Below are 99,362 nucleotides of genomic sequence, written 5' to 3'. Positions count from 1 at the left end.
GGTCATGCGGGAGTTGCTCCTGTGGGGTGTGGGGGTGCCGTCCGGTGTCGGCGGCGGCGGTGCGGGGCGGGGCCCCTGTGTGGTGCGGGACGGGGTGAGCGGGTCCGGTGTTGTGCGTCCGGGCCGGTCGTGGTTCCCCGTGATGACAGCCATGGTTAGCGGCGGCCGCGGTGGGGGTCAATGATGTGACGTACTACCCCAATACGGAGCAATGTCCGAAATGAACCATTCTGCGCTGGTTATGTACTGTTCGGGCAAGGTTCGTGTCTACTACCCGCCCTAGGATGTGACGTGGCCCCTATGGGTGGCATCACATCCACGAGGCCATTTCGAGGCTCCCGGCGCACCTGTTCGCCGACGACTCCGATGGCGGCCCGGCACTCTTCCCATAGGGTTCTCGTTCATGCCGGACATCCGCCACTCACCCGAGGCGCCCACCCGCACCCAGGCGCTGGCTCCCGGGGAGCGCATCGACGCACACCGTCACGACGACCACCAGGTCGTCTACGCGGGCTCCGGCGTCCTCGCGGTCACCACCGGCGCGGGCACCTGGTTCGCCCCCGGCACCCGGGCCATCTGGATCCCCGCCGGCTGCGCCCACGCCCATCGCGCCCACGGGCATCTCGCCCTGCATCTGCTGGGCCTGCCCGCCGAGACCAATCCGCTCGGCGTCGACGCCCCGACCGTCCTCTCGGTCGATCCCCTGCTGCGCGAGCTGATCCTCGCCTGCACCCGAAGCCCCCACGACGACACCCCGGAGCGGCTGCGGCTGCGCGCGGTGCTCCTCGACCGGCTGCGCGCCTCACCCCAGCAGCCCGTACAGCTGCCCGCCCCCACCGACCCCCGGCTCAAAGCCGTCTGCGACCTCCTGCACCAGGACCCCGCGGACCCCCGCACGCTGGCCGCCCTGGCGGCCACGGCCGGAGCCGCGGAGCGCACCCTCAGCCGTCTGTTCCGTCGCGAGCTCGGAATGACGTTCCCGCAGTGGCGCACCCAACTGCGCCTGTACCACGCCCTTCGCATGCTGGGCGACGACGTACCGGTGACCACGGTCGCGCACCACTGCGGCTGGTCGTCCACCAGCGCGTTCATCGATGTCTTCCACCGCGCTCTCGGCTACACCCCGGGCACCCACAACCGCCGCCCCTGACCGATCACCCTCATCGAGGCGCACCGGGCCGCGCTCGATGCCGATCGCCCTGCGCGCGACTCATGGAGGCGCGGAGAGGCGGAATTCCGGCAAGGGTTGGCAGATTATCGGAAGCGCGACAGGCAGCCCGGCAATGACGATGAGGCCATGCCAAGGAACAGATCAGTCGTTCTGCTGTCGGTCGGGCACGCGTGTGTGGACGTCTATCAAGGTGCCGTGGCGTCGCTCGTCCCGTTCTTCGTCGCCGAGCGCGCCTACTCCTACGCGGCGGCCTCGGGCGTCGTACTCGCCGCGTCACTGCTGTCCTCGGTGGCACAACCGCTGTTCGGGGCGCTCACCGACCGACGGGCCATGCCCTGGCTGCTGCCCGTCAGCACTATCCTGGGCGGGCTCGGGGTCGCGCTCAGCGGCCTCAGCGGTTCGTACCCGCTGACGCTGCTCTTCGTCGCGGTGTCCGGGATCGGGGTCGCCGCCTATCACCCCGAATCCGCCCGCGTCGCACGGCTCGTCGGCCAGGGGAGCCACAGCTCGATGGGGTGGTTCTCCTTCGGCGGCAACGTCGGCTTCGCAGTCGCCCCCCTCATGGTCACCGGCGTCGTGGCCACCGGCGGACTGCGGTACTCACCGCTGCTCGTACTGCCGGCCGTCGTGGGCAGCGTGCTGTGCCTGCCCGTCCTGCGCGCGCTGGAGAAGCCGACGTCCGCCGGCCCCGGGGCGGCTGCCGCGACGGGCACCGACGACAAGGTCTCGTTCGTCAAGCTGTCGCTCGCGGTGGTCTGCCGGTCGATCGTCTTCGTCGGCCTGAGCACGTTCATCTCGCTCTACGCCCGTCAGCGCACGGGAGGGGGTACGGCGGCAGGCACCGCCGCGCTCTTCGTCCTCTATCTCGGCGGCGCGGCGGGCACCGTGCTGGGCAGCCGCCTGGCGAACCGGTGGGACCGGGTGGCGGTGGTGCGCGTGTCATATCTGACCACGGTCGGCGCCGTCGCCGGGATCGTCTTCGCTCCCGGCCCGGCGATCTATCCGTTCGTCATTCTGACCTCCGTCGGCCTGTACGTCCCGTTCTCGTTGCAGGTCACCCTCGCCCAGGACTACCTGCCCTCACGCATCGGCACCGCGAGTGGGATCACCCTCGGGCTGACCGTCAGCATCGGCGGCCTGGCCGGCCCGGTCATCGGCAGCATCGCCGACGCGACCTCCCTCCAAACGGCTCTCGCCCCGCTGATCCTGATGCCCGCCCTGAGCTGGCTGTTGTACCGCACCATGCCCGAGCCGGCCCTGCCGGAACGCCTCGGCACCCCGCCTCCGACCGAGGACGGGACCGGCGTGGAGCACCCGCCGGCCGACCGGACCCGCGGCCGAGTCCCGTGATCCGAGTCGCGCGGGCCGTGGCAGGAGATGTCGCCCCAGGCCTGCCGCCCCGGCCCGCGCGGCACGCGGGACGGCCCGGCGGCACCCGGCACGGGCGGCCCGCTTGAATGATCAAAGTAGCGAGGGGTTACCATATGAGCGCCGCCTAGCTCGAAAGATAAACCTGTGACTGTCAATGACGACTCGTTCACCAGCTGGAAGAACCGCGAGGAGATCGCGGAGTCGATGATCCCGGTCATCGGGAAACTGCACCGGGAGCGGGACGTAACGGTCCTGCTCCACAGCCGATCCTTGGTGAACAAGTCGGTGGTCAGCATCCTGAAGACCCACCGATTCGCCCGCCAGATCGCCGGTGAGGAGCTGTCGGTCACCGACACGCTGCCGTTCCTCCAGGCCCTCACCACGCTCGACCTCGGTCCTTCCCAGATCGACATCGGCATGCTCGCCGCGACCTACGCCGCCGACGAGCGAGGTCTCCCGGTGGAGGAGTTCACCGCCGAGGCCGTCGCCGGCGCCACGGGTGCCAACAAGATCGAGCGCGGTGACGGACGTGACGTCGTCCTCTACGGCTTCGGCCGCATCGGCCGCCTCGTCGCACGTCTGCTCATCGAGAAGGCCGGTTCCGGCAACGGCCTGCGGCTGCGCGCCATCGTCGTCCGTCAGGGCGGCGACCAGGACATCGTCAAGCGCGCCTCGCTGCTGCGCCGCGACTCGATCCACGGCCAGTTCCAGGGCACGATCACCGTCGACGAGGCGAAGAGCACAATCGTCGCCAACGGCAACGAGATCAAGGTGATCTACGCCAACGACCCGTCCGAGGTCGACTACACGGCGTACGGCATCAAGGACGCCATCCTCATCGACAACACCGGCAAGTGGCGCGACCGCGAGGGTCTGTCGAAGCACCTGCGCCCCGGCATCGACAAGGTCGTCCTGACCGCGCCGGGCAAGGGCGACGTCCCGAACATCGTGCACGGTGTCAACCACGACACGATCAAGCCGGACGAGCAGATCCTGTCCTGCGCGTCCTGCACCACCAACGCGATCGTGCCGCCGCTGAAGGCGATGGCGGACGAGTACGGCGTCCTGCGTGGCCACGTGGAGACCGTCCACTCGTTCACCAACGACCAGAACCTGCTGGACAATTACCACAAGGCCGACCGCCGTGGCCGTTCCGCGCCGCTGAACATGGTCATCACCGAGACCGGTGCCGCGTCCGCGGTCGCCAAGGCGCTGCCCGAGCTCAAGGCGCCGATCACCGGCAGCTCGATCCGGGTCCCGGTGCCGGACGTCTCGATCGCGATCCTCAGCCTGCGGCTCGGCCGCGAGACGAACCGCGACGAAGTCCTCGACTACCTCCGCAATGTGTCGCTGACCTCGCCGCTCAAGCGCCAGATCGACTTCACCACCGCCCCGGACGCCGTGTCGAGCGACTTCATGGGCTCGCGCCACGCCTCGATCGTCGACGCCGGCGCCACCAAGGTCGACGGCGACAACGCGATCCTCTACCTCTGGTACGACAACGAGTTCGGTTACTCGTGCCAGGTGATCCGCGTCGTCCAGCACGTCTCCGGTGTGGAGTACCCGACCTACCCGGCCCCGGCGGTCTGATCCCGGCGGACTCCCCTCCCCCGGGCCGGCACCCCGTCCTGGGAAGAGGATCATTCGACCCGGCACGAAGGGCCCCCGATGGGCAGCTGCTCATCGGGGGCCCTTCGTGCTGCGCTCCGCAAGGGCCCGATGGCACTCGATATCCGATGTCACGCACCCGAAGGCCTCTGGCACGATGCCGCGATGATCACCAGCCTCCCCGTACCCCCGTCGTTCCCGCAGGTCGGACGGCCCGGAACGGCCAACCGGTGCTCGGCCTCCCCAACGGCCTGGAGTTGCGTCCCTGGTGCCTGGAGGACGCCGATGAGCCGGCAGCCGTCGGTCAGGATCCGGCGATTCGCCGGTGGAACCTCTTCGCCGTGGAGTCGTCGCAGGACGCCCGCAACAGGATCGAGCGCATGCAGCGGCGCCGACAGGCGGAGACGGGCGCGGTCCGGGCCGTCGCCCGGCCCGGTGGCGAGGCCATGGGACTCGTCGGGCTGAACGACGTGGATCTCGGGGCGGCTGCGCCGAGATCATCTACTGGATCCTGCCCGCGGCGCGTGGCGGTGGAGTCACGGTCGAGGCGGTGAAGCGCGTCAGCCGATGGGCCCTGGAGGAGCTGGGTCTGCATCGACTGAGGCTGTGCCACTCGGTGGGCAACCCGGCCTCCTGCAAGGTGGCGTTCAAGGCCGGATACCCCTTCGAAGGCGTCATGCGTGGCGCGCTGCTGCATGCGGACGGATGGCACGACCAGCATCTGCACGCCCGCATCCGGGACGACGCCCCGGTAGCACGTGAGAGCCCACGACCGCCGGGACACGTACAGCAGGCAACTCGCCCTGTTCCACGGGCGCCGCGGCCTCTCGGCGCCCCCCCCCGTACACCCGGCCGGCGTGTGTCGAGCGGCCCCGGAACGGGGCCCACCGCCCCTGGGCCCACCTCCAACTCCCGCTCCGAGCAGGCCGGCCACGGAAACGCCGCGTACCCGCTCAGGAACGGATCGCCGCCACCCGGCGGTTCATATGCGCCTCGCGGTCGGCCCGCGTCGCGGGTGCGCCCAGGATGCCCGGCCGCGTCTGCCAGGGCAGCGGCCCCGTCCGCGCCCGGTACTCCACACCGATGGCGTCGAGCCGGGGCAGGTGCGCGTCGTGCAGCCGGGTGCGGAACTCCTCGAAGTCGCGGTGGCCCGGGCCGCGCCAGAGCGCCTCGGCCACCGCGCACAGGCGGGGGAAGGCGTAGTAGTCCACCATGCGCGGTGTGTCCATGTGCTCGGTCCACAGATTGGCCTGCCCGCCGAGCACATGTGCGGCCTGTTCGTCGGTCAGGCCGTCCGGGACCGGGTCGAAGGCGTAGGCGTCCGCCAGTGTCACGGGCACGGAGACCGGGATCGGCTCATCGGGCCGTTCCGACTGGCGGTAGTCGAGATAGACCTGGTCGTCCGGGCACGACACCACGTCGAAGCCCCGGCGCGCGGCGGTGACGGCACCGGTCATCCCGCGCCAGGAGGCAACGACGACACCCGGCGGCAGCTCTCCCTCCAGGATCTCGTCCCAGCCGAACACCCGCCTCCCGCGCTCGGCGACATGGGCGGCGATCCTGGCGATGAACCACGCCTGGAGGGCGTTCTCGTCGGCCAGGCCGCGCTCCGCCATGAGTTCCTGGGTGCGCGGATCGGCCTTCCACTGGTCCTTGGGGCACTCGTCGCCGCCCACCCCGATGAAGGTGCCGGGGAAGAGGGCCATGATCTCGTCGAGGACCTCACGGAAGAAGTCGATGGTCGACTCCTCCGTGTTCAGGGTGTGCGGGCTGACGCCCCACCGGGTCATGACGGGCAACTGCTCACCCGTCACGCCCAGTTCGGGGTAGGCGGCGATGGCTGCCTGGGAGTGCCCGGGGACGTCGATCTCCGGGACGACCGTGATGCCGCGCTCCGCCGCGTGGGCGACGATCTCGCGGATGTCGTCCTGGGTGTAGTAGCCGCCGTGCGGCCTGTCCTCGGTCCGGTCGTCGTCGGTGGAACCCGACTGGGACGAGTCGCGCCATCCGCCGGTCTCCGTGAGCCCCGGGAAGCGCCGGATCTCCACGCGCCAGCCCTGGTCGTCGGTGAGGTGCAGGTGGAGGGTGTTGAGGCGGTGCATCGCCATCAGGTCGATGAAGCGCAGCACCTCTCGCTTGGGCAGGAAGTGCCGGGCCACGTCCAGCATGGTCCCGCGCCACCGGTAGTGCGGCACGTCCTCGACGACCGCCCCCGGCACCGTCCACCGCTCGTCGGTGATCCGGGAGCTGCGGTAGATCCGCGGCGGCAGCAGTTGCAGCAGCACCTGGCAGCCGTAGAAGACTCCGCTCGCGTCGCCGCCCTCGATACGGACACCGGCCGGCCCGGACTCCAGGCGATACGCCTCGGCCCCCAGTTCCGGACGCAGTGTCAGTGCGATGCCCGGTCGGGACTCCTCCCCGGTGACCGGCAGGGGCAGCCCCGTGGCCGGGCGCAGTGCCGACTGCAGCCACGCGGCCGTGGTGGCCAAGGCATCGGGGGCCGAGATCGTGGTGGTCGCGTCGAGCGGGAACTCGCCCGGGGCGGGCCGCGCCGTGACGGGCCGGGGCAGCACCATGGGAGCCGTCATTCCTGCCGTTCCTTTCGACGGGCCGTGCCCCGAGGACACCCGCCCTACATATACAGAGACTTTTATTAAGAGCGGAGCCGGACGCACCGCCCCAGGGCGACATCAGGACGACGGCTTGGGCAGCGCCGTGTCGACGTCGTACAGCCGTGCGTTCACGTGATCGAGGGCGAGCCGCACGGCGCCCAGCACCACGGCCTGGTCGGAGAGCGAGGAGACCGCCAGGGCCGGGGGTTCCAGACACAGCGGATCGAGGTGGCGCCGCAACGGTTCCAGCAGTACGTCTCCGGAACGCGAGACCCCGCCGCCGATCACGACGAGCTCCGGGTCCAGGGCCAGGACCAGGGCGGCGATACCCTCGGCCAGGTCGTGGGCGTACTGCTCGACGGCCCAGCGGGCCGCCGGTTCACCGGCGCGGGCCTGGGCGAAGACGTACTCGGCGGCCTCCTGGGGCAGGATCTCTGCCGGCATCTTCGGATAGCCGGTCAGATGCGAGGTGGCCCGGTGCCAGCCCACCAGGGGCAGGGCGCCGATCTCGCCGGCCGCTCCCCCGCGCCCCCGGTGCACCCTGCCGCCGATCAACAGACCGGCCCCGGTACGCACTCCGGACAGCACGAAGGCCACGTCGTCGACGCCCTGCGCCTCACCGATCCAGCCCTCGGTGAGTGCAGCCAGATTGCAGTCGTTCTCCACCAGGACCGGGCAGCCGAAGTCGGCGCCCATCTCGCCGGCCAGGTCCAGCCCGTCCCATTCGGGCAGGCCGACACAGCGTTTGACCAGGCCGTCACGGCTGACCACACCCGTGGTCCCGACACAGACGGCGGCGAGCTGGGCGCGCCCGACCGCCGCCGACTCCAGCGCGCTCACCGCCGTCGCACGCACGGCGGCCAGCCTCACGGCACGCCCGGCGTCCGCGCTCACCCGCTCGGTGCGGGACGCCACCACGGTGCCGTCGAGGTCGGCGACGGCCGCCCTGATGCTGTACGAACCGATGTCGATCCCGAGCACGTAGTCGCCGGTGGAGTGGAAACTGAACAGCCTGGCGGGGCGGCCCATGTGGCCGGGCTGCGGGGGCAGTTCCTTCAGCCATCCCGAGCCGAGCAGCTCTTCCGTCAGACTCTCCACGGTCGGGCGGGACAGACCTGTGCGTTTGGTGACCTCGGTGAGGCTGAGGGGGCCCTGGCCGCGCAGCGCGCGAAGTGTCGTGACCAGATTGATGCGCCGCAGCCGCGAGGTGTCGCCTCCGGAAATTGTCACCGTCACTCCCTTGACAGGCTCTGTACCCGAGAAATAAAAACAGCTTGCATTAGTAAGTGGCAAGTCCGAGGGGGTATTTGTGGTCACTCTCGCCATCATCGGGGCGGGGCTGCGCGGCATGAGCTACGCGCGGCGTGCTCTGGAGACCGGCCTGGCGCGTGTTGTGGCCGTCGCCGAGCCCGATCCGGAGCGCAGGCGCAGCATGGCCGACGCGCACGGTGTACCGGCCGAGAACGTCTTCGCCGACTGGCGGGATCTGCTCGCCCGGGACCGGCTGGCCGACGCGGCGGTGATCTCGACGCAGGACAGCATGCACACGGAGCCCGCGGTGCGGGCGGCGGAGCTCGGCTACCACCTGCTCCTGGAGAAGCCAATGGCGCACACCGAGGAGGAGGCCGCCGCCATCTCGGCGGCCGCCGACCGGAATGACGTTCTGCTGGCCGTCTGTCACGTCATGCGCTACACCCCCTACACCTTGAGGCTGAGGGAGCTCATCGCCGAGGGCCGGATCGGCGAGGTGATGAACATCCAGCATCTGGAGCAGGTCGGCTGGTGGCATCAGGCCCACTCGTTCGTGCGGGGAAACTGGCGCAGCCAGGAGGAGTCGGGCCCGATGCTGATGACCAAGGCCTGCCACGACCTCGACTGGATCGCCCACATCAAGGGAGCGCTGCCCGAGCGGGTGTCCTCCTTCGGCAATCTGGTGCACTTCCGGGCCGAGAACCGGCCCGACGGCGCGGCGGACCGCTGTGTGGAGTGCCCGGTGGAGTCCACCTGCCCGTACTCCGCGAAGCGCATCTACCTCGATTGTCTGGGCGACCCGGAGAAGGAGTTCTGGCCGCTGTCGGCGGTCACGGCCGACCACACGGAGGAGGGGGTGCTCGCGGCGCTGCGCGAGGGCCCGTACGGCCGGTGCGCGTACAGCTGTGACAACGACGTGGTCGACACCCAGGTGGTGACCATGGAGTTCGCCGACGGCACCTCCGCCACCTGCACGGTCACCGCGTTCGCGGCACTGGAGCACCGCAAGACCCGGATCTTCGGCACCCGCGGCTCCATCGACGGCGACGGTGTCGTCCTGCGCGTCCACGACTTCGTGACCGACGAGGTCACCGTCATCGACACGGGCGCCCACGGCGATCCCACGGCGGCCACCGGGCACGGCGGCGGTGACGCGTCCCTGTTCGACGCCTTCGTCGACGCCATCAGCGGGAACGACCCCTCGCTGGTGCTCACCGACGGCGCCGAGAGCCTGGCCACACACCGGGTCGTCTGGGCGGCCGAGCGCGCCCGCCGCACCGGCACCGTCGTGTCCCTCCTGCCGGACTGACCCCCGGCCGTCGCGCCCCGCCCGCGGAATACCGCGCCCACCAGTCATCCTCACGAAAGGCACACTCCCGTGCGTAAGTTGACAGCCATGCTCACCGTCGGAGCCCTCGCCCTGAGCGTAGGCGCCTGCGGCAAGAAGAACGGCTCCGCGGCCTCGGGCAAGGAACTCGTCTACACCTCCTCCTGGGGTGCCGACGAACCGCAGGGCAAGCTCATCAAGTCGATAGCCGACGACTTCGCCAAGGCGACCGGCACCGAGGTCGACCTGAAGTTCGTGGGTCGCAAGGGCACCGACACCCTTCCCACCGAGATGACCGCGGGCCAGGGCCCGGACCTGTTCGACACCTCCACCGACAGTGTCGGCGCCTTCGTCGCGCAGAATCTCGCCGAGCCGCTCGACGACGTCCTGGACATGGAGGTACCGGGCGAGGGCAAGAAGGTGCGGGACGTACTGCCGGAGTCCGTGCGGAAGGCGTCGACCGACAAGGGGCATGTGCGCTTCATGGCCCACACCGTGATCTCCACGGCGGTCTGGTACGACGCGTCCAAGCACGCCGGGCTCGCCCCCAAGACGTGGAAGGAGTTCATCGCCCGTCTCGACGAGGCGAAGAAGGCCGGCCGCACTCCTCTGGGCCAGGACGGCACGGTCAACTTCTACAACGCGTACTGGTTCTACTCGGCCCTGGTCCGCTCCGAGGGCGCCGGGAGCCTCAGCGCCCTGGGCAAGGATCCGGCCGCCTGGGACAGGCCCGCTGTTCTGGCGGCGGCCAAGAAGGTGGAGCAGCTGGCCGACGGCGGCTACTTCCAGAAGGACTTCATGGCCACCAAGTACCCCGCCGCACAGGACGCCTGGGCGCAGGGCAGGTACGACCTGAACCTCAACGGCACCTGGCTGGCCGCCGAGACCGGCGCGAAGCTGGCCAAGGGCACCGAGGTCGCCTCGTTCCAGCTGCCGGCCGGCGGCAAGAACTCCGTGGAGGTCGGCACGCTCGGCTGGGGCGTCAACGCCAAGGGCCACAACGTCGAGACGGCCAAGGAGTTCCTCGCCTTCGCCCTGCAGAAGAAGTACGAGGAGAAGATCTCCGACACCGCGCACAACATTCCCGCGCGCCCGGACGTCCCCGCTCCCGGCTACCTGGCGGGCGTGCAGAAGGATGTCGCCGAGGCGAAGTTCACCCACCGCACCTACGACGACATGGCCGCGGACAAGAACTGGTGGAACAACGTCTTCCTCCCCCTGGACGACCAGCTGCTCTCCGGGAAGATCGATGCCGCGGCCTTCGTGAGGACCGGCAAGAAGAAGGCCGCCGACTACCTCGCCAGCAAGGGCTGAGCCCATGGGGACGGCAACACTCACCCCGCCCGCGACAGCGGCACCGCCCGCCGCGGAGAAGGCGGACAGGAAGCGCACAGGGGTACGGCCGGCTCGCGAGCGGGCCTTCTGGCCCTTCCTGCTCCCCGCGCTGATCGCCTATTCCGCGCTCTTCGTCCTGCCGTCGCTGTTCGGCTTCTGGGTCAGCTTCAACAAATGGGCCGGGCCCGGCTCCGCCATGACGTGGAACGGCCTCGGCAACTACCTCGAACTGACGCGCAGCGAGGCCTTCCGCACCGCCTTCGTCAATACCTTCGTGCTGGCCTTCGGGGGCGGGGCCCTCGTCTTCGCCTTCACCTTCCTGTCCATGATGGTGCTGCGGCAGCTCAAGGGCCGGGCCTTCATCCGGTCCGTGATCTTCCTGCCGATGATCATCTCGGTGATCGCGGTCGGCGTCGCCATCGGCTTCCTCCTGAACCCCGACGGCGCGGTCAACACGGTCCTGGGCTGGGTCGGCATCGAGGGGCGGCCGTGGCTGGGCCCCGACATGGTGTTCAAGTGCATCGTCGCCGGGCTCGTGTGGTCGAGCACGGGCTTCTACGTGGCGCTGATGATGTCGGCCGCAGACTCCATCCCGCCCTATCTCTACGAGGACGCCAAGCTGGTCGGCGCCACGAAGTGGGAGCAGTTCCGGCACATCACACTGCCGCTGACCTGGGACGTGTTCGCGGTGTCGGCGGTGCTGTGGGTGGTCAACAGCCTGAAGGTGTTCGAGATCGTGATCGCCTTCACCACGGCCGGCACCCCGGCCAGCCCGCCGATCCAGGCCCGCACGGTGGCGGTGCAGCAGTACGCCTCGGTGGCCGGCGGCGGTGTGCCCGAACTGGGTTCGGGCGCGGCCATGGGCGTGGTCATCCTGATCGTGACGACGATCCTCATCGTGCTGACCAGGCGTGTCACCCGCCGCGAACGTGTGGAGCTTTCATGAGGCGCCTGTTCGGCGACATCCTGGTGCCGCGCGCGACGGCCGTCGCGTTGTGGGTCTGGGTCGTCTTCAACCTCGCGCTGGTCGCCTGGGTCGGCCTCCAGTCGCTCAAGGACTCCGGGCAGGTCTGGCTCTCGCCGTTCGCGCTGCCCGACACCATCGAGTGGGGCAACTACTCCGCGGCGTGGAAGGCGGCCGGCTTCTCCGCGGCCGCGCTCAACAGCACCGTCCTGACCCTGGCCGGATCGCTGCTGATCGTCGCGCTCTCGGCGCCCGCCGCGTACGTCCTGGCCCGCTCCGACCGGCGCGCCGCCGGGCGGCTCACCGGGTACTTCGCGATGGGGCTGAGCATTCCGGTCCAGACGATCGTGATCCCGATCATCGTGATCAAGCTGTCCGTGTCCACCTTCATGATCGACTGGGTGACCGGCTGGTGGGACAACCGCATCACGCTCCTGGTGTTCCAGGTGGTGCTGTCGCTGCCGTTCGCCGTGTTCGTGCTCACCGGCTACATGCGTTCGCTGCCGCACGAGATCGAGGAGGCGGCCGAGCTGGACGGCGCGGGTCCGCTGCGCGCCTTCGTCCAGGTCGTGCTGCCGGTGGCCAAGCCCGGCGTGATGACCGTGCTGATCCTCAATGTCATCGGCCTGTGGAACGAGACCCTGCTCGCCCTGTTGATCACCCCCACGCCTGAGGAGCGGACGCTGCCCGCGGCCCTTCTCAGCCTCTATGGCTCCATGCAGTACAGCTCCGACTGGGGCGCCCTGTTCGCCGGAATCGTGATCCTGGTCTATCCCATGATCGTGCTCTACCTCTGGCTGGGCCGTCGCATCGTCGAGGGCATGACTGCGGGGATCGGTAAGTAACGCGCACCAGCGACCGGCAATCCGATCGGAAGGACCGAGACTTGCGTACCTCACGTATCCCGAGTACCCCACCCGCCCGGCGAACACGGCTCACGGGGGCGCTCCTGGCGGCTCTCGCTCTCCCGCTCTCCGCGGTGGCGGCGGGGCCCGCGCAGGCGGCGCCCCCGGCCCAGGCCCATCCGCACGCGGCGGGCACCACGTACTACGTGGACGCCGGGTCCGGCAACGACAGCGCATCGGGCCGGAACGAGGCGGCCGCCTGGAAGTCCCTCGCCAGGGCGAGCCAGTTGACGCTGGGACCCGGCGACCGGCTGCTGTTCAAGGCCGGTCAGCGGTGGAAGGGACGGCTCGACGTCCAGGGTGCGGGGGCGGTCGGCTCCCCCGCATTCGTCGGGTCGTACGGCAGCGGCGCCAAGCCGGTGATCGAGGGCGGCGGCACGAGCGATGTGGCGGTCAGGCTCAACAACGTCCACGACTTCACCCTCGACGGCCTGGAGGTGACCAACTGGAGCGACAGCACCACCCCCCGCTCCGGTGTGAACCTCTTCGCCAAGGACGCGGGCAAGCTGTCCAACGTCACCCTGCGCAATCTGAACATCCACGACGTCGACGGCCCCGGCGGCAGCACCGTCAGCTCGGCCGGGCTGCTGGTCTCCGTCCGCGGCAGCCGGACACCCACGTACTTCGACAACCTGGTGGTGGAGAAGAACGAGGTCGGCAGGGTCCGTTCGTACGGGATCATCACCTGGTCCACCTGGTCCCGCCGCAACGGCATGACCAGTCTGTACCCGGTGGAGACCGGGATCCCCGACAGCGAGGTCGTCACCTGGACGCCCAGCACGAACGTCAGGATCAGCGACAACTACGTCCATGACGTGACGGCCGGCGGCATCACCCCCATGCACACCAAGGGCGCCGTCGTCGAGGGCAACCGGGTCGACAAGGCCGCCAGCGGCAGGCTGAACACCAAGGGCGGCAACGTCGCCATCTGGTGGCAGGGCAACGACGACCTGCTCGTGCAGCGCAACGAGGTGTCGGGCACCGGCTTCAACGGACCGGGCACCGACGGTCACGGATTCGACGCGGACGCCGACAACAACCACAGCGTCGTCCAGTACAACTACAGCCACGACAACGACGGCGGGTTCTTCATCACCGTGTCCTTCAAGGGCGCACCGACCAAGGACACCGTGGTCCGCTACAACCTGAGCAAGGACGACGGCTACGAGGTCTTCAGCCTCTCCACCGAGACGTCGGGCACCCACATCCACAACAACACGGTCTACGCGGGCGGGCGGGTCGTCACCGTGCATCCGCCGTACACCGGGGCCGGCGACTATCCGCTCGGCAAGATCGTGCACATCTACAACAACGCGAGCGGCATCGAGATCCGCAACAACATCTTCTACAACCGGACCACCGCCGGCTACGACACCGCCAACGCCACCGTCTACGACTCCAACCTCTACTGGGGCACGGACACGCCCGTCGCCCCCTCCGGCGACATCAACGCGGTCAAGGAGGACCCGAAGCTGGTCTCCCTCGGCACCGATCCGGCGGGCTACAGGCTCCAGGCAGACTCCCCCGCGAGGGGGCGCGGTGCGACGGTGGCGCAGGGCGTCAAGGACTACTTCGGCAACCCGGTCCCGGCCACCGCTCCCGACCGGGGCTTCCACCAGTTCACCGGGGCACCGTTCCGGCCGGTCGTCACCACTTCGTACCCCACGCTGGGCAACAGCCACGCCTACCGGATGGCCGACGGTGACGCCTCGACCGCCTGAAGCAGCGTGGCCGAGGGCATCGCCTTCCCCGGCACCATCGACGTGGACTACCGGCAGCCCATCAGCATCGGCTCCGTCACCCTGCGCACCGCCTTCGCCACCGGACAGGGCGTCAAGCAGCTCGACGTGCAGACGTGGAACGGCTCGTCGTGGGTGACGCAGATCGCCGGGCAGCAGCCGGCCTGGTCCGGCAACACGGCGACCGTCGAGCAGCGCACGATCAATCTGCCGCAGCGGGTCACGACCGAGCGCCTGCGTCTGACGGTCCGCGACGCCCACCTCCAGTGGGGCAACTTCGCGGTCTACGAGATCCAGGCTTCCTGACCGGCCCCGATCCGCGGCCGGTCCCGAGCACCGCGGAACACAGAAGGACCTGACGGCCTCCCGGACACGCGGCGGCGTGGAGTTCCGGGAGGCCGCCGGGCCGCTTACGCGCGGTGCTCGACGACACCGCCGACCACGACGGTCTCCGCCACGGTGCCGGGAATGTCCTCGGGCGCGGCGCGCAGGATGTCCCGGGAGAGGACCACGAAGTCGGCGGCCTTGCCGACGGTGAGCGAACCGCGTTCGTTCTCGAGGAAGTTGGCGTACGCGGAACCCATCGTGTATCCGTGGACCGCGGTTTCCACGCTGATCGTCTCCTGCGGCATCCAGGGTTCGCCGCCGCCCAGCGGGCGCCGGGTGACGGCGGTGTGGATGCCGATCATCGGGTCCATCTCGGCCACGTTCCAGTCGCTGGAGAGCGCGAGCACGGCCCCGGCCCTGTGCAGGCTGCGCATGGGCCATGCCTTGTGCCAGCGTTCGGCCCCGACGTTCTCCGCCCAGTCCTTGCCGGGGCCCGCGACCTCCGGGGCGCTGTGCCGGGGCTGCATGCACGCGACCACGCCGAGGGCGGCGAAGCGCGGGGTGTCCTCGGGGTCGAGGCATTCGACGTGCACGACCTGGTGGCGGGCGTCCCTCGCCCCGTTGACCGCGCGGGCCCGTTCCACGGCGTCCAGAACGGTACGGATCCCCCGGTCGCCGGTCGCGTGGACGAAGCACTGGAAGCCGCGGGCGTCCAGCTTGGTCAGCAGCTCGGCGAACTCCTCGGGCGGGTAGAAGGTGTCGCCGCGGTGGTGGCGGCAGCCCGCGTAAGGCTCCAGGAGGGCGGCGGTACGCGGCTCCACGACATCGTCGATGTAGAGCTTGAGCGGACCGACCCGGATCCGGTCGTCGTCGTGGCGGTGGGCCGCAGCGGCGAAGTCGTCGAGGTCGGCGTCGGTGGTGCCGCGCGGGTGGAAGAGGGCGGCGACGATACGGGACTTGAGTCGGCCCTCGGCGCGAGCGCGTTCGAAGAGCGCGAGGTCGTCGAGCGAGTTCTGGGGTTCGACCACCGTGGTGATGCCGAAGCCGATGGCGTCGTCGAGGGACTTGGCGAGCCGCCCGTACTGCCGGTCCGGCGAGGCCCACGGCACGCCCAGCTCCTGAAGCGCCCGGTGGCCGTCGCGGGAGAGGCCCTTGACCGCGAAGTCCTTGATGAATCCGGTGGGTTCACCCGTGGCGGGGTCGGTGGCGGCTTGGCCGAAAGGCAGCCGGGTGCGGTCGCGGTCGATGCCGAGACGGCGCAGGCCGGCGGTGTTCACCCAGGCGGTGTGCACGTCGTAGCTCAGCACGAAGGCCGGTACGTCGCCGGTGGCCGGGTCGAGGTCGGCGGCGGTGGGCATCCGGCCGTCCGGGATGGCCGAGTAGTCGAAGGCCTCCGCCTCGATCCACTCGGCACCGGGGTTGGCCCCGTGCCAGGCGCGGATGCGGGCGTGTATCTCGTCGAGGGTCCGGGCGCCGGAGAGCTGGACGCAGGCGTCGTCCGAGCCGAGCCGGACGTGGTTGTGGGCGTCGATGAACCCGGGGAGCACGAGTTTGCCCCCGGCGTCGATCACCCGCGTGTCCGGCCCCGTCCATCCCTTCGCCTCGTCGTCGGTGCCGAGCCGGGCGATGCGGCCGTCGACCACCGCCATGGCCTGCGCCTCGGGAAGCGACGGGTCGACGGTGTGGATGCGGGCGTTGCGCAGGACGAGGTCGGCGGGGCTGGCCATGTGGGGTGACTCCTTGTGGTGCGGTGGTGCGGTCGGTCGGTGGTCCGGGCGGGGCGTGGCCGCCGGTCAGGAGGGTCCGGTGTGCGGTGCGACGGTCCGGCGGGCGAGCAGCCAGTAGACGAGGCCCGAGACGACGGCGCCGAGCAGGGTGAGGTCGGCGCCGCCCAGGGGGGCGACCAGCGGGCCGGTCCACAGCTCGGAGTCGCAGGTGAGCGCGGCGAAGACCATGCCGGCGAGCAGCGCGGTCATGCCGGCGGGATGGTACCCGGAGCGGTACCAGTAGGCGCCGTTCGGTCCGGTGTGCAGTGAGGGTGCGTCGTAGTGGCAGCGGCGCATCACCATGTCCGTGAGGAACACTCCGCCCCAGGGCGCGAACACGATGATGAGCAGGGAGAGGAAGGACAGCAGCGAGCTGGTGAAGTCGGTGAGGAAGAGCGCGCAGAGGGAGCCCGCCGCGGTGACGGCCGCGCTGATGACGATGGCCTTGGAGCGGCTCCAGGGGACGCCGAGCACCTGGAGGTTCAGGCTCGACGAGTAGAGCGTGACGATCGAGTTGGTGACCGAGCCACCGAGGACGAGGGCGAGGAAGAGCGGCTGGAACCATCCCGGCAGCAGCTTCTCGGTGCCTGCCACGGCGTCGGTCATGTCCGTCTGCGTGGCGGCGGCCACCCCGGCCATTCCCAGGGCCACCGAGGAGACGAAGCCGCCGAGCGCTCCGTACCAGGTGAGCGAGCGCATCGAGGTCGTCTTCGGGAGGTAGCGCGTGTAGTCGGCGGGCATGGGGACGTAACTGAACGGCCCGGCCAGCATCACGACGAAGGCGAGGCTCCACCCGGACGCCCCGGGGTGGACCGCCGCCCCGCCCGTGCCGGCGCCGGGCAGCAGGAACACGAGGAGCGCGGCGAACCCGACGGCGAGGACGTACGCGATCCAGCGCTCGGCCAGCTGGACCGTGGCATGGCCCCAGAGGGCGACGAGGAAGGTCAGCGCAAGCGTGATCAGCAGGGCGAGGGCCCGTCCCGTGTGGCCGGAGGCCCAGCCCAGATCGGCGAGGAACGCTTCGAGGGCGAGCGTGCCGACGACCGTGTTGAGGATCGTGTAGCCGATGCTGACCACCCAGTTGAGCATGCCGGCGGGCCAGTTGCCGCGGACGCCGAAGGGGGCGCGGGAGATCACCAGGGTGGCGGTGCCGGTGCGTATGCCGCTGAGTCCGGCCGCGCTGATGGCGAAGAACGCCAGTCCGCCGGTGACGACGACGCCGGTCGCCTGCCAGAAGGAGAGCCCGAAGGCGACGGCCAGGGCGCCGTTGATGACGTAGGTGAAGGTGAGGTTGGAGCCGAACCAGAGCCAGAACACATCCTTCGCGCTGCCGTGGCGCTCCTCGTCGGGAATCGGGTCGATGCCGTGTGTCTCGACCTGGAAGGCCTGGTCGGTGGCCGTGGTTGCGCCGGGCGCCCTCGCGGTCGTCTCCTGCTGCGTCATGCGGCCTGCCCCTCATCCGTGCGTGCTCCGGGAGTCCCGGAGCAGTACTTTGAATGCCGTTCTAAAAGTTAGAACGGCATTCAAGATGTCTCTGCGGGGGTCCGTCAAGACCTCTGCCGAAATCGGTGGGCGGAGGCGGGCTCGGCCCTGTTCGACGGCAGGGCCTAAGGTCGTCACCGGGGTTCACGGACGAGGAGGGGTTGCGTGGCGGCGACGGCGCGACGGCGGGACGGGCATCTGGCCCGGGAACGCATGCTGGAGGAGGCGATGACGGCCATCGCCGAGGACGGCCTGGCCGGACTCACCATGTCGGCGCTCGCCAAGCGCCTCGGCACCAGCGGCGGCCACATCCTCTACTACTTCGGCAGCAAGGACCGACTGCTCCTGGAGGTGCTGAGCTGGAGCGAGAACGCGCTCACCGAGGAGCGCCGGGCGTTGCTGGCGAGCGGAGCCGGCACCGAACGCGAGCTCGCCCAGTTCCTTGAGCTGTACCTCCCCCGTGGGCCCCGGGATCCGCGCTGGACTCTGTGGATCGAGCTGTGGGCGCGCACGGCGTCGAACGAGCCGCTGCGACAGGCCCAGGCCGAGATCGACCGCGGCTGGCAGGAGGACCTCGAAGCGCTCCTGGCCAAGGGCGTGCGACAGGGCCGCTTCGCCGCGGACCTCGATACGCAGGTGCGCGCCTCCGAACTCCTCGCCCTGCTCGACGGATTGAGCACAAGGGTCGTCCTGGGCCAGCGTGGAGCGGACCGGGCGAGTGCGCTGCGCATGGCGCTGTCGGCGACCGAGCGGCTGGTGGAGCGGGGCTGATCCCTGCGACGCCCCGCCCCGATGCCCGCCCCTGCGCCTCACCCCCGGGGGGCCCTGGGATACGGTGGGCCGGCAACACGGCGCGGAGGGAACAGCATTGACGCGGGTTGCGATTGTCGGCGGCGGGATAGGCGGCCTGGCCGCAGCCCTGTTCCTGGGCCGCCGGGGCCACCGGGTGACCCTTTTCGAGCGGGACGGTCACCGGCCGGGGCGTGACCTCGACGGGGACTTCTTCGACTGGCACCGCCCCGGTGTGCCGCAGGCGGTCCAGCCGCACGGCCTCCTGGCCCCCGTCCGGACCGTGCTGCGCGCGGAGGCTCCGGACGCGTACCGTGCGATGCTGCGCATGGGGGCCCGGGAACACAACGAGCTCGACTGGTTCGCCGAGCGTCCGCCCGCCCGCCCGGGGGACGAGGATCTGGTGACGGTCCAAACCCGGCGCATCGTCCTGGAGGCCGCTCTGCACGACGCGGTGCACCGCGAACCTGGCGTCGATGTGCGGCTCGGAGAGGCCGCCGAAGGACTCGTCGTCGACCGGCACGGCGACATCCCGCAGGTCACGGGGGTGCGTTCCGCTTCGCGGACGCACCGTGCGGATCTGGTGCTCGATGCCGGCGGGCGCCGGTCCCCGGTGGCCCGGTGGCTTTCCGAGGAGGGCTGCCGGGACGCGGTCGTGGAGAACCACCGCGTCCCGATCGCGTACTTCTGCCGCTGGTACCGGCTGCGCGCCGACGGGCCGCGCGATCCCGGGCGCATCAGACCGGGCTCGGTCTCGGCCTTCGCGGTCGGCGGGGTGTTCCCGTCGGACAACGGCATCTTCGCGGCATCCATGACGGTCTCCACCGCCGATCCCACCCGCGCGGCCCTGCGGGACCCCGCCGTGTTCGAAAGAGCCGCCCGGACCTTTCCCGCCATCGCGGCATGGCTGGGCCTGGAGCCCGAGCCGGTCTCCGGTGTACTGACGATGGGCGGCCTGCACAATCGCTGGACCTCGATGACCGACGCCGACGGCCCCGTGGTCACCGGTCTCGTCGCCGTCGGGGACTCACTCGCGTACACCAATCCCACGATGGGACAGGGAGTGGCCATGGCACTGAGGGCGGGACAGTGGGTGGCCCGCCATGCGGACGCGGCCCCGGACCCGGCGTCGTTCACCGCCGGATACCACCGTTGGGCGGCGCGCGATCTGCGCCCGTGGTTCGACGCCCAGGTCGCCGCCGACCGGGCCGATGCGGCTCGACTCGGCGATCCCGCACGGGCGTCGACACAACCCCCCACCGCGGCCGGGCGCGAGAGGGCCGCCCTCGCCGCCTGCGCCTTCGACGACCCACTGGTCATGCGCGCACGGGCGAAGGTCCGCCATCTCGTCCTGAGGGCCGATCAGGCATACGGCACCGAGGAGGTACGCGCCCGGCTGGCGCAGTGGCTCGACGAACACCCCGACTTCACGCCCGCGTTCGATGGCCCCGGGCGTAAGGAGTGGGAGTCGGCCACGGGGTCCGCCGGCCATGCCGCCTGACCACCCGCGACAGCCGGAGCGACCCGTAGAGAGCCTCATCCGGTAACGAACGGCATTCGGGCGACAGATCGAACACCTTTCGCACCATTTTTGCACTGTTATCACCCTTACGGGTGGTGTATCACTGGGTGTGGCCATATTGTCGATTCAGGAACGACGGCTGGAAGAAGGGCGTCACACCCGGCGACCGCCCCGGGCGGTGTGGGCCCGACATGAGGCAGCCGAGGAGCCGATATGCAACTACGCAACCTCAGGACAGCGGTCATGCTGTGCGCCGCCGCCGCGTTCGCAGCGGCGATCCCCGCTCCGGCATCCGCTTCCGCATCAGCACCCACGTCCACGGATTCCCGCCCATCGGCTCGCACCGTGGCCGTCGACTGTTTCTCGAACGCGCAGGTACGCCCCGGCGACTTCCTGCTCGCCTGCGGGGACGGCAACAATCGCCTCATCGACATCCACTGGTCCCGCTGGGGGCCGGACTCCGCCACGGGCACGGCGCTCGACGCGGTGAACGACTGTCAGCCCTACTGCGCGGCCGGCAAGTTCCACTCGTATCCCGTCATCATCCGGCTGGACCGCCCGGAGACCTGGCGGTCCCATCCCGAGCTGCGGCAGTTCACCCGGCTCCACCTCGTCTACACCGAAGGCAGGCCGGCGTACACCGAGCGGGTCATGACGCACGACCTCTGGGACTGACCCGCCCCGGACCCGGCCGCGACGGGGCACCGGCCGCGAGGTGAGGCGCGTGAGGGTTCGCGAATGCACACAAGCAGTCGGTGGGAAGTGGCGGCCGGGTTACGTGGCAGCGGCGCTGGTGTTCGCCGTCGGAATGGCGGGCACCACCCTGCCCACCCCGTTGTACGGTCTCTACCAGGAACAGCTCGGGTTCTCCGAACTGATGGTGACCGTTGTGTTCGCCGTCTACGCCATCGCGGTCATCACGGTGCTGCTGGTGGCGGGGAACTACTCCGACGAGGCCGGCCGAAGACCTGTGCTCCTGTGCGCGCTGGCGCTGTCGGCGGCGAGCGCGGGGTGTTTCCTGCTGGAAAGAGGTCTGCCCCTGCTCTTCGCGGGGAGGCTGCTGTCCGGCTGCGCGGCCGGGCTCCTGAGCGGCGCCGCGACGGCAGCCGTCATCGAACTGGCGGGGCCCGGGCACAAGGCGCGTGCGGGGTTCGCCGCCACCGCGGCGAACATGGGCGGTCTGGGCTGTGGGCCACTGCTCTCCGGGATCCTCGCGCAGTACACGCCCTGGCCGCTGACGCTTCCGTTCTGGGTCCATCTGGGACTGGTGACACTTGCCTGCGGGATCACCTGGCTCCTCCCGGAGACCGTTGCCGAGCCGAAGCGGCGGCCGCCCCTGAAGCCGCAGGGGCTGTCCGTTCCCCCCGAGGTGAAGGGGGTCTTCCTGCCCGCCTCACTGGCGGCCTTCGCCGGATTCGCGCTGCTCGGCCTGTTCACCGCGGTCGCACCGAGCTTCGCCGCGCGGACGCTGGGTGTGCACAATCTGGCCGTCTCGGGCGCCGTGGTCTTCTCCGTCTTCCTCGCCTCGACCGCCGGGCAGTCCCTGACCCAGCGGATCGGCGCACGCCTCGCGCTCCCGGTCGGTTGCGGCGTCCTCGTCGTCGGCCTGCTGCTGGTGGCTTCTTCGCTGCTCGCCGAGTCCCTGCCCCTGCTGGTCCTGGGCGCCCTGTGCGGCGGCGCCGGCCAGGGCCTGGCCTTCCGTGCCGCGCTCACCCTGATCAGCGGCGCGGCTCCGGCGCAGCATCGCGGCGGCACCATTTCGGCGTTCTTCGTCGTCGCCTACGGCGGGATCTCCCTTCCGGTGGTCGGGGTCGGCGCCATGGCCACCTGGCTCGGGCTGCGCCAGGCCGGGCTGATCTTCGCGGGCTGCGTGATGCTGCTGGCGGCGTGCGCGGGCACGTACGCGGCCCGCAGACTGCCGCCCGACCCGGATCTGCGACCGGGTTCACCACCGCCGGCGTCCTCGCGGTTCTGAGCACATGGCCACAACGGGCACCGACGGCCCGCCCCTGCGCAAGGCACCGAAACCATACGGCCCTGGCCGGCCACCGCGTACGTGGCCGGTCCCCCGCTCGCCCGACACGGTCGTCGCACACGGGGCGCTGCCCGTCGGGACGGTGGCGCCGCTGATCGCAGGCACGGCAGAATCCTGGCACTGCCCCGGATCGAGCAGCACCACCCCGGTACGTACATGGCTCCGGCCCTCACCGCCCGGCGCAACGCCGCCAATTCCGGCAGCTGATCCGTCCCGGTGGCAACCACGGCCGCTTCTGGCCAACATGTTCACATGTCAGTCGATAAGGGAGATCCCATGTCCGTCGCGGTGCTCGGCGCAACCGGTGGCCAGGGCGGTGCGGTGGCCGCCGCCCTGCTGGAGGCGGGACGCGCCGTGCGCGCCGTGGTCCGCGATCCCGGCAGCGGACGGGCCAGGGCCTTGGCTGCGGCCGGGGCGGAGGTCGTACCGGGGGATCTGTTCGACGCGGCCTCGCTCGCCGATGCGTTCCGGGGCACCACCGCCGCGTTCGCCGTCACCACCCCGTTCCAGGACGGCCTGGACGCCGAGGTCGCCCAGGGCGCGGCGATCGTACGGGCCGCGACGAATGCCGCTCTGCCGCATCTGGTGATGGCTTCCGTCGCCAGCGCGGACCGCGACACGGGTGTCCCGCACTTCGAGACCAAGGCCAGAACCGAGGAGCTGCTGGCCGCCTCGGGGCTGCCGGCGACGGTGGTGGCACCGTCCTACTTCTACGACAACGCCCTGGGTGCCGTGGACGAGGTGGCCGCCGGTCTGCTCACCATGCCGGTTCCCGGCGACACCCCCATCCAGCAGGTGGCGCGGCAGGACCTGGGCCGTGTCGTGGCCGCGGTCGTCGCCGATCCGGACCGCTGGATCGGACAGCGGATCGAGGTGGCGGGCGACGATCCCACGCCGGTCCGGATGGCTGCGGAGATCGGGCGGGCCGCGGGTGGCACGGTCGCGTTCCGGCAGTCCTCGCTGGAAGACCTCCGCACCGCGAACCCCGATATGTTTGCCATGTACAGGTTCTTCGTGGACAGCGGTTACCAGGTGGACATGGCGGCGCTGCGGACACAGTTCCCCGCCGTCCCCTGGACCTCCTACGCGGCGTGGGCGGACGCACAGGACTGGCCGAAGCCCGCCTGACGCCCGCCCACGCGAACGGCCACTCCTACCAGGTGACGGCGATCCGTCGCGGGCTGCGGGAAGTGGTGCCCAGGTGCCACTCGACCTCTTCCGCGGGCGCGGCCAGACGCAGGCCGGGGAACCGGGCGGCGATCCGGTGCAGGGCGAGCTGGAGCTCCAGCCGGGCCAGCCAGGCCCCCAGGCAGTAGTGCGAGCCCGCCCCCAAGGCCAGGGTGGGCGCCGCCAGGGGTGCGAAGAGGTCGTCGAGCGGCCGGGGCGGAAACACATCGGGATCGCGGTTGGCCGCCCCGCAGTCGGCGAGCACCACCGAACCCGCCGGGATCGTCACGCCGCCGACCTCCGTGTCGAGGGAGGCGTGGCGCGCGGTCCCCCGGTCGTCACCGAGCGGAATCAGATGCAGCAGGCGCTCCGCCAGAGCCCCGGCGGCCTGTTCGTCCGCCCCAAGACGGGGCCAGACCTCCGGCCGTTCACCGAGCAGATAGAGCAGCGAATTGCCCAGCATCGTCATGGTGCTGTCATGGCCGCCGACGACCAACCCGCATACCAGATCGACGAGTTGTCCCTCCGGGATGCCGCCCTCCTCGTCGGCAGCCCTGACCAGCATGCTGGTCAGGTCCTCGCCCGGTGTGGCGCGCCGCTCGGAGAGCAGCTTCGCTCCGAAGGCGGCGAACTCCGACAGTGCGGAGGCCATTTCCTCCTCGGGGTGGGAGCCGTCGGAGAAGGCGTACTGACTCCAGTGGCGCAATTGCTCCCGGGCTTCGGTGTCGAGCCCCATCAGTCTGCTGATCACCGCGACCGGAAGCGGCAGGGTGAAGCCGGCCACCAGGTCCACCGGCCTTCCGCCGCAAGCGAGTTCATCCAGGCACTGTTCGACGATCGACTCGATCCAGGGCCGCCAGCGGGCGACGGCCCGCGGGGTGAAGGCACGCCGCATGGTGCGACGCAGGCGCAGATGGTCCTCGCCGTCCTGATTGAAGATCAGGTCGAGGCTGCTCACCAGCCCGGATTCGCCCGACAGCGACGGGGCGTCCGGCGGGTGCAGCAGTGCGCGCCCGAATCGGCTGTCGGTCAGGACCTTGCGGACGTCGGCGTAGCGGCTCACCAGCCAGGCCCGTGTTCCATCGGGTAACTCGACGGGCCGGGGCGGGCCGGGTGGGTCGAACGCCAGACGGTGCAGCGGGGGCATCTGCGGGCCGGGGCGGACGTGGGCATCGGCGTCGGCGGGGCAGGACACGGGACCTCCATGCTTGCGCGGGTACGGGCGGGATGCGGAGTCTGCGGGGCCGGCGTCAGAGTTCGACCAGCACCTTGCCCCGGCTGGCCCCGGTGTCCTGGTAGAGGCTCCGATAGGCGTCAGGGATGTTCTCGAAGCCGTGGTGAAGGGTGTGCCCGCAGCGCACCTCGCCCCGCCGGATCAGGCCCCCGAGCTCGTCGTGGAGCGCGCGCCAGTTCTCGTCGGTGAACCACTCCAGCGAGAAGATGCCCCGTACATGGGCGCGCGGGAACATGATGTACGGGAGCAGCCGGGGCCCCGTGACGTCACGGCCGACCTGGGTGGCCCACTGCCAGCACACGGCCACCTGGCTGTCGATGTTGAGCATGGAGAACACGGCGTCGGTGACGGTGCCGCCCAGATTGTCGAAGTACTTGTCGACGCCGTCCGGCGCGGCCCACAGCAGGGCGTCCCGTACGGCCTCGCTGTCGTCGCCGTGGCGGTAGACGACGACCGCGTCGAATCCCAGCTCGTCGAGGTAGTCCGCCTTCTCCGCCGTCGACGTGGTGCCCACCACCCGGGCGCCCGCGAGCTTGGCCAGCTGGCCGACCAGTGAGCCGACCGAGCCGGAGGCGCCGCTGACCACGACGGTGTCCCCCGGGCTGATCGACATGAACTTGGTCAGGGTGCCCCAGGCGGTCATGCCGGGGCCGCCCATGACGCTGAGCGCGGTGGGGAGCGGCAGCGCCTCGTCGTACCAGCCGGGGTCCAGGCGGCGGTAGGCCGGGAAGACCATCGGGAAGGTCCCGGTCTGCCACGGGGTGGGCGCGCCGTTGCTCACGAGATGGGTGCGCCAGCCGCCGAACCCCTGCACCAGATCACCGGGGCGATGGGCCGCCTGCGGACCCGCTTCCAGCACTTCCATGATCGAGTCGGCCCCCATGTGCGCACCGAGCGGGGTGTCCAGCGCGATGCCCTGGAGGTAGGGGTCCACCGATACGTAGCGCGTCCTCAGGAGCATCTCGTCCGGGGCCAGTTCGGTGTCGATCTCCTCCTCGACCTGCCCGTAGACCCTTTCGACGTCGGGAACGCCCTCGATGTGCTCGCGCACCACCCATTTCCTGGCCCTCATCCCGTTCCCTCTCTCTCGACGAGGGCCGGGCGGCCCTCTGCGACGGGCCGTGGCACCGGTCGCGGCCCCACCTCGATCACCCGGTGTGTCGGTGGCGGACCGCTCCGGTCGACGGACGCGGTGAACTCGCGCCCGTCGTCGCGGCAGACGAACTGCATCACGTGCCGGCCGGCCGCCGCGGCGCGGATCAGACCGCCCGTGGTGGCCCAGACACCGGACTGGTAGAAGTTCCGCAGCCCGGGCAGACCGGGGCCATGCTTCTTGACGAGCTCCTCCAGCGTTTCCCCGCTCTCCACGAACGGCTGCCAGCCGAGCACCGTGCCGTCGTAGTTGCCCGTGTAGCGGACCTGGGTGAGCGGGCTGGACACGTCGCGTACGGCGATGGCGTCCGAGATGCCGGGATGCTGTCGCTCCAGGAATGCCACGAGTGTCTCGCGGGCCCGGCGCTTGGCCGCGTAGTAGCCGCGGCCGTGGCGTACCGGAAGCGTATGGAGCTCCTTCCCGCCCCGGGTCCGGGTCGCCTGTTCCGGGCCCTCGTCCAGGGCACGCCAGGGGGCGATGTCACAGAAGTAGGTGACGTACGCGACGCTCGTCCCGGGCGGGGAGAGCTCGGGATAGTGCCTGTTGCGGAACTGGACGTTGATGCTGGGGTGCCGGATGCCGGTCAGTGCGGCCGCCTCCGTCTCGTCGAGCAGATAGGTGGTGCAGGGGTCGGCGTCGGGGAATTCCCGGCGCAGGCCGAGGAAGAGGGTGAAGTATCCCGGGAACACCATGCCGGGCTGTTCGATGGTCCGGGTGTAGAGGCGCTGGTACGCCTCGTTGAGATAGCGGCCCTTCAGCAGGTCCATCATCGTGGTGCGTCCGTCGCAGGCCGAGACGATGATGTCGGCGCGCAGTTCACGCCCGTCGCTGAGCCGTACCCCCACCGCGCGGTCGTCCTCGACCAGTACTTCCTCGACCTTGGCGTTGTAGGTCACCTCGCCGCCGAGCCCTCGGTAGCGCCGCTCGATCGACTCGGCCAGTCCGAGCGATCCGCCTTCGGGGACGCCTGCGGAGAGGTTGGCGTGCGAGGCGAGCTGGAAGTGGAAGGGCAGCACGGGGAAGGCCGGGTGCTTCTCGTACAGGATGAAGTTGAACGCCTCGCGCAGCAGGGGGTCCTTGAACCTGGCCGAGAAATCCGTCATGAGGACGCCGATGGATTTGCGCACGACGTTGAAGTACGGGATGAAGGAAGCCAGCATCCGCCAGCGCTCCATCGGCGGCATCAGGCCGACCGGTCTGAGGAAGGGATAGACGGCGAGGCATTTGCGGAAGGCGCGCAATTGTCTGCAGAATTCCCTGATCAGGGCGGAGTCGGCGGGTGAGAGCTCCGTGAGGTGGGCCTGGAGCCGGTCGGGGTCGGAGTAGAAGTACACCGCCCGGCCGCATCTTCCGCGCACGACGTTGAACACGTCGAAGTGCCGGACCTCCTTGCCCTGCAGCGCGCCGAGCTCCAGCCAGATCTGGTGCATCTCATTGCCGGGGCCGCTGCCCAGCAGCCAGCTGACGCAGGGGTCCAGCCTGAAGTCTCCGCGGTCCCAGGCGGTGCAGCAGCCGCCGGGCAGTTCGTGCATCTCCAGGACATGGGTCCGGTAGCCGTTCATCCGGGCGTAGCAGCCGGTGGAGAGACCGCCCAGCCCTGCGCCGATGATGATCATCGACTCTCGTTCGGTACGCGGCATGTCCCTGTTCTCCTCGGTGTTCATGTGCGGGTTTCACCACGCATGGACCACTTGTCGAGCTGGGGCAGCCGGCCCAGCTTCCCGGTGTGCCAGGGCTCGGTGCCTCGGCTCTCGGACGCCGTGAACCCGCGCCCCAGCTCGTCGCAGAGGTACTGGACGACGAACCGCCCGGTGGACGCGGCTCGGATCAGTCCGCCCATGCCGACCCACTGCCCGGCCATGGAGAATCCGCGCAGGCCTGGCAGGCGCATACGGTCCTTGCCGACCAGCTTGGCAGCGATGTCGTCGGCCTCGGAGAACGCCTTCCAGGCCAGGATGGAGCCGTCGTGGTTGCCGGTGTAGCGCCGGGTGGTCGCCGGGGAGGCGACATCGACCAGCTCGATGCGCTCCCCCACCCCTGGCAGCCGGCGCTCCAGGAATCCCCTGACGAAGTCGGCCACTTGGCGCTTCTTCTCGCGGTACTCCTTGCGGTCGGCGGCCCGCAGCTCCTTCCAGTACCCGAAGTCGCTGAAGTAGGTGCAGTGGACGACCGATCTGCCGGGCGGGGCGAATCCGTCCGAGTAGTCGGAGCGCAGCTGCACGACCACACTGTTCTGGAGCGCGCCGGGCAGTCGCTCGGCATCCTCCGGGGCGAGCAGATATGTGGTGCTGTGGGGACGGCCGGGGCCCAGCTCGCCCCGGATGCCGACGAAGGCGGAGACCACCGCGGGAAACAGGGCGCCGGGGCGGTGCAGCAGTTCGTCGTACAGCTTGTCGATCCGCGGTCCGGTGAACCGGCCCTCCAGAAGGCCGTGGATCGTGGTGTGGCCGTCGCAGGCCGAGACGACGTGGTCGGCGTAGTACCGCCTGCCGTTGCGCAGTTCGATGCCTACGGCACGCCCGTCCTCGACCAGGATCCGTTCGACGCGTGCCCGGTAGCTGATCCGGCCGCCCAGCGAGGTGTAGCGCTCCTCGATGGAACGGGACAGGCCCAGCGAACCACCTTGCGGGAAACCGGCGTTGTTGTGGTGGGCGCCGGCCATGTTGAACAGGTACGGCAGGAGCGGGAAGCCCTCCGGGTCCTGGAAGAAGATGTTGCGGAACGCCCGGCGGAGCAGCGGGTCCTGGAACCGGTCGGCGAACGCGTGCATCGGCGTCGAGGCCGTGCGCCAGAACAGCCGGAACGCGGGCAGGACGGTGCGCAGCAATGCCGCTCTCTCGCGTACGGTCCGCAGGGCGGGGGCGGTCAGGAACGGGTACAGCTCGATGTCGATGAACCTGCGCAGGTCCCGGCAGAACGAGCGGATCAGCCGGGCGTCGGCGGGCGAGAGTTCGAGCAGATGGCGTTCCAGCCGGTCGGGGTCGTTGTAGAAGGTCACGGAGCGGCCGGTCTCGTCGACGACCCGGTTGAACATCTCGAAGTTGGTGATGCTCTTGCCGTCGAGCGCCCCCAGTTCGCGCCAGACCTGGTTGGCCTCGTTGCCGGCGGCCGTGCCGATCAGCCACTCGATGCAGTAGTCGAAGATGTAGCCGTCGCGCGACCAGGCCGTGCAGCAGCCACCGGGCAGTACGTGCTTCTCGAAGATGCGGGTGTGCATCCCGTTCATCTGCGCGTAGCACCCGGTGGACATTCCCGCGACGCCGGCGCCGATGACGATGACCCGGGGGCCGTCGCCCTCCGCCCGGTCACGGGTGCTCCACTCGTCCTCCGCCTCATCGGGCATCGGGGCCCCCCTCCTGGAGGATGCCGCGCACCAGCTCGGCGTTGCGGGCCGCGTGCTTGGGGTCGAGCATGTCGGCGTGGATCCCGGAGCCACGCAGCACGGACGTGGCCGTGATCGAGCTGCCGTGCCAGGTGCCGCGTGCGTCGGCGGCGTAGAGGGCCGTCTTCTCCTGGTCGGTGACCACACTGACGGTCGCGGCGACCGTTCCGAGGTTCGGTGTGCGGCCGCTGAAGGCCAGGTACTCCGCCGCATGGTCCAGCGTCTCGCGGGCGACGGCGTCCGATCCGGTGTGCTTGCGCAGGTGTTCGGCCAGTTCCGCCTCGAAGAACTCGATGTGTTCGGGGCCGGGTACGTACGGTTCGAGGATGCGGTGCGAGTCCAGCACGATCACATGGGCGACCTCGCGTCCCCTGCCCTCCAGTTCCTTGGCCACCTCGAAGGCGAGGTTGCCGCCGAGCGAGTAGCCGAGCAGCAGGCAGCGGCCCTCGGGCCGGTCGGCCTCGACGAGGTCGGCGTACTGGGCCACCTTGTCCGCGCCGGGGACGTAGTTGAAGGCGATCAGCCGGTACTCGGGCAGCCTGGCGGCGAACTCCCGGTAGACGAGTCCGTGGCCGCCCGCCGGCGGGAAGCAGAACACGGTCCGTTCCTGATCACTGTTGAAGCTGAGGCAGGGCAGGTCGTCGAAGTCCGAGCCGGTGGCGATGCGCTCCAGCGACGCGGCCATCCCGTGCAGGGTCGTCACCCGGTACAGCAGGCTGACGGGGATGCCGACGCCGTACTCCTTGCGCAGCCGGTGGATCAGCTCGATCAGTTTGATGGAGCTGCCGCCGGCCTCGAAGAAGTCGTGTGTCAGCCCGGCCCGCTCCAGTCCGAGCAGTTCCTTCCAGTGCCGGGCCATGCTTACTTCGAAGGGTGTGCGCGGCTTCTCCTCGGGCTCGTCGTCCGCGTCGAACCGGGGCGCCGGCAGGGCGGCGTGGTCGACCTTGCCGTTGGCGGTCAGCGGCAGCTCCGGCAGGGTGACGAAGTGTGCCGGAACCATGTATGCGGGCAGCCGGTCGGCGAGGTGCCGGCGCAGCGCGCGCCGGTCCGGTACCGCTCCTTCGGCCGGTACGCAGTAGGCGCAGAGGACGTCCTCGCCCCGGGCGTCGGGACGCACCGTGACGACCGCGCGGACCAGGCCCGGCCACTGGGCCAGGTGGGCCTCGATCTCACCGAGTTCGATCCGGTGGCCCCGGAGCTTGATCTGGCCGTCGACCCGGCCGAGCAGATGGACCCGCCCGTCCGCGTCCCAGCGCGCCGCGTCCCCGCTGCGGTAGAGACGTACGGGGCTCGCGCCCGGCTCCCGGCTCAGGGTCCGGGTGACGAAACGCTGCTCCGTCAGCTCGGGGTCGCCCGCGTAGCCGAGGGCGACGCCGTCCCCACCGATCCATAGTTCGCCGGGCACCCCCGGCGGCACAGGTTCACCGTGCCGGTCGAGCACATGGAGTGTGCTGTTGCTCAGAGGCCGTCCGATCGGCACCGTCCGCCCGGGTTCCAGGTCGTCGACGGGCCCTTCGAAACAGGCGCTGTCGATGGTCGCCTCGGTGACCCCGTAGGAGTTGACCAGACGGGTCCCCGGCCCGCACAGCTCGTGCAGCCTGCGGTACTCCCCGGCCTTCCACACATCGGATCCGACGACCAGAAGACGCATGAAGTCCAGCCGCAGGCCCCGGCGTTCGCAGTGGTCCATGAGGCCGCGCACGACGGCGGGCACGAACTCCGCGCAGTCCACGCGCTCCTTGCGCATCGTGGTGTAGAGGCGCTCGGTGTCGAAGAGCAGATCCCGGTCGACCAGCACCAGGCTCCCGCCCGAGCACAGCGCACGCACCACGTCTCCGGTGAAGACGTCGAACGACGGGGCGGCCATCTGGAGGTGCACCCGCACATCGCGGTCCAGCCGGTACTCCTGGAGCCAGGCTCCGTACGCCGAGGCGAGGTTGCGGTGGCTGACCCGGACAGCCTTGGGGATGCCGGTCGAGCCGGAGGTGTGGATCACGTACGCGGGCGTGTCGGGGCCCACCGGGTGCTCGGCGCCTGAACCGGTCCCGCTCCGGTCGTCCGTTGCGGGCTCGGCCCCGTGCAGCTCGCGCAGCGTCAGTGTCGGAACCGGTAGTCCCGCCATCCGGTCGCGGCCCGCATCGTCCTCGGTGACGACCAGGGTGGCGCCCGCGGCCTCTACGGTCCGGGCGACGCGGTCGGCCGGATGGTCGGCCGGGACCGGGAGGTAGGCGCCGCCGGCTTTGAGGACCGCGAGCAGCGCGACGACGAGCTCGGGCGACTTGTCCAGGCAGAGCGCCACCACCGAGCCGGTGCCGGCCCCGGCGCCTCGCAGCCGCCGGGCCAGCTCTCCGGACCTGCGGTCCAGTTCCCCGTACGTCATCCGATGGGCCGTCCCGTGGGGCGTCGGAGCCGTGACGGCCACCGCGTCCGGGCGGCGGGCGGCGGCCTCACTGATCAGCCGGTGCACCGGCCGGAAGGCCTCCGTCTCGCCCGCTGCCGTGCCCGGGGGCGGCCCGGTGCGCCCGGCGCTGCTCCACTCGCCGACCAGCAGCTCGCGCTCCCGGGCGTCCAGCATCTCCAGCCGGGAGGTGGGCCGGTCCGCCGGGGCCCGGGTCATGCTGTCGAGCAGTGCGGTGTAGTGCGATGCCATCCGCCGCATGGTCTCCGGCAGGAAGAGGTCGGTGTTGTACTTCAGGACGCAGTGGAAGCGACGCTCCGCCTCGTCCTCGTAGACGGACAACGTCACATCGAACTGCCCCTCCTCCTCGGGGAGTTCGATGTACTGGAGCCGGTAGCCGTACTTCTCGGTGGCGACCTTGTGGGTGAGCAGGATGAACATGGCCTGGAACACCGCGGAGCGGCTGGGGTCGTGCTGCAGTCCCAGCTTGTCGACCAGCAGGACGAACGGGTACTCCTGGTTGTCCAGGCCGCCCAGCACGGTCGTACGGACCTCTTGCAGCAGCCGGGCGACCGAGGGGTCGCCGGACAGATCCGCGTGGAGTGGGAGCGGGTTGACGAAGTAGCCGTAGACGGAGGCGAACTCCTGCTCGGTCCGGCCGGTCACGGGGCTGCCCACGATGACCTGGTCCTGGCCGGAGTAGCGCTGCAGCAGAAGGTAGTAGGCGCCGAGCAGCACCATGAAGGGGGTCACGTCGTGCTGACGGGCCAGGGCGTGCACCCGGGCCGTCAGCGCGGTGTCCAGTACGAAGAACTCCGACGCCCCGTTGTGCGTCTGCACGGCGGGACGGGGTTTGTCGACGGGGAGCTCCAGGGTCGGGACCTCGGCCGGCAGGTGCGAGCGCCAGTAGTCGAGCATGCGCGGCGCGGCGGGCCCGGCCAGGAAGCGGTTCTGGGCGTTGAGGAAGTCCAGGTAGCGGGCGGTGACGGGCGGCAGCGAGGGGGCGTGCCCCTGGCGCAGCCCCTCGTACACCGCGAGGAGCTCCTCGATGAAGGTGAACGTGGAGATCGCGTCGGAGACAATGTGGTGCACCGCCTTCATGATCACCCAGCGGTCGTCGGCGCGCTTGAAGAGACGGAAGCGGAACAGCGGATCCCGCTCCAGGTCGTACGGCCTGCGGTACTCCGCGACGATCGTGCTGTGGATGTCCTCCCACTCCTGGTCCTGCACGTCGAACAGCGCGACGTCCGCGCTCGCCTCCGGCGACACCTGCTGCATGGGGGTGCCGTCCACGGTGAGGAAGTTGGTCCGCAGCGCGGGGTGGCGCGCCACCATGCAGCGGACGGCCTCGAACATGAGGTCGGGGTCGAGCTCGACCCGGATCTCGACCGCGCCGCCGATGTTGTACGCGTAGCCCTCGGGGTTGAGCTGCCTGAGGAACCACAGGGCCTTCTGGTTCTGCGTCAGCGGGTGGCGGAGTTCGTCCTCGAACACCTCCACCGCGGCAGTGTCGGCACCGCCGGCCTGATGAGCCACCAACTCGGCAAGGCTGTCATGAAGTTGGGTGATCAGCTCGACAACCGGAGTTCCGCTGAGCAGGGCCACCACGGGCGGGGCGACGCCGAGCTCGGAGCTGAGCCGGGCACGCAGCTCCATCGCCAGGAGCGAGTCGAGTCCCAGCGCGTTGAGCCCCGCCTGCGCGTCGATCCGCTCGGGCCCGGTCCGCAGCACCGAGGCGGTCAGCGCGATGAAACGTCCGGTGACCAGGGTCAGTCGTTCCACCGGGTCCGCTTCGCGGAAGGTGTCGAGGACGCCCTCACCCGGCCCGGTGGCCGTACCGGCGGGGGCCGCCTCCGCCAGATCGGCGACCAGTGAGGGCGGTGAGGCGTACCAGGCGAGGAACACCGGCCAGTCGACGACCGTCGCGACGAGCAGCTGGGCGCGGTCCTGACCGATGACGCGTTCCAGCACGGCCATGCCGACGTCAGGGGCGAGCGAGCTCATCCCGCGGTTGTGGAGGTAGTGGTCGACGAGCCCCAGCTCCTCGATCATGCCGGTGGCCCACGGGCCCCAGTCCACACTCAGCCCCGGCAGCCCGAGTGCCCGGCGGTGGTGGGCCAGTGCGTCCAGGAAGGCGTTGCCCGCGGCGTAGTTGGTCTGGCCCGCCGTGGTCAGCAGGGAGGCGATCGAGGCGAACAGCACGAAGTGGTCCAGCGGTTCGTCCCGAAGGTGGCGGTGCAGCAGGTAGGCACCGACGGTCTTGGGGTCGTGGGCCTCGGCGAACGTCCGGCGGTCCATGTCCCCGACGAGCGTGTCGCGGACCTGGCCGGCGAGATGGAACACGCCGCGGACCGGGAGCGGGTCGGTACGCCGGTGGGCATCCAGCCAGGACGTGAACGCGGCTTCGTCGGTGATGTCGAGCGGCGCCAGGACGACCCGCGCCCCGAGCGCCTCCAGCTCCTTGACGAAGGCGGTGGCACGGCCTTCGGCGGTGCCGGGGTCCAGGGCCCGCCAGGTGGAGCGCTCCGGCAGGACGGTGCGTCCGACCAGGATCAGACTGCGCGCCCCACGCCGGACGAGGGTCCGGCAGAGCAGCCGTCCGAGCGCTCCGAAAGCACCGGTGACCAGGTAGTTCCCGTCGGTGCGCAGTCGCAGCGGAAGGGGGTGCGTCAGCTGCTCGGCCTGCCGGATCCGGCAGGTGAGGCGGCCCGCGCCTCGCAGCGCGATCTCCTCCTCGTCGTCGGTCAGGAACTCACGCAGCAGCGCCCGGGCCTCGGCCCGGCGTCCGTCGTCGACGCACCGCGCGCCGGGGTCCAGGTCGATCAGCTTGCCGGGGTGGGAGAGCAGCTCCTGGTGCCGGAGCACCCGTCCGGCTCCCCACGCGGGTGCGCCCAGCGGCTCGACGGTTTCGCCGGGCGCGACGTTCTGCGCACCTCGGGTCACGATGTGCAGCCGGCCGGCCGCCTCGCGGCGCAGCAGCGTGCGGGCGAGCGCGATCAGCGAGTACGCCCCAGTGCCACTGTGCCGTACGAGGTCCTGCGGTGTGGCCTCGGCGAGGTGGGGCAGGTCGAGGTTCCACAGATGCACGATGTGGCCGACGGCTCCCCCGCCGCCGCTGCCTTCGCTGCCTTCGCCCAGGTCGGCGAAGAGCCGCTCCAGGTCCGTGGCGGATCCCGGGACGACCGTGAACCCGCCGCCTTCGCCGTCTCTTCGGTACGTGTCACCCGGGCGTACGAGGTGGCAGCGCTCGCCGCGCGTGGTGAGCAGGTCGCTCAGGGCGTCACCGAGGCCCTCGCGGTCGGCGAACACCAGCCAGTCGCCGCCGGTAGAGACGGAGCCGTCGCCGGAGCCGTCGCCGTCCTCGGCCGCTTCCTCGGCGGACCGGGAGGGGCTCTCGACCCAGACGGTCTCGGCGAGCCATGAGTCGATCGTGCCGAGGCCGACCGCCGTGGACGCCTTCTCCACGTCGGCTGCGTGGAAGCCGTGAATGCCGCCGAGGGGCTCGCCGCTCTCCGCGTAGAGGGTCATGTCCCCGACCAGCTCGTCCGCGTCGCCGCGGGTCACCGTCGCGTGCACCCAGATCGGCCGGTCCCCCACCGGGGCGAGGCGCAGCTCGTCGATCGACAGGGGAAGGCGGATCCCCGTCGTCCGCCGGTCCGGTTCGCCCACGCCTTCGGCTCCGGTGTCGGGCAGCTGCGTCGCCAGCAGCGACTGGAAGCAGGCGTCGAGCAGCACGGGGTGGATGTGGTGTCCGGCGGCGTCGTCACCGATCACCGTGGGCGGACGGAGCCGGGCGAGGACCTCTCCGGAGCCGATCCACACCTCTTCGATGGCCCGGAACGCCGGACCGTAGTGGTAGCCCAGGCCGGCGAGGGCCGCGTAGCAGTCCTCGCCGCCCAGCCGGCGCCGGGTGCGCGCCCGGAGTGCTTCGGTGTCGGCGGGGGGTCCGGCCGGGCGCGGCTGCCCCGAGCGCACGACGCCGCTCGCGTGCACCGGCCGGGCGCTCTCGTCCTGACTCGCCGACGCGATCGTGAACGCGGCGTTCTGCGAGGAGAGGGTCAGGCGTACGGCCCGGTCCTCGCCCTCGGGCAGGAACAGGGCCTTGCGGAACTCGATGTCCGTCAGGACGACATGGGTGCCGCCGGTCAGGGCGCGAACCGCCTGCGTGGCCATCTCCAGGTAGCCCGCCGCCGGGAAGACCACCGTGGACTGGATGCGGTGGTCGTCGAGGTAGGGCAGCCGCTCGGTGTCCAGTGTGGCGTGCCAGGTGGGCTCGGTGTCGTCGGTGCGGCGGCCCAGCAGAGGATGGTCGGCGCGGCCGAGACGGACCTGGGCGACGGGCGCGGGCTCCGTCCAGTAGCGGTCGCGTCGCCAGGGGTAGCGGGGCAGGACCACCGGTCTGCCCGTCGGGTGCAGGGTGTCCCAGTCGACGGGTACGCCGAGGTTGTGCAGCTCCGCCAGCGAAGCGGCGAAGCGCTCCGGTTCGTTCTCCTGACGGCGGATCGACGGCAGGGTCCGTGCGGCCGCTCCCCGGCTTTCGAGGCACTCGCGGATGGAGTGGCCGAGCACCGGATGGGGGCCGATCTCCAGGAAGAGTCCGTACCCGTCGTCGGCGAGCCGGTCGACGGCGGAGCGGAAGCGGACCCGGTGGCGGACGTTCTTCCACCAGTAGGACGCGTCCAGTTCGCTGCCGTGGGCCGTGCCTTCCTGCCCGGTCAGGTACACCGGAACCGTGGCCGCGCGGGGGTCGAGTCCCTCCAGCGAGGTGAGCAGTTCGTCCTTGATCGACTCCATGCCGGCGCTGTGGTACGGAACCTGGACCGTGAGGAACTTGTTGAAGACCTGCTCGGCCCGCAGCCCGTCCGCCAGCGCGGCCAGCGCGTCGCGGTCGCCGGCCAGGGTGACCGCCGAGGGGCTGTTGACCGCGGCCACGGACACCCGGTCCCCGAGCGCCGCCACCCGGTACTGCGCCTCCTCCTCGGGCAGGCTCACCGCGAGCATGGTGCCGGTGCCGGTCAGTTTCTGCTGGAGCCGGCTGCGGTGCACCACCACCTTCACCGCGTCCTCCAGGGTGTAGACCCCTGCCTCGTAGAAGGCGGCGACCTCCCCGGTGCTGTGACCGACCACGGCGTCGGGCCGCACGCCGTACTGACGCCACATGGCCGCGAGTCCCACCTGGACGGCGAAGTTGGCCGGCTGTGCGAGCCAGGTCTCGCCCATGCGCGACCCGGCTTCGTCGGCCTTCATCTCCTCGATGAGGGACCAGCCGGCGATCGAGCGGATGGCCCGGTCGCAGCGGGTGACCGCGTCCCGGAACGTCTCGTCGCTCTCCAGCAGTTGGCGGCCCATCCCCCACCACTGCGGTCCCATGCCGGTGAAGACCCAGACCAGGCCGCGCTGTTCGGCTTCGAGCTGCCTGCCCTGGACGACCCCCGGGTGCGGTTCGCCGCGCAGGAAGGCGGCGAGTGCCTCGTCCAGCCCGGCCCGTGAGGAGTACACGACGGAGAGCCGCGACTCCAGGTGCTGACGGCGGTGGGCCAGTGTGTGGCCCAGGTCGGGAAGGGACACCCCGGGCCCGTCGACGCCTGCCAGCTCGCGGCGGATGCCGGCCGCCACCTCCGGCAGGGCCTCCGGGGCACGGGCGGTCAACGGGAGGACGTTCCAGGCCCGTTCGCCGGTCGCGGCCGGGGGCGCGCCCCGCTCCGGTGCCTGTTCCAGCACGACGTGCGCGTTGGTGCCGCCGAATCCGAAGGAGTTCACCCCGGCCCGTGCGGGTCCTTCGTGCTGGGGCCATGCGGTCGGCTCGGTCGGGATGCGGTACGGGGAAGAGCTCTGGTCGATGGCGGTGTTGAGGTTCTCCAGGTTGATGTGGGGTGGGATGAGGCGGTGCTTGAGGCAGAGCACGGTCTTGATCAGCCCGGCGATACCGGCCGCCGATTCGGTGTGCCCGATGTTCGTCTTCACGGAGCCCACGTAGCAGGGGGCGTCCGGCCGGCGACCCTCGGCCAGCGCCCGGCCGAGTGCGTTCGCCTCGATGGGGTCGCCGACGGGCGTGGAGGTGCCGTGCGCCTCCACGTACTGGAGGTCGCCGGGCGTGATGCCGGCTTCGCCGCAGACCCGCCGGATGAGCGAGACCTGGGCGTCCGCGTTGGGCACGGTGATGCCGTTGGTCCGGCCGTCCTGGTTGACGCCCGCGCCGAGGATCACCGCGTGGATGGGGTCGCCGTCGCGCAGGGCGTCGTCCAGCCGCTTGAGCGCGACCAGACCGACGCCCTCGGCCCGTACGTAGCCGTTGGCGGTGGCGTCGAAGGCGCGTGAACGGCCGTCGGGCGAAAGGAATCCGCCCTTCGTCTCGGCGATGGTGTACTGCGGCGCCATGTGCAGCAGGACGCCACCGGCCAGCGCGAGATCGGTCTCCCTGTTGTTGAGGCTCTGGCAGGCGAGATGCACCGCCACCAGCGAGGAACTGCACGCGGTGTCGATCGAAAGGCTGGGCCCGCGGAAGTCGAAGCAGTACGAGAGTCGGTTCGAGACCATCGTCATCATGGTGCCGGTGGCGGTGTGGGCGGCGAGTGACGAGAATCCCAGGTCGGAGAATTGCAGGATCTTGTAGTCCAGCGTGAACGCACCGACGAACACTGCGGTGTTGCTGCCGGCGAGCTCCGCGGGCCGCTGGCCACCGTCCTCCAGTGCCTCCCAGGCGACCTCCAGCAGCTTGCGCTGCTGCGGGTCCATGTGGTCGGCCTCGCGCGGGCTGATGCCGAAGAAGGCGGGGTCGAACTCGTCGAATCCGTCGATGTATCCCCCGCGTCCGCCGATCAGACGTCCGGGTTTCTCCTTGTGTCTGCTGCCGAGGCTGCCGACGTCGTAGCGATCGGCCGGTGTCGGTGTGATGCAGTCCTTGCCCTCCATGAGATTCTGCCAGTACGCGCGGTGGTCGGACGCACCGCCGGGCAGTCGGCACCCCATGCCGATGATCGCTACTTTGTCGCTCACAGAGGCACTGTTCACGTCGGGCAAGGCTGTACTCCTAGAGTCGTGGCGCCGCGGCACGGCATATGTGAAGGGCAGTTCAGGCAGAGCCGGTCCCGGGCCCCTTCGCGCGGCGCAAGGGGTGGAGAAGGCTGGAAACGATCTCCCCGGTACGAGGGAAGGACGCGGGGTCGCCCAGGCCGACCGCGACCGGTTCACGGCCGGGCCGCCAGGTGTAACTGCCGAAGAAGTGGTCCCAGATCGACAGGTCCGAGCCGTAGTGGCCAGCCTCGGACAGTTCGGTGCTGTGGTGCAGACGGTGCTGCTCGGGGCTGGCGAGAACATGGTTGAGCCGGCCGATGCGCACGTCGATGTTGGCGTGGACGAAATAGCCCTGGGCGGCCACGAAAAGACCCACGACGAGCACCGAGCCACGGGAGAAACCGACCAGGGCCAGAGCCAGCTGAACGGTTCCCTGCGCGAGCACGATATCAAGTACGTGATTGACGCCGTTATTGGCGACGTTGACCTTTTCCGGCACATGGTGCACACCGTGCACACGCCAGAGTATCGCGTTGGTGTGACCGAGCCTGTGCACCAGATAACTGGCCAGTGAACCGGTCAGCAGAGCCGCGGGGATTTCCGCCCAGAGAGTGAGTGCCGGCTCGCTCGGCGACACCACGGAGACGACTGCGGAGACCAGATATTGCGCAAAGGCACTGGCCACCATCGTCAACACGAAATAGATGCCGTACCAACGCCACTCACCGGCGTTCGGGTGCCAGGACCGCCGGTGCGGAATCAGGCGTTCGAGCGCCGTGAGATAGGAAATGACTCCGAGCAGGAAGAGCGGGCTCACACGGTCGGGATCCCAGTCGAGATACAACGCCGCCACGGCCACCGAAACCGTACCCACCAGCAGGAAAGGGTACGCCGATACGCGCATGACAGCGCGCACGGAGGGCATCGGGGCCTCTTTCCTCCGGACCCGACCGGAATTCACCTCCGGATCACCGCCGGGCAGCGGCTCGCAACTTTCCACTCAAGCACCTTCACGAAAGGAACCAGCACGGAAGCGTGCACGGCAAAGCGCACGGACCGTGAAGGAGAAACTGATGACTACCTGCGGACGCACGGGACCGGGGCGCCGGACGCCACCTGTCACGTGCGGGGAATGTGGGATGAAGTGTGGTGCGAGCCGTCTCCTGGGCCCCGCGGACCCCAGCTGCTGTCGCCGGGGGCCCGCTCTACTAATTTTTCCCTACTCGCCGACCTCAACCGTCGAATTCAAGCCTCGTCGCGATGCCCGGCGGCGGGGGTGGCACCCATGGAAAGAATAACGACTGACACCCGGATCGACCGGTCCACCGTGAATATGAATTACTAATAACACTGACGAGTGTTCTCGATTTTCCGGGCGCCGCTCCCCGGACGGCGAGGAACGGCAGGGAAAGCCCGCGTCCGCGCCTGGACGCTCAGGCCACCAGGGGCCGGTCCTCGGGTGTGATCGGGGCCGGAAGCACCGTGGAACCGCTCAGGTAGCGGTCCGTCGCGGCGGCGGCGGACCGCCCCTCGGCGATGGCCCACACCACGAGGGACTGGCCCCGCCCCGCGTCTCCGGCAATGAAGATCCCTTCGGTCCGGGCGTGCGCCGCCCGCCCGGACGGCTCCCTCGTCTCGGCCCCGAAACCGTCGTTCCGGGCGAAGTTCCCTCGTTCGTCCAGTGTGAGTCCGAGCTGTCCCATCAGCCCGGTGCCGCGTTCGGGGCCGTAGAAGCCGAGGGCGATCAGCACCAGGTCCGCCGGGATGCTCCGCTCGGTCTCCGGACGGGGGCTCCTGCCCTCGGGTTCCACTTCCGCGAGGCGCAGCGCCCGCACCCGTCCGGAACGGTCGCCCTCGAAGCGGAGAGTGGCCGAGGCGAAGAGCCGCGGATCCTTCCCCTCCCGTCCCCGGGCCTCCTCGTGGGCATGGGATATCCGGTAGACCTTCGGGCGGACGGGCCAGGGCTCGCTGTCGCGCCGGGTGTCGACGGGCTCCGGGTTGATGTCCAACTGCACTATGGAGAGGGCCCCTTGGCGCAGTGCGGTACCCATGCAGTCCGAGCCGGTGTCCCCTCCCCCGACGATCACCACGTGCTTGCCCTCGGCGGTGACGGCGGGCACTTCGCAGTCGCCCTCGGTGACGCGGTTGGCGAGGGTCAGGTAGTCCATGGCCTGGTGAATGCCCCGCAGCTCACGGCCGGGGACGGGCAGTTCCCGTTGCCCTCGCGCGCCGACCGCGATCACGACCGCGTCGTGCCGCTCGGTGAGTTCGGCGGCGTCGAGGTCGTTGCCGATGTCCGCCCCGGTGCGGAATTTGGTGCCTTCGGCCCTCATCTGCTCGATGCGGCGGTCCAGATGGCGCTTCTCCATCTTGAACTCGGGGATGCCGTAGCGGAGCAGTCCGCCGATACGGTCGGCACGCTCGTAGACGGCGACGGTATGGCCGATTCTCGTGAGTTGCTGGGCCGCTGCCAGACCCGCGGGTCCGGAGCCGACGACGGCGACGGTCTTCCCGCTGAGCCGCTCGGGCGGCCGCGGTGACGCGTACCCGCGTTCCCAGATCTGGTCGGCGATGGCCTGCTCGACGTTCTTTATGGTCACCGGATCGGCGTTGATGGTCAGCACGCAGGCGTCCTCGCACGGTGCCGGGCACAGCCGGCCGGTGAATTCCGGGAAGTTGTTCGTGGCGTGCAGCCGCTCGGCGGCGGCCCGCCAGTCGGCCCGTCCGGCGTAGGTGTTCCACTCGGGGATGAGGTTTCCCAGCGGGCAGCCGCTGTGGCAGAACGGGATCCCGCAGTCCATGCAGCGCCCGGCCTGCTCGGACACGAGCGGGAGCCGCGCCTGTCCCGCGTAGACCTCGTTCCAGTCGCGCAGCCGTTCCTGCACCGGTCGTGCGGGGACGGGCCGGCGGGGGAACTTGAGGAAGCCGTGCGGGTCGGTCATGGCCGCCTCCATCACTCACTCGCGATGTGCAGGCGTTTTTGTCAGCGTACGCCTGCTTCACCGGCCGGCCCAGCGTGCCGGTGCCACCCCGTCGGTCCGGCCGGAACGGTTACCGGCGGGTCGCGCGGCGGTGCACTGCTGGTATGGACATGACCAATCGCCCTGGCTAATCTCGAAGTTGGTCTAGACCTAGTGGGGTGGAGCGCGCCCCACTCGTCTCGCAGCGCCCCCACACCTCCCTCAGGAGCGAAGCATGCGCAGAAGGATCACCTCGTTGTTACTCGGTCTCGGAATCGCCGGGGCCTCCCTGCTCGTCACCTCCGGCAGCGCACAGAGCCATGGCTACACCGACGCCCCCATCAGCCGTCAGCAGCTCTGCGGCAACGGCACCGTGCGCAACTGCGGCCAGATCCAGTGGGAGCCGCCGAGCGTCGAAGGCCCGAAGGGCTTCCCCGCCCGCGGCCCGGTCGACGGCACCATCTGCGCCGGTGGCAATGGCCGGTTCTCCGAGCTCGACGACCCGCGTGGCGGTGCCTGGCCGGCTACGCAGGTGACCGGCGGGCAGAGCTACACCTTCCGCTGGCGCATCGAGGCCCGGCACGCCACGACCGACTTCCGCTACTACATCACCAAGGACGGCTACGACCCCGCCAAGCCGCTCACCCGGGCCGACCTGGAGCCGCAGCCGTTCCTGACCGTGCCCTTCGGCGGCCGGCTGCCGGGGTCCACCGTGACCCATGCCGGAGTCCTGCCGCAGAAGTCCGGCAAGCACCTGATCCTCGGCGTCTGGACGATCGCCGACACCGGCAACGCGTTCTACGCCTGCTCGGACGTCACCTTCTGAACCCGGTACGCATCCGCACGGCCCCGCTGCCCGGGGTGGGCACCGCCCCGGGCAGCGGGGCCGTCCGGGGGGCGCCAAGGGCCTCGGTGATCTGGCGGGTGGTCTGCGCGGCGATCCGGGGGTCGCCGGCGGCGTACGCGGTGTAGGCGTTCAGGCCGGTGGTCAGCGCCCAGCCCCGCCCCCGGGTCCAGGTGGCCTCGTCCACGCCCAGCGCCTCGCGGAAGACGGTCCGGGCGCCCGCGGACATCAGGGTGAAGGCGATGGTCAGATCGCAGGACGGGTCGCCGACGCCGAGCCCGCCGACGCCGATGACGGCGCTGAGCCGGCCGGCGGTGGTCAGCAGGTTGCCGGTGTGGAGGTCTCCGTGGAACCAGACCGGCGGACGGTCCCACCCGGGCGCGCCGAGCGCCGCGTCCCACAGTTCGGTCATGGCCGCCGCGTCGAACGTGCCGGAGGCCTCCGCGATGGCGGCCCGGGTCGCACCGTCCCGGTCGGCCGGCGACTGCACGGCCAGGCCCTCGCGATCCTCCCCCGGCTCGGTCCTCTGGAGCGCGGCCAGGAACCCCGCCGGCCCGACGGCGGCTTCGGCCGAGTCCGCCAGGCCCTCGACGGTCGCCACCTCGCCGTCCAGCCAGCGGGACACCGACCAGGGCCACGGGTAGCCGAAGTCCGGCTCCCCCACCGCCATCGGCACGGGGACGGCCAGCGGCAGGCGCGGGGCGAGCCGGGGCAGCCACACGGACTCCTTGAGAGCCTGCCCGACCGCCCCTGCGTGCCGGGGCAGCCGGACGGAGAGCCGCTCGCCGAGCCGGTGGATCACATGCTCCGAGCCGGCCCGGTCGAGCGGCCTCAGCGGCAGCCCCGCCCACCGGGGGAACTGTGTGTCGACCAGACGCCGGACGAGTGCGGTGTCGATCGCGGGGTGGATGTCCGTCGTTCGCCCGGCGGTCAAGACCGGCTCCTGCCTGCGGCCCGCTCGGTACGGCGGGCGGTGCCGGTCATCACAGCGTGCCCGGCACTCGCCTGTCGAGCCGTTTTTTCCCCGCCGGTCTCACTGCGGCGTCGCGACTCCGACGCCGTTCACAGGGCCCTCGACGAACACCGGGAACGGGTCCGCGGCCAGGGTGAACCGGCCGTCCGTCGGCTGCCTGACGGTACGTCGGCCCCAGGAGCCGACCAGGGTGACCGGACCGGTCGCGGACACCGTGAGGTCACGGGCGGCGGTGGCCCGGACCACGCGGGTCGTGCCGCTGCCGGTGAAGCGGATCGAGTCGGCCGGTGCGGAGAGGCCGTCGGTGCCCGCGTAGGTCCTGCCGCCGGGCATCCGGGCTGCCACGGCCTGGACGACCGCGGCCGGTTCGGGGGCGTTGGCGGTGACCGGGACGGGGTTCGCGGTGGTGGCGGTCACGGGCTGCCGGAGCATGCCGAAGTTCTGTTCCTTTTCGGAGGGGTCGCTGCCGTCGTCGACCAGGTCGTACCAGTAGACCCGGGTCACACCGTCGGCCGGGCCGATCGCGTGGAGCCGGATCAGGCCGGCTGATCGCTTCCGGCGCCCGGTTCGGCGCCGTCTTCTGCGGCAACGACCAGATCGTGCTCGGCGCGGAGTCGGTCCTGCTGGAGTCGGGGAGACGAGTCCCGGACGATGTCGCGCTGGTCGGTGTGAACAACTGGGAGTACGTGATCAGCGGCCAGCACACCCGTCATCTCACCGCCGTCGACATGGGGTTGGCGGGATCGGGCGCCGCCGCCGCGGCCCAGGTGGCCGACGGACGGGACTCACCCGGGATGCACGCCCACCCGTACACACTGGTGGTCGGCGCGACGAGGGCCGGGAATCGGTCCGGGATCCGAGCCGGTCGATCCTCCGCCGGTTCCCGGTCCGTCCCCCGGCAACCGTCCCGCGGTCATTCGGCGGCGGCGAGTCGGGCCTGTGGCTGGACGGTGACCAGCGCGATCCCGCCGCAGCACACCGCGAGGAGCAGCAGCTCGGCGGGAGAGGGGGCGGGCGCGGTGTCCAGCGCCCAGTCGCCCAGTCGGACGGTGAAGGGAACGGCCAGCTGCACGGCGGCCGTGAAGACCGGACCGCGGACCAGGATGAGCCGGTGCTGCACCAGGTAGGCGGGTGCGTAGACGGCTGCGCCCAGCACGACGATGCCCCCGGTAGCGGCGGGGGTCGGCGGGTGGGCGATCAGCGCGGGCAGGGCCATCGGGAGCAGCAGACAGGTGGCGGCCGCGAGCAGCACGGGCAGCACGGCGAGCGGCGGCAGTCCCGACAGCCTGGCCCGGTACAGGAATCCGTAGACGGCGAAGGCCACGGTCGCCGCCGCCACGAGCAGCAGCCCCGCCCCGTCCGCATCACCCGCGTCCGCGCCGAGCGCCGCGTACCCGGCGGCCGCCGCGCAGGCCAGCACCGCCCCCGCCGCCTTGCGCGGCCCGGACCGTTCGGCGAAGAACAACGCGCCGACCGCCACCGAGGCGCACGGCATCAGCGCGACGACGAGATTGGTGAGCGAGGTCCCGATGCGCGGGATGGCGAGGAGGGTTCCTGCCGCGTACCCGGCGAATCCGAGCAGGCCCAGCAGCCACACGGTGCCCGGCCGGGCGGCGGCCCGGCGCAGGTCGGCCCGGCCGTCCGCGGTGGAGACGGCGACGGCGGTGAGCACCGCGCAGCACACGGCGGTCCGGCCCACGGCGACGATCAGCGGATCGGTTCCGGTGACCAGGGCACCGGAGAGCAGCCAGGTTCCGGAGAGCAGCAGGACGAGGACGGCCGGCATCGCGTGGCCCTTCCGTGGGTGGCGGAGGAACGGCGAGAGGGGCGAGGGGCGTGGCGTGGCCGGACTCGCTGATCCCGCACGGCCCTCCTCCGCACCGTCACTTTCCTGTAGGCGCCAACTATAACGACGGGTGCCGTCTCCACCAGGGTGCGTGGCCTGCTCGTCCGCGTCACTCGGGCCAGGCGGAATCCAGAATGGTGTCCACGAAGTTGGCGCGCTCGAACCCGGGCACGTAACGCTCCAGGACATCGGCCTTCACATTGCCGAACGTGGTGGCCGGCTTGGCCTCGATTCCCTCGGTGAAGGCCTTGAGGATGCGCCGCTTGAAGTCGGGGCGCGGGTGCAGGGCGACGATCGCCGCCCGGTCCGCCTCGCTGATGTCGTCGTACCCGATGCCCAGCACGTCGTACTCCACACCGGCCGTCACCAGTGCGACCTCGGGTTCCATGAACGACGGGATTCCCGGCGTGGTGTGGAGCGCGATGGCCGTCCAGACGCGCCGGACGCTGTCCTCGGGCACCCCGTGGCTCTGCAGGAACCGCCGCGCTTCGTCGGCGCTGTCCACCTCGAACCGGCGCCCGCTGCCGCGGAATTCCTCGTTGAGGCCGAGATCGTGGAACATGGCCGCTACGTAGAGCAGTTCCGGGTCGAAGCTCAGCCCGCCCCGGTGTCCCCGGAGTCCGCCGAAGAAGTAGACGCGGCGGGAGTGGTGGTAGATCAGGTCGTCGGTCGTGTCACGCACCAACTGGGTTGCCGCCGCGGCCAGTGCGGTATCGGGAACCGGCGGGGCGGTGGACGTGGGGATGCCTGCGCTGTCGGGCATGACGACTCCTTTGTCGTACGGCACTTCGGCCTTGCGGCCCTGATCCGCCGGGCAGGCCCTATTCCCTGACCGCCGTGGAGAGATGGAGATGGGCCAGGTCGTGCGGGACCGGTCCGTCGGGGCGGAAGAGCGGTGCGCTCTCGCCGTCGGCAGCCGTGGCCGGCGCGTCCGTGAGGCGGAGGCGGGTGCGCAGCCGTCCGTAGAAGTCGTTCGGGCCGAGCCTGATGACCCGCAGGCGGCGCGGTGCCGCGTACACGCCGAGCCAGTCCCCGGCGGCCAGTACGCCGCGCAGCTGGCCGTCGATGGTCACCGCGCCCTGTCCCGAGTGCGGCAGGACCCGTACCGCGATGGGTTCGTCGGCCGCGGCGACCACGGTGCGGTCGAAGGTCATGTGTGCCGCCACGGGCGTGAAGAGGACGGCGTCCATGCGCGGTGAGACCACCGGACCGCCCGCGGCGAAACTGTAGGCGGTCGAGCCGGTGGGGGTGGCCATGATGACCGCGTCGGCGGAGTACGAGGCGAGGAGCCGGCCGCCGATGTAGACGCCGAGGCTCACCTGCCGGTCGCGGGCGAGCTTCTCCACGACGACATCGTTGAGTGCGGTGACATCCAGCGCAACGCCCCAGCCCTCCGCCGCGGCCTCCTCGTCGAGGGCGATCTGCGGTGGCGGCAGCATGGGGCGCTGTCCGTAGCCCATCAGGGCGTCGATGTCCGGGGGCACTTCGAGTACGCGGGAGGCTCGCATGGTCAGGGTCATGCGCTCCTCGACCTCCGCCCGGCCCCGGTGGACGGCGTCGAGCGCCCGGACCACGTCCTCGACGGGTACCTCGGTGAGGAAGCCGACGCGGCCCAGATCGATCCCGAGGACGGCTCCGTCGTTCTTGGCGGCGATCCTGGCGCCGCGCAGGAACGTCCCGTCGCCGCCGAGCGTCACGATGAGATCGGGGTTGCCCGCGACATCGGCTTCCTCGCGCCCGCCGCGTCTGCGTTCGTCGTCGCGCCACACGTCGAGGTCCGTGCACGGGATGCCCTCACGGGCACACCAGTCGCGTACGACTCCCGACGCGACGACGGCTTCGGGACGGCCCTGGTGAACGACGACTCCGACGCGCTCGACACTCATCCCGCCACGACTCCCCGTGTTCCGACGACGTCCCTCACTCCACTGTGAGGGCATCCGGGGTGTCTTCGCCCGTCGGCGGCCGCTCTTCACCGACGGGCCGGACACCGCGCGGAACACGTCCGGGGAGGGTCAGGAGTGCGCGTCCTCCGGGATGCTGACCAGCCAGCGGGTCTCCCGGCGAGGCCGCAGGTAGAGCGCCCAGTAGAGCGTGGCGACCGCTGTGATCCCGCCGGTCCACAGCAGGTACTCGGTCTCCTGCTGGGTGAGGATGTACGTCAGCACGGCGATCAGCAGCACGGGGATCGCGGGCCACAGCGGCATCCGCCAGGCCGGTGTCTCCCGGTGCGTGCCGCGGCGGCAGAGCAGGGCCGCGACCGCGACCAGCAGGTACATGGCGGTGACGGACACACCGGTGACGCCGTACAGCGTGTCGAGGTTGACGAAGCAGAGCGCCGCGCCGGGGATGCCGACGAGCAGGGTCGCCACCCACGGGGAACCGAACCGGCCGAGCCGGGCCAGAGCGTTGTTGATCGGTGCGGGCCAGGCCTTGTCACGGGCGGAGGCGAAGAGCACCCGGGAGTTCTGGATGACCATCACGATGCCCGCGTTGATGATCGCGAGGGCCACGCAGAGGCTGACGAAGGTGCCGACGGCCGAGTTGGACCAGGCGGCCACCATCGTGTTGAGGTCGCCCGAGGTCAGGGCCTCCAGGTCCGGGGCGCCCAGGGTGATCGCGATGACCGGGACGAGGATGACCGCGGTGGAGATGGCGAGGGTGGCGAGCACGGTGCGGGCCACGTTGCGCCGCGGGTTCTCCAGTTCCTCGGAGAGGTAGACGGCCGTGGAGAAGCCCTGGGTGATGAAGAGGGCGATCGCGAGCCCGGAGACCACCATCATCGCGGTGACGGTCGAGCTCGTGCCGCCCGACGAGGCGACCGACCCGTGCACCAGCGCCGATCCGCCTCGTTCGGAGTGGGCGAAGCCGAGAACGGCGACGACGCCTGCCGCGATCACTTCGAGTACGAGGAAGATCCCGGTGATCCACGCGTTGGCGCGCAGGTCGAGGAGGCCGGCGAGGGTGGCGAGCAGCATGACGCCGGCGCCCGCGACGGGGGCCGGAATGTGCACGATGGGTGCGAGGTAGTCGGCCGTTCCCATGGCGATCACAGGGGGAACGATCATCACGACCAGCAGCGAGAGCACGAAGACGAGCCACCCGGCGAGCCGCCCCGCCATGGTCGACACCATGGCGTACTCGCCGCCGGCGCTGGGGATGAGCGTGCCCAGCTCCGAGTAGCAGAAGGCGACCGCGATGCAGAGCAGCGAGCCGATGGCGATGGTGAGGGCGGTGTACGTGCCGAGGGTGGAGAACAGGTCCGGTACGACCACGAAGAGGGTCGAGGCGGGCGTCACGCAGGAGAGCGTGAGCAGTGTGCCGCCCACGACGCCGATGGAACGCTTGAGCTTCTGGGGAGTGGGGCCGGTCGCTGGGGCGAGCGCCTGGGGAGCGCTGAGCGTGTCGGTCATCGTGCGGTTCCGATCAACAGGTGCGGTGTCTGAGCACGGGAGCGGTATCGCCTCCAGACGAGGACGTGGTGAGTGGTTTCGTCGCTCCCAGCGCGATATGCAATCCCGACGTGTTCCGCAGGTCAAGAGGCGTTCACCTTCGGAATTCGTTGTTCCGATGGCCAAATTCGACGGTTTGGCGTTAACAACGCGTCATAGTCCGGGGATCGGGGGGTGCGGGAACCGCAGCCCGGGCCGATGGAAAGTTTCGCCCGTATCCAGCATCCGGAAGGCGGGACGACCTCCCGCACGGACGGGGCGGGCGGGGCGCGGGGCCGGAGTGGCGAGCCCGCGGGTCGCGCATCCGCGGTGTTGATGCCAGCCTGGAGTCATGGCTTGGGCGTCATGGACGACTCGCGGTGTGTTCTCCGGGCACGGTGGCGTGCTGACGGAAGAGGTCGGCGTCCTGTCCGGGGACCTGACCGTGCACACGACCTGGGCGGAGGACACGGCCCAGGTCACCGTGCAGTACACCGGTGCGATCGACTGGTTCACGATGTCGGGCAGCCCCGTCGCGTGCCCCTCGGAGGAGGACAGCCGTCGCCTGCACGACGCGGTGGTGCAGGCGGTCCGGGCCGGGTCGGCGGCGACCGTTCCCGTGATGCCCCGCTCGGGACCGGCGAGGCCGACGCAGCGCGCCCCGGAGTGAGGATCCCGCGCGGACGAACGGATGCCGCGAGACGCCGGCGCGGCAATGAGATGGTCGTGCGACTGCCGTGCTGCACCGTGGGCCGGATCGCCCTCCTCGGCGACGCCGCCCATGACATGACCCCGAATTCCTGCCAGGGGCCCTGCCAGGCGCTGGAGGACGCGGCGACACCGGCCGCCGCGCTGCGCGCCGGACCCATCGTCGAGCCGGCGCTCGGTCGCTACGACGCCGAGCGCCGGCCCCGCAGCCAGTCGGCCGCCCGTCCGCCCGCCGGGCCGCCGGACGGGTCAGCGGCTGTCCCGTCCGGCGGCCGTCGCGCTGCGGAACACGTCACTGCGACTCGCGCCGTCCCGCGTCACCGTCGGCACGATCCTGTGCCGTGCCGACCGGACGCCCCCGCGGCCGGGTTCCGTACCTCAGTAGGCCCCGAAGACGTTGTCGATGGAGCCGTACCTGTCGGCCGCGTAGTTGCACGCCGCGGTGATGTTGGCGACGGGATCGTAGGCGTCCATCGCCGTGCCGGGCACGTGGTAGGCCCGGAAGGTCGGGTCGATGATCTGGAGGAGACCCTTTGACGGTGTTCCTGCTGCGGCGTTCGAGTCCCAGTTGTTGATGGCCCGGGGGTTGCCGGAGGACTCGCGCATCACATTGCGGTGGATGCCGTTGTAGCTGCCGGGGATGCCGTGCTCAGCCATGACGGCCAGCGACTCCTTGATCCAGCCGTCCAGATTGTTGGTGTACGCCGCGGGCTGCGCTGCGGGCGCCGCGGCGCTGACGGACTGTACTGGCGCAGCCGAGGCCGTGGCGGCGCCGGTCAACGGCAGCAGGAGGGCGGCCGCACCCGTACCCGCGGCGATGAAGCCCCGGGTCAGCGAGGTGGACCTGAGACGACGGTACGTACGCGTTGCGGACATGCTGGATTCCTCTCCGTCGCCTGCGAGGTGAGCTGTCGGGTTCAGGCTGGAGATGCCTGGCCGCGCTGAGCGCGGCTTCACCCGAGCCGTTCCGGATACCGGGCCGGCGGCTTATCTGGGTCCCCCGCTCCTGCCGTACACGAGTGGGTCGGATGTCCGGGCGGCGGCAGGATTCGGCGTTCCGTCCGGATTGACGGTGACCGTAGGCGAGAGGAACCGAAAGGGACAAGACCCTGATTTCCGCACGCAATTCACTTACAAGATCAAGACATTGGAATTGTGGTAATCCAGCTCACATCGAGCGCGCCTCCCCCCTTGCACGGGAAGGGGTCCGCATCATGTGACGCGACTTCGAGGGAATGGGAAGTGACTCGCGCCACGAATTCACAAAAGGTGCAATTCACCCGGCACTCCAAAGGGGCAATTCGCCTGAACCACCCACAATGGGACGGACATACCGCGACGGAGGGCTCGCACAGCCGGCCCCGCCCGACGCCCGGAGGCATTGCCATCCCTCCCTCCCCACCGTTATGGTTCTGATGTCCTGTTGTCTCCGATAGAGGTGGACGTTGCGCATCTGAGGTTCGCGAACATCACGCCGTACGGCACCGCCCGTACGTCTGTCACGCCGTAGCAGTGCTCCGCACTGCCCGTGACCCCGCGTGGATGCGACCTCGGTGCATGAGCCGTCCCTCGATCTTCGGGACCGCCGTACCCCCCTCCGCTGCCCGGTCGCCGCGTGGTGCTCGCATACGAAGCCCCCACTCACCGCGCTTGCGAATGCGAGGAACACCATGGCGACACCCACCACCCCCGGCGCTTCCCTCACCTGCTCGGCCCTGTCCTTCCGCCGGCCGGACGGCACGACCGTCCTCGACGGACTCTCGCTCGCCATCGGCCGGGGCCGCGTCGGCCTCGTCGGTACCAACGGCGCGGGAAAGTCCACACTGCTGCACCTGCTCGCCGGTCAGCTCCGCCCCTCCCAGGGGTCGGTGACCGTCAACGGCAGCCTCGCCCACCTTCCGCAGAACATCACCCTCGACACCACACTGCGGGTGGACCGGGCCCTGGGCATCGCCGAGCGGCGCGAGGCGCTGCGCGCCATCGAGTCCGGGGACGTCGACGAGAAGCACTTCGAGACGGTCGGCGACGACTGGGACGTCGAGGAACGGGCCCTGGCGACCCTGGGCCAACTCGGGCTCGGAGACATCGAACTGGACCGCACAGTAGGCCAGTTGTCCGGTGGCGAGACCGTGCTGCTACGCCTGGCCGCACTGCTGCTGGACCGTCCCGACGTACTGCTCCTTGACGAGCCCACCAACAACCTCGACGTGTTCGCCCGCCGGAGACTCTACGAGGCCGTCGACTCCTGGCGCTCGGGCGTGCTGGTCGTGGTCAGCCACGACCGCGAACTGCTGGAGCGCGTGGACCGCATCGCCGAGCTGCGCGCCGGATCCGTGAACTGGTACGGCGGTGGCTGGTCCGCGTACCAGGAAGCCGTGGCCACCGAACAGGAGGCCGCCGGGAGGACGTTGCGGGCCGCGGAGGCCGATCTTCGCCGCCAGAAACGCGAACTGGAGGAGACCCGGGTGAAGCTGGCCCGTCGCCAGAGGAACGGGAGGAGGACCGAGGCCGAAGGCAGCCTCCCGAAGATCCTGGCCGGCCGCCGCAAGCGGTCCGCGCAGGAGTCGGCGGGCAAGCTTCGCGGCGTCCACGAGGAACGGCTCGGCCAGGCGCGCGAGCGCCGCGAGGAGGCCGCGGAGGCCATCCGTGACGATGCCGAGATCCGTGTGGACCTTCCCCGCACGGCGGTGCCGGCCGGGCGCACCGTGCTGAGCCTGCACGAGCTGCGCCCGCGGTTCGGGAGGCTCCGTGAGGGCAGCCTCCAGGTGCGGGGGGCCGAGCGGATCGCACTCGTCGGCCGCAACGGCGCCGGGAAGACGACGCTGCTGCGCACCCTCACCGGTGAGCTGGCCCCCTTGTCCGGCGAGGCCAGGACCTTCGTCCCGACGCGGTTCCTCCCGCAGCGGCTCGATGTGCTGGACGAGGAGCTGAGCGTTGCGGCGAACGTGGCCCGGATGGCCCCCGGGGTCACCGACAACCACATCCGCGCCCAGCTCGCACGCTTCCTCTTCCAGGGGAAACGCGCGGAACAGCCTGCGGGCACCCTCTCGGGCGGTGAACGCTTCCGTGCCGCCCTCGCGGCGACGATGCTCGCCGCGCCGGCGCCGCAGCTGCTGATGATGGACGAGCCGACCAACAACCTCGACGTCGCCAGCGTGCGGCAGCTGACCGGCGCACTCGAGTCGTACGAGGGGGCGCTCCTGATCGCCAGTCACGATCTGCCCTTCCTTCGATCGCTGGGCATCACCCGGTGGCTGCTGGTCGGGGAGGAGCTCCGGGAGACCACCGCTCAGGAGGTGGCCGGCCTGCTCGCTGCTCCGGAACACGCGAGCCCGGTGTGATCCGAACGGAAGCACCATGGGGTGCGGGGCTTCGCACGACTCCATCCGGACGGTCGTGCGAAGGCCCGCACCCGCGTTGCGGTCAGAGCCTGTCGATGATCTTGTTCATCTGCTCGATCTCGGCGGTCTGAGCGGTGATGACAGCGCCGGCGAGCTTCTTCGCGTCGGCGTTGTCACCCTTCTTCCGCTCCTCCTCGGCCATGGTGACCGCACCCCGGTGGTGGCCGATCATCAGCTGGGCGAACTTCTTGTCGAAGTCCTTGCCCTTGGCGGCCGACAGATCGCTCATGTCCTTGTCGGACATCATTCCGGGCATTCCCGAACCGTCCGTGCCGTGGTCCATCCCGGGCATGTCACCCATCGAGGACGAGTCCGAGGGCAGCGGCTTGCCCCACGAAGTCAGCCAGCCCTTCATCGTGTTGATCTCGGGGTCCTGGGCCTTCTCGATCGCGGCGGCCAGCTTCTCGATCTCGGGGTCGGCGGCGCGGCCGTCGGCCAGCTTCGCCATCTCGATGGCCTGCTGGTGGTGCGGAATCATCTGCTGCGCGAACTTCACGTCCGCGTCGTTGAACGTACCGCCGGGCTCGGCCGGTGCGGACGCGCTGCCCGAGCCGTGGTCCATGCCGGGCATGGACGAGCCGTCGGACTTCGAGCCGTCGGAGGAGCCGCAGGCCGCGAGTGCCAGAGCGAGGGCGGCCACGGCGCCGGCGGCCGCGAGCGTGCGGCGGCGGGCGGCGAAGGACAGGGAAGCGGACATCACAGGTTCTTTCCAGGTGGACGCGCCACATCCATGGCGCGCGAAAGGTACAGGACCGTCCGGCCGGTCCGGGCCCGAAGAGCCGTGGACCGGCGGATTCCTGTCACGTCCGCGCGACGCACACCTGGAGCAGCAGATCCCTGCCGGCGAACGGCGGTCCCCGCCGGGCCGGACCGCGTACGGCCGTGCGGTGCCCGGCGAGCACCCCTACGGCCAGCAGCACCAGGCCCCATGCCATCAGCAGCGGCAGCACCCGGTCACGGGCATGGGTGAATACGCACGACTCCCCGTTCGTCGCGGGCACGGCGGCGGCCACATGCGCGGCGTCGTGCTCGCCCCGCACGGCGAGGTGGCCGTCGGCAGTCGTCGTGGACATGGGCGTCGCCGCGCTCATGGCCATCGCGTCATGACAGCCCTCCGCGGCGCTCACCGGCGCGCCGTGCATGAGGAACAGTCCGCACAGGACGGCACACAGCACGAGCAGCCGGGACGTTCCCGGTGTGCGTGTCCGTCCGCGATCCACGGCTGCCTCGAATGCTCGGTCGTACGGGTCGTGCGGTGCGGGCCCGACGATACCCCCACCGGGTTTCCCATGGCGTGGCGCCCCGCCTCCGCCACGGTGTGGGCCTCAGCCGTCGCTGCCGGCCCGCGTCCAGGCGGCGTCGCGCAGCAGGCGCAGGCCGTTGAGGCCGACGATGACGGTGGAGCCCTCGTGCCCGGCGAGCGGCGCGGCCGCTCGGTGAGCTACGCGCTGTACGACAACCACGTGGCCGAACTCCTCGACCAGGCTCTCTTCCACGTTGAGCACCTGCGCCTCGGCCTCCACGACGCCCCGGCGCGGGGAGCCGCGGAGGCCGGTGACACGGTGCCGGCCGCGCACTGAGCCCGGGGGCCGCGCGTCACACGGCGCCGTCCCCCCGCGCGAACACGTCCGTCAGGAAGTTCCCGAGGATCTCGCCGAAGGCGTCCGGCCGTTCCATGTTGGGATAGTGCGCCGCTCCTTCGACGCTCGCCTCGCGACCGTCGGCGACCGTCCGTGCGAGGCGCCGGGCCATGGCGAGGTGGTCGTCGGAATCGATGCCGCCCGTGACGGTCAGCACCGGGACGCCGATCTTCGCCGCCCGCGCCCAGGTGTCGGGTACGGGCACGAGCAGGTCGGGTTCGTCGGCGGTGTGCTTGGCCAGCGTCCGCTCGGCCATCGCGCGCAGACGCCGTACAACGGCGCCGTCGACGTCGTCGAGTGTGCGGTGCGGGCCCGCCGCGAAGAGCATGAAGGCGTCGATCCAGCCCGCCACATCACCTGCGGCCAGGGCACGGGCCTGCTCGGCCAGGACCCGGCAGGACCAGGAGTCGTGGAACTCGGGCTCGCTCGTACCCGCCCCGCTGACGACCAACGCGCGCACCAGACCAGGATGTTCGAGCGCGGTGTCGACCGCGGTGGCCCCGCCCATCGACACTCCGACCAGGACGGCGGGGCCGGCGTCGAGCCGGCGCAGCAGGGCGGCCAGGTCGTCCGTGTGACGGAAGGGCCTGCTCGCATTGGACGATCCACCGTGCCCGCGGGCGTCCGGCACGATCACACGGTGGTCCCGTGCGAGCTCCGGCACCTGGTCGTCCCACATCCCGTGGTCCAGGAATCCACCGTGCAGCAGCACCAGCAGCGGGCCCTTCCCGGTGTCGCGGTGGACGAGACGGCCGTCGTCGGTCTCGAAGGACTTCAACTCGGAGGCAGCATTCATGACAACCAAGGTGCCATCCACTCGCCATTCTGACAACCAAGGTGTCATGATGGCCGCATGACCGACACCGATCCGCCCCTGGCACCCGAGGAACTGGCCCAACGGCTCACGGAGGTCTTCGCCCTGGTCGGCCCCCTCTACCGGCGTGTGCAGCGCAAGGTGGAGCAGGCCACCCCGATCGAGGGCCTCTCCGTGGGCGTCCGTGCCGTGCTGGACCTGCTGCGTGAACACGGCCCGATGACGGTTCCGCAGATGGGCCGGGCACAGGCGCTGAGCCGGCAGTTCGTGCAGCGCATGGTCAATGACGCCGTGGCCGGGCACCTGGCCGAGATCATCCCCAACCCCGCCCACCAGCGGTCCTCCCTGGTCCGGCTGACCGAGGGCGGCAGGGCGGCGATCACCGCGGCCGTGACCCGCGAGCAGTCCCTGCTGCGCCGGGTGGAGGGAGATCTGACCGATGCCGAGGTGACGGCCTGCGTACGGGTGCTCGGCAGGATGCTGGACCTCTTCGACCAGGTCGACGTGGACTGAGACCGCACGGGGCACTGCTCCGGAACGTAACGAAACGGCGCGTCCGCCACCGCATGCGGAACCTTTTCCTGCCGTTTACGCTCAGATGTGGATCTATGCCGCCAGGAGTCGTTGATCGACAGGAAGCGAGCTCTCCATGGAGCGGCTCAAGAAGTCCGGAATCGTCGGGGAACTCTCAGCCGAGTTCCTCGGCACGATGATCCTGATCCTCATCGGCTGCGGCGTCGTGGCGCAGGTCGTGGCCGGCGGTGCGCTCACCGATCCGCCGGGCGGCCTCGGCAATCACGACAGCATCGCCTGGGCCTGGGGTCTCGGTGTCACTCTTGGTGTGTATGTGGCGGCCAGACTGAGCGGAGCCCATCTCAATCCCGCCGTGACGCTCTCGCTCGCCGCGTTCAAGGACTTCCCCTGGAAGAAGGTGGCGCCCTATTCCCTCGCGCAGGTCGCGGGGGCGTTCGTCGCGGCCCTGCTGGTGCGCTGGAACTACACGGAGGCGCTGGCCAAGGCGGATCCCGGACACACGATCAAGACACAGTTCGTGTTCTCCACGCTGCCCGCCAACGGAAACCCCGCACTTCCGGTCCACGAGTGGGGAGCCTTCCGGGACCAGGTCATCGGCACCGCCATTCTCGTACTGCTGATCTTCGCGGTCACCGACCTCCTCAACACCCCGCCGGGCGTCAATCTCAGCCCGTTCATCGTGGGCCTCATCGTGGTGGCCATCGGCATGGCGTTCGGGACCAACGCGGGGTACGCGATCAACCCCGCCCGTGACTTCGGCCCCCGGCTGGCCAGCTTCCTCACCGGTTACGGAGGGGCCTGGCGGGACCAGTACGGGAACTTCTACTTCTGGGTGCCGATCGTGGGCCCGTTCGTCGGCGGCCTGGTGGGAGCGTTCGTCTACAAGGCCTTCATCGGCCGCTTCCTGCCCTCGGCGGAGGAGGAACCGGAAGGCACCATCCCCGTACTCCCGGAGAAGTGACGCCCGGTCCCGTCACCGAGCCCGGACTCAGGAGAGGCAGCATGCCATGGCGGACTTCATCGGCGCAGTGGACCAAGGCACCACCAGCAGCCGCTTCATGATCTTCGATCACGGCGGCAACGAAGTGGCCAGACACCAGTTGGAGCACGAGCAGATCCTGCCCCGGCCGGGCTGGGTGGAGCACGATCCGGTGGAGATCTGGGAGCGCACCAACTCGGTGATGCAGACCGCTCTGCGCACCGGAGGTCTGAGCGGCACGGATCTCGACGCCATCGGCATCACCAACCAGCGCGAGACGACGGTCGTCTGGGACCCCCGCACCGGCCGGCCGTACTGCAACGCCATCGTGTGGCAGGACACCCGCACCGACTCGATCGCCAAGGCCCTGGAGAACGAGGGATACGGCGAGATCATCCGGCGCAAGTCGGGCCTGCCCCCTGCCACTTACTTCTCCGGCGGGAAGATCAAGTGGATCCTTGAGAATGTCGAAGGGGTCCGCGCGGCCGCCGAGCAGGGACACGCCGTGTTCGGGAACACGGACTGCTGGGTGTTGTGGAATCTCACCGGCGGCCCCGACGGCGGGATCCACGCCACCGATGTGACCAATGCCAGCCGGACGATGCTGATGAATCTGGAGACGCTCGACTGGGACGACGAGTTGCTGGACATCTTCGGCGTCCCCCGGGCGATGCTCCCGGCCATCCGGTCCTCCTCCGACGCCGAGGCGTACGGCCGCACGCGCACCTCCCGGCCGCTGCGCGCAGCGATCCCGGTCACCGGGGTGCTCGGCGACCAGCAGGCGGCCACGGTGGGGCAGGTGTGCTTCGAGCCGGGCGAGGCGAAGAACACGTACGGCACCGGCAACTTCCTCGTGCTCAACACCGGCACGGAACTGATCCGGCCCAAGCACGGCCTGCTCACCACCGTCGCCTACCGGTTCGGGCAGAGCCCGCCGGTCTACGCCCTGGAGGGCTCCATCGCGGTCACCGGGTCCGCGGTGCAGTGGCTGCGGGACCAGATGAAGATCATCTCGAACGCGAGCGAGAGCGAACATCTCGCCCGGACGGTCGAGGACAACGGCGGGATGTACTTCGTACCGGCGTTCTCGGGCCTCTTCGCCCCGTACTGGCGCTCGGACGCCCGGGGTGCCATCGTCGGCCTGGCCCGCTACAACACCAACGGCCATCTGGCGAGGGCCACCCTGGAGGCCATCTGCTACCAGAGCCGGGACGTGGTGGAGGCGATGGAACAGGACTCCGGCGTCCATCTCGACGTGCTCAAGGTCGACGGCGGGGTCACGGCGAACGACCTCTGCATGCAGATCCAGGCCGATGTCCTCGGCGTACCCGTCAGCCGTCCGGTCGTCGCCGAGACGACCGCGCTCGGTGCCGCCTACGCGGCCGGTCTGGCCACCGGGTTCTGGCGGGACCAGGACGAGTTGCGGGACCACTGGCAGGAGTCGAAGCGGTGGGAGCCGCGGTGGAGCGAGGAGCAGCGGGCGGAGGGTTACGCCAACTGGAAGCGGGCGGTGGAGCGCACCCTCGACTGGGTCAGCGTGGGGTGACGGTCCGGCGCGCCGCACTGGAGCGGGCTCGGCCGCCGGTGGTGTCTCCCGAGCGGAGGATCACGAAGGGAACGAGCGCGCCGAGCAGCAGAACACCGGCGAGTGCGATCCAGCCGGCCGTGCCGAGGGCGAGGACGACGCCGGTCATCAGTACCGGGCCCGCGACCCTGTTGGCCACCGTCCGGCTGGTGTTGAACAGCACCAGGTAGGCGCTGCGCGCCTGTTCCGGTGCCAGGTCGAAGGAGAGGGTCCACGAGGCGCCGACCTGGAGCAGCTCGGCGAACGTCAGCAGGACGACGGCCGCGCCGAACACCAGCAGCGCCTCCCGTGCCCCGAGGCCGGGCGCGGCGGCGAAGGCCAGGGCGCCGCAGCTGAGCAGCAGGGCCGAGGCGGCATACGAGAGCCAGGCCCGGCGCGTGGTGCCGTAGCAGCGGTTGAGGGGGTACTGGAGGGCGATGCAGAGCACGGTGTTGACGGCGTACAGGATGCCGACAAAACGCTCCGGTACGTCCGTCCCGGTGACGAGCCACAGCGGGAAGGCCACGTTGAGCACCGGCATCCAGAGCGACACCATTGCGTTGTAGGCGGTGAAGCCGAGCAGCCGGCGGTCCTTGAGCAGGTCCGTCACCCGGGCACTCCCGGCCGCCGCCGTCGCCGCCTCCTCCTCCCGTCGCGCGGTGGCGTACACCGCGGCGACCGCCACGTAGGCGACCGCGCCCCCGATCAGCAACGGCCGGAAGGCTTCCGGCGCGCCGGAGCCCAGGGCGAGTCCGGCGATCAGCCCGCCCAGGCTGATCCCGAGGTTGACCACGGTGCGCTGCACGGCCATGACCTTCGCGCGCAGGCTCTCCGGGGCACGAGCACCGACGTACGACTGCACCAGTGGGGGTGAGGACTGCTCCGTGACGGCGATGACGGCGACCACGAGGAGAAAGCTCCACCAGCCGTCCACCCGGAGGTAGCCGACGGTGGCCAGTGCGCGCAGCAGCATCACGCCGATCAGCACTGGCTTCGGCCCGAAGCGTCCGGCCAGACGGGCGATGGGCACGGCGGAGGCGACGGCGACGGCCCCGCCGATGGTCAGACCCGTTCCGACGGACGAGGTGCTGAGATGGGCGACCTTGACGAAGTAGATGGTCGAGACGGCGAGGAAGAGGCCCGTTCCGGTCCATTCGATCAGCGTGGCGCCCTGCACCAGCGGCAGGTACTGCCGGTGGCCGGGGACGGGTTCCACACGGGACACTGCTTCCCCCTGCGCGATGCGTCGTCTGACCATGGCGATGCACCGGCCGTCGGGCCCGGCAGCGCGCCATCGGACCCTAGACGGGTGGCCCCGGTGTCGCCACGGCACCCCCGCGCGCGCGTGCCACGGTTGGCCGGAAGGCGCTTGACGCTCCGTCGGTCCCGTTCCCCGGCCGTCGCCGGGCCCGGCAGGTCACGGAGACAGCCCGGCGTTCCGGCCGGCCCGGGCGGGCGCGGTGAATCGAATTGGCCGGTTCGATGCCGGGCGGGCCGGGCGGCAGGACGGCCGACGACCGGGCCGCTGTCACGGGCGGAGCCAACCCGGCAGGTGCGCTCGCGGCGGCCTGTTATCTTTACGTGACTTCGCGCCGGAACTCTCGGTCATCCTTTGGCCTTCACTCCGGCTGAGTCGACGTGCCGGCATGCGGCGGCGGACGCTCAATGACCACTGCACGGGCACGGTCGCGGTCTGCGGCCGGCCCGGCCTGTCATGGCTGGACGGAATGACACAGCACAACATATTCAGCAGGACGGCGCGGGCCGCACGGACGGTGCTGGTCCCGGGAACGGGGCGCCGGAAACAGACGAAGCGCCCGTCCGTCCGCCTGCTGCGCAGACCGGACTTCCCGCGCGCGGGCCGGCAGGGCTGGCGAAGATGGGTGCCCTCCTGGCGGCTGGCCCTGGGCTCGGTCCTGATGTTCACCGGGACACTGGCGACCGTGGTGGGCATCGCCTACGCGCGAACGGACATACCCGAGGACCTCAACGCCTTCGCCACCCAGCAGGACACCGTCTACTACTGGGCCGACGGCACGCCGATGGCCCGGACCGGCTGGGTGAGCCGCCAGGAGATGCCCCTGTCGAAGATCCCCGACCACGTCCGATGGGCCGTACTCGCGGCGGAGAACGCCAACTTCTACTCCGACCACGGGATTTCGACGCAAGGGATCACCCGCGCGCTGTGGCGCACGGTCGGTGACGGTGACACCCAGGGCGGCTCCACCATCACCCAGCAGTACGTCAAGAACGTCTATCTGTCGCAGGACCAGTCCTTCTCCCGGAAGTTCACCGAGATGCTGATGGCGGTCAAGCTGGACCGCCGCCTGAGCAAGGACAAGATCCTCCAGGAGTACCTGAACACCAGCTGGTTCGGCCGCGGCACCTACGGCCTCCAGCGTGCCTCGCAGGCCTACTACGGCAAAGAGGTCACCCAACTCAACGCCAGCGAGGGCGCGTTCCTCGCCTCCCTGCTCAAGGGGGCCTCGCTGTACGACCCGGCCGTCAACCCCCGCAACCGCGAGCGGGCCGTCGAGCGTTGGCGGTGGACGCTGGACCGCATGGTGGAGATCGGCAGGCTGAGCCCGGCCGAACGGGCCACGTACACCACCTTCCCCGAACCGAAGCCCCCGCACCGCCCGAACAGCGCGGGCGGACAGGACGGCTATCTCGTCCAGCTCGCCGAGTCGTACGCCAAGCGGGCCGGACACATCTCCGACGCACGCTTCGACCTCGGCGGCTACCAGATCTACACGACGTTCGAGAAGCCGCGGATGACCGCCCTCACCCGAGCCGTCCGCGACGCGCGCGGCGCACTCGACCCCGACGAGCGCAAGGCCGACCGGTTCGTGCGGTTCGGGGCCGCCTCCGTCGCCCCGGACGGCCGGATCCTCGCGGTGTACGGCGGACCGGACTTCGAGCGGCAGGCGTTCAACGAGTCCAACGCGGGGACCGTGCCGGCCGGTTCGGCGTTCACCCCCTTCGTCTACGCCGCCGGGCTCCAGCACGGGATCACGCACAAACGCAACAGCCCACGCTCCGCCGTCACACCGTCGACCGTGTACGACGGCGACGACGACATCCCCGTCATGACGCCCGAAGGCCCCTACTGGGACCGCAGCGGGAAGATGGTCAAGGGCCGCAACGACGGTGACACCTCCTACGGCCGCATCAGCCTGCACGACGCCATGGCGAAATCGGTGAACTCCCCCTTCCTGCAACTCGGCATGGACACGGGCCTGAAGCTGGTCCGCGGCACGGCCGAGGCCTCGGGGCTGCTCCCCTCCAGCTTCGGCCCGCCCGTTCCGGCGTTCGCGATGGGCAACTCCACACCCAGCGCCATCCGGATGGCCGACGCGTACGGAACGTTCGCGGCCCACGGCGTGCACACGGACCCCTACTCGGTCCGCAAGGTCACCCGCAACGGCGAGCCGGTCCGGCTCGACCTGCCCCGCCCCAGGCGCGCCGTCCGCTCCGACGTCGCCGACGAGGTCACCTCGGCGCTCGACCGGTCCGACGGCCCCAAGGGCGCCGCCTCCGCCGCACCGGTCGCCGCCAAGACCGGAACCACCGAGGACGACACCGCCCGCTGGTACGTCGGATACGGCCCCGTCGCGTCCACCGCCGTCGTCGTCTACCGGATGGACCTGACGAAGAGCCTCGCGCCACTGCCGCTCAAGGGGCTGGCCGGTGGTCCGGCGGACGACGGGAAACTCCCCGCCCAGATCTGGAACACATACACGGAAGCCACGACGAAGTGACAGACACCAGAGAGAATTCCACTGTTCGCCGCATACGGGCCCGGCTCACGCCCCGGGTCGTCCTCGGGATCGCGGCATGTCTCGCGGTGTCGGGTTCCGCGGCACTCGTTCCGCTGATGTCCGGCGAGGACGCGGACCGCCGGACCCCGCAGCAGGGCACACGCACCGTCGCCGCGCCGAAGCCGACCGCCACCGAGCACCGCGGGGACAAGGCGAGTGCGGAGGAGGAGAACTGGGACGGGAAGGTCAAGATCCTGGGGGACGGCTCCACGTCCTACACCGGGCCGCAGCCGAACCGGCCGAAGGCCGAGCGGCTCAAGCCCGGTGAACGGCCGCCGCAGTTCGTGGTGTTCTCGTGGGACGGCGCGCTGGAGGGCGACGACCACATGTTCTCGCGCTTCCGCCGTGCGGCGAAGGAGAGCAATGCCCACATGACGTTCTTCCTCACCGGCATCTACCTCCTCCCCAAGGAGAAGCGGGACCTCTACCAGCCGCCCCAGCACAAGACCGGGGCCGCCGCGATCTCGTACCCGACGCGCGAGCACATCCGGATGACGCTGGACCAGCTCGGTGGCGCCTGGAAGGAGGGCAACGAGATCGGGTCCCATTTCAACGGCCACTTCTGCGAGAAGAAGGGCGGTGGGGACTGGAGCAAGAACGAGTGGATCAGTGAGATCAGCCAGTTCTACTCCTTCGTGCAGAACTGGAAGACCAACACCGGCTACAAGGACCTCGATCCGCTCCCCTTCGACCCCACCCGTGAGGTCGTCGGCGGCCGGGCTCCCTGTCTGGAGGGCCAGAAGACGCTGCTTCCGGCGACCAAGCCGTTCGGCTGGCGCTACGACGCGAGCTCCCCGGGCGACTTCCAGATCTGGCCCTCCAAGAAGGACGGCGTCTGGGACTTCCCGCTCCAGATGCTGCCGTTCCCCGGCAAGGACTTCCAGGTACTGTCGATGGACTTCAACTTCCTCTACAACCAGTCCGAGGGCAGCACCGAGGGCGACCCGGCCAAGTACGCGACCTGGCGTGAGGAGGCACGGAACGCGTACGTCGCGGGCTTCGACCGGGTCTTCCACGGCAGCCGGGCGCCGCTGTTCATCGGGAACCACTTCGAGGACTGGAACGGCGGCATCTACATGGACGCCGCCGAGGAGACGATGCGCGAGGTCTGCCCCCGCAAGGAGGTCCGCTGCGTGTCCTTCCGCGAACTGGCCGACTGGCTCGACGCGCAGGACCCCAAGGTCCTCGCCCAGTGGCGGACCCTCGACCCCGCCCAGCCCCCGAACTGGAAGCAGTAGCCGAACGCACGGGCAGCGCGGCTCCGGCCGGAGTCGCGCTGCCCGTGGGGGCGGGTGCCGTCGGCCCCGCGGTCAGTTCGCCTTCTCGACGAACTCCGTGGTGTACGTCTTGGCGAGGTCCACCTCGGCGTCCTTCAGGTTCGGGTTGAAGGCCTTCAGGACCCGTTCGACGGTGGCGGGGCCGTCCGCGGGCATCACGCCGTCCTTGGTGAACATGGGCAGCGTGCTCTTGATGGCCTGTGCGTACAGGGCCTTGCCGCCGCCCTGGGCGTAGTCGGCGGGCATCTTCGCGGCGATCTCGTCCGCGCTGTGCGTGGACATCCACTTCAGCGTCCTGACGAAGGCGTTGGCCAGCTTCTGGACTGTCGCCTTGTGGCTGTTGACCCACTCGGTCTGCATGTAGAGGCTGGACGACGGGTAGAGCCCGCCGAGCGCCTCCTTGGACCCCTCGGGCGTCCGCATGTCGATGAGGATCTTGCCCAGCTTCTTGTCCAGGATGGTGGCGACCGTCGGGTCGGTGGTCATGCCGCCCTGGATGGAGCCCTGCTGGAGGGCGGAGATGAACGTCTGGCCGGCTCCCACCGCGACGGGTGTGAACTCGCTGGTCTGCACATCGCTGTTGACGGCCAGGTATTTCGTGAGGAAGTCGGTGGAGGACCCGATGCCGGTCACGCCGAGCTTCTTGCCCTTGAAGTCCTTCGCCGACCTGATGTCGTCCGCCGCCTGGTTGGACACGATCTCGACCTCGCCAGGGGCGTGGGAGAACTGGACGACGGACTCGACCTGCTTGCCCTTCACCTGGAGGTCGAGGGTGTGGTCGTAGAAGCCCACGGTGCCCTGGACGTCGCCGGAGACCAGCGCCGTCTCGGCCTGGACGCCGGCGGGCTCGGTCAGGAGCTGGACGGAGACGCCCTCCTCCTTGAAGTAGCCGAGCCGTTCGGTCAGCATCGCGGGCAGGTAGATGACCTTGTCCAGGCCCCCGACCATGATCTTGACCTTGTCGTCCTTGCCACCGGAGGCCGAGGTCGAGTCGCCGCCACAGGCGGTGAGGCTGGTCAGGGCGAGTACGCCGACAACGGCGAGGGCCGGGATCCTGGTGGATGTACGCATCTGATTCACGTCCTTGTGAAGAATGGGGCGGGGTTACGGAGGGCCGTGGGGCGTCAGCGGGCGCTGTCGGCCTCGGCCGGTTTCCAGCGGAAGAGCCGCTTCTCCAGGAAGGTCAGCAGGCCTTCGGCCAGCAGCGCGACGATCGCGAGGATGACCATCGCGGCGTAGACGCCGGCGGCGTTGAACGTGCCCTGGGAAGCGGCGACCAGCAGTCCGAGTCCCTTGGTGGCCCCGATGTACTCACCGACGATCGCGCCGATGAGTGCGAAGCCGAAGCTCACATGCAGGCTGGTGAAGATCCACGACGTGGCGGAGGGGATGACCACCTGAAGGGTGACCTGTCGGTTGCTGGCCCCCAGGATGCGGGAGTTGGCCACGAGATTGCGGTCGACCTCGCGTGCGCCCTGGAAGGCGTTGAAGAAGACGGGGAAGAACACGAGGACGACCGCGGAGGCGACCTTCGAGGCCGGGCCGAGACCGAACCAGATGAGGAAGATCGGTGCCAGCACAATACGGGGCAGTGCGTTGAGCACCTTGATGTACGGCCCGAGCACATCGGCCGCGAACCGGACACGGCCCAGCGCGATGCCCAGCACCACACCGGCGAGCACACCGATGACCCAGCCGAGCAGCGCCTCGTAGAGCGTGTACCAGATCTGCTCCCAGAGGGAGCCCTGAGCGGTTCCGTCGACGACCCAGGTGCGGATCTGGTCCCAGATCTTCGACGGCATGGAGAAGTTGAACGGATCGATGACCGCGGCGCGGGCCAGCCATTCCCATAGTCCGACGACCAGGAGGAGGACCGCGATCCGGCTGCCCGTCACCAGGTACGTGCGGTTCCTGGCGGCCCGCGCCCTGGCCCGGCTCCGCTCGGTCTTGGTGACGGCGGCGCTCGCGGTGATGGTGTCAGGCGACATCGAGGGCACCCCTCTCGCGGGTGATGCGGACCTCTTCGCCGAGCGAGGACCAGATCTCCCGGTAGATCTCGACGAACCGCGGTTCCAGCCGCACCTGTTCGACCTTGCGGGGACGGGGCAGATCGATCTCGAAGACCTCCTTGACCGTGGCGGGCCCGGCGGTCATGACCACGACCTTGTCGGCCAGCGCGATGGACTCCTCCAGGTCATGGGTGACGAAGACGACGGAGGCGCCGGTGCCGGCCCACAGCTCCAGCAGCTCGTCCGACATCAGGGCCCTGGTCTGCACGTCGAGCGCGGAGAACGGCTCGTCCATGAGCAGGATCTCGGGGTCGTTGACGAACGTCGCCGCGAGTGCGACACGCTTGCGCTGACCGCCGGACAGCTGGTGGGGGTAGCGGTCCTCGAAGGAGGAGAGGCCGACCCTGGCGAGCCAGTCCCGGGCCCGCTCCTTCGCCTCGGGCTTGGCCACGCCGCGGAAGCGGGGACCCGCCATCACATTGGACAGGACGGTCCGCCACGGGAAGACCGCGTCCTGCTGGAAGACGAAGCCGACCTTGTCGCCGATGCCGCGCACCGGTTCCCCGGCCACCAGCACCTCGCCCTCGGTGGGCTCCTCCAGGCCGCTGACCAGGGTCAGCGTGGTCGACTTGCCGCATCCGGTGGGACCCACCACGGCGACGAACTCGCCGCGCCCGATCGTGAGGTCCAGATCCCGTACGGCGGTGTGGAGCGTCCCCGACGGGGTCCGGAACGCTTTGCTCGCCCCCCGCAGCTCGATGGCGGGGCTCGTTTCGCTGTTCATGGGGCGGGACGCTAGAGCCGCCCCGAGGACGCGGGCACCCTTGCGCCCACAACTCCTGGTTCTGCCCATAACGCGGGGTTCTGCTCGTTCTGCTCGCGCTCCGGCAACGAATGCGACACGGGGACTGGCCATCGGCGACCGTGACGTTTACGTTGCGTTCACACAAGGACGAAACGGAGCATCATGTTCCTGGCCGGAGGAAGGCAGAGGGCGAGCACATGCGCATTCACTGGCCCCGCCGTGTCTTCGCCCAGGTGCTCCTCACCCAGGTGGCCATCACCACCGGAGTGATCATGCTCATCACGGGGCTCTTCCTGGCCCCCCTCAGCCACCAGCTCGACAACCAGGCGATGCACCAGGCACTCTCCATCGCCCAGACCACCGCCGCCGAACCCGGTCTGGTACGCGATCTGAGGAGCACCGACCCCAGCCCCGGCGGCCCGGTGCAGGCCGAGGCGGAACGGATCCGGCGGGCCACCGGAGCCCTGTACATCGTCGTCATGGACACCCGCGGGGTGCGCTGGTCGCACACCGACACCGCACAGATCGGCAGGCACGTCTCGACCGACCCCAGCACCGCGCTGGGCGGCCGCGAGATCATGCAGATCGACGACGGGACCCTGGGCCGGTCGGCTCGGGCGAAGGTTCCGCTCCGCGACGGGCACCAGGACATCGTGGGCGCCGTGTCGGTGGGCATCGCCTACGACAGCGTCCACGACCGGCTGCTGGGGACCATCCCCGGTCTGCTGCTCTACGCAGGCGCGGCGCTCGCCGTGGGTGTGCTGGCCGCGCTGGCGGTCTCCCGAAGGCTCCAGCGCGGCACGCACGGGCTCGCCTTCGCCGACATCTCCGCGCTGCTGGACGAGCGCGAGGCCATGCTGCACAGCATCCGCGAGGCGGTGCTCGCCCTCGACGCACGGGGCCGGATCCGGCTGCTCAACGACGAGGCGCAGCGCCTGCTGGAACTGGACCAGGAGGCCGTCGGACGCCCGCTGGGCGAGGTGCTGCCGCCGGGCCGTACGGCGGAGGTGCTGGCGGGGCGGGTGGACGGCGCCAACCTGATCACCGTCTGCCGGGGCCGGGTACTGATCGCCAACCGGATGCCGACCGGGGACGGCGGGGCCGTGGTCACCCTGCGCGACCGCACCGAGCTGGAACTGCTGGGCCGTGAACTGGACTCCACCCATGGGCTGCTGGACGCGCTGCGTGCCCAGGACCACGAGCACGCCAACCGGCTGCACACCCTGCTCGGGCTGCTGGAGCTCGGCAGGCACGACGCCGCGGTGGAGTTCGTCGCGGAGGTCACCGACGGTCACCGGGCCTCGGCGGAGCAGGTCGCCGAGCGCGTCAACGACCCCCTGCTGTCCGCGTTGCTGGTGGGCAAGTCGGCCATCGCGGCGGAGCGGGGCGCGTCCCTGCGCGTCTCGCCGGGCACCCGGCTCCCGGACGTGGTGGTGGACCCGCGCGATCTGGTGACCGTTCTCGGCAACCTCATCGACAACGCGCTGGACGTCGCCACGCTCATCGAGGTGGAGCTGCTCGCGGAGGGCAGCACGGCGGTCCTGCGGGTCAGCGACAACGGTCCCGGAGTGCCGCCCGCGATGCGTGAGCAGATCTTCACCGAGGGCTGGTCCACCAAGGAGTCCCCCGCGCACCGCGGGCGCGGTCTCGGTCTGGCGCTGGTGCGCAGGCTGGCCGAGCGCTACGGTGGCGCGGCCCGCGTCACGGCCCGCGCCGGCGGCGGCGCGGTCTTCACCGTCGTCCTGCCCGAGGCACTCACCGTCCGGCCGCTGACAGAAGTAGGAGAGTCGCGATGATCGATGTCCTGGTGGTGGACGACGATTTCCGGGTCGCCGAGATCAATGCCGCGTACGTGGCCAAGGTCCCGGGCTTCCGGGTCATCTCCCGTGCGCACACCGCCGCTCAGGCGCTGTCCTTCCTGGAGCGCGACCATGTCGACCTCGTGCTCCTCGATCACTATCTTCCGGACGAGACGGGGCTGACGCTGGTGCGGCGGCTGCGCCAGCTCGGCCACCCGGCCGATGTGATCATGGTGACCGCGGCCCGCGACGTGTCGACCGTCCGGGCCGCCATGCGGTACGGGGCGCTGCAGTACCTGGTCAAGCCGTTCAGCTTCGGCGGGCTGCGGTCCAAGCTGGAGAGCTACGCGGCCCTGCGCCGGACCCTCGAAGGAGTGGGCGGGGGCCGCGGCGAGGCCGGGCAGGAGCAGGTCGACCAGATCTTCGGCGCCCTGCGCACCACGGATTCCGGCCCGGCCGGCGGGCTGCCCAAGGGACATACCGCGCCGACCGCGGAAGTCATCCGCCATGTCCTGTCGGCCGCCGAGGGGCCGCTGTCCGCGCACGAGGTGGCCGCACGGGCGGGGCTCAGCCGCTCCACCGCGCAGCGGTACCTGAAGTATCTGGAGGGCGCGGGCCGGATCAGTCTCAGCCTCAAGTACGGCGACACCGGCCGCCCCGAGCACCGGTACGCGTGGGCGGACCTCCGTCCGGAGCCGCTGCGATGAGCCCGTCGGGCGTGTCGCCGGTGGAGCTCACCCCCGCGGCCGCGGAGTTGCTGCGGCGGCTGCGGGAGACCCATGGGCCGCTGATGTTCCATCAGTCGGGCGGCTGCTGCGACGGCAGCGCTCCCATGTGCTACCAGGACGGCGAGTTCCGCACCGGTGGCTCCGATGTGCTCGTCGCCTCGCTCGATGTCGAGGGGGTGGCGGAGCGCATCCCCTTCTGGATGTCGAGGAGCCAGTTCGAGGTGTGGGCGCACACCCGGCTGATCGTCGACGTGGTGGAGGGGCGGGGCAGCGGCTTCTCGCTGGAGGCCCCTGAAGGGGTGCGGTTCCTGATCCGTTCGCGGCTGGCCGGCCCGGACGGGGGCTGACCAGCCGCTCCTGATCGCCGGGCAGGGCGCCGGGGTCAGGGTGTGAGGTTGCTGACGACGTCGGCCGTGGCGGCCAGGCTGTCCTGGATGGTCGGCGCCATGCTCGTACCCGCGAGGAAGAACCCGAGCATGGCGCAGACCAGCGCATGCGAGAGCTTCAGCCCGCCGTTGCGGAGGAAGATCACCGCAAGGATCAGCAGAAGCAGCACCAGTGAGATCGAAATGGCCATGGCCAACCTCCTCCGCCGCGCCGGAATGCGGCATTTGGCCGCCAGTGTGGCGCAGCGAGGGAGCCGTCCGGCGCACTGGCGTGTCCGCCATCCGGGTATTGACTGGCTGTCACGCTCGGGGCCGTGCGCCCCGGTCAGCCACCGAGGCGGGCGGCCCCGGTCCGGATGTCCCGGTCGTGGATGCGGAGGAAGTGTTCGAGCCCTGCCAGGTCATCGGTGTTGAGGTGGTCGACCCCGGCGGCCAGCAGCTCCGTCCAGACCGCCTCCCGCTCCGGTCCCGGCGCGTCGGGCGTGGCCCAGAAGCGCACGCGCTGGCCGCTCCGGTGGGCCCGGGCCACGTGCGCGCGCAGTTTGTCCCGCTCCGCGGCGGGGAAGGGGCCCGCGCCCAGCCAGCCGAAGTCGTCGGTCCAGCTGCTGCTGATGAGCGGGATGAACGAGGCGGTGGCCGAGGTCCCGAGGTCCTCGGGGCGGCCGTCGTAGAAGGCGTGGCGGGTGTGCTGCGCCTCCATCGGGGCGCGGGCGGCGCGGTCGCCGGAGATCACGGGGGTGACGGCGCCGGGGCGTACCCGGCCGTGGTGGTACGACGTCAGCATCCGCCGGTAGTGCCGCAGCTGCCGGTCGAGTTCGAGATAGGCCGCGGCGCCGTCCGTCTTGATGTCGATCAGCAGCTGCACGGGTTCGTGGTGGCCGGGGTGGACCGTGCCGTGGTTGGCCCGGACCCTGGCCAGCAGCGGGTCGAGGTAGAGCGAGGCGAGGGTGCGGGCGGGGTCGAGGCCGGTGGCCTCGTGGGCGACCAGCAGTTCCCCGTCCACCAGGAAGATGTCGGCCTCGACACTGGTGAATCCGTGCCCGAGCGCGTCGTGCAGGGGGCGCGTGTGCAGATAGTCGTTGTGTGCGTGGGCCCGGCGCAGCGGCTGCGCGCGGTGGCGCCGTGCGGCCGGTGACGCGGTGGCCGCTTCGGACGCGACGGCCGTCTGCGGGGACAGCAGCGCGCCTGCGGCCACGGTGGCGAGCGCGGTGGTGAAGACGGTTCGGCGGGTCGGGAACGCCATGGATTCTCCCGGGGCGAGTGGTGGACCGGACGGGCGGACGCGACCGAGTATGCGGCGGCACCCACCGCAACGAGCGGCCGCCGCACAAGAGTTGACCGGTTCGTCGTCCGCCCGTCGGTTGGCGTTCCCCCGGTCAGGCCGGAAGCGTCCAGCGCTGGTTGGCGCCGCCGGTGCAGGTGTAGATGCCGAGCGGGGTGCCGTTGGCGCTGCCGCCCCCGTAGGCGTCGAGGCACTTTCCGGTGGCGGGATTCAGCAGGGCCGCTCCGTCGGTCCGCCACTGCTGGGCGGCCGAGCCGTCGCAGACCGCGGTCCCTGCGGTGGTGCCGCTCACGGTCAGGCAGTGGAACTGCGCGCGCAGCGTGCCGTCGGACGCGCGTACCCAGTTCTGGTTGTTGCCGCCGTTGCAGGTCCAGAGTTCCAGCTGCGTTCCGGTCGTGCCGCCGGGGATGTCGACGCAGGCGCCGCCGATGCCGGTGAGGGATCCGGACGACGAGTTGCCGATGCCGTCCTCGTGCACACTGCCGCCGCTCCGGGCACTCACCCCGGCGCCACTGGAACAGGTGCTGCTGACGCTGGTGGAGCCGAGGGCGGCGGTGACGGCCTGGCTGCCGACGGTGCCGGCGGGCAGGTCGAGGAGGGCCTTGGAGTACGGGGAGTCGGCGCAGGTCGCGGCGTTGTTGTTCCAGTCGAAGTACTCGACCCAGTCGACCATGCCGCTGGTGGCGATCTTCGCTCCGGTGCCGGTCTGGAGGCTGCCGAGGACGAACGAGGTGCCGGCCGTGTCGTCGGTGATCGTGGCCCGGTACCAGCCGGCCGTGGTGTCGGGTGCGACACGGAAACGGTAGTGGTGCCCGGCGGTGAACCGTTCGCCGAGGCGGCAGGTGTAGCCGGTGCCGCCTTCGGCGAACGTCTGGCAGTAGGTGCCCGTGCTTCCCGGCCGGCCTCCGGTGGAGTCCCAGAGAGAGAAGAGGAACAGGCCGCCGCCGGCGCGGTTGCGCTGCATGCCGATGTAGCCGCCGACCCCGTTGGTGAAACCGAACTGGTGGGACCAGAAGACGTTCGCGCGGCCGGGATCCGACTGGACGGTCGTTCCGAAGGTGACCTCGTCGAGTGCGGTGGTACCGGCCGGGAAGGTGTAGTTGCTGTACGAACCCGGGGTCTGGCCGGCCGCGGCGGACGGCCCGGCCAGCCCCAGGCAGGCGGCGACGGCGAGGATCACCACCACGACGGTGGCGCGTGTTCTGCGCATCTCCCACTCCTTGTCCGGGCGGACGGAACCGCCCTTTGGTCATGGACTCGTCAACAAGGGTGGGGGTGTGCCACGCACCAGGGGCATGGACTTATCCGGTCGGGCTCATGGACTCCTGCGGTGCGCCCGGCCCGGAGCACTCCCGCCAGCCGACCGTGCGGTCGCACCAGCGTTCCAGCAGCACCCTGTCGTGGCCGACGGCCAGCAGTCCGGCCCCGGACTCCCGCCGGTAGGACTCGACGACCGCCACCAGAGCGGCGGTCGTCGACGCGTCGAGCATCGCGGTCATCTCGTCGCAGATCAGCCAGCGCGGCCGCAGAACCAGGGCCCTCGCCAGACAGGCACGCTGCAACTGGCCGTCGCTCACCTCGTGCGGGCGCCGGCCCAGCAGCTCCGGGGTGAGCCCGACCGACGGTGCCAGCCCGGCCACCCGGTCCGCCACCTCCGAGCGTCGTCCGGTCGCCCGCAGCGGCTGGGCGATGAGTTCGCGCAGGGTGAGCCGGGGGTCGGCGGAGAGCCGGGGCTGCTGGAAGACGACGCCGACGGCGGTGCGCTGCGCACGCGGGGCACGGTGCCGCCAGCCTCGTACCGGTTCGCCGTCGAGCACCACCGTGCCCGCGTACGGGCGGTGCAGCAGGGCCGCTACCCTGGCCAGGGTGGACTTGCCGCAGCCGCTCGGGCCGAGCAGTCCGAGGGACTCCCCCGGCGCGAGGCTCAGCGAGACCTCGCGGACGGCGGGATCGCGTCGGTCGTACCCGGCGGTGATGCGGGTGAGTTCAAGCACGGACCGGCTCCTCCCCGTTCGCCCGCACACCGTGGTGGCAGGCGAGACGGCCGTCGAACAGGGGCAGTACGGAACACCGGTCGTCCGCGCGGCCGCAGCGGGCCGCGAACGCGCACCCCTCGGGAAGTGCCCCGAGCTCGGGCGGCATTCCGGGGATCGGTGCGAAGGCGCGCTCCGGCAGGGCGTCGAGGAGGCCGCGCGCGTACGGGTGGCGCGGTCCTGGCTCCCCGAAGAAATCCTCGGCGCCGGCGAGTTCGACGATGCGGCCCGCGTACATCACGGCGACCCGGTCGGCGATCCGCTCGGCCGCCGCGAGATCGTGGGTGATGATCAGCAGCGCCCGGCCCCCGTCGGTGTGGCGGCGCAGTTCGTCGACGGTCCGCTCGACCAGCTCGCGGTCGAGTCCGGTGGTGGGCTCGTCGGCCAGGAGCAGGGGTGCGTCGCCGATGAGGGCGAGCGCGGTCGCCGCCCGCTGGGCCAGGCCGCCGGAGAGTTCGTGCGGATGGCGGTCGAGGTGCCCGGACGGGAACGAGGCGCGTGCCGCGGCCTGTTCGGCCGCCGGGCGCAGGGCGGGCCTGCGGGTGCCGGTCAGTTCGCGCAGGGTCTCCTCCAGCTGGGCCCGCACGGTGCGGACCGGGGTGAGGTGCGCGGCGGGGCTCTGCGGTACGAGTCCGATGCGGCGGCCGCGTACCGTGCGGGCGAGGCTCTTCTCGTCCAGGCCGAGGAGATCGGTGCCGTCGTCGAGCACCGCCGAGCCCGCGGTCCGCGCGTTGCCGGGAAGCAGTCCCAGCAGCGCCGAGGCCAGCACGGACTTGCCGCAGCCGCTCTCGCCGACCAGTGCCAGGCACTCCCCCGCCGCAAGGTCGAAGTGCGCGTCGGCGACGGCGGCGATGTGCCGGCCGCCCCGCATCCGGAAGCGCACGGAGAGGCCGCGGACGGAGAGGACCGGCGCCTTCGGGCCGGGGTCGTTCTTCACAGCATCAGCTCCGATCGGCGGCGGGGGTTGATCCGCTCCCGCCAGGCACCGGCGAGGCCCGCCAGCGCGAGGGTCGGTATCACCAGGAACAGGCCGGGGAAGAGCGTGGGCCACCAGTCCCCGGCGAGGAGCGAACCGCGCGCCGTCTGCACGAGGTTGCCCAGACTCGCCTGGTGGGTGGGCAGTCCGAGGCCCAGGAAGGAGAGCGCGGACTCGTGCCACATGGCGTGCGGCACCATCAGCACGGCCGCCAGACCCGCCTGCGGAAGCACCGCGGGCAGCAGATGCCGGACGACGACCCGTCCGCGCGAGGCCCCGCCCGAGATCGCCGCGTCGATGAAGGGACGCGAGCGCAGCGACAGCACTTCGGAGCGGACGATCCTGGCCGTGGACAGCCAGTGGGTGAGCGCGACGGAGACGATCACCGGGCCCACGCCGGGCCGGAACATGGCCACGATGAAGATGCCGAGCAGCAGATGCGGCACGGAGGAGAAGGTGTCCACGAGCCGCATGACGACGCGGTCGGTCCATCCTCCGAAGGCCGCGGCCAGCGCGCCGACCGCGGTCCCGATCACGGTCGCGGTGAGCCCGGCGACGACGCCGACGAGCAGCGAGACGCGGAGCCCGTAGACGCAGCGCAGCAACAGATCACGCCCGACGTCGTCGGTGCCGAAGGGGTGCTCCCAGGACGGTGGCCGGAGCCTGGCCGCGAGGTCGACGGCCTGCTGGTCGAGCTGGACCAGTGGCGGCACCAGCAGGACCGCGAGCAGCACCGCGGCGACGATCCCGGCGGAGGCGATCACGCGGATGCGACGGGTGGTGCGACGCGCGGATCCGAGGACGGTTTCAGCCATCGAAGCCCACTCTCGGGTCGGCGATCGCGTACAGCAGGTCGGAGAGGAGATTGCCGAGGACGACCGCCACGGTCGCCAGCACCGTGAGTGCGGCCAGCAGCGGGAAGTCGACGGAGGTGGCGGCCTGCACGGTGGCGGCGGCGATGCCCGGCCAGCTGAAGACCGTCTCGACGAGCAGGGCGCCGGTGATGAGTTCGGGGACACGGGAGCCGATCAGGGTGAGCATCGGCAGCATCCCGGAGCGCAGTGCGTGGCCGAGCAGTACGGTGCGCTCGCGCAGTCCGCGGGCGCGGGCGCCGCGCACGGGGTCCTCGCCGAGCGCGTCCGCGACGCCCTGGCGCACGTAGAGGAAGAACCAGGGCAGCTGGGAGACGCCGAGCACGGCCGCGGGGAGCACCAGATGCACGGCGACCTGCCCGAAGGTGACGGTGTCGCTGGCCGCGTCGGTGAGACCGCCGGCCGGGAGCACGTCGAGCTCCAGGGCCAAGAACCAGATGGCGAGCAGTCCGAGCCAGAAGGCGGGGGCGGCTTCGAGCGTGTACGCGGCGGAGCCGACGCACCGGTCGAGCAGGCCGCCGGGCCTGCGGGCGGCCAGTACGCCGAGGCCCGTGCCGAGCAGTACGGCGACGGCGAAGGCGGTCGCGGCGAGCAGCACGGACCAGCCCAGGCGTTCACCGATGACGTCGGCGACTGGCTGGCGCATCGTTGCGGAGTCGCCGAGGTCGCCGCCGAGCGCGGAGCTCAGCCAGTTCCACCAGCGGCTGACGAGCGGCTGGTCGACGCCGAGGTTGGCCCGCAACTGGTCGAGGTTCTCCTGTGACGCGGTGAGCCCGGCGGTGCCCGCGTATGCCTTGACCGGGTCGAAGGGGGAGGCGGCGGCGACGGCGAAGACGCCGAACGTCACCGCGGCCAGGACGGGGACGGCGAGCAGCACCCGCCGTCCCGCCATCCTGCCCATCGGCCCCCAGGGGAGGCGCCGGCTCACTTCTTCGGCGTCCAGTCCTCGACGTTCCACCACGGGCCGGATGCCAGTCCGTGGTCGTGCGGTTCGACCTGGGTGGTCAGGGCGCCGAAGCGGTCCTTGACGACGTAGAGGTGGTCGATGTGGGTGAGGAAGGTGTAGCCGGGGTTCTTCACCAGTTCACGCTGGACGGTGTCGTAGGCGGCCTTGCGTGCGGCGGCGTCACCGCTTCTGCGGCCCGCTTCGAGGGCCCGGTCGACGGCCTTGTTGTCGTACCACGCCATGTTGTTGAAGCCGTCGCCCGCGAGCGAGGACTTCAGCAGGGTGTACTGGTCGAAGTCGGGGTCGGCGGGCGATCCGCCGCCCGCGAGGACCGCGTCCCGCTTCATCCGGGGCTCGATGACCTCCCAGGTCCCGGCCTCGGTGGTGATGTCGATGCCGGCCTTCTTGGCGTCGGAGGCGTAGGCGAGCGCGTGGTCCTGGCGCAGCTTGTCGCCGGTGAGGTACCAGAGCGGGAAGGCGGCGCGTACGCCGTTTCTGGTGCGGATGCCGTCCTTGCCGGGCTTCCATCCCGCGTCGTCGAGGATCTTCTTCGCGGCGGCGAGGTCGTGGGGGCGCTCGGTGCCCTTGGTGAACCACTCGCTGTCGGTGGGCACGGGCCCGTAGGCGGGCCGGCCCTCGCCGTTGAGAATGGAGTCGACCATGGCCTTCCGGTCGACGGCGATGTCGAGGGCGCGCCGGACGGCGAGGTCGCCGGTGACCTCGTTCTGCGTGGGCAGGGTCACGGTGCGGTAGTCGTACGTGGTGGCGGCGTACGTCCGGGTGCCGCCGGCGCGGGCGAAGCCCTTGGCGAGGTTGGGCGGCAGGATGGCGCCGTCGAGTTCGCCGGAGCGCAGCCGGGTGGCACGTACGTCGTCGTCCTTGATGATCGCCATGGTGAACTTCTTCACCTTCGGCGCGCCGCCCCAGTAGCCGGGGTTGGCCCTGAACGCGATCTTCTCGCCCTTGGACCACTTGGTGAGCAGATACGGTCCGGTGCCTATGGGGTGGGTGGTGAAGTCGCCGGTGTTGACGTCCTGCTTGCCCGCGATGTGTTCGGGTGCGATGGGCAGGACGGTGCGCTGGGCGAAGGGCGCGTAGGGGTACTTGAGTGTGAAGACGACGGTGTCGTCGCCGGCCGCCTCGACGCTCTTCACCGCGTCGAGTTCGGTGCGGGAGGCGTTGTTGGTCTTTTCGTCGAGGATGGTCCGGTAGGTGTAGACGACGTCCTTCGCGCCGAAGGGCTCGCCGTCGCTGAACTTCACGCCCTTGCGGAGCCTGTAGGTGTAGGTCAGTCCGTCATCGCTCACCTCGGGCAGGGCGGTGGCGAGTGCGGGCCGCAGCTTCATGCCGTCGTCGAGGGCGAGCAGCCCGTCGAAGATCTTGGAGTTGCCGTCCTTGCCGTATCCGAGCAGCGGGCTGAGGCTGTCGGGCTCGTAGGCGATACCGACCACCGCCGAGTCCCCCGCACCCGACCCGGAGCCACCGCCGTCCGGGCCACCCGGCTGGGAACAGGCCGCCGCGGTCAACGACAGCACGGTCGCCAGTGCTGCGGCGACCGCTCCCCGTATCGATCGGGCCGTCATACTCTGCACATCCCTTATTGAAGATCAGATGTTATTGCGAAACCATCGCAATTAAACAGCAGGTAAAGGGGTGCCCGGTACCCCGCCCGCCGCGGGAACGCGGAAGCGGAGGCGCGTGCACACGCCTCCGCTTCCAAGTCCCGCAACGCTGCGGGCTGTTCCCGCTCCTCGTCTACGGCGCGGGCAGTTCCACGAGCCCGGCGATGGTCTCGCGGTGCCGCCCGGCCGTGCCGTACGCGATCGAGTCGGCCTTGGCGCGCTTGAGATACAGGTGCGCCGGGTGCTCCCAGGTCATCCCGATCCCGCCGTGCAGCTGGACGCACTCCTCCGCGGCGTGCACCGCGACCCCCGAGCAGTACGCCTGCGCGACGGCCACGGCCAACGCGGTGTCGGGGCTGCCGGTCGCGAGGGAGTCCGCCGCGTTGCGCGCGGCGGCGCGGGCCGACACGACCTCCAGCCAGAGCTGCGCCATACGGTGCTTGAGCGCCTGGAACGAGCCGACCGGCCGGTTGAACTGGTGTCGTTCACGGGTGTGGCGGACCGTTTCGGTCAGGCACCACTCGGCGATTCCGAGCTGTTCGGAGGCAAGCAGTCCGGCGCCGGCCAGCAGCCCCCGGCGTACGGCGGCGACCGCTGCCGCACCGTCGGCCAGGCGCGTTCCGGCGGCCCCGGCGAGGGTGACGGTGGCGAGCGGACGGGTCAGGTCGAGCGGCACCAAGGACTCCACGGCGACCCCTTGCGCACCGGTCTCGACCGCGTACAGACCGTCGGTGGTCGGCACCAGCAGCACATCGGCGGCGGCCGCGTCGGCGACGCCGGTCACCGTCCCCTCCACCCGCCCGGCCACGACACCGGCCGGCTGAGCGGCCTCGGGCGCCGAGGCGGCGAACGGCACCGCGAGGACCGCGACCCGACGGCCGGCGGCGAGGTCCCCGAGCAGTGCGGCGACCGGTCCGTCGGGCGCCCCCAGAGCGAGGAGCGTCTCCGTGGCGACGACCGCACCGGTCAGATACGGCGCGGGCGTGACCGCGCGGCCCAGCTCCTCCAGCACCACCGCGGCCTCGCGATGGCTCGCGCCCTGCCCGCCGAACTCCTCCGGCACCAGCAGCCCCGCGGCACCGATGCCGGCGGCGAGGGCCTCCCAGAGCCGCGGGTCGTACGGCGCGCCGGACTCGACGCGGGCGAGCACCGCCGACGCGTCGCCCCGGTCGGCGAGCAGCGCACGCACCGCTGCCCGCAGATCCTCCTCGGCCTCCGAGTACAGCAGATCGGGCGCCTGGGTCTCTTCGGTCGGTGCGGTCATCGGGCCAGATCCTTCCAGGCGACGTCCTTGTCGTTGCGCGGCTCGGCGGGAAGACCGAGGACACGCTCGGCAACGATGTTGAGCAGCACCTCACTGGTGCCGCCCTCAATGGAGTTGCCCTTGGAGCGGAGATAGCGGTAGCCGACGTCCCGTCCGGTGAAGTCGACCAGCTCGGGCCGCCGCATGGTCCAGTCGTCGTACAACAGCCCTTCCTCGCCGAGCAGTTCGACCTCCAGCCCGCTGATCTCCTGGTTGAGCCGGGCGAAGGCGAGTTTCATTCCTGAGCCTTCGGGGCCGGGCTGTCCGGCGACGAGCTGCTGGCGCAGCCGGGTGCCGGTGAGCCTGGCCACCTCGGCCTCGACCCAGAGGGTCAGCAGACGCTGATGGAGGTCGTGGGTGCGCAGTTCGGGGCGTTCGCGCCAGGTGCGGGCGACCGGGCCGATCATGCCGCCCTCGCGCGGGATGCGTGCCCCGCCGATGGAGACCCGCTCGTTCATCAGCGTGGTCTGTGCGACCTTCCAGCCCTCGCCGACCGGGCCCAGGCGCCTGCTGTCGGGGATGCGTACGCCGGTCAGGAAGACCTCGTTGAACTCTGCCTCGCCGGTGATCTGGCGCAGCGGCCGCACCTCGACGCCGGGGTCGGTCATGTCGCAGATGAAGTAGCTGATGCCGCGGTGCTTGGGCAGGTCCGGGTCGGTCCGGGCGATGAGGATCGCCCAGCGGGCCAGATGGGCGCTGGACGTCCAGACCTTCTGCCCGTCGACCACCCAGTCCTCGCCGTCACGGACGGCGCGGGTGCCGAGGGCGGCGAGGTCGGAGCCGGCTCCCGGTTCGCTGAAGAGCTGGCACCAGACCTCCTCGCCGACCCACAGCGGCCGCAGGAAGCGCTGTTTCTGCTCGTCGGTGCCGAAGCCGAGGATGGTGGGGGCGGCCATGCCGAGGCCGATCCCGATCCGGCGCGGGTCGTTGTCGGGGGCGCCGGCCGCGGCGAGTTCGGCGTCGACGACGGGCTGCAGGGAGCGTGGCGCGGCGAGGCCGCCGAGTCCGGCGGGGTAGTGCACCCAGGCCAGCCCGGCGTCGAAGCGGGCCTTGAGGAAGTCGGTGCGGCCGGTGGTGGCCGGGGGGTGTGCGGCGAGCAGGTCCTGGGCGCGGCGGCGGAGTCCGGCCGCGTCGGGCGCGTTCATCGGGCGGCTCCTGCCGGGAGGACGACGATCCGGCCGGTGCTGGTGCCGTCGGCGACCCGCTGGACCGCTTCGGCGGCCCCGGGCAGCCCGACGCGTTCACTGATCAGCGGCTTGATGACGCCCTGTGCGGCGAGCCGGGTGAGCTCGTCGTGGCAGGCGCGGACGGCGGCCGGGTCCTTGGTGTTGTACAGACCCCAGTGGAGTCCGGCGATCGAGTAGTTCTTGACGAGTGCGTGGTTCAGCGCCGGGGTGGGGACGACACCGCTCGCGAAGCCGACGACGAGAACCCGGCCCTCGAAGGCGACGCACTTCACGGACTTGGCGTAGGCGTCGCCGCCGACCGGGTCGTAGACCACGTCGGCACCACGTCCGCCGGTGGCTTCCTTGACCGCGGCGACGATGTCCTCGCTGTGGCGGTCGATGACCAGGTCGCAGCCGAGCCCGTCGGCGGTCTTCGCCTTCTCGGGACCGCCCACCACACCGATGACGGTGGCTCCGGCGGCCTTGCCGAGCTGGACGGCGGCGCTGCCGACCCCGCCGGCCGCCGCATGGACCAGGAGGGTCTCGCCCGCCCGCAGGCGCGCCCTGCGGTGCAGGCCGAACCACCCCGTCTGGTAGCCGATGTGCAGGGCGGCGGCCTCGGCGTCGTCCAGGGTGTCCGGTGCGGGCAGCAGCGCCGCCTCGTCCGCGACCACGTACTCGGCGAACCCGCCGTACGGCAGGGCGGGGTTGGCGAGCACCCGCCGACCGTCCGCCGTCCTGCCGCAGATCTCCACACCGGGGGTGAAGGGCAGCGGCGGCCGCACCTGGTACTGGCCCCGGCAGAGCAGCGCGTCGGGGAAGTTGATGTTCGCCGCGAGCACCTCGACGAGCACCTGCCCGTCGCCGGGCGTGGGCCGGTCCGTCTCCTCCAGCCGCATCACCTCGCTCGGCTCGCCGTTCCGGTGCACTCGCCATGCCTGCATGAGGGGCCTCCACAACACTGTCGGCATTACCACTGCTCCGGCGCATACTAAGCGGTCGCTTGCCCCTCTGGGAACAACTCGCCGGTCCCGGTTCCGGCCGGAGCCGGACATGGGCGCGCCCGGTCCGGCGCGAAGGGGCTTCGGGCCGGACCGGGCGCGGGTACGGACCTCAGTCCTGGCCGGCCACCACCACGTCGGCGATCTGCGGTGCCGCCGACCCGGTGCGCCAGACGAGCCGCACCGCGTCGGCGGTGCGGCCCGCCGTGTCGATCCGGGCGTACGGGCCGTCGAGCGCGCCGACGGTCCGCCAGGTTCCGTCGGTCCCCCGCAGCTGGATGTCGGCGCGGCCCTCGGACCCGGCCGGCTGGAGAACGGTGACGGAGGGCACGGCCCGCGCGGCGAGGAGCCCCAGCTCCAGCGCCTCCCCGGCCTCCGGGGCACGGGCCGCCCGGTAGACGGTGCCCGGGTCCCCGTCGAAGGCCGCGCGCAGCGAGGATCCGGCCGCGGCGGGCGGCCCTCCGGTCACCGCGCCCTCGTCCGTCGGGATGCTGAACTCCCGTACCACCAGCCAGCTGTCCTGGCCGGCGGTCGCCCGTGCCCGCACGTAGCGTGCCGTGGTTCCGGCGGGTGCGGTCGCGGTGACGTCCGGCTTCGCGGAGAAGGCGGTGAGCTGCTGCCAGTTCTGCCCGTCGGCCGAGTACTCCAGCACCCCCTGGTGGAGGTAGTCCTCGGTGCTGCCGGGCTTGGCCATCGCGAGGGTGACGGATCCGATGTCACGGACCCGGCCGAGGTCCACGGTGACCGTGTCGCCCGCGGCGGGCGCCCCGTCGCTCCAGAAGTAGGTGGAGTCGTCGCCGTCCAGCATCCGGGCCACGGTGTTGCTCTGGTACGTGCCCAGGTTCGTCGAGGCCGTGGACCTGCCGTTCATGCCGAGGATCCGGTCGTGCTCGGCCTCGGCCGCCTCGACGAACCGGTCCAGGACGCCGTCACCGACGAGGACCGGCACCGCGCGTCCGTCGAGCCCGGTGTACGTGAAGGACTTCGCCGCGGTGAGCTGTGCGGGCAGTTGCTGGCGCAGCTCCCAGGCCTGGGCGCCCTTCCCTGCGCGGGCCGCCTCGACCATGCTCAGGGCGGTACGGGCTGCGGTGGCCCAGGCCCCGGTCGCGTCCAGCCAGGGGGTGGCGTCGGCGACGAAGCCGCGGTCCGGGAGGCCGGCGCGCAGCCTGCCGGGTGCCGAGACGAGTGCGCCGAGCACGGAGGTGAGCCGGGCGGCGTCCCCGGACTTCCAGTAGCGGGCGAACTCCGCCGCCAGCTCGGGGGCCTGGTCCTTGTTGAGGGCCGAGCTGTAGTTCACGTCGGCGAAGGCCCGCAGCGCCTGCTGGGTGCGGGGGTCGTCGCCCGCGTACTCCTTCAGTCCCTGGCCCCATGAGGTGCGGGGGTCGTACGCGGCGTCGTTCCACGCGTAGTCGGCGACGGTGTACAGCGCGATCTTCGAGGCGTACGGCTGGATCATCGGATTCGCCGTGATCCCCGCCAGCTCGCCGGGCAGGCCCTTCTCCCGCCCGCTGAAGGGGCCGAGCAGCAGCCGGTTCGTCGCGTAGTCGTTGACCGGGTAGTTGTCCCAGGTCAGGATCGGATGGCCGAAGACCGTGCGGGCGGCCTGCGCCTGCGCGACGGTCATGGTCGGCGCGACGACGCCGACACCCGTCCATTCGACCAGGACATTGGGGTCGAGCTGCTCGGACAACGCCTTCTTGTACGGCGACGCGGAGACGTTGTAGTACTCGGTCGGAACCATCTGGAGCGGCTGGGCGCCCGGGTGGGTGGCGATGAACTCCTTGTTGACCCGGTTGAGCAGATACGCCTGCGCCGCGCCCGCGGCGCCGCCGCCGGTCCCCCACTTCGCCTTGTCCTCGGCGCAGTTCCAGTCGGTGTAGCTGATGTCGTCGAGCGGTACGGCGAAGGTGCGTACGCCGATGTCCCAGATGGTCTGGAACTTCTCGACCAGCGCCTTGGCGTCCGCGTCCGAGCTGTAGCAGACGGAGAGGCCGGGCGAGAGCGCGTAGGTGAACTCCACGTGCCGCTGCGCGGCCCGGTCTGCGAGCTCCTCGATCCGGCCCAGCTGGTCGGCCGGGTAGGCGTCGCGCCACTTCGCGCGCAGGTACGCGTCGTCCTTCGGCGAGTACACGTAGATGTTCATCTTGTGCTCGCCGTAGTAGTCGAGCTGGTCGAGCCGGGCCTCGTGCGACCACGGAGTGCCGTAGAAGCCCTCGATGACACCGCGCAGCGCGGTGCCGGGCCAGTCGCGCACCGCGAGCCCGGCGACCCGGGCACCCGGATGTTTCTCCTGCGGCAGGATCTGACGCAGTGTCTGCGCGGCGTAGTACGTGCCCGTGGTGTCCTTGCCCGCGAGGACGATGCGACCGGCGCCGATGCCGAGCACATAGCCGTCGGCGGGCAGCGCGGACGGGCCGTCGATCCCTTGCACGGTGAGCGCGGCCGCATCACCGACATGGACGGTGAGCCCGCTCCGGGCGGGTCTGTCGCTGCGGACGACGCGCTGGGCGCCGGCCCGGCGCAGCGCGCTCTCCACGACCTGGAGGGCGGACTCGTCGGAGGTCTTGCCCGCCACCAGCGTGACGGTCGGGCTGATGACGATCCGGTCGGCCCGGGGCTTCACGGACTGCGGGGTCGGTGTGATGACAGGGACCGGCCGGCTGTCCGCAGCTTTCGCCGGGGTGGCGGCGCGGGTGCCGCCGGCCGCCTGGGCGGGCGGCACGGCGGTCAGCAGACCACCGACGAGCAGGGTCGCCGCCGTACCGAGCGCGGTGAGACGGGGTGGGCGAGGCGTCACAGGTCCTCCATTGATCACTCAAGTCACCGGAGTCGCGCAGCAGAACAACACCGAATTCAACATCGTGGCGCTTGCATGTCAATGGTCTGGACAACATCGACTCGCGGACCTGCGGTTTTGTCTTCCGAAGCGGTACCCGAATATGCACGACACCGAACATCCGGGGCCGGAACGCCGAGCGGAACCGGACCGGAATCAGCGGGTGAAGAGTTCGAACGCGACGGCCGGGCGGCCGCCGAAGCGCGCACCCTCGGCCCGCGCGTGACCGGTCAGGAAGGTGCGGCAGTACGCCTCGGGGTCCTCCTCCGTGAGCCCTTCGATGTACGTGCGGTGCGCCAGCAGCGACTTCACCGAGCGCTCAAGACCGGCCGTCGCGTCGACGGCATGGGTGGGCGCGCCCGACCCGGCGACCGCGACCCACCGCACCCCGTTCCACGGCCGGAGCCCCGACTCCGCGAGTTCCGGAAAGATCCAACGATTGCCCGCGTCGGCCGCGGCATCCAGGGTGGCGCGGCCGACCGCCCGGTGATCGGGGGTGTTCCAGACGACGCCGCCCCAGGTGTCCCGGTGGTTGAGCGTGATGACCAGCTCGGGGCGGTGCTTGCGGATTGCGGCGGCGATGTCCCGGCGCAAGGGGAGGCCGTACTCGATCACACCGTCACGGTGATCCAGGAACTCCACCTCGCGGACGCCGACAACGGCGGCACTCGCCCGCTGCTCGCGCTCGCGCAGCGGTCCGCACTCCTCCGGCCGCAGCCGGTCGATGCCGGCCTCACCACGGGTGACGAGGAGATAGGAGACCTCTCGGCCCTCGTCGGTCCAGCCCGCGATCGCCGCCGCGCAGCCGTACTCCAGATCATCGGGGTGCGCGACCACGGCCAGGGCGCGCAGCCAGTCCGCGGGCATGGGTTCGAGCTGCTCCGTCATGCCGGCAGGCTAACCGCCGCCGATCGCCGACGCCCCACGCCCCGGACGACTTCCCCGACGTAGCGCACGTCTCACCCGGGACCAGTAATACCCCCTGGGGTATTACTGTTAGCCTGATTCAGAGATACCCCCTGGGGTAAAGCATCACGGAAGGAGCCGTGTCGTGTTCTTCGTCGACACCATCGAGACAGCGGGCCTCGGCAACCGCGGCTATCTGGCGGGCGGGCGGCGGGCCGTCGTCGTCGTGGACCCGCCGCGCGACATCGACCGGGTCATCGCCGCCGCCGCCCGGCGCGGCGTGCGGATCGCCCTGGTGGTGGAGACGCATCTGCACAACGACTACGTGACCGGTGGCCTGGAGCTCGCGCGGGTCACGGGGGCGCGCTATCTGGTGCCCGCCGCCGCGGAGGTCTCCTTCGCCCGGGTCCCGGTCGCGGACGGCGACATCACCGAGGTCGACGACGGCCTCGCGCTGCGTGCGCTCGCCACCCCCGGGCACACCCCGCACCACACCTCGTACGTGCTGGTGGAGGAGGGCCGCGACGTGGCCGCTTTCACCGGCGGCTCGCTGCTGATCGGCAGTGTCGGCCGGCCCGACCTGGTGGAGCCCCGGCTCACCGCCGAACTGGCCCGCGCCCAGCACGCCTCCGTGCACCGCCTCGCCGACGAGCTCGCGGACGGGGTGCCCGTGCTGCCCACGCACGGCTTCGGCAGCTTCTGTTCGTCCTCGCAGGCAGAGGGGTCGGCCACGACGATCGGCGACGAGCGCCGTCGGAACGACGCACTGGTCAAGGACGTGGACACCTTCGTCGCGGAGCTGCTCGCCGGCCTGGACGACATCCCCTCGTACTACGCGCACATGGGCCCGGCCAATGCCGCGGGGCCGGCTCCGCTCGATCTGACCCCGCCCGGTCCCGCCGACGCCGGGGAGATCTCCCGACGGCTGGCAGCGGGCGAGTGGGTGGTGGACCTGCGCAGCCGGGTGGCCTTCGCCGACGGGCATGTCGCCGGATCGTTCAACTTCGAGGGCGAGGGCCCGCTCGCCACCTATCTGGCCTGGCTGATCCCGTGGGGCAAGCCGGTCACCCTGCTGGCGAGCACCGCCGCCGAGATCGCCCACGCACAGCGGGAACTGTCCCGCGTCGGGCTGGACCGCCCGGCCGCCGCCGCCACCGGCGGCCCCGGGGACTGGGCGACTCCGGCGACGGAGCTCCGGTCCTTCGCCAGGTCCGACTTCGCGGGCCTGGCGGCCGCCCGGGAGCGCGGCGAGGACCCGGTGGTCCTCGACGTGCGCCGCAGCATCGAGCACCTCGGTGGCGCGATAGCCGGGGCGGTGCACATCCCGCTGCACGAGCTGCCCCGGCGGCTCGGCGAGGTGCCGCCGGGCCTGGTGTGGGTGCACTGCGCGGGCGGGGCGCGGGCGGCGATCGCCGCGTCGATGCTGGGCGCGGCGGGGCGCGAGGTGGTGGCCGTCGACGACGGCTTCGGCGCGGCGGCGGAAGCCGGCCTGCATGTCGCCGCCCCCGCGACCGGGCCCTTCGCGGCGTGACCGCGCTGATCGTGGCGCTGGTCGCCGGTGCGGTGGTCGGCCTGGCGCTCGGCGGGCTGGGTGGCGGCGGCAGCGTGCTCGCCGTCCCCGCGCTGATCTATCCACTCGGCTTCACTCCCTCCGCCGCGACCACCGCCGCGCTGCTCATCGTCATCGTGACGTCGCTCACGGGGCTGGTCGCCCACGCCAGGGAGGGCGGGGTCCGCTGGCGTACGGGAGGGCTCTTCGCGGCGGCCGGGATCGTGCCGGCCGCGCTCGCCGGAGCGCTGTCGGTGCGGGTCCCGCCCGGGGCGCTGACCGCCGGGTTCGCCGTGCTCGCGGCGGTCGCCGCGGTACGGATGCTCCGGCCGCGGACCGGGCCGGCGCCTCAGGCCGGGCCCGGTACGGGTGGCGTGCCCGCCGGACGGGTCGCGCGGACGGGTGCCGGGCTCGGCGCGGTGACCGGGTTCCTCGGTGTGGGCGGCGGGTTCCTGGTGGTTCCCGCGCTGGTCACCGTGGTCGCCCTCCCGATGACCGCGGCGGTCGGGACCAGCCTGCTGGTCATCACGGTGAACTCCGTGGCCGCGCTGGCCACCCGTCTCGCCACGCCGACCGCGCTGGACTGGGCGACGATCGCCCCGTTCACGGCGACGGCGGTGCTCGGTGCCTGGGACGGGCGGCGGCTCGCCGCGAAGGTGTCCACGACCGCCCTGCAACGGATCTTCGGCGTGGCCCTGCTGGCGGTGGCCGCGTTCATGCTCATCGACGCCGTGGCATGAACCACGACGTCGCCCCCGGCCGGCTCAGGCCAGCGAGAGAAAGAGCTTCTCCAGCCGTGCCCGCATCTGGTCGCGGTCCTCGGGCTCCTGGCCTCCGTCGGCCATGCAGTGCTGCAGACCCGTCGCGATGATCGCGAAACCGGCCCGGTCGAGCGCCCGGGACACGGCCGCCATCTGCGTGATCACGTCCTCGCAGTCCCGGCCCTCCTCGATCATCCTGATGATCCCGGTGAGCTGGCCCTGCGCGCGGCGAAGGCGGTTGAGGACCGATTTCAGTTCGTCGGCCGCCATGTCCAGTTCCACAACATCCTCCTCCTGATACCCCAAGGGGTATTCTAGCCTGACCGGGGAAGGGGGGACCGCATCCCTCCCGAGCCCCGGTGAACGAAAGGAAACACTGCTCGTGACCAGCCCCGTCTCCCTCTCCCCCGCCCAGGCCGCGGCCCGCCTCGCGGAGTTCACCGTGATCGATGTCCGCGCTCCCGGCGAGTACGCCTCCGGACATGTCCCCGGCGCGCTGAACATCCCCCTGGACCGCCTCTCCGAGGCCGTGCCCGCCCTGAAGTCCGCAGCGGCCCGCGGCTCGCTGCTCATGGTGTGCGCCTCCGGCGTCCGCTCCACCCGGGCCTGCGACATTCTCGCCGCCGCCGACGTCGAGGCCACGACGCTCTCCGGCGGAACCTCCGCCTGGGAGGGCGAGGGCCGCGATCTCGACCACCCGGACGGGGCGCGTACGACCTGGCCGATGGAGCGTCAGGTCCGGCTCGCCGCCGGTTCGCTCGTGGTGGCCGGTCTGCTCGCCGGGGTGCGTTTCCCCGCGGCGCGCTGGATCTCCGCCGGTGTCGGCTCCGGTCTCGTGTTCTCCGCAGTGACCAACACCTGCGGCATGGCGGCGGCCCTGTCGAGGCTTCCGTACAACCGGGCCCCTCACTCGGCCACCAGCCTGGACGCCACGCTGCACGCCCTGCAGAGCTGACACCCGGGGGCCCGTGAGGGGGAGCCTGCCCGTCCGGCTCCCCCTCGCGCCGGCGGTCAGACCTCGTCCCGGACCAGCGCGAGCAGCCGGTCCAGCACCCGCTCCCCGCCCGCGCGCAGCCCGTCGTGCTCGTACTCATTGGTCACCCAGGTGCGCAGGCCCCGGATCGCCGCCGCGGTGCGCAGCGCGTGATCCGTGTCCACGTACATGTCGTCGTGGTAGACGGCGGCCGCGACCGGCACCTGGTTGGCCGCCAGGCGCTGGGAGTCGTACAGCGGCGCCCAGTCGGTGCGGGCGGCCAGCAGTTCGGCGGTCTCGCGCAGCGGGCGCAGCGCCGGGTCCACCTCGAAGTGCCAGGGGTGGATGCTCTCGCCGGTGAAGAGCACCGGACCGTCGCTCTTGAGCGCCCCGGAGGCGTCGAACTGCGGGAACTCGGCCCGGACCCGCTCGGCCGCCCAGCCGGTGGGCTGCTCGCCCTGGCCGTAGATCGCCTCGTGCATCAGCGCGTACAGCGGATGCCCGGCGAACGAGGTGGCGGTCCGCACGGCCTCCTGGAAGGTGTCGGAGAGCTCGGTGCCGTGCGGTGTACGGACGAAGGCGTTCTCCAGCAGGTAGTGCAGCTGGTGGCTGCCGCTGCCGCCGCCCAGCATGATGCCGAGCGACTGGAACCCCTCGGCCGTCAGCCGGTGTCCGGCACTGTCGGTGGGGTGCTCCAGCAGATGGGCGGTGATCTCCCGGGCGCGCTCGACGTCCTGCGGGTAGCGGGCGTAGTGGGCGGCGACCTTGCGCTCGATCCGGGGGTAGGCGGCCCGGTACACGTCGTCGGCGTGCGCGTCGAGGGAGGGCAGTCCACCGGTGATGAGGACGGCCTTGAGCCCCTCGGGCGCGGCCGACAGATAACGGACCGCGCAGAAGCCGCCGAAGGACTGGCCGAGGACCGTCCACGGTTCGCCGCCGGTCAGCTGCGGGCGGATCAGCTCGCAGTCGCGCACGATGCTGTCGGACCGGAAGTGGGCGAGGTAGTCGGCCTGCTCGCGCGGGCCGCCGCGCAGCGGCAGGGTCTGGCGGTTGGCCGGGGCGGAGAGACCGGTGCCGCGCTGGTCCAGCAGCAGTACCCGGAATTCCCGCACGGCCCGCCCCAGCCAGGCCTCCGCGCCGACGAAACGCCGGGCGCCGAAGCCGGGGCCGCCCTCCAGGTACACCAGCCAGGGCAGCTCCTCGCCGGCCGTGCCGCTCGCCACGGCCTGTCTGCCGAAGACTTCGATCTGCTCGCCGCCCGGATCGCTGTGGTCGAGCGGGACCGTGAAATAGCGGTCCGTGAAGACGATGCCGGGCTGCCGGTAGCTGCTCACAAGGTGCTCCTGAATCAGATGTGCCACGGACAGTTCAGCACACGGCGGTGACCCGGTCGGTCGCGGCCCGTGTGCGGGGCGCCCGGGTGCCTCCTACCGTGCAGGCATGATCCGGTTCGAGCAGGTCGGCAAGGTGTATCCGGACGGCACGAGCGCGGTCGACGGTCTCTCCTTCGAAGTCGCCGAGGGGGAACTGGTCACCCTCGTCGGACCGTCCGGCTGCGGCAAGACCACCACGATGATGATGGTCAACCGGCTGATCGAGCCCTCGTCGGGCCGGATCCTCGTCGGCGGCGAGGACGTCTCCGGCGTCGACCCGGTGCAACTGCGCCGCCGGATCGGCTACGTCATCCAGCAGGTGGGCCTGTTCCCGCACCGCACCGTCCTCGACAACACGGCGACCGTGCCCGCGCTGATCGGCTGGAAACGGGCCAGGGCCCGGGCGCGGGCGGCCGAGCTGCTGGATCTGGTGGGCCTCGACCCCAAGACGTACGGCTCCCGCTATCCCGCGCAGCTCTCCGGCGGTCAGCGCCAACGGGTGGGTGTGGCGAGGGCGTTGGCCGCGGATCCGCCGGTGCTGCTGATGGACGAGCCGTTCGGCGCGGTCGACCCGGTGGTCCGCGAGCGGCTGCAGAACGAATTCCTGAGCCTCCAGGCGACGGTCCGCAAGACGGTCCTGATGGTCACCCACGACATCGAGGAGGCGGTCCGGATGGGCGACCGGATCGCGGTGTACGGGGCGGGGCGCATCGAGCAGTTCGACACCCCCGGCGCCGTGCTCGGGGCTCCCGCCACCCCGTACGTGGCACGGTTCGTCGGCGCCGACCGGGGGCTGAAGCGGCTCTCGGTGACCACGATCGAGCCGGCGGACCTGGAGGAGCCGCCGGTCGCCCGGCTGGACGAGCCGGCCGGCGCGGCGGCCGCCCGGCTGGGCGGCACGGATGCCCGCTGGGCGGTGGTGCTGAACGGCGAGGGCGATCTGCACGGCTGGGTGGCGGCGGACGCGCTGCGCATCGCGGGCGAGCACGGCACGGTCGGCGAACTGGCCCGCAGGATGGATGCCTGGGTGCCGGTCGGGGCCCCGCTGAAGCAGGCGTTCAGCGAGATGCTCCAGCACGACGCGGGGTGGGTCGCGGTACTGGACGGGTCCCGGTTCCTCGGCGTGCTGACCCCGGCCAAGCTCCACGAGGCGCTGCGCCGCTCGGTCGACGCGGACGCGCGGGGCGTGGGCCGGGCCGAGGTGCCCTTCGACTCGGTCGCGGACGCCTAGGGGCGGGACGCGGGCTCCCGCCCCCCTGCGCCGGCGGGAGCCCCTGCACCGCCGGTCCGCGGCGACAGCCCCCTGGAGCCGCCCGCGGGCGTCGTGGACCGTGAACGCCGTCGCGTCCCGGTTGCCGTGAACCGGTGGATGCGTCAGAGGTGGGCGGACCTGCTGCGGTTCGACGCCCCCGGCGAGGCAGTGGGCGGCCGGGGCACCGGCGACCTCGTCGATGTTCCGCTCCACCGGGTGGAGCCGGTAGCACCCGTTGGTGATGTGTGTGGTGCCGATGTTCTTGCCCGCGGGCAGCAGGTTGCGGACACGGCGCGGTACGAGGGCGGCGGCCCCTTCCAGCGGGCCGTGCAACCGGGCCGGCCGCCCGGGAAGCCGACGGCCTGAGCGTGCGAGGCGGCGGTCAGCCGCGCGGGAGGAGGTTCCTGGACTCCAGATAGTTGCGCGCCACGTCCTCGGGCAGCCGCCGCCAGCTGTCGACCTGCTCGTTGAGCCGGGCCAGGTCGGCGGTGGTCAGTACGGTGTTGAGCCTGCCCAGCGCGTTGCGTACGCCGGCGCTGCCGGCCCGGGACCGGTTGACGACGGGGACGAGGTAGTCGGCGTTCTGGAGGTGCTTGTCGTCGGCGAGCAGGACGAGGCCGAAGCTGTCGAGCGTGGCGTCGGTCGTGGTGGTCAGCACCATCTGGTCCTGCCCCTTCTGGACGGCCCGTTTGGCCTGGGTGGTGCCGACGCCCTTCGGGTCCACGGCGGTGACGCGGATGCCGTACGTCTTCTTCAGGCCGGGCGCGCAGTAGGGGCGCTGCACGCATTCGTCACCGGCCGCCAGCCGTACGGGCAGGCCGGACCTGCCGAGGTCACCGAGGGTCCTGAGGTGGTGCTCGGCTGCGTACCGGGCGGCGACGGCGAAGGCGTTCTGGTCGACGGCGCGCCCGGGGTCGAGGACGGTGAGGCCGCGGGGCGCGGCCAGCGCGCGCAGGGCCTTCATGGTTGCGGCGAGGTCGGGTGAGCCGGCCGGGGCGGCGTCGGCGCCGTTCTCCTTGGCGTTCAGCCAGTCGGCGAAGGTGGCTGCGTACTCCGGTACGACGTCGATCTGGCCGCTCTCCAGCGCCGGTTCGTAGATCTCCCGGTTGGTGACCGAGATGATCTTCGTGGAGTAGCCGGCGCGGCCCAGCAGCAGCGCGTACATCTGGGCGAGCAGATCGCTCTCGGTGAAGCCCGCGGAGCCGATGGTGAGGTGTTTGCTGTCGCCGGGCGGTGCGGTGACCTCGCCCCGGTCCTCCAGGGAGGGACCGGTGCCGCACGCGGCGGCCGCGAGCAGCACCAGCGGTGCGGGGACGGCGGTCCACGGCCTCATCCGGATCCCCCGCCGCGGAACCGGCCGGGCACGAGCAGCCGGCCCGCCTCGAAGAGCCCTTCGACGATCAGCGCGAAGGCCGCGACGAGGACCGCCCCGGCGACCACCTGGGCGGTGGAGGCGAGGTTGAAGCCCGCCGTGATGATGCGGCCGAGCCCCCCGCCGCCCGCGAGCGCCGCGAGGGTGGCGGTGGCGACGAGCTGGACTGCTGCGATCCGTACCCCGGTGAGGATCAGCGGGAGGGCGAGCGGCACCTCGACGCCCAGCATCAGCTGTCCGCCCGTCATGCCCATTCCCCTGGCGGCGCGCACGACATCCCGGTCGACCTCCCGCATGCCGACGTAGGCGTTGGTGAGCAGCGGCGGTACGGCGAAGAGCACGAGCGCGATGACGGTCGGCCACTCGCCGTGCCCGCCGATCGGGGTGAGGAGCAGCAGCACCAGGACGGCGAAGGTGGGCACGGCCCGGCCGATGTTGGAGATGTTGACGGCGAGTGCGCCGCCCTTGCCGAGGTGGCCGAGGACCACCGCGACAGGCAGCGCGATCAGGCAGCTGATCAGCAGGCAGACGACGGTGAGGAACAGATGCTGGCCCAGCCGCTGCCAGATGCCGCCGTCCTTGGACCAGTTCGCGGAGGTGGTGAGCCAGGACCAGGCGTCGGCGAGCGTGTTCACGGCTGTCTCCGGGTCCATGGGGTCAGCAGTCGCTGGGCGAGCAGGAGCAGCAGGTCGGCGACGACGGCGATGACGACACAGAGGACGGAGGCGGTGAGCACCTGGGCCTTGAAGTAGGTGTTCATCCCGGCGTAGATGAGGTTGCCGAGTCCGCCGTAGCCGACGATCGCGCCGACCGTGACCAGGGAGACCGCGGAGACGGTCGCGATCCGTACTCCGGCCATGGCGGCGGGCAGCGCGAGGGGCAGCTCCACGGCGAGCAGCAGCCGCAGGGGCCCGTACCCCATGCCGCGCGCCGCCTGCCGGGTCTCCTCGGGCACCGCGCGCAGTCCGGCGAGGATGTTCCGGACGAGGAGGGTGAGCGAGTACAGCACGAGCCCGGCGACGACGAGCGAGGCGGAGAGTCCGTACACCGGCAGCAGCAGCGAGAACATGGCGAGCGATGGCACGGTGTAGAGGACGGTCGTCACGGCGAGCACCGGGCCCGCCGCCCAGCGCCGGTGCCGCGCCGCGAGGGCGAGCGGAACGGCGAGGGCCAGGCCGATGAGCACGGAGACCGCGGTCAGCTGGAGGTGCTGCACGACGGCGTCCCAGAGGATCTCGCGACGGCTGGAGAGATAGGCCCCGCAGAGCCACTCGTTGCGCGCGAGGCAGTCGTCCGGGGGCGCGGTCACCCGTCCATTGGAGCCCGGGGGGCGGGTGGACGCGCGTCGTGATCGTCCGTCCGGGGCTACGCGGTCCCCGGCGCTCCGGGCCGCTCCACCTTCCGCACGGTGACGTCGTCCGGTCCGAGCAGCCGCCCGTCGGCCGCGTGGACCTCCAGCGCCCTGGGCGTACGGCCGTGGCGCAGGTCGACCATCTCCGAGTGCGGTTCGCCGGGCTCGAAGTAGTGGCCCTCGCCCCACTGCCTCAGCGCCACGATGACCGGGAAGAGGTCCCTGCCTTTGGCCGTCAGCACGTACTCGTGGCGGGCGCCGCCGCCGGCCGCCGGGACCATGTCGAGAATCCCGCCCCCGACCAGCTCGCGCAACCGCGCCGAGAGGATGTTCTTCGCGACGCCCAGGCTGCGCTGGAACTCCCCGAAGCGGCGGCTGCCGTCGAAGGCGTCACGGACGATCAGGAGCGACCACCAGTCGCCGATCGCGTCGACCGAGCGGGCCACCGGGCAGTCGCTGTCATCGAGACGTGTCCGCTTCACCATGCCGTTCCCCTCACTTTGGTGGTTGCAACATGCTACCAGCCGACGCTAACGTCCACCTGGTAGCAACTTGCAACCGAATCGATCGAGGGGTATCCGTGACCGACGACGCGAGAACGACCATGACCTCGGACACGAGCGGCGGGACACCACCGGCCGCCCTGTCCGGACGCACCACCGCGCTCTTCGCGGTCGCCTCCGGAGCGGCGGTGGCCAACGTCTACTTCGCGCAGCCCCTCCTGGTCACGCTGAGCCAGGACTTCCGGATCGGTGCGGCCGCCATCGGGATCGTCGTGACCCTCACCCAGATCGGCTACGGCCTCGGGCTGTTCCTGCTGGTGCCGCTGGGGGATCTGGTCGACCGACGGACCCTCGTCGTGGCCCAGCTGGCGCTGCTCGCGGCAGCGCTCGTGGCCGTCGGTACGGCTGCCACCGCACCAGTCCTGCTCACCGCCCTGGCCGCCGTGGGCTTCCTCGCCGTGGTGACCCAGACGCTCGTGGCCTTCGCGGCTTCGCTGTCCGCCCCGGACCGGCGTGGCCGCGCGGTCGGCCTGGTCACCAGCGGAATCGTCATCGGGATCCTGCTCGCCCGCACGGTCTCCGGCGTACTGGCCGACCTCGCGGGCTGGCGCACGGTCTACCTGGCCTCGGCCGCGCTGACCCTCGCACTCACCCTGGCCCTGTACCGCGTACTGCCGCGCCGGTCGACACCCCCGGTCTCCATGCGGTACGTAAGGCTGCTGCGTTCGACGCTCACATTGTTCGCCGAGGAACGCGTGCTGCGGGTCCGCGCTCTGCTCGCCCTGCTCGTCTTCGCCGCGTTCAGCACCCTGTGGAGCTGCGTCGCACTCCCGCTGAGCGAACCCCCGCTCTCGTTGTCGCACACCGCGATCGGGGCGTTCGGGCTCGTGGGAGCCGCGGGCGCGCTGGCGGCCGCGCCGGCCGGACGCCTGCACGACCGGGGTCTTTCCGGGTGGACGACCGGCACCGCGCTGGTCCTGCTGACCCTGTCATGGCTCCCGCTCGCCCTCACCCGGCAGTCGCTGTGGGCGCTGGCGATCGGCGCGGTCCTCCTCGATCTGGCCGTGCAGGCCGTCCACGTCACCAATCAGAGCCTGATCTACGCGGTCCGTCCCGATGCCGGAAGCCGCCTGATCGGGGGGTACATGGTCTTCTACTCGGTCGGCAGCGCCACGGGTGCCCTCGCCTCGACGGCCGTCCACGCGATGGCCGGGTGGGGCGCGGTGTGCCTGCTCGGTGCCGCGATCAGCGCGCTCGCGCTCCTCGTGTGGGCGGTGGACAGCCGTCAGTGCGCCGCGGCCGCCGGTTCGAGGACGAAGAGCGGGATCTGACGGTCGGTCTTGCGCTGGTAGTCGGCGTAGTCGGGAAACGCCTCGACCGCCCGCTGCCACCACAGGGCCTTCTCCTCGCCCGTGGCCTCACGGGCGTTCATGTCCCGGCGGTCCGGGCCGTCCTGGAGTTCCACCCGGGGGTCTGCCACGATGTTGTGGTACCAGACGGGGTGCTTGGGGGCACCGCCCTGCGAGGCGACGACGGCGTACGTGCCGTCGTGCTCGACCCGCATCAGCGGGGTCTTGCGGATCTTTCCGCTCTTGGCCCCGCGGGTGGTGAGGATGATGACGGGCATGCCCCGCATCGTGGTCCCCTCCGTCCCTCCGGAGCTCTCGAACAGCTCGACCTGATCGCGGACCCACTGCTGGGGGCTCGGCTCGTACTCTCCCTGGAGAGGCATGGAATCTGTCCCATCGTCGACGTTCGGACACGCGGGCGCGCGCCTGCGGACACCCGCGTGTCCCGCTGCTCCGGCAACTCTCGCACCATTCCGGCCGGAAGGCGCCCGGTACGGGTCCGCGTGCCGCGGCGACGAGGTGGCGTCTCAGGGGTGCGGCGGACGCAGCCGCAGTTGCAGCATGGCCTCGAACCGTGCCTCCGGGTCGTTGAGATCGATACCGGCGACCACGGCCAGCCGCTTGAGCCGGTAGCGGAAGGTGTTGGGGTGGATGTGTACGGCGGCCGCGGCGGCGGCCACGTCGCCGAAGGTGCTCAGCCAGGCGTCCAGGGTGTCCGTGAGGGCCGTGTTGTGCCGGGCGTCGTAGGCGCGCAGCCGTATGACGGGGCCGTCCGGCAGATCGTCCTCGGCGGCCATCCGGTCCGTCAGCTCCTCCAGCAGCGAGGCGGCGTAGACGTCCGACAGCCGGGCCGCCCTGCGCTGGGTACGGCCGGAGCCGAGGACCCGCAGCGCACGGTCGGCGTCGGCGCGCGAGCGGCGCAGCTCCACGGGACGGGCGGCGAGCCGGCCGATCCCGATGACGGCGGGCACCCGGGCCCCGATGCGGCCGAGGAACGCCTCGGCCACCCGGAGCCCCTGTTCGTCCGAACTGGCGGGCAGGACCGCGTAGGTGACCGGGCCGAGTGAGGCGGCGGCGGTACGGGGGTGGATCGCGGCCAGGTGCAGGGTGAGCGCCTCGGCCACGCGGTGGCCCGCGGCCACCCGGTCGGGCGCGTACTGCTCGCCGGTCACCGCTAGCGCCAGTACGCAGGCGGGCTGCGCGGACAGGCCGAGTCGCACGGCGGCCTGCGGTGCGTGCACACCGCCCTCCAGGACCGTGGCGAGCAGATCCGCGCGCAGCCGGCGTTCGGCGTCCTCGCCCGTGCGGCGGCGCAGCAGGTGCAAAGCCGCCACCTTCGCGGCCTCCTGGAGGGCCTGCGTCCGGTCGGCGCTCAGCGGTCCGTCGACCACGACCCAGATCGAGCCCAGGATCTCGCCGCCCGCGCGGACGGCGATCGCGACCCGGGGCTTGTCCGAGATGCCGTCGACGTAGACGGGTTCCTCCTTCCGGTAGAGGGCCTGGAAGGCGCCGCGTTCCTCCAGGGCGCGCAGTTTCTCGGCGGGCACCTGGCGGTCGAGGATGGTCGCGATCCGGTCGTCGTCGCCCTCGTCCTGACGGCTGGAGAAGGCCAGCACCCGCCCGCTCCGGTCCTCCACGGTGACCGGGCCGTCCAGCAGCCCGGCCGTCGCGTTGGCCAGGGCGAACAGGTCCCCGGCGAGCGGCTCGGCGCCGTCGGCCTCGTCGGGGCCGCCCACCGTGCCCAGTTCGTCGACCGCGAGCAGCGACCGCAGCAGCGCGGCCACCTGGGCCCAGGACGCGCCGGGCGTCAGGCCGAGCACGGTCAGGCCGGTGCGGGCGGCCGCCTCGGAGACGGGTCCGTCCACCGGGACCGGGGAACGGACCACCACGGCCGCCGCGCCGAGCCCGGCCGCCGTGTCGACCAGGGCGGCGACCGGTCCGGCGCCGTACACACCGACGCCGAGCACCACCGCCCCGGGCAGCCGCGCCGGTTCGTCCAGGGGGTCCTGGATCAGCACCCCGCTGACGGTGCGGTCCGGGTCGGCCTCCCCGGCCACCACTTCGATCAATGTCGACCCGAGATCGTTGAGGATCCGGCCGAGCACGGCCCGTGGCTGCTCCGTCATCTTCACAAGGTAGTTGATCGGAGTCCGTGGACGGCGGGGCCGGCCGGCCGGGGGCCGGAGCCGGTCATCGGCCGATCCATTCCGTCGACGCGGTCACCTCGGCCAGTTGTCCGGGGACCGGGGAGATTCCGAGGCCGGGTCCTCGCGGCACGTCGAGATGGCCGTCACGCAGCACGAACGGTTCGGTGATGTCGGTCCGGTAGTACCGGTCGGACGCCGAGGTGTCGCCGGGCAGGGTGAAGCCGGGCAGTGCGGCGAGGGCGACGTTGGCGGCCCGGCCGAGGCCGGTCTCCAGCATCCCTCCGCACCAGACGGGGACTCCGTTCGCGGCACACACGTCGTGGATCCGCCGGGCCTCCAGATAGCCGCCGACCCGCCCCGGCTTGATGTTGACGACCGAGCAGGCGCCCATCGCGATGGCGTCGGCCGCCGAACGGGCGGACACGATCGACTCGTCCAGGCAGATCGGGGTGCGGACCCGCCGGGCGAGTTCCGCGTGGCCCCTGATGTCCTCCTCGTCCAGGGGCTGTTCGATCAGCAGCAGCCCGTACGGGTCGAGCCGGGCCAGCTGTGCGGCGTCGGCGAGGGTGTACGCGGTGTTGGCGTCGACCTGGAGCAGTACGTCGTCGCCGAAGCGTTCCCGGACGGCGCGCACGGGGGCCACGTCCCAGCCGGGCTCGATCTTCAGCTTGATCCGCAGATAGCCCTCGGAGAGGTAGCCGTCGACGGCGTCGAGGAGCGCCGGGACGGAATCCATGATGCCGACCGACACCCCGGCCGGCACCCGTTCGGCCGTCGCGCCCAGCCACTGGCCCATCGACAGGCCGTGGGAGCGCAGCCAGGCGTCGAGCACCGCGGTCTCCAGGGCGGCCTTGGCCATCCGGTGGCCCTTGAACGCGGCCAGTGCCGGGGCGACCGCCCAGGGATCGAGGTCCGGCAGGGCGGTGAGCGCGGGGACTAGGTGGCTGCGCAGGACGTCCGCGGCCCCCGCGGTGTACTCCGAGGAGTACAGCGGATCGGCCATGGTGACGCATTCGCCGTAGCCCTCGTGGTCCTCGGTCTCGACCCTGACCAGCAGGATCTCCCGGGTGGTCATCGTGGCGAACGAGGTCCGGAACGGTGCGACCAGCGGCATCGCGATCCGGCGCAGTTCCACACCGACGAGTTTCATGGCTGACTCTCCTGATGTCTGTCGATCACGTACCAGCCGTCCCGGGTGAATCCGGTGACGGTGTGCCCCTCGGCCATCAGGCCGCCGAGTACCTCGCGCAGCGCGTACCGCCATTCGCGGGCCAGGGGCGGGTCGGTCCGGCGCAGTTCCTCGGCCTCGGCGGGGATCCGGACCAGGACGGTGCCGCCGTCCTGCCGCCCGACGACGGGGCTGCCGTCGGGTTTGGCGTCCAGTCCGACCACGGTGCGGGCACCCGCGCCGTCGAGGGTGACGATGTGGGGTCTGCCCGCGGCGGATCCGACGGCGTGCTCGCCGGTCAGCTCCCAGCGCACCATCAGCCGGTCCGTCTCGGTTCCGGCGTTGACCTCGTCGTGCATGGCCCCGTAGAAGTCGGCGAGGTACTCGCTGGGTGAAGCCCCCAGTTTGGCCAGGTTGAAGTAGGCGTTGCGGCTGATCAGCGGGTCGAAGGTCCAGGTGACGGTGGTGATGGAGCGGGCCAGGGCCCAGGCCCGCTGATGCTGTTTGACGGCGAAGCCGACGTTGCGGCCCCGGACGCTGTCGTCCACCCCGGCGATGTGCGAGTGGAGTCCGGCGCTGGCCAGGAAGCCGAGGCAGAATCCGATCATCCGGCCGCCCCGGCCGACCCCGACGACATAGCTGCCGGAGTGGGCGAAGACCCGCAGCAACTCCGGCGTGATCAGCGGGTTTCCGGGTTCGGGGCGCCAGATCCGGTCCAGTACCCGGCAGGCCTCGTGCATCTCGTCCAGGCCGTGCAGTTCCCTGATGGTGACGCCCGCGCGCTCGGCGGCCAGGTCCGCGGCGGCCCTCGCGGCGGCCGCCTGCGCGGCGTTCACGGTCCCACCTCGTCGGGGACCGCCGGTGACCTGCGCAGCAGCGAGGCCACCAGGGAGGCCACCAGTGCGGCGCGGCGGGGCAGTTCGGCGACGATCACATGCTCGTCGTCGGCGTGTGCCCCGCCGCCCACCGCCCCCAGGCCGTCGAGCGTCGGCGTGCCCGCTCCGGCGGTGAAATTGCCGTCGGAGCAGCCGCCGACCGCCACGCCGCGCAGGGTGCCGAAACCCAGCTCCGCGTAGTGGCCGCGGGCGAGTGCGAACAGTTCGGCCGAGGCGGTCGCGGGCAGCGGCGGCCGGTCCGGGCCGCCGGAGAATGTCAGCGAGGCGCCGTCGAGTACCGGCCGCAGGCCGTGCACGGCCCGGTCCACCCGGTCCTGCTCGGCGGGCGTCGCCACGCGTACGTCGACCATCAGACGGGCCGCGTCGGGCACCGTGTTGCGCGTGCGGCCGGAGGAGGCCACGGTCGGTGTCACGGTGGTGCCGGCCGCCGGGTCGGCGAGGGCGGACAGCGCAAGGACCTGGTGGGCCAGTTCGGTGGTCGTGTTGACGCCCTTGTGGGGCTCCAGGCCGGCGTGCGCGGCGCGTCCGGCGATGGTCAGCCCGTAGCCGGACATCCCCTTGCGCTCGGTCTTCAGCGCGCCGCCCTCGCTCGCCTCCAGGACGAGCACGGCCCGGGTGCGGCGGGCCTCGGACTCGATCAGGGCGCGCGAGGTG

The 99,362-nt window shown here is 71.0% G+C and carries 79 protein-coding genes, 5 pseudogenes and 1 riboswitch (1 of these 85 running past the window's edge); of the genes and pseudogenes, 34 read left to right on the top strand and 50 right to left on the bottom strand.

Going from position 1 to position 99,362, the window contains the following annotated elements; genetic code table 11:
• Positions 1-403: 403 nt before the first annotated feature.
• The 4 genes and pseudogenes from AB0D53_RS24090 to AB0D53_RS24075 all read left to right on the top strand — a co-directional run.
• Positions 404-1,150 carry a helix-turn-helix transcriptional regulator gene (locus tag AB0D53_RS24090; RefSeq protein WP_362449856.1) on the top strand — a complete coding sequence of 249 codons (747 nt, stop codon included), beginning with the start codon at positions 404-406 and terminating at the stop codon, positions 1,148-1,150.
• A gap of 147 nt (positions 1,151-1,297) precedes the next feature.
• The gene (locus AB0D53_RS24085) at positions 1,298-2,521 is read left to right on the top strand and encodes an MFS transporter (protein WP_362449854.1); all 1,224 of its coding nucleotides are present in this window, start codon (positions 1,298-1,300) and stop codon (positions 2,519-2,521) included.
• A 165-nt stretch (positions 2,522-2,686) separates the two neighbouring features.
• Positions 2,687-4,132, top strand: coding sequence for a glyceraldehyde-3-phosphate dehydrogenase (locus tag AB0D53_RS24080; RefSeq protein ID WP_362449852.1), 1,446 nt, complete (start codon positions 2,687-2,689; stop codon positions 4,130-4,132).
• Between the two features lie 146 nt (positions 4,133-4,278).
• Positions 4,279-4,751 (top strand): annotated as a pseudogene (locus AB0D53_RS24075) (GNAT family N-acetyltransferase); the annotation flags it as partial.
• Between the two features lie 352 nt (positions 4,752-5,103).
• Here AB0D53_RS24075 and AB0D53_RS24070 read toward each other — a convergent pair.
• Complete coding sequence (locus AB0D53_RS24070; RefSeq protein ID WP_362449850.1) at positions 5,104-6,738, bottom strand: beta-N-acetylhexosaminidase; 1,635 nt, start codon at positions 6,736-6,738, stop codon at positions 5,104-5,106.
• Positions 6,739-6,840: 102 nt separating this feature from the next.
• Positions 6,841-7,992 carry an ROK family transcriptional regulator gene (locus AB0D53_RS24065; protein WP_362449848.1) on the bottom strand — a complete coding sequence of 384 codons (1,152 nt, stop codon included), beginning with the start codon at positions 7,990-7,992 and terminating at the stop codon, positions 6,841-6,843.
• Between the two features lie 79 nt (positions 7,993-8,071).
• Here AB0D53_RS24065 and AB0D53_RS24060 point away from each other — a divergent pair, with 79 nt between their 5' ends.
• From AB0D53_RS24060 to AB0D53_RS24035, 6 genes are all read left to right on the top strand, one after another.
• Positions 8,072-9,322 (top strand): Gfo/Idh/MocA family oxidoreductase, encoded by a 1,251-nt coding sequence (locus tag AB0D53_RS24060; RefSeq protein ID WP_362449846.1) that lies wholly within the window; start codon positions 8,072-8,074, stop codon positions 9,320-9,322.
• An 87-nt stretch (positions 9,323-9,409) separates the two neighbouring features.
• Positions 9,410-10,654, top strand: a complete 1,245-nt coding sequence (locus tag AB0D53_RS24055; protein WP_362449844.1) for an extracellular solute-binding protein — start codon at positions 9,410-9,412, stop codon at positions 10,652-10,654.
• Between the two features lie 4 nt (positions 10,655-10,658).
• The gene (locus AB0D53_RS24050) at positions 10,659-11,621 is read left to right on the top strand and encodes a sugar ABC transporter permease (RefSeq protein WP_362449842.1); all 963 of its coding nucleotides are present in this window, start codon (positions 10,659-10,661) and stop codon (positions 11,619-11,621) included.
• Positions 11,618-12,484 carry a carbohydrate ABC transporter permease gene (locus AB0D53_RS24045; protein WP_362449840.1) on the top strand — a complete coding sequence of 289 codons (867 nt, stop codon included), beginning with the start codon at positions 11,618-11,620 and terminating at the stop codon, positions 12,482-12,484. The genes AB0D53_RS24050 and AB0D53_RS24045 overlap by 4 nt, the downstream gene beginning before the upstream one ends.
• 41 nt (positions 12,485-12,525) lie before the next feature.
• Complete coding sequence (locus tag AB0D53_RS24040; RefSeq protein ID WP_362449838.1) at positions 12,526-14,265, top strand: hypothetical protein; 1,740 nt, start codon at positions 12,526-12,528, stop codon at positions 14,263-14,265.
• A gap of 6 nt (positions 14,266-14,271) precedes the next feature.
• Complete coding sequence (locus tag AB0D53_RS24035; protein WP_362449836.1) at positions 14,272-14,589, top strand: hypothetical protein; 318 nt, start codon at positions 14,272-14,274, stop codon at positions 14,587-14,589.
• Between the two features lie 104 nt (positions 14,590-14,693).
• On the opposite strand, the gene AB0D53_RS24030 is transcribed toward AB0D53_RS24035, so the two are convergent.
• Positions 14,694-16,337, bottom strand: coding sequence for an amidohydrolase (locus AB0D53_RS24030; RefSeq protein ID WP_362449834.1), 1,644 nt, complete (start codon positions 16,335-16,337; stop codon positions 14,694-14,696).
• Positions 16,338-16,403: 66 nt separating this feature from the next.
• A complete protein-coding gene (locus tag AB0D53_RS24025) occupies positions 16,404-17,819 on the bottom strand; it encodes a cytosine permease (RefSeq protein ID WP_362449832.1) in 1,416 nt (471 codons plus the stop codon).
• A 204-nt stretch (positions 17,820-18,023) separates the two neighbouring features.
• Between AB0D53_RS24025 and AB0D53_RS24020 the strand changes: the two genes are divergently transcribed.
• From AB0D53_RS24020 to AB0D53_RS24000, 5 genes are all read left to right on the top strand, one after another.
• Positions 18,024-18,629 carry a TetR/AcrR family transcriptional regulator gene (locus tag AB0D53_RS24020; protein ID WP_362449830.1) on the top strand — a complete coding sequence of 202 codons (606 nt, stop codon included), beginning with the start codon at positions 18,024-18,026 and terminating at the stop codon, positions 18,627-18,629.
• 97 nt (positions 18,630-18,726) lie between these two features.
• The gene (locus tag AB0D53_RS24015) at positions 18,727-20,148 is read left to right on the top strand and encodes an FAD-dependent oxidoreductase (RefSeq protein WP_362449828.1); all 1,422 of its coding nucleotides are present in this window, start codon (positions 18,727-18,729) and stop codon (positions 20,146-20,148) included.
• Positions 20,149-20,514: 366 nt separating this feature from the next.
• Positions 20,515-20,844, top strand: coding sequence for a hypothetical protein (locus AB0D53_RS24010; protein ID WP_362449826.1), 330 nt, complete (start codon positions 20,515-20,517; stop codon positions 20,842-20,844).
• 133 nt (positions 20,845-20,977) lie between these two features.
• Entirely contained in the window at positions 20,978-22,144 is a 1,167-nt protein-coding gene (locus AB0D53_RS24005) for an MFS transporter (RefSeq protein ID WP_362449870.1), read from the top strand.
• 336 nt (positions 22,145-22,480) lie between these two features.
• Positions 22,481-23,332 carry an NmrA family NAD(P)-binding protein gene (locus AB0D53_RS24000; protein ID WP_362449824.1) on the top strand — a complete coding sequence of 284 codons (852 nt, stop codon included), beginning with the start codon at positions 22,481-22,483 and terminating at the stop codon, positions 23,330-23,332.
• Positions 23,333-23,357: 25 nt separating this feature from the next.
• Here the strand turns inward: AB0D53_RS24000 and AB0D53_RS23995 are convergent, their stop codons facing one another.
• The 7 genes from AB0D53_RS23995 to AB0D53_RS23965 all read right to left on the bottom strand — a co-directional run bounded on the left by AB0D53_RS23995 (position 23,358) and on the right by AB0D53_RS23965 (position 41,494).
• A complete protein-coding gene (locus AB0D53_RS23995; protein WP_362449868.1) occupies positions 23,358-24,518 on the bottom strand; it encodes a cytochrome P450 in 1,161 nt (386 codons plus the stop codon).
• 103 nt (positions 24,519-24,621) lie between these two features.
• Positions 24,622-25,677: an NADP-dependent oxidoreductase gene (locus AB0D53_RS23990; RefSeq protein ID WP_362449822.1), complete on the bottom strand. Its 1,056-nt coding sequence runs from the start codon at positions 25,675-25,677 to the stop codon at positions 24,622-24,624.
• A complete protein-coding gene (locus AB0D53_RS23985; RefSeq protein WP_362449820.1) occupies positions 25,674-27,398 on the bottom strand; it encodes an NAD(P)/FAD-dependent oxidoreductase in 1,725 nt (574 codons plus the stop codon). Before AB0D53_RS23985 ends, AB0D53_RS23990 begins: the two co-directional genes overlap by 4 nt.
• 20 nt (positions 27,399-27,418) lie before the next feature.
• Positions 27,419-29,101: an NAD(P)/FAD-dependent oxidoreductase gene (locus tag AB0D53_RS23980; protein ID WP_362449818.1), complete on the bottom strand. Its 1,683-nt coding sequence runs from the start codon at positions 29,099-29,101 to the stop codon at positions 27,419-27,421.
• A complete protein-coding gene (locus AB0D53_RS23975) occupies positions 29,091-38,558 on the bottom strand; it encodes an amino acid adenylation domain-containing protein (RefSeq protein WP_362449816.1) in 9,468 nt (3,155 codons plus the stop codon). Before AB0D53_RS23975 ends, AB0D53_RS23980 begins: the two co-directional genes overlap by 11 nt.
• Before the next feature lie 52 nt (positions 38,559-38,610).
• Positions 38,611-39,477, bottom strand: a complete 867-nt coding sequence (locus AB0D53_RS23970) for a sterol desaturase family protein (protein WP_362449814.1) — start codon at positions 39,475-39,477, stop codon at positions 38,611-38,613.
• Positions 39,478-39,985: 508 nt separating this feature from the next.
• Positions 39,986-41,494, bottom strand: a complete 1,509-nt coding sequence (locus AB0D53_RS23965) for a glutamate synthase subunit beta (protein ID WP_362449812.1) — start codon at positions 41,492-41,494, stop codon at positions 39,986-39,988.
• Between the two features lie 253 nt (positions 41,495-41,747).
• On the opposite strand from AB0D53_RS23965, the gene AB0D53_RS23960 reads away from it, so the two are divergent.
• Positions 41,748-42,338: a lytic polysaccharide monooxygenase auxiliary activity family 9 protein gene (locus AB0D53_RS23960; RefSeq protein WP_362449810.1), complete on the top strand. Its 591-nt coding sequence runs from the start codon at positions 41,748-41,750 to the stop codon at positions 42,336-42,338.
• On the opposite strand, the gene AB0D53_RS23955 is transcribed toward AB0D53_RS23960, so the two are convergent.
• Together AB0D53_RS23955 and AB0D53_RS23950 are read right to left on the bottom strand one after the other, a co-directional pair.
• Positions 42,328-43,290, bottom strand: coding sequence for an aminoglycoside phosphotransferase family protein (locus AB0D53_RS23955; protein ID WP_362449808.1), 963 nt, complete (start codon positions 43,288-43,290; stop codon positions 42,328-42,330). The two genes, AB0D53_RS23960 and AB0D53_RS23955, sit on opposite strands and share 11 nt — an antisense overlap.
• A gap of 99 nt (positions 43,291-43,389) precedes the next feature.
• Positions 43,390-43,833 (bottom strand): hypothetical protein, encoded by a 444-nt coding sequence (locus AB0D53_RS23950; protein WP_362449806.1) that lies wholly within the window; start codon positions 43,831-43,833, stop codon positions 43,390-43,392.
• Positions 43,834-43,874: 41 nt separating this feature from the next.
• Between AB0D53_RS23950 and AB0D53_RS23945 the strand changes: the two are divergent.
• A pseudogene (locus tag AB0D53_RS23945) lies at positions 43,875-44,132 on the top strand (substrate-binding domain-containing protein); the annotation flags it as partial.
• A 110-nt stretch (positions 44,133-44,242) separates the two neighbouring features.
• Here AB0D53_RS23945 and AB0D53_RS23940 read toward each other — a convergent pair.
• From AB0D53_RS23940 to AB0D53_RS23925, 4 genes are all read right to left on the bottom strand, one after another.
• Positions 44,243-45,115, bottom strand: a complete 873-nt coding sequence (locus tag AB0D53_RS23940; protein ID WP_362449804.1) for an EamA family transporter — start codon at positions 45,113-45,115, stop codon at positions 44,243-44,245.
• Positions 45,116-45,284: 169 nt separating this feature from the next.
• Positions 45,285-45,938, bottom strand: coding sequence for an HD domain-containing protein (locus tag AB0D53_RS23935; protein ID WP_362449802.1), 654 nt, complete (start codon positions 45,936-45,938; stop codon positions 45,285-45,287).
• 58 nt (positions 45,939-45,996) lie between these two features.
• Complete coding sequence (locus tag AB0D53_RS23930; protein WP_362449800.1) at positions 45,997-47,061, bottom strand: NAD(+)/NADH kinase; 1,065 nt, start codon at positions 47,059-47,061, stop codon at positions 45,997-45,999.
• 129 nt (positions 47,062-47,190) lie between these two features.
• On the bottom strand, positions 47,191-48,588 hold the full coding sequence (locus AB0D53_RS23925; RefSeq protein WP_362449798.1) for an APC family permease: 1,398 nt from the start codon (positions 48,586-48,588) through the stop codon (positions 47,191-47,193).
• 370 nt (positions 48,589-48,958) lie between these two features.
• Between AB0D53_RS23925 and AB0D53_RS23920 the strand changes: the two genes are divergently transcribed.
• Both AB0D53_RS23920 and AB0D53_RS23915 read left to right on the top strand, forming a co-directional pair.
• Positions 48,959-49,276: a hypothetical protein gene (locus AB0D53_RS23920; RefSeq protein WP_362449796.1), complete on the top strand. Its 318-nt coding sequence runs from the start codon at positions 48,959-48,961 to the stop codon at positions 49,274-49,276.
• Between the two features lie 44 nt (positions 49,277-49,320).
• Positions 49,321-49,699, top strand: a pseudogene (locus AB0D53_RS23915) (FAD-dependent monooxygenase); the annotation flags it as partial.
• Here the strand turns inward: AB0D53_RS23915 and AB0D53_RS23910 are convergent.
• Positions 49,693-50,190 (bottom strand): transglycosylase SLT domain-containing protein, encoded by a 498-nt coding sequence (locus tag AB0D53_RS23910; RefSeq protein ID WP_362449794.1) that lies wholly within the window; start codon positions 50,188-50,190, stop codon positions 49,693-49,695. The pseudogene AB0D53_RS23915 and the gene AB0D53_RS23910 overlap by 7 nt on opposite strands.
• A gap of 4 nt (positions 50,191-50,194) precedes the next feature.
• A riboswitch (cyclic di-AMP (ydaO/yuaA leader) is annotated at positions 50,195-50,379 on the bottom strand.
• Positions 50,380-50,984: 605 nt separating this feature from the next.
• On the opposite strand from AB0D53_RS23910, the gene AB0D53_RS23905 reads away from it, so the two are divergent.
• Positions 50,985-52,655, top strand: coding sequence for an ATP-binding cassette domain-containing protein (locus AB0D53_RS23905; protein WP_362449792.1), 1,671 nt, complete (start codon positions 50,985-50,987; stop codon positions 52,653-52,655).
• Positions 52,656-52,737: 82 nt separating this feature from the next.
• Here the strand turns inward: AB0D53_RS23905 and AB0D53_RS23900 are convergent, their stop codons facing one another.
• The gene (locus AB0D53_RS23900; RefSeq protein WP_362449790.1) at positions 52,738-53,412 is read right to left on the bottom strand and encodes a DUF305 domain-containing protein; all 675 of its coding nucleotides are present in this window, start codon (positions 53,410-53,412) and stop codon (positions 52,738-52,740) included.
• 103 nt (positions 53,413-53,515) lie between these two features.
• On the bottom strand, positions 53,516-53,842 hold the full coding sequence (locus tag AB0D53_RS23895) for a hypothetical protein (RefSeq protein ID WP_362449788.1): 327 nt from the start codon (positions 53,840-53,842) through the stop codon (positions 53,516-53,518).
• A 279-nt stretch (positions 53,843-54,121) separates the two neighbouring features.
• On the opposite strand from AB0D53_RS23895, the pseudogene AB0D53_RS23890 reads away from it, so the two are divergent.
• Positions 54,122-54,295, top strand: a pseudogene (locus AB0D53_RS23890) (transcriptional regulator); the annotation flags it as partial.
• 16 nt (positions 54,296-54,311) lie between these two features.
• Here AB0D53_RS23890 and AB0D53_RS23885 read toward each other — a convergent pair.
• Positions 54,312-55,151 carry an alpha/beta fold hydrolase gene (locus AB0D53_RS23885; RefSeq protein ID WP_362449786.1) on the bottom strand — a complete coding sequence of 280 codons (840 nt, stop codon included), beginning with the start codon at positions 55,149-55,151 and terminating at the stop codon, positions 54,312-54,314.
• A 57-nt stretch (positions 55,152-55,208) separates the two neighbouring features.
• On the opposite strand from AB0D53_RS23885, the gene AB0D53_RS23880 reads away from it, so the two are divergent.
• From AB0D53_RS23880 to glpK, 3 genes are all read left to right on the top strand, one after another.
• On the top strand, positions 55,209-55,682 hold the full coding sequence (locus AB0D53_RS23880) for a MarR family transcriptional regulator (RefSeq protein WP_362449784.1): 474 nt from the start codon (positions 55,209-55,211) through the stop codon (positions 55,680-55,682).
• Positions 55,683-55,818: 136 nt separating this feature from the next.
• Entirely contained in the window at positions 55,819-56,664 is an 846-nt protein-coding gene (locus tag AB0D53_RS23875) for an MIP/aquaporin family protein (protein ID WP_362449782.1), read from the top strand.
• A gap of 46 nt (positions 56,665-56,710) precedes the next feature.
• Positions 56,711-58,228, top strand: a complete 1,518-nt coding sequence (glpK, locus tag AB0D53_RS23870; RefSeq protein WP_362449780.1) for a glycerol kinase GlpK — start codon at positions 56,711-56,713, stop codon at positions 58,226-58,228.
• Here the strand turns inward: glpK and AB0D53_RS23865 are convergent.
• A complete protein-coding gene (locus AB0D53_RS23865; RefSeq protein WP_362449778.1) occupies positions 58,215-59,471 on the bottom strand; it encodes an MFS transporter in 1,257 nt (418 codons plus the stop codon). The genes glpK and AB0D53_RS23865 overlap by 14 nt on opposite strands.
• 502 nt (positions 59,472-59,973) lie before the next feature.
• Between AB0D53_RS23865 and AB0D53_RS23860 the strand changes: the two genes are divergently transcribed.
• Positions 59,974-62,007 carry a transglycosylase domain-containing protein gene (locus tag AB0D53_RS23860; RefSeq protein WP_362449776.1) on the top strand — a complete coding sequence of 678 codons (2,034 nt, stop codon included), beginning with the start codon at positions 59,974-59,976 and terminating at the stop codon, positions 62,005-62,007.
• A complete protein-coding gene (locus AB0D53_RS23855) occupies positions 62,004-63,305 on the top strand; it encodes a hypothetical protein (RefSeq protein WP_362449775.1) in 1,302 nt (433 codons plus the stop codon). The genes AB0D53_RS23860 and AB0D53_RS23855 overlap by 4 nt, the downstream gene beginning before the upstream one ends.
• Before the next feature lie 72 nt (positions 63,306-63,377).
• Here AB0D53_RS23855 and AB0D53_RS23850 read toward each other — a convergent pair whose 3' ends face one another.
• Genes AB0D53_RS23850 through AB0D53_RS23840 form a run of 3 tightly spaced genes read right to left on the bottom strand, consistent with a single transcriptional unit; the run spans position 63,378 to position 66,137 of the window.
• Positions 63,378-64,415, bottom strand: a complete 1,038-nt coding sequence (locus tag AB0D53_RS23850) for an ABC transporter substrate-binding protein (RefSeq protein ID WP_362449773.1) — start codon at positions 64,413-64,415, stop codon at positions 63,378-63,380.
• A 53-nt stretch (positions 64,416-64,468) separates the two neighbouring features.
• Positions 64,469-65,332: an ABC transporter permease gene (locus tag AB0D53_RS23845; protein WP_362449771.1), complete on the bottom strand. Its 864-nt coding sequence runs from the start codon at positions 65,330-65,332 to the stop codon at positions 64,469-64,471.
• The gene (locus AB0D53_RS23840) at positions 65,322-66,137 is read right to left on the bottom strand and encodes an ABC transporter ATP-binding protein (RefSeq protein WP_329816396.1); all 816 of its coding nucleotides are present in this window, start codon (positions 66,135-66,137) and stop codon (positions 65,322-65,324) included. The genes AB0D53_RS23845 and AB0D53_RS23840 overlap by 11 nt, the downstream gene beginning before the upstream one ends.
• 218 nt (positions 66,138-66,355) lie before the next feature.
• On the opposite strand from AB0D53_RS23840, the gene AB0D53_RS23835 reads away from it, so the two are divergent.
• From AB0D53_RS23835 to AB0D53_RS23825, 3 genes are read left to right on the top strand one after another with little or no spacing between them, the layout of a single operon-like run.
• Positions 66,356-67,954: a sensor histidine kinase gene (locus AB0D53_RS23835; RefSeq protein ID WP_362449768.1), complete on the top strand. Its 1,599-nt coding sequence runs from the start codon at positions 66,356-66,358 to the stop codon at positions 67,952-67,954.
• Complete coding sequence (locus AB0D53_RS23830) at positions 67,951-68,664, top strand: response regulator (protein WP_362449766.1); 714 nt, start codon at positions 67,951-67,953, stop codon at positions 68,662-68,664. The genes AB0D53_RS23835 and AB0D53_RS23830 overlap by 4 nt, the downstream gene beginning before the upstream one ends.
• Entirely contained in the window at positions 68,661-69,032 is a 372-nt protein-coding gene (locus AB0D53_RS23825; protein WP_362449764.1) for a DUF779 domain-containing protein, read from the top strand. Before AB0D53_RS23830 ends, AB0D53_RS23825 begins: the two co-directional genes overlap by 4 nt.
• Positions 69,033-69,067: 35 nt before the next feature.
• Here AB0D53_RS23825 and AB0D53_RS23820 read toward each other — a convergent pair whose 3' ends face one another.
• The 13 genes from AB0D53_RS23820 to AB0D53_RS23760 all read right to left on the bottom strand — a co-directional run bounded on the left by AB0D53_RS23820 (position 69,068) and on the right by AB0D53_RS23760 (position 83,996).
• Positions 69,068-69,262, bottom strand: coding sequence for a hypothetical protein (locus tag AB0D53_RS23820; protein WP_329816392.1), 195 nt, complete (start codon positions 69,260-69,262; stop codon positions 69,068-69,070).
• A 134-nt stretch (positions 69,263-69,396) separates the two neighbouring features.
• Entirely contained in the window at positions 69,397-70,314 is a 918-nt protein-coding gene (locus tag AB0D53_RS23815; protein WP_362449761.1) for a phosphatidylinositol-specific phospholipase C/glycerophosphodiester phosphodiesterase family protein, read from the bottom strand.
• A 133-nt stretch (positions 70,315-70,447) separates the two neighbouring features.
• The gene (locus AB0D53_RS23810) at positions 70,448-71,563 is read right to left on the bottom strand and encodes a ricin-type beta-trefoil lectin domain protein (RefSeq protein ID WP_362449759.1); all 1,116 of its coding nucleotides are present in this window, start codon (positions 71,561-71,563) and stop codon (positions 70,448-70,450) included.
• A gap of 91 nt (positions 71,564-71,654) precedes the next feature.
• Positions 71,655-72,347 carry an ATP-binding cassette domain-containing protein gene (locus AB0D53_RS23805; RefSeq protein WP_362449757.1) on the bottom strand — a complete coding sequence of 231 codons (693 nt, stop codon included), beginning with the start codon at positions 72,345-72,347 and terminating at the stop codon, positions 71,655-71,657.
• Positions 72,340-73,257, bottom strand: coding sequence for an ABC transporter ATP-binding protein (locus AB0D53_RS23800; protein WP_362449866.1), 918 nt, complete (start codon positions 73,255-73,257; stop codon positions 72,340-72,342). The genes AB0D53_RS23805 and AB0D53_RS23800 overlap by 8 nt, the downstream gene beginning before the upstream one ends.
• Positions 73,258-73,319: 62 nt before the next feature.
• Complete coding sequence (locus tag AB0D53_RS23795; RefSeq protein WP_362449755.1) at positions 73,320-74,177, bottom strand: ABC transporter permease; 858 nt, start codon at positions 74,175-74,177, stop codon at positions 73,320-73,322.
• Positions 74,170-75,135, bottom strand: a complete 966-nt coding sequence (locus AB0D53_RS23790) for an ABC transporter permease (protein WP_362449864.1) — start codon at positions 75,133-75,135, stop codon at positions 74,170-74,172. The genes AB0D53_RS23795 and AB0D53_RS23790 overlap by 8 nt, the downstream gene beginning before the upstream one ends.
• Before the next feature lie 23 nt (positions 75,136-75,158).
• Positions 75,159-76,763 carry an ABC transporter substrate-binding protein gene (locus tag AB0D53_RS23785; RefSeq protein ID WP_362449753.1) on the bottom strand — a complete coding sequence of 535 codons (1,605 nt, stop codon included), beginning with the start codon at positions 76,761-76,763 and terminating at the stop codon, positions 75,159-75,161.
• A 172-nt stretch (positions 76,764-76,935) separates the two neighbouring features.
• Positions 76,936-78,066: an acyl-CoA dehydrogenase family protein gene (locus tag AB0D53_RS23780; protein WP_362449751.1), complete on the bottom strand. Its 1,131-nt coding sequence runs from the start codon at positions 78,064-78,066 to the stop codon at positions 76,936-76,938.
• Positions 78,063-79,250: an acyl-CoA dehydrogenase family protein gene (locus tag AB0D53_RS23775; protein WP_362449749.1), complete on the bottom strand. Its 1,188-nt coding sequence runs from the start codon at positions 79,248-79,250 to the stop codon at positions 78,063-78,065. The genes AB0D53_RS23780 and AB0D53_RS23775 overlap by 4 nt, the downstream gene beginning before the upstream one ends.
• Entirely contained in the window at positions 79,247-80,215 is a 969-nt protein-coding gene (locus AB0D53_RS23770) for an NADPH:quinone oxidoreductase family protein (RefSeq protein ID WP_362449747.1), read from the bottom strand. Before AB0D53_RS23770 ends, AB0D53_RS23775 begins: the two co-directional genes overlap by 4 nt.
• Before the next feature lie 169 nt (positions 80,216-80,384).
• Complete coding sequence (locus AB0D53_RS23765) at positions 80,385-83,069, bottom strand: beta-N-acetylglucosaminidase domain-containing protein (protein WP_362449745.1); 2,685 nt, start codon at positions 83,067-83,069, stop codon at positions 80,385-80,387.
• A gap of 195 nt (positions 83,070-83,264) precedes the next feature.
• Complete coding sequence (locus AB0D53_RS23760) at positions 83,265-83,996, bottom strand: PIG-L deacetylase family protein (RefSeq protein WP_362449743.1); 732 nt, start codon at positions 83,994-83,996, stop codon at positions 83,265-83,267.
• 163 nt (positions 83,997-84,159) lie between these two features.
• Between AB0D53_RS23760 and AB0D53_RS23755 the strand changes: the two genes are divergently transcribed.
• Positions 84,160-85,545 (top strand): MBL fold metallo-hydrolase, encoded by a 1,386-nt coding sequence (locus AB0D53_RS23755; protein WP_362449741.1) that lies wholly within the window; start codon positions 84,160-84,162, stop codon positions 85,543-85,545.
• The gene (locus tag AB0D53_RS23750; protein ID WP_362449739.1) at positions 85,542-86,303 is read left to right on the top strand and encodes a sulfite exporter TauE/SafE family protein; all 762 of its coding nucleotides are present in this window, start codon (positions 85,542-85,544) and stop codon (positions 86,301-86,303) included. The genes AB0D53_RS23755 and AB0D53_RS23750 overlap by 4 nt, the downstream gene beginning before the upstream one ends.
• Before the next feature lie 24 nt (positions 86,304-86,327).
• Here AB0D53_RS23750 and AB0D53_RS23745 read toward each other — a convergent pair whose 3' ends face one another.
• Positions 86,328-86,606 carry a metal-sensitive transcriptional regulator gene (locus tag AB0D53_RS23745; RefSeq protein WP_329816319.1) on the bottom strand — a complete coding sequence of 93 codons (279 nt, stop codon included), beginning with the start codon at positions 86,604-86,606 and terminating at the stop codon, positions 86,328-86,330.
• 100 nt (positions 86,607-86,706) lie between these two features.
• On the opposite strand from AB0D53_RS23745, the gene AB0D53_RS23740 reads away from it, so the two are divergent.
• Complete coding sequence (locus tag AB0D53_RS23740; RefSeq protein WP_362449737.1) at positions 86,707-87,279, top strand: rhodanese-like domain-containing protein; 573 nt, start codon at positions 86,707-86,709, stop codon at positions 87,277-87,279.
• Between the two features lie 56 nt (positions 87,280-87,335).
• Here AB0D53_RS23740 and AB0D53_RS23735 read toward each other — a convergent pair whose 3' ends face one another.
• Positions 87,336-88,631 (bottom strand): alpha/beta fold hydrolase, encoded by a 1,296-nt coding sequence (locus AB0D53_RS23735; RefSeq protein WP_362449735.1) that lies wholly within the window; start codon positions 88,629-88,631, stop codon positions 87,336-87,338.
• Between the two features lie 106 nt (positions 88,632-88,737).
• Here AB0D53_RS23735 and AB0D53_RS23730 point away from each other — a divergent pair, with 106 nt between their 5' ends.
• Positions 88,738-89,901, top strand: a complete 1,164-nt coding sequence (locus tag AB0D53_RS23730; RefSeq protein WP_362449733.1) for an ATP-binding cassette domain-containing protein — start codon at positions 88,738-88,740, stop codon at positions 89,899-89,901.
• A gap of 153 nt (positions 89,902-90,054) precedes the next feature.
• Here the strand turns inward: AB0D53_RS23730 and AB0D53_RS23725 are convergent.
• The 5 genes and pseudogenes from AB0D53_RS23725 to AB0D53_RS23705 form a co-directional block, all read right to left on the bottom strand.
• Positions 90,055-90,228: pseudogene (locus AB0D53_RS23725) on the bottom strand (FAD-dependent oxidoreductase); the annotation flags it as partial.
• A 76-nt stretch (positions 90,229-90,304) separates the two neighbouring features.
• Positions 90,305-91,255, bottom strand: coding sequence for an ABC transporter substrate-binding protein (locus AB0D53_RS23720; protein WP_362449731.1), 951 nt, complete (start codon positions 91,253-91,255; stop codon positions 90,305-90,307).
• Positions 91,252-91,929 (bottom strand): ABC transporter permease subunit, encoded by a 678-nt coding sequence (locus tag AB0D53_RS23715; RefSeq protein WP_362449862.1) that lies wholly within the window; start codon positions 91,927-91,929, stop codon positions 91,252-91,254. The genes AB0D53_RS23720 and AB0D53_RS23715 overlap by 4 nt, the downstream gene beginning before the upstream one ends.
• Positions 91,926-92,603, bottom strand: a complete 678-nt coding sequence (locus tag AB0D53_RS23710) for an ABC transporter permease (RefSeq protein WP_362449729.1) — start codon at positions 92,601-92,603, stop codon at positions 91,926-91,928. Before AB0D53_RS23710 ends, AB0D53_RS23715 begins: the two co-directional genes overlap by 4 nt.
• Before the next feature lie 56 nt (positions 92,604-92,659).
• On the bottom strand, positions 92,660-93,130 hold the full coding sequence (locus AB0D53_RS23705) for a helix-turn-helix domain-containing protein (protein ID WP_362449727.1): 471 nt from the start codon (positions 93,128-93,130) through the stop codon (positions 92,660-92,662).
• A gap of 119 nt (positions 93,131-93,249) precedes the next feature.
• Here AB0D53_RS23705 and AB0D53_RS23700 point away from each other — a divergent pair, with 119 nt between their 5' ends.
• The gene (locus AB0D53_RS23700; protein ID WP_362449860.1) at positions 93,250-94,479 is read left to right on the top strand and encodes an MFS transporter; all 1,230 of its coding nucleotides are present in this window, start codon (positions 93,250-93,252) and stop codon (positions 94,477-94,479) included.
• Here the strand turns inward: AB0D53_RS23700 and AB0D53_RS23695 are convergent.
• The 5 genes from AB0D53_RS23695 to AB0D53_RS23675 all read right to left on the bottom strand — a co-directional run.
• Positions 94,434-94,880, bottom strand: coding sequence for a nitroreductase family deazaflavin-dependent oxidoreductase (locus AB0D53_RS23695; protein ID WP_362449725.1), 447 nt, complete (start codon positions 94,878-94,880; stop codon positions 94,434-94,436). The genes AB0D53_RS23700 and AB0D53_RS23695 overlap by 46 nt on opposite strands.
• Before the next feature lie 144 nt (positions 94,881-95,024).
• Entirely contained in the window at positions 95,025-96,623 is a 1,599-nt protein-coding gene (locus AB0D53_RS23690) for a helix-turn-helix domain-containing protein (RefSeq protein WP_362449723.1), read from the bottom strand.
• 64 nt (positions 96,624-96,687) lie between these two features.
• Positions 96,688-97,794, bottom strand: a complete 1,107-nt coding sequence (menC, locus tag AB0D53_RS23685) for an o-succinylbenzoate synthase (protein WP_362449721.1) — start codon at positions 97,792-97,794, stop codon at positions 96,688-96,690.
• Complete coding sequence (locus tag AB0D53_RS23680) at positions 97,791-98,648, bottom strand: GNAT family N-acetyltransferase (RefSeq protein WP_362449719.1); 858 nt, start codon at positions 98,646-98,648, stop codon at positions 97,791-97,793. Before AB0D53_RS23680 ends, menC begins: the two co-directional genes overlap by 4 nt.
• Positions 98,645-99,362: the 3' portion of a M20 family metallopeptidase gene (locus AB0D53_RS23675; RefSeq protein WP_362449717.1), read on the bottom strand. Its footprint extends 428 nt past the window's final position; the window shows 718 of its 1,146 coding nt (coding positions 429-1,146); its start codon lies beyond the right edge, outside the window; the stop codon is at positions 98,645-98,647. Before AB0D53_RS23675 ends, AB0D53_RS23680 begins: the two co-directional genes overlap by 4 nt.

The sequence above is a fragment of the Streptomyces sp. NPDC048295 genome (assembly GCF_040652135.1).
Taxonomy (GTDB): Bacteria; Actinomycetota; Actinomycetes; order Streptomycetales; family Streptomycetaceae; genus Streptomyces.
This window is presented reverse-complemented; position numbering and strand designations above follow the sequence as displayed.

What these genes read in the sequence shown, in the direction of transcription:
- AB0D53_RS24090 (WP_362449856.1), top strand. Translation starts at nt 404, where the DNA reads ATGCCGGACATCCGCCACTCACCCGAGGCGCCCACCCGCACCCAGGCG.
- AB0D53_RS24085 (WP_362449854.1), top strand. Translation starts at nt 1,298, where the DNA reads ATGCCAAGGAACAGATCAGTCGTTCTGCTGTCGGTCGGGCACGCGTGT.
- AB0D53_RS24070 (WP_362449850.1), bottom strand. Translation starts at nt 6,738, where the DNA reads ATGACGGCTCCCATGGTGCTGCCCCGGCCCGTCACGGCGCGGCCCGCC.
- AB0D53_RS24055 (WP_362449844.1), top strand. Translation starts at nt 9,410, where the DNA reads ATGCTCACCGTCGGAGCCCTCGCCCTGAGCGTAGGCGCCTGCGGCAAG.
- AB0D53_RS24050 (WP_362449842.1), top strand. Translation starts at nt 10,659, where the DNA reads ATGGGGACGGCAACACTCACCCCGCCCGCGACAGCGGCACCGCCCGCC.
- AB0D53_RS24045 (WP_362449840.1), top strand. Translation starts at nt 11,618, where the DNA reads ATGAGGCGCCTGTTCGGCGACATCCTGGTGCCGCGCGCGACGGCCGTC.
- AB0D53_RS24030 (WP_362449834.1), bottom strand. Translation starts at nt 16,337, where the DNA reads ATGGCCAGCCCCGCCGACCTCGTCCTGCGCAACGCCCGCATCCACACC.
- AB0D53_RS24025 (WP_362449832.1), bottom strand. Translation starts at nt 17,819, where the DNA reads ATGACGCAGCAGGAGACGACCGCGAGGGCGCCCGGCGCAACCACGGCC.
- AB0D53_RS24005 (WP_362449870.1), top strand. Translation starts at nt 20,978, where the DNA reads ATGGCGGGCACCACCCTGCCCACCCCGTTGTACGGTCTCTACCAGGAA.
- AB0D53_RS24000 (WP_362449824.1), top strand. Translation starts at nt 22,481, where the DNA reads ATGTCCGTCGCGGTGCTCGGCGCAACCGGTGGCCAGGGCGGTGCGGTG.
- AB0D53_RS23995 (WP_362449868.1), bottom strand. Translation starts at nt 24,518, where the DNA reads ATGCCCCCGCTGCACCGTCTGGCGTTCGACCCACCCGGCCCGCCCCGG.
- AB0D53_RS23990 (WP_362449822.1), bottom strand. Translation starts at nt 25,677, where the DNA reads ATGAGGGCCAGGAAATGGGTGGTGCGCGAGCACATCGAGGGCGTTCCC.
- AB0D53_RS23985 (WP_362449820.1), bottom strand. Translation starts at nt 27,398, where the DNA reads ATGCCGCGTACCGAACGAGAGTCGATGATCATCATCGGCGCAGGGCTG.
- AB0D53_RS23980 (WP_362449818.1), bottom strand. Translation starts at nt 29,101, where the DNA reads ATGCCCGATGAGGCGGAGGACGAGTGGAGCACCCGTGACCGGGCGGAG.
- AB0D53_RS23970 (WP_362449814.1), bottom strand. Translation starts at nt 39,477, where the DNA reads ATGCCCTCCGTGCGCGCTGTCATGCGCGTATCGGCGTACCCTTTCCTG.
- AB0D53_RS23965 (WP_362449812.1), bottom strand. Translation starts at nt 41,494, where the DNA reads ATGACCGACCCGCACGGCTTCCTCAAGTTCCCCCGCCGGCCCGTCCCC.
- AB0D53_RS23960 (WP_362449810.1), top strand. Translation starts at nt 41,748, where the DNA reads ATGCGCAGAAGGATCACCTCGTTGTTACTCGGTCTCGGAATCGCCGGG.
- AB0D53_RS23940 (WP_362449804.1), bottom strand. Translation starts at nt 45,115, where the DNA reads ATGCCGGCCGTCCTCGTCCTGCTGCTCTCCGGAACCTGGCTGCTCTCC.
- AB0D53_RS23935 (WP_362449802.1), bottom strand. Translation starts at nt 45,938, where the DNA reads ATGCCCGACAGCGCAGGCATCCCCACGTCCACCGCCCCGCCGGTTCCC.
- AB0D53_RS23930 (WP_362449800.1), bottom strand. Translation starts at nt 47,061, where the DNA reads ATGAGTGTCGAGCGCGTCGGAGTCGTCGTTCACCAGGGCCGTCCCGAA.
- AB0D53_RS23925 (WP_362449798.1), bottom strand. Translation starts at nt 48,588, where the DNA reads ATGACCGACACGCTCAGCGCTCCCCAGGCGCTCGCCCCAGCGACCGGC.
- AB0D53_RS23920 (WP_362449796.1), top strand. Translation starts at nt 48,959, where the DNA reads ATGGCTTGGGCGTCATGGACGACTCGCGGTGTGTTCTCCGGGCACGGT.
- AB0D53_RS23910 (WP_362449794.1), bottom strand. Translation starts at nt 50,190, where the DNA reads ATGTCCGCAACGCGTACGTACCGTCGTCTCAGGTCCACCTCGCTGACC.
- AB0D53_RS23905 (WP_362449792.1), top strand. Translation starts at nt 50,985, where the DNA reads ATGGCGACACCCACCACCCCCGGCGCTTCCCTCACCTGCTCGGCCCTG.
- AB0D53_RS23900 (WP_362449790.1), bottom strand. Translation starts at nt 53,412, where the DNA reads ATGTCCGCTTCCCTGTCCTTCGCCGCCCGCCGCCGCACGCTCGCGGCC.
- AB0D53_RS23885 (WP_362449786.1), bottom strand. Translation starts at nt 55,151, where the DNA reads ATGAATGCTGCCTCCGAGTTGAAGTCCTTCGAGACCGACGACGGCCGT.
- AB0D53_RS23880 (WP_362449784.1), top strand. Translation starts at nt 55,209, where the DNA reads ATGACCGACACCGATCCGCCCCTGGCACCCGAGGAACTGGCCCAACGG.
- AB0D53_RS23875 (WP_362449782.1), top strand. Translation starts at nt 55,819, where the DNA reads ATGGAGCGGCTCAAGAAGTCCGGAATCGTCGGGGAACTCTCAGCCGAG.
- glpK (WP_362449780.1), top strand. Translation starts at nt 56,711, where the DNA reads ATGGCGGACTTCATCGGCGCAGTGGACCAAGGCACCACCAGCAGCCGC.
- AB0D53_RS23860 (WP_362449776.1), top strand. Translation starts at nt 59,974, where the DNA reads ATGACACAGCACAACATATTCAGCAGGACGGCGCGGGCCGCACGGACG.
- AB0D53_RS23850 (WP_362449773.1), bottom strand. Translation starts at nt 64,415, where the DNA reads ATGCGTACATCCACCAGGATCCCGGCCCTCGCCGTTGTCGGCGTACTC.
- AB0D53_RS23845 (WP_362449771.1), bottom strand. Translation starts at nt 65,332, where the DNA reads ATGTCGCCTGACACCATCACCGCGAGCGCCGCCGTCACCAAGACCGAG.
- AB0D53_RS23840 (WP_329816396.1), bottom strand. Translation starts at nt 66,137, where the DNA reads ATGAACAGCGAAACGAGCCCCGCCATCGAGCTGCGGGGGGCGAGCAAA.
- AB0D53_RS23835 (WP_362449768.1), top strand. Translation starts at nt 66,356, where the DNA reads ATGCGCATTCACTGGCCCCGCCGTGTCTTCGCCCAGGTGCTCCTCACC.
- AB0D53_RS23830 (WP_362449766.1), top strand. Translation starts at nt 67,951, where the DNA reads ATGATCGATGTCCTGGTGGTGGACGACGATTTCCGGGTCGCCGAGATC.
- AB0D53_RS23825 (WP_362449764.1), top strand. Translation starts at nt 68,661, where the DNA reads ATGAGCCCGTCGGGCGTGTCGCCGGTGGAGCTCACCCCCGCGGCCGCG.
- AB0D53_RS23820 (WP_329816392.1), bottom strand. Translation starts at nt 69,262, where the DNA reads ATGGCCATTTCGATCTCACTGGTGCTGCTTCTGCTGATCCTTGCGGTG.
- AB0D53_RS23815 (WP_362449761.1), bottom strand. Translation starts at nt 70,314, where the DNA reads ATGGCGTTCCCGACCCGCCGAACCGTCTTCACCACCGCGCTCGCCACC.
- AB0D53_RS23810 (WP_362449759.1), bottom strand. Translation starts at nt 71,563, where the DNA reads ATGCGCAGAACACGCGCCACCGTCGTGGTGGTGATCCTCGCCGTCGCC.
- AB0D53_RS23800 (WP_362449866.1), bottom strand. Translation starts at nt 73,257, where the DNA reads ATGCGGGGCGGCCGGCACATCGCCGCCGTCGCCGACGCGCACTTCGAC.
- AB0D53_RS23795 (WP_362449755.1), bottom strand. Translation starts at nt 74,177, where the DNA reads ATGGCTGAAACCGTCCTCGGATCCGCGCGTCGCACCACCCGTCGCATC.
- AB0D53_RS23790 (WP_362449864.1), bottom strand. Translation starts at nt 75,135, where the DNA reads ATGGGCAGGATGGCGGGACGGCGGGTGCTGCTCGCCGTCCCCGTCCTG.
- AB0D53_RS23785 (WP_362449753.1), bottom strand. Translation starts at nt 76,763, where the DNA reads ATGACGGCCCGATCGATACGGGGAGCGGTCGCCGCAGCACTGGCGACC.
- AB0D53_RS23780 (WP_362449751.1), bottom strand. Translation starts at nt 78,066, where the DNA reads ATGACCGCACCGACCGAAGAGACCCAGGCGCCCGATCTGCTGTACTCG.
- AB0D53_RS23775 (WP_362449749.1), bottom strand. Translation starts at nt 79,250, where the DNA reads ATGAACGCGCCCGACGCGGCCGGACTCCGCCGCCGCGCCCAGGACCTG.
- AB0D53_RS23770 (WP_362449747.1), bottom strand. Translation starts at nt 80,215, where the DNA reads ATGCAGGCATGGCGAGTGCACCGGAACGGCGAGCCGAGCGAGGTGATG.
- AB0D53_RS23760 (WP_362449743.1), bottom strand. Translation starts at nt 83,996, where the DNA reads ATGACGGAGCAGCTCGAACCCATGCCCGCGGACTGGCTGCGCGCCCTG.
- AB0D53_RS23730 (WP_362449733.1), top strand. Translation starts at nt 88,738, where the DNA reads ATGATCCGGTTCGAGCAGGTCGGCAAGGTGTATCCGGACGGCACGAGC.
- AB0D53_RS23720 (WP_362449731.1), bottom strand. Translation starts at nt 91,255, where the DNA reads ATGAGGCCGTGGACCGCCGTCCCCGCACCGCTGGTGCTGCTCGCGGCC.
- AB0D53_RS23705 (WP_362449727.1), bottom strand. Translation starts at nt 93,130, where the DNA reads ATGGTGAAGCGGACACGTCTCGATGACAGCGACTGCCCGGTGGCCCGC.
- AB0D53_RS23700 (WP_362449860.1), top strand. Translation starts at nt 93,250, where the DNA reads ATGACCTCGGACACGAGCGGCGGGACACCACCGGCCGCCCTGTCCGGA.
- AB0D53_RS23695 (WP_362449725.1), bottom strand. Translation starts at nt 94,880, where the DNA reads ATGCCTCTCCAGGGAGAGTACGAGCCGAGCCCCCAGCAGTGGGTCCGC.
- AB0D53_RS23690 (WP_362449723.1), bottom strand. Translation starts at nt 96,623, where the DNA reads ATGACGGAGCAGCCACGGGCCGTGCTCGGCCGGATCCTCAACGATCTC.
- menC (WP_362449721.1), bottom strand. Translation starts at nt 97,794, where the DNA reads ATGAAACTCGTCGGTGTGGAACTGCGCCGGATCGCGATGCCGCTGGTC.